96 protein-coding genes (2 of these 96 only partly in view) are annotated in these 115,343 nt (G+C 69.8%); 50 read left to right on the top strand and 46 right to left on the bottom strand.

Annotated elements, in window-relative coordinates; all coding sequences use genetic code 11:
- Positions 1-328, top strand: the end of a protein-coding gene (locus BLU09_RS26280; protein ID WP_090492246.1) for a serine/threonine protein kinase. 920 nt of this gene lie to the left of the window's left edge; 328 of the gene's 1,248 nt are visible here — the last part of the coding sequence; the start codon falls outside the window, past its left edge; its stop codon occupies positions 326-328.
- A gap of 8 nt (positions 329-336) precedes the next feature.
- Here the strand turns inward: BLU09_RS26280 and BLU09_RS26275 are convergent, their stop codons facing one another.
- From BLU09_RS26275 to ttcA, 4 genes are all read right to left on the bottom strand, one after another.
- Positions 337-699: a GFA family protein gene (locus BLU09_RS26275; RefSeq protein WP_167371158.1), complete on the bottom strand. Its 363-nt coding sequence runs from the start codon at positions 697-699 to the stop codon at positions 337-339.
- A gap of 65 nt (positions 700-764) precedes the next feature.
- A complete protein-coding gene (locus BLU09_RS26270) occupies positions 765-1,589 on the bottom strand; it encodes a phosphate/phosphite/phosphonate ABC transporter substrate-binding protein (RefSeq protein WP_090492242.1) in 825 nt (274 codons plus the stop codon).
- 12 nt (positions 1,590-1,601) lie between these two features.
- Positions 1,602-2,426 (bottom strand): tellurite resistance TerB family protein, encoded by an 825-nt coding sequence (locus BLU09_RS26265; RefSeq protein WP_090492240.1) that lies wholly within the window; start codon positions 2,424-2,426, stop codon positions 1,602-1,604.
- Positions 2,405-3,259, bottom strand: coding sequence for a tRNA 2-thiocytidine(32) synthetase TtcA (gene ttcA, locus BLU09_RS26260; protein ID WP_090492238.1), 855 nt, complete (start codon positions 3,257-3,259; stop codon positions 2,405-2,407). The genes BLU09_RS26265 and ttcA overlap by 22 nt, the downstream gene beginning before the upstream one ends.
- A 65-nt stretch (positions 3,260-3,324) precedes the next feature.
- Here ttcA and BLU09_RS26255 point away from each other — a divergent pair, with 65 nt between their 5' ends.
- Together BLU09_RS26255 and BLU09_RS26250 are read left to right on the top strand one after the other, a co-directional pair.
- A complete protein-coding gene (locus tag BLU09_RS26255; protein WP_090492236.1) occupies positions 3,325-4,494 on the top strand; it encodes a ribonuclease D in 1,170 nt (389 codons plus the stop codon).
- 90 nt (positions 4,495-4,584) lie between these two features.
- Positions 4,585-7,317 (top strand): M1 family metallopeptidase, encoded by a 2,733-nt coding sequence (locus BLU09_RS26250; RefSeq protein ID WP_244172037.1) that lies wholly within the window; start codon positions 4,585-4,587, stop codon positions 7,315-7,317.
- A gap of 2 nt (positions 7,318-7,319) precedes the next feature.
- On the opposite strand, the gene BLU09_RS26245 is transcribed toward BLU09_RS26250, so the two are convergent.
- Positions 7,320-7,961, bottom strand: a complete 642-nt coding sequence (locus BLU09_RS26245; protein WP_090492232.1) for a class I SAM-dependent methyltransferase — start codon at positions 7,959-7,961, stop codon at positions 7,320-7,322.
- Positions 7,962-8,060: 99 nt separating this feature from the next.
- Between BLU09_RS26245 and BLU09_RS26240 the strand changes: the two genes are divergently transcribed.
- Positions 8,061-8,414 (top strand): four-helix bundle copper-binding protein, encoded by a 354-nt coding sequence (locus BLU09_RS26240; protein ID WP_225888113.1) that lies wholly within the window; start codon positions 8,061-8,063, stop codon positions 8,412-8,414.
- A 54-nt stretch (positions 8,415-8,468) separates the two neighbouring features.
- Here the strand turns inward: BLU09_RS26240 and BLU09_RS39505 are convergent, their stop codons facing one another.
- The 4 genes from BLU09_RS39505 to BLU09_RS26220 all read right to left on the bottom strand — a co-directional run bounded on the left by BLU09_RS39505 (position 8,469) and on the right by BLU09_RS26220 (position 13,003).
- Positions 8,469-8,738 (bottom strand): hypothetical protein, encoded by a 270-nt coding sequence (locus BLU09_RS39505; protein ID WP_244172036.1) that lies wholly within the window; start codon positions 8,736-8,738, stop codon positions 8,469-8,471.
- 274 nt (positions 8,739-9,012) lie between these two features.
- Positions 9,013-10,383, bottom strand: coding sequence for an NHL repeat-containing protein (locus BLU09_RS26230; protein ID WP_244172035.1), 1,371 nt, complete (start codon positions 10,381-10,383; stop codon positions 9,013-9,015).
- Positions 10,384-10,811: 428 nt separating this feature from the next.
- On the bottom strand, positions 10,812-11,384 hold the full coding sequence (locus tag BLU09_RS26225; protein WP_090492226.1) for a hypothetical protein: 573 nt from the start codon (positions 11,382-11,384) through the stop codon (positions 10,812-10,814).
- A gap of 125 nt (positions 11,385-11,509) precedes the next feature.
- Complete coding sequence (locus BLU09_RS26220) at positions 11,510-13,003, bottom strand: carboxypeptidase M32 (RefSeq protein WP_244172034.1); 1,494 nt, start codon at positions 13,001-13,003, stop codon at positions 11,510-11,512.
- Positions 13,004-13,073: 70 nt separating this feature from the next.
- On the opposite strand from BLU09_RS26220, the gene BLU09_RS26215 reads away from it, so the two are divergent.
- The gene (locus BLU09_RS26215) at positions 13,074-13,616 is read left to right on the top strand and encodes a hypothetical protein (RefSeq protein ID WP_026114254.1); all 543 of its coding nucleotides are present in this window, start codon (positions 13,074-13,076) and stop codon (positions 13,614-13,616) included.
- A gap of 10 nt (positions 13,617-13,626) precedes the next feature.
- Here the strand turns inward: BLU09_RS26215 and BLU09_RS26210 are convergent, their stop codons facing one another.
- From BLU09_RS26210 to BLU09_RS26200, 3 genes are all read right to left on the bottom strand, one after another.
- Positions 13,627-14,823: a sensor histidine kinase gene (locus tag BLU09_RS26210; protein WP_244172033.1), complete on the bottom strand. Its 1,197-nt coding sequence runs from the start codon at positions 14,821-14,823 to the stop codon at positions 13,627-13,629.
- Positions 14,824-14,957: 134 nt separating this feature from the next.
- Positions 14,958-15,341: a hypothetical protein gene (locus BLU09_RS26205; RefSeq protein ID WP_244172032.1), complete on the bottom strand. Its 384-nt coding sequence runs from the start codon at positions 15,339-15,341 to the stop codon at positions 14,958-14,960.
- A 137-nt stretch (positions 15,342-15,478) separates the two neighbouring features.
- Complete coding sequence (locus BLU09_RS26200; protein WP_090492222.1) at positions 15,479-17,104, bottom strand: peptide chain release factor 3; 1,626 nt, start codon at positions 17,102-17,104, stop codon at positions 15,479-15,481.
- A gap of 113 nt (positions 17,105-17,217) precedes the next feature.
- Here BLU09_RS26200 and BLU09_RS26195 point away from each other — a divergent pair, with 113 nt between their 5' ends.
- The 5 genes from BLU09_RS26195 to BLU09_RS26175 all read left to right on the top strand — a co-directional run bounded on the left by BLU09_RS26195 (position 17,218) and on the right by BLU09_RS26175 (position 21,801).
- Positions 17,218-17,613: a RidA family protein gene (locus tag BLU09_RS26195; RefSeq protein ID WP_090492221.1), complete on the top strand. Its 396-nt coding sequence runs from the start codon at positions 17,218-17,220 to the stop codon at positions 17,611-17,613.
- A gap of 72 nt (positions 17,614-17,685) precedes the next feature.
- A complete protein-coding gene (locus BLU09_RS26190; protein ID WP_090492220.1) occupies positions 17,686-18,648 on the top strand; it encodes a hypothetical protein in 963 nt (320 codons plus the stop codon).
- A 43-nt stretch (positions 18,649-18,691) separates the two neighbouring features.
- Positions 18,692-19,381, top strand: coding sequence for a response regulator transcription factor (locus tag BLU09_RS26185; protein ID WP_244172031.1), 690 nt, complete (start codon positions 18,692-18,694; stop codon positions 19,379-19,381).
- A complete protein-coding gene (locus tag BLU09_RS26180; RefSeq protein ID WP_090492218.1) occupies positions 19,378-20,769 on the top strand; it encodes a sensor histidine kinase in 1,392 nt (463 codons plus the stop codon). The genes BLU09_RS26185 and BLU09_RS26180 overlap by 4 nt, the downstream gene beginning before the upstream one ends.
- Positions 20,770-20,898: 129 nt before the next feature.
- Positions 20,899-21,801 carry a helix-hairpin-helix domain-containing protein gene (locus BLU09_RS26175; RefSeq protein WP_186818015.1) on the top strand — a complete coding sequence of 301 codons (903 nt, stop codon included), beginning with the start codon at positions 20,899-20,901 and terminating at the stop codon, positions 21,799-21,801.
- Between the two features lie 12 nt (positions 21,802-21,813).
- Here BLU09_RS26175 and BLU09_RS26170 read toward each other — a convergent pair whose 3' ends face one another.
- Both BLU09_RS26170 and BLU09_RS26165 read right to left on the bottom strand, forming a co-directional pair.
- Positions 21,814-22,929, bottom strand: a complete 1,116-nt coding sequence (locus tag BLU09_RS26170; protein ID WP_090492216.1) for an esterase/lipase family protein — start codon at positions 22,927-22,929, stop codon at positions 21,814-21,816.
- A 169-nt stretch (positions 22,930-23,098) separates the two neighbouring features.
- Complete coding sequence (locus BLU09_RS26165; protein ID WP_244172030.1) at positions 23,099-25,126, bottom strand: Kelch repeat-containing protein; 2,028 nt, start codon at positions 25,124-25,126, stop codon at positions 23,099-23,101.
- A 580-nt stretch (positions 25,127-25,706) separates the two neighbouring features.
- Between BLU09_RS26165 and BLU09_RS26160 the strand changes: the two genes are divergently transcribed.
- A complete protein-coding gene (locus tag BLU09_RS26160; RefSeq protein ID WP_090492214.1) occupies positions 25,707-26,663 on the top strand; it encodes a siderophore ABC transporter substrate-binding protein in 957 nt (318 codons plus the stop codon).
- A gap of 71 nt (positions 26,664-26,734) precedes the next feature.
- Here BLU09_RS26160 and BLU09_RS26155 read toward each other — a convergent pair whose 3' ends face one another.
- Genes BLU09_RS26155 through BLU09_RS26145 form a run of 3 tightly spaced genes read right to left on the bottom strand, consistent with a single transcriptional unit; the run spans position 26,735 to position 29,350 of the window.
- A complete protein-coding gene (locus tag BLU09_RS26155; protein WP_090492213.1) occupies positions 26,735-27,541 on the bottom strand; it encodes an ABC transporter permease in 807 nt (268 codons plus the stop codon).
- A 1-nt stretch (position 27,542) separates the two neighbouring features.
- Entirely contained in the window at positions 27,543-28,346 is an 804-nt protein-coding gene (locus BLU09_RS26150) for an ABC transporter permease (protein WP_090492212.1), read from the bottom strand.
- Positions 28,343-29,350, bottom strand: a complete 1,008-nt coding sequence (locus BLU09_RS26145) for an ABC transporter ATP-binding protein (RefSeq protein ID WP_090492211.1) — start codon at positions 29,348-29,350, stop codon at positions 28,343-28,345. The genes BLU09_RS26150 and BLU09_RS26145 overlap by 4 nt, the downstream gene beginning before the upstream one ends.
- Before the next feature lie 125 nt (positions 29,351-29,475).
- Here BLU09_RS26145 and BLU09_RS26140 point away from each other — a divergent pair, with 125 nt between their 5' ends.
- Positions 29,476-30,696, top strand: coding sequence for a small ribosomal subunit Rsm22 family protein (locus BLU09_RS26140; protein ID WP_090492210.1), 1,221 nt, complete (start codon positions 29,476-29,478; stop codon positions 30,694-30,696).
- Positions 30,697-30,747: 51 nt separating this feature from the next.
- On the opposite strand, the gene BLU09_RS26135 is transcribed toward BLU09_RS26140, so the two are convergent.
- Positions 30,748-30,936, bottom strand: a complete 189-nt coding sequence (locus BLU09_RS26135) for a hypothetical protein (protein ID WP_090492209.1) — start codon at positions 30,934-30,936, stop codon at positions 30,748-30,750.
- A 230-nt stretch (positions 30,937-31,166) separates the two neighbouring features.
- Here BLU09_RS26135 and pip point away from each other — a divergent pair, with 230 nt between their 5' ends.
- Positions 31,167-32,135 carry a prolyl aminopeptidase gene (pip, locus tag BLU09_RS26130; RefSeq protein WP_090492208.1) on the top strand — a complete coding sequence of 323 codons (969 nt, stop codon included), beginning with the start codon at positions 31,167-31,169 and terminating at the stop codon, positions 32,133-32,135.
- Between the two features lie 7 nt (positions 32,136-32,142).
- Here pip and BLU09_RS26125 read toward each other — a convergent pair whose 3' ends face one another.
- The 4 genes from BLU09_RS26125 to BLU09_RS26110 form a co-directional block, all read right to left on the bottom strand.
- Positions 32,143-32,979: a YhfC family intramembrane metalloprotease gene (locus tag BLU09_RS26125; RefSeq protein WP_090492207.1), complete on the bottom strand. Its 837-nt coding sequence runs from the start codon at positions 32,977-32,979 to the stop codon at positions 32,143-32,145.
- Positions 32,980-33,149: 170 nt separating this feature from the next.
- Entirely contained in the window at positions 33,150-36,215 is a 3,066-nt protein-coding gene (locus BLU09_RS26120) for a serine/threonine-protein kinase (RefSeq protein ID WP_090492206.1), read from the bottom strand.
- Positions 36,212-37,108 (bottom strand): transcriptional regulator, encoded by an 897-nt coding sequence (locus tag BLU09_RS26115; protein WP_090492205.1) that lies wholly within the window; start codon positions 37,106-37,108, stop codon positions 36,212-36,214. The genes BLU09_RS26120 and BLU09_RS26115 overlap by 4 nt, the downstream gene beginning before the upstream one ends.
- An 80-nt stretch (positions 37,109-37,188) precedes the next feature.
- Positions 37,189-38,589, bottom strand: a complete 1,401-nt coding sequence (locus BLU09_RS26110; RefSeq protein ID WP_186818016.1) for a M20/M25/M40 family metallo-hydrolase — start codon at positions 38,587-38,589, stop codon at positions 37,189-37,191.
- An 82-nt stretch (positions 38,590-38,671) separates the two neighbouring features.
- On the opposite strand from BLU09_RS26110, the gene BLU09_RS26105 reads away from it, so the two are divergent.
- The 3 genes from BLU09_RS26105 to BLU09_RS26095 all read left to right on the top strand — a co-directional run bounded on the left by BLU09_RS26105 (position 38,672) and on the right by BLU09_RS26095 (position 41,944).
- A complete protein-coding gene (locus BLU09_RS26105; RefSeq protein WP_002635842.1) occupies positions 38,672-39,046 on the top strand; it encodes a response regulator in 375 nt (124 codons plus the stop codon).
- A 64-nt stretch (positions 39,047-39,110) separates the two neighbouring features.
- Positions 39,111-40,076 carry a TIGR02266 family protein gene (locus BLU09_RS26100; RefSeq protein WP_090492203.1) on the top strand — a complete coding sequence of 322 codons (966 nt, stop codon included), beginning with the start codon at positions 39,111-39,113 and terminating at the stop codon, positions 40,074-40,076.
- Between the two features lie 239 nt (positions 40,077-40,315).
- Positions 40,316-41,944 carry a sensor histidine kinase gene (locus BLU09_RS26095; protein ID WP_186818017.1) on the top strand — a complete coding sequence of 543 codons (1,629 nt, stop codon included), beginning with the start codon at positions 40,316-40,318 and terminating at the stop codon, positions 41,942-41,944.
- Here the strand turns inward: BLU09_RS26095 and BLU09_RS26090 are convergent.
- Positions 41,922-42,812, bottom strand: coding sequence for a ferredoxin reductase domain-containing protein (locus tag BLU09_RS26090; RefSeq protein ID WP_174257129.1), 891 nt, complete (start codon positions 42,810-42,812; stop codon positions 41,922-41,924). The genes BLU09_RS26095 and BLU09_RS26090 overlap by 23 nt on opposite strands.
- A 223-nt stretch (positions 42,813-43,035) precedes the next feature.
- Here BLU09_RS26090 and BLU09_RS26085 point away from each other — a divergent pair, with 223 nt between their 5' ends.
- The 3 genes from BLU09_RS26085 (at position 43,036) to BLU09_RS26075 (ending at position 46,872) form a co-directional block, all read left to right on the top strand.
- Positions 43,036-43,788, top strand: a complete 753-nt coding sequence (locus BLU09_RS26085) for a lysophospholipid acyltransferase family protein (RefSeq protein ID WP_090492200.1) — start codon at positions 43,036-43,038, stop codon at positions 43,786-43,788.
- Between the two features lie 34 nt (positions 43,789-43,822).
- Positions 43,823-44,974, top strand: coding sequence for a THUMP domain-containing class I SAM-dependent RNA methyltransferase (locus BLU09_RS26080; protein ID WP_090492199.1), 1,152 nt, complete (start codon positions 43,823-43,825; stop codon positions 44,972-44,974).
- Between the two features lie 218 nt (positions 44,975-45,192).
- Positions 45,193-46,872 carry an RluA family pseudouridine synthase gene (locus BLU09_RS26075; RefSeq protein WP_090492198.1) on the top strand — a complete coding sequence of 560 codons (1,680 nt, stop codon included), beginning with the start codon at positions 45,193-45,195 and terminating at the stop codon, positions 46,870-46,872.
- A 370-nt stretch (positions 46,873-47,242) separates the two neighbouring features.
- Here BLU09_RS26075 and BLU09_RS26070 read toward each other — a convergent pair whose 3' ends face one another.
- Positions 47,243-48,250 (bottom strand): class I SAM-dependent methyltransferase, encoded by a 1,008-nt coding sequence (locus BLU09_RS26070; protein WP_090492197.1) that lies wholly within the window; start codon positions 48,248-48,250, stop codon positions 47,243-47,245.
- Positions 48,160-48,726 (bottom strand): NifU family protein, encoded by a 567-nt coding sequence (locus BLU09_RS26065; protein WP_090492196.1) that lies wholly within the window; start codon positions 48,724-48,726, stop codon positions 48,160-48,162. Before BLU09_RS26065 ends, BLU09_RS26070 begins: the two co-directional genes overlap by 91 nt.
- 158 nt (positions 48,727-48,884) lie before the next feature.
- Between BLU09_RS26065 and BLU09_RS26060 the strand changes: the two genes are divergently transcribed.
- The 5 genes from BLU09_RS26060 (at position 48,885) to clpA (ending at position 53,782) form a co-directional block, all read left to right on the top strand.
- Positions 48,885-49,421, top strand: a complete 537-nt coding sequence (locus BLU09_RS26060) for a DUF2378 family protein (protein WP_090492195.1) — start codon at positions 48,885-48,887, stop codon at positions 49,419-49,421.
- A 27-nt stretch (positions 49,422-49,448) separates the two neighbouring features.
- Positions 49,449-49,889 carry a hypothetical protein gene (locus BLU09_RS26055; protein ID WP_186818018.1) on the top strand — a complete coding sequence of 147 codons (441 nt, stop codon included), beginning with the start codon at positions 49,449-49,451 and terminating at the stop codon, positions 49,887-49,889.
- Between the two features lie 67 nt (positions 49,890-49,956).
- Positions 49,957-51,117, top strand: a complete 1,161-nt coding sequence (locus tag BLU09_RS26050) for a GNAT family N-acetyltransferase (protein WP_186818019.1) — start codon at positions 49,957-49,959, stop codon at positions 51,115-51,117.
- A 40-nt stretch (positions 51,118-51,157) separates the two neighbouring features.
- Complete coding sequence (locus BLU09_RS26045) at positions 51,158-51,481, top strand: ATP-dependent Clp protease adaptor ClpS (RefSeq protein ID WP_011555974.1); 324 nt, start codon at positions 51,158-51,160, stop codon at positions 51,479-51,481.
- Between the two features lie 3 nt (positions 51,482-51,484).
- Complete coding sequence (clpA, locus tag BLU09_RS26040; protein WP_090492192.1) at positions 51,485-53,782, top strand: ATP-dependent Clp protease ATP-binding subunit ClpA; 2,298 nt, start codon at positions 51,485-51,487, stop codon at positions 53,780-53,782.
- Positions 53,783-53,879: 97 nt separating this feature from the next.
- Here the strand turns inward: clpA and BLU09_RS26035 are convergent, their stop codons facing one another.
- From BLU09_RS26035 to fabI, 8 genes are all read right to left on the bottom strand, one after another.
- A complete protein-coding gene (locus BLU09_RS26035; protein ID WP_090492191.1) occupies positions 53,880-55,475 on the bottom strand; it encodes a methyl-accepting chemotaxis protein in 1,596 nt (531 codons plus the stop codon).
- Positions 55,476-55,551: 76 nt separating this feature from the next.
- On the bottom strand, positions 55,552-56,619 hold the full coding sequence (locus tag BLU09_RS26030) for a chemotaxis protein CheB (RefSeq protein ID WP_090492190.1): 1,068 nt from the start codon (positions 56,617-56,619) through the stop codon (positions 55,552-55,554).
- A complete protein-coding gene (locus BLU09_RS26025) occupies positions 56,616-58,760 on the bottom strand; it encodes a hybrid sensor histidine kinase/response regulator (RefSeq protein WP_090492189.1) in 2,145 nt (714 codons plus the stop codon). Before BLU09_RS26025 ends, BLU09_RS26030 begins: the two co-directional genes overlap by 4 nt.
- On the bottom strand, positions 58,750-59,298 hold the full coding sequence (locus tag BLU09_RS26020) for a chemotaxis protein CheW (RefSeq protein WP_011555979.1): 549 nt from the start codon (positions 59,296-59,298) through the stop codon (positions 58,750-58,752). The genes BLU09_RS26025 and BLU09_RS26020 overlap by 11 nt, the downstream gene beginning before the upstream one ends.
- Entirely contained in the window at positions 59,295-60,536 is a 1,242-nt protein-coding gene (locus tag BLU09_RS26015; RefSeq protein ID WP_090492188.1) for a CheR family methyltransferase, read from the bottom strand. Before BLU09_RS26015 ends, BLU09_RS26020 begins: the two co-directional genes overlap by 4 nt.
- Entirely contained in the window at positions 60,533-61,399 is an 867-nt protein-coding gene (locus BLU09_RS26010; RefSeq protein ID WP_090492187.1) for a response regulator, read from the bottom strand. The genes BLU09_RS26015 and BLU09_RS26010 overlap by 4 nt, the downstream gene beginning before the upstream one ends.
- 5 nt (positions 61,400-61,404) lie before the next feature.
- Positions 61,405-61,791, bottom strand: a complete 387-nt coding sequence (locus tag BLU09_RS26005) for a response regulator (protein WP_011555982.1) — start codon at positions 61,789-61,791, stop codon at positions 61,405-61,407.
- Positions 61,792-61,978: 187 nt separating this feature from the next.
- Positions 61,979-62,797 carry an enoyl-ACP reductase FabI gene (gene fabI / locus BLU09_RS26000; protein ID WP_011555983.1) on the bottom strand — a complete coding sequence of 273 codons (819 nt, stop codon included), beginning with the start codon at positions 62,795-62,797 and terminating at the stop codon, positions 61,979-61,981.
- A 209-nt stretch (positions 62,798-63,006) separates the two neighbouring features.
- Here fabI and BLU09_RS25995 point away from each other — a divergent pair, with 209 nt between their 5' ends.
- The 3 genes from BLU09_RS25995 to BLU09_RS25985 all read left to right on the top strand — a co-directional run bounded on the left by BLU09_RS25995 (position 63,007) and on the right by BLU09_RS25985 (position 67,445).
- Positions 63,007-65,898: a 2-oxoglutarate dehydrogenase E1 component gene (locus BLU09_RS25995; protein WP_090492186.1), complete on the top strand. Its 2,892-nt coding sequence runs from the start codon at positions 63,007-63,009 to the stop codon at positions 65,896-65,898.
- Positions 65,888-67,081 (top strand): 2-oxoglutarate dehydrogenase complex dihydrolipoyllysine-residue succinyltransferase, encoded by a 1,194-nt coding sequence (gene odhB, locus BLU09_RS25990; RefSeq protein WP_090492185.1) that lies wholly within the window; start codon positions 65,888-65,890, stop codon positions 67,079-67,081. The genes BLU09_RS25995 and odhB overlap by 11 nt, the downstream gene beginning before the upstream one ends.
- A gap of 157 nt (positions 67,082-67,238) precedes the next feature.
- Positions 67,239-67,445 (top strand): cold-shock protein, encoded by a 207-nt coding sequence (locus BLU09_RS25985; protein WP_011555986.1) that lies wholly within the window; start codon positions 67,239-67,241, stop codon positions 67,443-67,445.
- 103 nt (positions 67,446-67,548) lie between these two features.
- Here BLU09_RS25985 and BLU09_RS25980 read toward each other — a convergent pair whose 3' ends face one another.
- Positions 67,549-69,753, bottom strand: a complete 2,205-nt coding sequence (locus BLU09_RS25980; protein ID WP_090492184.1) for a S9 family peptidase — start codon at positions 69,751-69,753, stop codon at positions 67,549-67,551.
- A gap of 120 nt (positions 69,754-69,873) precedes the next feature.
- On the opposite strand from BLU09_RS25980, the gene BLU09_RS25975 reads away from it, so the two are divergent.
- Positions 69,874-70,650, top strand: coding sequence for a UPF0489 family protein (locus BLU09_RS25975; protein WP_090492183.1), 777 nt, complete (start codon positions 69,874-69,876; stop codon positions 70,648-70,650).
- A 13-nt stretch (positions 70,651-70,663) separates the two neighbouring features.
- Here BLU09_RS25975 and BLU09_RS25970 read toward each other — a convergent pair whose 3' ends face one another.
- A complete protein-coding gene (locus BLU09_RS25970) occupies positions 70,664-72,448 on the bottom strand; it encodes a BamA/TamA family outer membrane protein (RefSeq protein WP_244172028.1) in 1,785 nt (594 codons plus the stop codon).
- A gap of 135 nt (positions 72,449-72,583) precedes the next feature.
- Between BLU09_RS25970 and BLU09_RS25965 the strand changes: the two genes are divergently transcribed.
- A complete protein-coding gene (locus BLU09_RS25965) occupies positions 72,584-73,846 on the top strand; it encodes an endonuclease (RefSeq protein WP_090492181.1) in 1,263 nt (420 codons plus the stop codon).
- On the opposite strand, the gene BLU09_RS25960 is transcribed toward BLU09_RS25965, so the two are convergent.
- Positions 73,843-74,712, bottom strand: coding sequence for a cobalamin-binding protein (locus BLU09_RS25960; RefSeq protein WP_090492180.1), 870 nt, complete (start codon positions 74,710-74,712; stop codon positions 73,843-73,845). The two genes, BLU09_RS25965 and BLU09_RS25960, sit on opposite strands and share 4 nt — an antisense overlap.
- A 269-nt stretch (positions 74,713-74,981) precedes the next feature.
- Here BLU09_RS25960 and BLU09_RS25955 point away from each other — a divergent pair, with 269 nt between their 5' ends.
- The 4 genes from BLU09_RS25955 to BLU09_RS25940 all read left to right on the top strand — a co-directional run bounded on the left by BLU09_RS25955 (position 74,982) and on the right by BLU09_RS25940 (position 80,897).
- On the top strand, positions 74,982-76,604 hold the full coding sequence (locus BLU09_RS25955) for a serine/threonine protein kinase (protein WP_090492179.1): 1,623 nt from the start codon (positions 74,982-74,984) through the stop codon (positions 76,602-76,604).
- Positions 76,601-79,123, top strand: coding sequence for a TonB-dependent receptor plug domain-containing protein (locus BLU09_RS25950; protein WP_482805279.1), 2,523 nt, complete (start codon positions 76,601-76,603; stop codon positions 79,121-79,123). The genes BLU09_RS25955 and BLU09_RS25950 overlap by 4 nt, the downstream gene beginning before the upstream one ends.
- Positions 79,120-80,334 (top strand): hypothetical protein, encoded by a 1,215-nt coding sequence (locus tag BLU09_RS25945; protein ID WP_090492177.1) that lies wholly within the window; start codon positions 79,120-79,122, stop codon positions 80,332-80,334. Before BLU09_RS25950 ends, BLU09_RS25945 begins: the two co-directional genes overlap by 4 nt.
- A gap of 86 nt (positions 80,335-80,420) precedes the next feature.
- Positions 80,421-80,897 carry a response regulator gene (locus tag BLU09_RS25940; RefSeq protein ID WP_090492176.1) on the top strand — a complete coding sequence of 159 codons (477 nt, stop codon included), beginning with the start codon at positions 80,421-80,423 and terminating at the stop codon, positions 80,895-80,897.
- Positions 80,898-80,927: 30 nt separating this feature from the next.
- On the opposite strand, the gene BLU09_RS25935 is transcribed toward BLU09_RS25940, so the two are convergent.
- From BLU09_RS25935 to BLU09_RS25920, 4 genes are all read right to left on the bottom strand, one after another.
- Positions 80,928-81,554 carry a protein-methionine-sulfoxide reductase heme-binding subunit MsrQ gene (locus BLU09_RS25935; RefSeq protein WP_090492175.1) on the bottom strand — a complete coding sequence of 209 codons (627 nt, stop codon included), beginning with the start codon at positions 81,552-81,554 and terminating at the stop codon, positions 80,928-80,930.
- Between the two features lie 11 nt (positions 81,555-81,565).
- The gene (msrP, locus tag BLU09_RS25930) at positions 81,566-82,555 is read right to left on the bottom strand and encodes a protein-methionine-sulfoxide reductase catalytic subunit MsrP (RefSeq protein WP_090492174.1); all 990 of its coding nucleotides are present in this window, start codon (positions 82,553-82,555) and stop codon (positions 81,566-81,568) included.
- 33 nt (positions 82,556-82,588) lie between these two features.
- Positions 82,589-83,377: a fatty acid desaturase gene (locus tag BLU09_RS25925; protein ID WP_090492173.1), complete on the bottom strand. Its 789-nt coding sequence runs from the start codon at positions 83,375-83,377 to the stop codon at positions 82,589-82,591.
- 79 nt (positions 83,378-83,456) lie between these two features.
- A complete protein-coding gene (locus BLU09_RS25920) occupies positions 83,457-85,151 on the bottom strand; it encodes a dipeptidyl-peptidase 3 family protein (RefSeq protein ID WP_090492172.1) in 1,695 nt (564 codons plus the stop codon).
- A gap of 224 nt (positions 85,152-85,375) precedes the next feature.
- Between BLU09_RS25920 and htpG the strand changes: the two genes are divergently transcribed.
- Both htpG and BLU09_RS25910 read left to right on the top strand, forming a co-directional pair.
- Positions 85,376-87,340, top strand: coding sequence for a molecular chaperone HtpG (gene htpG, locus BLU09_RS25915; RefSeq protein ID WP_090492171.1), 1,965 nt, complete (start codon positions 85,376-85,378; stop codon positions 87,338-87,340).
- Between the two features lie 186 nt (positions 87,341-87,526).
- Positions 87,527-89,005 carry a hypothetical protein gene (locus tag BLU09_RS25910; RefSeq protein ID WP_090492170.1) on the top strand — a complete coding sequence of 493 codons (1,479 nt, stop codon included), beginning with the start codon at positions 87,527-87,529 and terminating at the stop codon, positions 89,003-89,005.
- Positions 89,006-89,183: 178 nt separating this feature from the next.
- Here the strand turns inward: BLU09_RS25910 and BLU09_RS25905 are convergent, their stop codons facing one another.
- Positions 89,184-90,479: a sensor histidine kinase gene (locus BLU09_RS25905; RefSeq protein ID WP_244172027.1), complete on the bottom strand. Its 1,296-nt coding sequence runs from the start codon at positions 90,477-90,479 to the stop codon at positions 89,184-89,186.
- Between the two features lie 920 nt (positions 90,480-91,399).
- Here BLU09_RS25905 and nhaA point away from each other — a divergent pair.
- Both nhaA and BLU09_RS25890 read left to right on the top strand, forming a co-directional pair.
- Positions 91,400-92,812 (top strand): Na+/H+ antiporter NhaA, encoded by a 1,413-nt coding sequence (nhaA, locus tag BLU09_RS25895; RefSeq protein ID WP_090492168.1) that lies wholly within the window; start codon positions 91,400-91,402, stop codon positions 92,810-92,812.
- Positions 92,813-92,903: 91 nt separating this feature from the next.
- Positions 92,904-93,782, top strand: coding sequence for an alpha/beta hydrolase (locus BLU09_RS25890; RefSeq protein WP_090492167.1), 879 nt, complete (start codon positions 92,904-92,906; stop codon positions 93,780-93,782).
- 61 nt (positions 93,783-93,843) lie between these two features.
- Here BLU09_RS25890 and BLU09_RS25885 read toward each other — a convergent pair whose 3' ends face one another.
- The 3 genes from BLU09_RS25885 to BLU09_RS25875 all read right to left on the bottom strand — a co-directional run bounded on the left by BLU09_RS25885 (position 93,844) and on the right by BLU09_RS25875 (position 96,755).
- Positions 93,844-94,263, bottom strand: a complete 420-nt coding sequence (locus BLU09_RS25885) for a VOC family protein (protein ID WP_090492166.1) — start codon at positions 94,261-94,263, stop codon at positions 93,844-93,846.
- Between the two features lie 94 nt (positions 94,264-94,357).
- On the bottom strand, positions 94,358-95,335 hold the full coding sequence (locus BLU09_RS25880) for a sigma-70 family RNA polymerase sigma factor (protein ID WP_186817964.1): 978 nt from the start codon (positions 95,333-95,335) through the stop codon (positions 94,358-94,360).
- Positions 95,336-95,504: 169 nt separating this feature from the next.
- Entirely contained in the window at positions 95,505-96,755 is a 1,251-nt protein-coding gene (locus BLU09_RS25875) for an NAD(P)/FAD-dependent oxidoreductase (protein ID WP_186817963.1), read from the bottom strand.
- A gap of 206 nt (positions 96,756-96,961) precedes the next feature.
- Here BLU09_RS25875 and aroF point away from each other — a divergent pair, with 206 nt between their 5' ends.
- The 10 genes from aroF (at position 96,962) to BLU09_RS25825 (ending at position 110,333) form a co-directional block, all read left to right on the top strand.
- Entirely contained in the window at positions 96,962-97,987 is a 1,026-nt protein-coding gene (aroF, locus tag BLU09_RS25870) for a 3-deoxy-7-phosphoheptulonate synthase (RefSeq protein ID WP_090492163.1), read from the top strand.
- Positions 97,988-97,990: 3 nt separating this feature from the next.
- Entirely contained in the window at positions 97,991-99,007 is a 1,017-nt protein-coding gene (gene trpD / locus BLU09_RS25865) for an anthranilate phosphoribosyltransferase (RefSeq protein ID WP_090492162.1), read from the top strand.
- Positions 99,004-99,792 carry an indole-3-glycerol phosphate synthase TrpC gene (locus BLU09_RS25860; RefSeq protein ID WP_090492161.1) on the top strand — a complete coding sequence of 263 codons (789 nt, stop codon included), beginning with the start codon at positions 99,004-99,006 and terminating at the stop codon, positions 99,790-99,792. The genes trpD and BLU09_RS25860 overlap by 4 nt, the downstream gene beginning before the upstream one ends.
- Positions 99,789-100,427: a phosphoribosylanthranilate isomerase gene (locus tag BLU09_RS25855; protein WP_090492160.1), complete on the top strand. Its 639-nt coding sequence runs from the start codon at positions 99,789-99,791 to the stop codon at positions 100,425-100,427. Before BLU09_RS25860 ends, BLU09_RS25855 begins: the two co-directional genes overlap by 4 nt.
- Positions 100,428-100,432: 5 nt before the next feature.
- Complete coding sequence (gene trpB / locus BLU09_RS25850) at positions 100,433-101,638, top strand: tryptophan synthase subunit beta (RefSeq protein WP_090492159.1); 1,206 nt, start codon at positions 100,433-100,435, stop codon at positions 101,636-101,638.
- Complete coding sequence (trpA, locus tag BLU09_RS25845) at positions 101,635-102,426, top strand: tryptophan synthase subunit alpha (protein ID WP_090492158.1); 792 nt, start codon at positions 101,635-101,637, stop codon at positions 102,424-102,426. The genes trpB and trpA overlap by 4 nt, the downstream gene beginning before the upstream one ends.
- A gap of 131 nt (positions 102,427-102,557) precedes the next feature.
- The gene (locus tag BLU09_RS25840; RefSeq protein WP_244172026.1) at positions 102,558-107,093 is read left to right on the top strand and encodes a CARDB domain-containing protein; all 4,536 of its coding nucleotides are present in this window, start codon (positions 102,558-102,560) and stop codon (positions 107,091-107,093) included.
- A gap of 377 nt (positions 107,094-107,470) precedes the next feature.
- The gene (locus BLU09_RS25835; protein WP_244172025.1) at positions 107,471-109,120 is read left to right on the top strand and encodes a DUF6923 family protein; all 1,650 of its coding nucleotides are present in this window, start codon (positions 107,471-107,473) and stop codon (positions 109,118-109,120) included.
- Between the two features lie 14 nt (positions 109,121-109,134).
- On the top strand, positions 109,135-109,665 hold the full coding sequence (locus BLU09_RS25830; protein WP_244172024.1) for a hypothetical protein: 531 nt from the start codon (positions 109,135-109,137) through the stop codon (positions 109,663-109,665).
- Between the two features lie 62 nt (positions 109,666-109,727).
- Positions 109,728-110,333 carry a histidine phosphatase family protein gene (locus BLU09_RS25825; RefSeq protein ID WP_090492154.1) on the top strand — a complete coding sequence of 202 codons (606 nt, stop codon included), beginning with the start codon at positions 109,728-109,730 and terminating at the stop codon, positions 110,331-110,333.
- On the opposite strand, the gene BLU09_RS25820 is transcribed toward BLU09_RS25825, so the two are convergent.
- Both BLU09_RS25820 and BLU09_RS25815 read right to left on the bottom strand, forming a co-directional pair.
- On the bottom strand, positions 110,334-110,897 hold the full coding sequence (locus BLU09_RS25820) for an anthranilate synthase component II (RefSeq protein WP_090492153.1): 564 nt from the start codon (positions 110,895-110,897) through the stop codon (positions 110,334-110,336).
- On the bottom strand, positions 110,894-112,387 hold the full coding sequence (locus BLU09_RS25815) for an anthranilate synthase component I family protein (RefSeq protein WP_090492152.1): 1,494 nt from the start codon (positions 112,385-112,387) through the stop codon (positions 110,894-110,896). Before BLU09_RS25815 ends, BLU09_RS25820 begins: the two co-directional genes overlap by 4 nt.
- 262 nt (positions 112,388-112,649) lie before the next feature.
- Here BLU09_RS25815 and BLU09_RS25810 point away from each other — a divergent pair, with 262 nt between their 5' ends.
- The 3 genes in view from BLU09_RS25810 to BLU09_RS25800 are tightly spaced (at most 3 nt apart) and all read left to right on the top strand, a layout consistent with a single transcriptional unit that may run on beyond the window.
- Complete coding sequence (locus tag BLU09_RS25810; RefSeq protein WP_090492151.1) at positions 112,650-113,702, top strand: ligase-associated DNA damage response exonuclease; 1,053 nt, start codon at positions 112,650-112,652, stop codon at positions 113,700-113,702.
- A 3-nt stretch (positions 113,703-113,705) separates the two neighbouring features.
- Complete coding sequence (locus tag BLU09_RS25805) at positions 113,706-115,301, top strand: ATP-dependent DNA ligase (RefSeq protein ID WP_090492150.1); 1,596 nt, start codon at positions 113,706-113,708, stop codon at positions 115,299-115,301.
- On the top strand, positions 115,288-115,343 hold the beginning of the coding sequence (locus BLU09_RS25800; RefSeq protein ID WP_090492149.1) for a ligase-associated DNA damage response DEXH box helicase. The gene runs 2,527 nt beyond the window's last position; 56 of the gene's 2,583 nt are visible here — the first part of the coding sequence; the start codon lies at positions 115,288-115,290; its stop codon lies off the right edge, out of view. Before BLU09_RS25805 ends, BLU09_RS25800 begins: the two co-directional genes overlap by 14 nt.

The raw sequence follows: 115,343 nt of genomic DNA, 5'->3' as shown, positions 1-115,343 counted from the left end.
GGCCTTCATGCGGGACATGTACGCGGAGGAGCTGGAAGAGGACCGCTTCGCCACCGAGCCCACCGTCATCAACTTCGACCTGCGTCAGGCGGCGAGGGCCCAGTCCCCCCGGCCTCCGGCGCGTGCGAGTGGGGGCTCGTCCTCCGCCGCGTCGCCCGTGAACGCCGGTCAGCCGCGGCCCGCCGCCCCGGCCCGGCCGCCAGCCGCCGCCGCGCCCGGAGCGAAGCCCGCCCCGGCGAAGCCCGCCCGGACGCAGACGACGGAGGCCGCCCCCGTGAAGCGGCCTCCGCCGAAGGGCCCTGGCGGACAGGGCGACGGCGGCAAGTAGCCCGCGGACTAGAAGTTCTTTCCGTCCACCTTCATCACCGGCAGGCCGTCCAGCTCGATGCCGTCCAGGCAGCGGACGTTGATGGCGCGCATGTCCTTGCCGTCCGGCATCGTGCCCTTCCCGAAGGAGCGGACCCCGCAGGTGTCACAGAACAGGTGGTGAATGGACTTCTTGCCGAACTGGTAGTCGGTGATGTGCTCGGCCCCCTTCTGGAGGTTGAACTGCTCCGCGGGGGCGAAGCCCAGCAACATGCCCGTCTTGAGGCAGATGGAACAGTTACAGGACACCAGCGGCTGGCTCAGGTCCAGGCTCACGTCGTAACGGACCAGACCACAGTGGCAACCACCCTCGTAGCGCTTGGATTCGGACATGCGCGCATCCTGCCCCAACGCGCACGGAAAGCGCGGCACGAAACGATGACGCCTGGCGGCCGAGACTACAGGCTGGCCAGCGCCACGCGGTACAGCGCGCGGTAGCCCATGCGCGGCGCGGATTCGAAGCGCTCCGCGTTGAAGATGTCCTTCAGCAGCGCCTGCCCGTCCGGCGACGTCTGGAGGCTCAGCAGCGTGGACTCCAGCGAGCTCACCAGCTGCGGCTGCAGCCCCATGGCCACCGGGACACCGTCGTTGGGGGCCTCGTCGGTGTACGCAATCAGCTCGAAGCGCCGGCCGGCGCCCGCGCCCAGCACGTCCTCCACGCCGGTGGCGAACGTCAGCCCCGTGGACGCCGGCGGGCAGAAGACGCTGGTGACGTCCGCCTTGCCGTCCAGCACCGACTCCAGCGCGCCCTGGTACGAGCCCGCGAAGTGCTGCGCGAAGAAGGCCCGCGTCGGCTCCAGGCCCTGCGTCTTGAGATAGGCGGTGGGCAGCAGGTAGCCCGCCACCGAATCCCGGTCCACCCAGGTGGCGGTGGTGCCCTTCAGCCGCTCCACCGTCAGGCCCGCGCCCGCCCGGCACACCAGGGCGGACCGGTAGGACGACATGCCCCGGCGCACGCCGCGCACCACCACCCGCACGCCCATGGCTTCCATGCGCGCGCAGACGAAGGGCGGGGCCCAGGCCGCGTCCGCGCGGCCGGAGAGCAAATCCTTGGCGAGCGTCTCGTAGCTGGACGCGACGCTCACCTCCACCAGCTTGCCCAGCGCGCGCTGGAGGAACGACGCCAAGCGGTCCGCGCGCTCTCGCGCCGTCTCACTGCCCAGGGAGGGGGGCAGCCCGAACCGGAAGGAATGCCGGGGCGTCGAGGGGGCTTGCAGGGTCATACGAACCCCTAACTACCCCTCCCTGCCCAGTCGCGCCACTTCATCGTCAGCCAGGCCGAAGGTGGCCTGGAGCATATCCAGGATTCGCTGCTCGGGATGGCTCGGGGTGCCCCCCGCGTGGGCAATCTTGGTGGCCAGCCGGAAGGCCTTCACCCGCTGGGCGTGCGTCGTCAGACCGTGGGCCAGCACATGGAGCCGCTGGGGCAGGCCCTCGGCGGCCAGGGCCGTCACGGACTCGCTGACGAAGCTCTGGGCGCGCTCGGGGCTGACGTTCTCGAAGAGGGGGTCCGCCGCGAAGCTCTCCACCAGCGCCCGGGCCTCGGCCTCCTGGAGCTTCCCGTCCGCGGCGCTCACCAGCACCATGACCTCCGCGAACAGCCGCTCCAGCGGCTCGCCCAGCGCCTCCGCCAGGCTGCCGCCGTTCTCGATGACGTCGATGATTTGCGCCACCTCGTCCTCGGAGATGCCCAGCGCGGCCTGGAACGTCTTGAGCAGGCCCAGCTCGTCCCGCGTGGCACGCTGGTCCGCCAGGGCCACCGCCGCCGCCAGCCCGAAGGCCAGCATCCGGTTCTTGTGGTCCGGCAGCCGGCGCCGCAGCGACGCGAGCACGTCATCCAGGTTCTTCGCCTCCGACAACCGCGCGGCGCTGGTCTCCACCAGGGCGTTCAGCTCGTCCGGGCGGGTGCCCTCGAACTCCGGGCGCTCCAGCACGCGGCTGAGGAGCGTCTGCATCTCCCGCTGCGAGACGCGTCCGTCGGCCATCGCGGCCAGCAGCATCGCCTCCACCAGTGCGCCGTTGCGGTCGTTCCGCGCCTTCACTGCCTGCTCTCGAGCCATGGGCTGGCGCTCCCTTGCGTGTCCTTCGATTCGGTCGTCGTGGCCCCTTCCTCGCTGGCGTGCAGCGGGTCGGGGTTGAGCGTCTTGTCCAGCAGGTGACTCGGCCGCACGTTCGCCATGGCGTTGAGGACGCTCTGGCGGACGTTGGGAATTTCCTTGCCCAGCTCCTCCATCAGCCGCTGCATCCGCTTGCGCTGGAGGTTCTCCTGCGTGCCGCACAAGTCGCACGGGATGATGGGGAAGGCCATCAGCTCCGCGAACTTCGCGATGTCCTTCTCCGGCGCGTAGCACAGCGGGCGGATGACCACGTTGCGCCCGTCGTCGCTGCGCAAGAGGGGCGGCATCGCCTTGATGGAGCCGGCGAAGAAGAGGTTGAGCAGCAGCGTGTGGATGAGGTCGTCGCGGTGGTGGCCCAGGGCAATCTTGGTGCACCCCAGCTCCACCGCCGCCGTGTAGAGGATGCCGCGCCGCATGCGCGAGCACACCGAGCACTGCGTCTTCCCCGGAGGCGTCTTCTCCAGGACGATGCTGTAGGTGTCCTCCTTCAACAGCTTGTACGGGTAGCCCTCACGCTGAAAGTACGCCTCCAGCTTGTCCGCTGGGAAGCCGGGGTGGCCCTGGTCCAGGTTCACCGCCAGCAATTCGAACTTCACGGGTGCGCGACGCTGGAGCTCCCGCAGGAGGTGCAGCATCGTGTAGGAGTCCTTGCCTCCGGACACGCCCACCATGATGCGGTCCCCGTCCTCAATGAGGCGGTGGTCCGCGATGGCTCGGCCCATGTGGCCAAGCAGACTCTTTTCCAGGCGCTGGACGTCGTTCATCGGCGCGGCCATCCTAGCGGCGGCCCGGGAAAAAACACCTCAATCCCAAGGCCCGGTCCGCTAGCCTGCCTCCCGCAATGCCGACCTACCCGCAAGGTGCCGTTGACGTAGTAGATGCCTCAGGAGAAGAGCGCGCGACCCGCACGCTGGAAGCCGCGCGCGAAATCGCCGTGGACCTGGAGGCGGACTCGATGCACGCCTTCCGCGCCCGGCTGTGCTTCCTCCAGCTCGCCACCGACGACCAGGTCTTCCTGTTGGACACGCTCCAACCGGGCGTGGTGCCGGGCATGCTCGCCCCGCTGATGGCCGACCCGGCGCGCACCAAGTTCTTCCACGCCGCCCAGGGCGACCTCCAGTTCCTCGCCGAGGTGGGAGTCCGAGTGCAGGGCCTCTTCGACACCCACCGGGCGGCCACCCTGCTGGGGTGGCCCAAGGTGGGCCTGGCCGACCTCGCCCGGGAACGGCTGGGCGTGGAGCTGCCGAAGGAGCACCAACAGTCGGACTTCTCCATCCGCCCCCTGCCCCCGGGCATGCGGGAGTACATCGCCAATGACGTGCGCTACCTGTGCGAGCTGGGCCGCCAGGTCCGCGACGCCTGCCGCGAGGCCGACATCCTGGAGGAGGTCCTCCTGGACTGCGTCCGCCTGTGTGACGAGGCCGCGGCGCGCCCCGACGTGGGCGCGGACTTCAAGCCCAAGCTACCCCGCGCCGGGCTGAATCCCACGCAGATGACGCTGGCCCACGCCATTGCCCACGCCCTGCACCGCAAGCGGCTGGAGTGGGCGGAGAAGGACAACGTCCCCATGGGGCGGATGCTCTCCAACATGGCGCTGGGTGACATCGCGGTGAAGCTGCCCACCAACCCCAAGGAGCTGGCGCGCATGGCCGGCGTGCGGGGCTCCTTCATCCGCTCGCACGGGGAGGAGCTCCTGGCCGTGGTGCGCGAACTGTTGGAGAAGTCGCGCCGGGGTGAACTGGCGCCGGAGCGCGAAGCCAAGGGCCCCAAGGACGCCAACAAGCGCAAGCGCGAGGAGGCCCTCAAGACCTTCCGCGTGGAGAAGGCCACCGAGCGCAAGGTGACGCCCAGCGTGGTGCTGACCAATCCGCTGATGGACGCGCTGGCCTCGCAGCCCCCGAAGGACGTGGAGGCGCTGACGCAGGTGCCCTACTTCGGGGAGAAGCGGGTGCGGCTGTACGGCCCCGCGCTCGTGGAGCTGCTGGCCGCCTACCCCGTCCTCAACGCCTGACGTGTGAAGGTGGGGCCGCGACCTGCTCGCGGCCCTGGCGCCAGTCATGGAGAATGTCCGCCCGCGCGCCCCTTCCCGCCGCGGATGGAGATGCTCCCGGTGCGGTGCCGACACTTCATCTATCCGCTGCTCGTCCTCTGCCTCGGCGCCTGTGCGGGCTCGCGGCCCCAGCCCGCCCCCGCTCGGTCTGCCCCCGCTCGCCCCGTCACGCAGGCCGTGACGCCCGAGAAGGAGGCTCCCGTCCTCACCCCGCCGGGCCTGCGGCTGTCTCCGGCCGTGCGGCCCGTGCGGCAGACGGTGACGCTGGAGCTGGACCCGCGGCGGGAGATGTTCAGCGGGACGACGGACATCGAAATCGAGCTGCCCCAGGCCACGCACGAGGTGTGGCTGCACGGGGAGGAGCTCTCCGTGAGGGACGCGGCCTTCATCGTGGCGGGCGCGCGGGTCAAGACGTCCACGCTGCCCATCGGCGACATGCTCGTCTTCCTCCCGCGTGAGGCGGTGGGCCCCGGCACCGTCATCCTGCGCGTGGCGTACACGGGCCGGGCGCGTGCCCGGGAGAGCTCGGGCGTCTACCGCGAACAGGACGCGGGGCGCTGGTACACGATGACCCAGTTCCAGCCGCTGGCCGCGCGGCGCGCCTTCCCCTGCTTCGACGAGCCCGCCTTCAAGATTCCCTGGCGGCTCACCCTGCGCGTGCGCGAGGAGGACGGCGCCTTCGCCAATTCACCGGTGGAGGCCGAGACGCACGGCCCGGATGGATGGAAGACGGTGCGCTTCCAGACAACGCCCCCGCTGCCCTCGTACCTGGTCGCCTTCGCGGTGGGCCCCTTTCAAGCCGTGGACGCGGGCGTCGCGGGCCAACACCGCGTGCCGGTGCGGATGCTGGTGCCGCAAGGCCGCGCCGCGGAGACGGCCTGGGCCGCGCAGGCCACGCCCCCGCTGCTGGAGCAGTTGGAGACGTGGTTCGGCACGCCCTACCCCTACGCGAAGCTGGACGTGCTGGCCCTGCCCGGCACGCAAGGGGGCGCCATGGAGCACCCTGGCCTCATCACCTTCAGCGCCCCACTCATGCTGGGCCCCGTGGAGGGGGACTCCCTGTGGCGCCAGCGCTACTTCGCGCTGACGCAGGCGCACGAGCTTGCGCATCAGTGGTTCGGCAACCTCGTGACGCCCGCGTGGTGGGACGACCTCTGGCTCAACGAGTCCTTCGCGGACTGGCTCGCCTACAAAGTCGTGACGCAGTGGAAGCCCGAATGGCGCGGGGACGTGCGCCGCGTGGAGGCGCGGGGTGATGCCCTGGTAGAGGACCGGCTCGTCAGCGCGCGCAGTGTCCGGCAGCCCATCGAAGCGCCGGGAGACGTCCACTCCGCCTTCGATGGCATCACCTACAACAAGGGCGCCGCGGTGCTGGCCATGTTCGAGTCCTGGGTGGGCCCCGACGCCTTCCAGCAAGGCGTGCGGCACTACCTGGACACCCACGCGAGGGGCACCGCCACCACCGCGGACTTCTTCAAAGCCCTCACCCAAGCCACCGGCAAGGACGTGGCGCCCGCCTTCTCCTCCTTCCTGGACCAGCCGGGCGCGCCGCGCGTCGCCATGGCGCTGGAGTGCCCCAAGGAGGGAGCGCCCCGGCTGGCCCTGGAGCAGCGGCGCTACCTCCCTCTGGGCTCGCCGGGCGGACGCGGAGAAGAACAGGCGTGGCAGGTGCCAGTGTGCGTGCGCTACGCCGCCGGGGGCACGGAGGGCCGCGCCTGCACGGTGCTCTCGGAGCCCACGGGCACGCTGCCCCTGGATGGCGCGAAGGCCTGCCCGGACTGGGTCCACCCCAACGCGGAAGGCCGCGGCTACTACCACGCGCTGCTGCGCGGTGACGCGCTGGAGCGGCTGACGCGGCAGGGGGGCCGGGGGCTCAGCATCGCCGAGCGCCGCGTCCTGCTGGATGACGCCGAGGCCCTGGTGGCCAGTGGCGAGCTGGACGTGGCCCAGGCCCTGACCCTGGCCACGCGCCTGCTGCGAGCGGACGACCCGGACCTCGTCATGGGCGCGGCGGCCCTGGTCGCCAGCGTGCGGGATGACTTCGTCCCGCGAACCGCGTGGACGAGCCGCGCGCGCTTCGTCCGTGGCCTCTTTGGTGGTCAGGCTCGCCAGCTGGGCTTCGTGCCGCGCCCGGGCGAAAGCGACGACGTGCGCATGCTGCGGCCCCGGCTGGTGTGGATGGTGGCCCAGTCCGGCGAGGACGCCCTCCTGCGAACGGAGGCCCGGAAGCTCGCGCTGCGCTGGCTGGACGACCGGCGCTCCCTGTCCATGGACGCGGCGCAGGGCGTGATGGGCGCCGCTGCCGTCTCGGGGGATGCCGTCCTCCACCAGCGCATGCTCGAAGCCCTGCGCACCACCACAGAGAGCCGCGAGCGCGACCTGCTCTTCGCCGCCTTGGGAGGCTTCCAGGATGCCGCGCTCGCCAGCGCCAGCCGGGCCCTGCTGCTGGCGCCGGACGTGGACACGCGCGAGGCCCTGCCCATCCTCTTCCGGCAGTTGGAGGCACAGCCCACCCGCGCGGGTGCGTTCGACTTCCTGCGCGAGCACTTCGAGACGCTCCGGGAGCGGCTGCCGCGGGACATCGCGCCCTGGCTGCTGGGCACCGGCGGGTTCTTCTGCGACGCCGAACACCGCGCGCGGTTCGCGGCCTTCTTCGCGCCCTACGCGCCCACCTTCGAAGGGGGTGAGCGCGCCCTGGCGCAGGCGCTGGAGCGCGTGGACCTGTGCATCGCCCAGCGCGAAGCCCTGCGCCCCGGACTGGAGCGCTTCCTGCGCCGATACTGACGTCAGCGCTTGCGCGCGAGCATCATCCCGTCACGCACCGTGAGCAGCACGTGCTCCACGCGAGGGTCCGCCGCCACCTTCGCGTTGAAGTCGACAATCGCATGGTCACTGGGGCCCTCCGGCTGGAGCACCCGGCCCGACCACAACACGTTGTCCGCGATGATGAGCCCGCCCGGCCGCAGCAGCGGCAACACCGCGTCCCAGTAGGCGGCGTAGCTCGGCTTGTCCGCGTCGATGAACGCCAGGTCGAATGGCCCCTGGAGCGTCTTCAGGGTGTCCAGCGCCGGCCCCATGCGCAGGTCGATTTTCCGTCCATGCGGACTGCGCAGGAAGAAGGCGCGCGCCACATCGGTGGCCTCGGGGTTGATGTCGCAGGTGATGAGCGCCCCATCATCCGGGAGCGCTTCCGCCATCATCAGCGCCGAGTACCCGGTGAAGGTCCCGATTTCCAACACCCGCCGCGCACCGGTCAGCGCGACCAGCATGCGCAGGAAGGTGCCTTCAACGGGCCCGACCTGCATGTTGGGGGAGGACATTCGCGAGTACGTGACGTCACGTAGCTCTTCGAGGAGGGGCGCGGGTGCCGTGGTGTGAGCGTCCGCGTACGCCTCGATTTCGGGAGGAACGAGGGTGAGCTTGGGCATGTCCCATCGATTAGCACGTACCGCGGGGCCCCCCACTTCAGGTTGCCGTCAGACGCCTCGTGCATAACTTTGTCGTCGCTCTGGATGGAGGAGGTCTCGATGCTGGCAGCCAGAATCGGTGGTGCGCACGCGGATGTGTCCCGGTGCATCGCCGCGAGCCTCCAGTGTCAGGTTTCCTGCGAAGAGGGCATGGCCCGCCGGGTCGCCCGAGGCGAGCCGCTGTCCGGCGAAGTGGTACGCCTGCTTCGACAGTGTGCTGAACTGTGCGAACTGAATGCACGCGCGCTCCAGAAGGAGAGCCGGCTCGCCCGGCGCACCGCGAGCCTGTGCTTCGACCTGGCCAACCTGGTGGCCCGGACCGCGTGGCTGGACGCGGAGGACCGCGATTCGTACACGCTCGCGCGGGACGCGCTGCAACTGGCCCGCGCGTGCAGGCCCCTGCTGTTCGCCTGAGTCAGAAGCGCAGGTGCGGACTGAGCACCAGCGTGGGGCCCGCGGTAGGGGCGCTCACGCTGCCTGCTGGACGGGAATCTCAGACAGCATCTCGTTGAGCGCGTCGACCTGTTGCTGCTCGTGGCCCGGCTGAGCCTGGACGATGTCGATGGCGCGCTGGAGTACGCGCCGCGCCGCTTCGGGAGCGTCATGTTGGACGTGGAGGCGGGCCAGCTCCACGAGCTGCGGCACCAGGTATGGGTCCTGCGCTCCCGCCGCCTGCTCCAACCGCACCAGGGACTCCTGGAGCAGTGAATACGCATCCGTGTGGTTGCGCTCCTTCAAATCGAACGCGGAGCTTTGCAGGACGATCGCGCTCGCGAGCCGGTCCTGCTCCTCGTCCGTCGCGGCCAGGGGCGCCGGCGCCTCGTACCCTCGCGATTGGAGTGTGCTGTCGAGCTCCCCGACGGTGTCTCGCGCTCTAGCGTGACGGGCGACGACGCCACCGATGCCGCCCGGAATCGGGGCGCGGCCAGCGTCATGAACGACGGGGCGCGGGAGGAGCGTCGCTCCTCCCGCGCCCCGGTATCACGAACCAGCGCTCAAGATGACACCGAAACTACAGGTCCAGCAGACGCGCCTGGAACCCATTGCTCCCCGTCGAGGTGAGCAGCACCAGTTGGCCGTTGTGCACGAAGACCCGCTGGGCCGCGCCCGGGTAGTACGCCGCCGAGAGGATGTCGAACCGGTGGTTGAGCACCCGCAGCTGCGTCCTGTCTCCCACGGTGTCGATGAGGTAGAGCCGCTCACCGTGGAAGGCGATGTCCACGAACGACAGGCCGATGCTGGTGCGGTACGTCAGGTCCGCCGCGTTGAAGAGGAGGCCACTCCCCGTCACGACCGCGGAGCCATCCGGCCACAGCCGCAGCGGCGCCCTCAGGTTGTAGGCACCATGGTAGGGCGAGTCGATTTCAGCCCCCAGCGTGCCCGCCTCCATGTCCACCTGCACCCGGTTCAGGTCCTGCGGCGAGACGCCGCTGTCGGCGAAGTAGATGGTGTTGTTCGCCTCCGAGAACAGCAGGCTCACCGCGCTGCTCCTCCAGTCCGCCGCCGCGACCCGAGCGCCCGTGGCCCGCTGATAGAGCGCATGCGTCCCCCAGGCCCCGGAGCCATCGATGGTAAACAGGTAGCGGTCCGCCACCACCATGCGCGACACCGACGCAGGCGCCGCGGCGAAGAAGCGAGCCGTGCCATCCTCCGTCGAAGTGAAGGCGTCGATACGTCCTCCCGTGTAAGCCAGGTATGCGGTCTGACCGTCCGAAGCGACCGCCATCGAGGTCGCATCGCCCGTCCCGACATAGGCGGACAGGAAGCTCCGGGTCGTCAGGTCGAGTCGACGGATGCGATCCGCGTTGCCGTCCAGGAAGTGGATGACGCCATCGCTCGTCAGCGTCGCGTCCTGGTAGGAGAAGGCGAACTCGGCCCCGCCCAGCACGACGCCCGCATCCGGGTCCACGCCGCCATCACTGCCACCATCCGGCGTGGGCTCCCCCGTCTCCAGGCGACCCGAGATGTCGATACCACCCGTGGTAGTGCCCGGGCAGTTGACCGGGTTGCGATGCAGCACGAGGCTCGCCGAAACCACCTCGCCAGCCACGACGTCGACCACTGCGCTGCCCGCGTACACCTCCAGCATGGACGCGTTATACGCAATCACACGCACTGCCCGACCGGTTCCCGCAGGCACCTCGGACACCTGCCCCCGGATGGCCGTGCCGTCCACTTGAAGCGGAACAGGCCCGATGACAGACATGCCCAGGCCCGAAACAACGGCATCCGCGGACACGACGCCGCAGACATCCCCCGCCAGGGAGATTTCCATGCGGACGGACTCGGTTTCACCTGCGTTCTCGGACAGCCCCTCGCTGTTGCACGCCGCCACCAGCGCGCAGGCCGCCCACATCAGCCCAACTCGACTCAGAAATCTCATGAATGTTCCCCCTCCGCGCGGGCCCCATACGCCAAGTGCGGTTCCCGTGCAATGCATTGCAAATGTGGACTCGGTACTCTCGAGCCCACGGTCACGCAATGACGGCAGCCACTGCAAAGCCTGACACGTCCACTGAATTCGCGGCGCCCACCGATGCGCTGGGACGCAAGAAAGCGCGCGACGCATTAGCGATGGAGCACGACGACCTCATGCACTCCTTGATGCAAGGCCCCTGCGGACGTTGCCCGTGCATGTCTATGAATTCGATTCGCGTCACGCCCCCTGGCACACGTCTGTCTGCGGCAGGAGCCCCCTGAGCCATCGCTCCTCCCGCCGCGACAGTCGCTTCGAACGGCGGCGGGCACTGAAACGGCGACGCCACGGCCCGCTCCGGCAAGAGCGGGCTCGCATGGCGTGCCCATGCCGGACTACTCCCACTGCTTCGCGATGTCCGCCTGAGTCGGCTGCGCAGGTGGCGGAACGTAATAGCGCGCCGGGTGGTAATCCCTGTCCGACCAGGTCACCCTCTTCCCGAACTCGCCCACCGCGCCGCGAACCTGGCCTACCGGATACTGTCGCTCACTCCCGTCCGTGAAGGCCTCGGCGACACGCCCATCCTTGAAGACGGCTCGGAAGATGAGCGTCTCCTCGTGGCACCGAAGGCCCGTGTAGATGGGCTCGTAACGGACACCGTCGGCACGGAGCAGGTGATACTCCAGCTTGTTGTACTTCTGGCCCGGCTCGAAGCGCCCCTTGCTGCACCGGGCCACTACCTCGGAGACTTCCTTCAAGAACGCCCGCGAATTGGCCGCCGCTTCCGGAATCAGCCCAGGGGAATGCGTGGGATGCATCCTCGCGATGGCCGCGTCAATGCTCTCATTGAGCAGCTTCGCCAGCGTCGGACTCGAGATGTTCCCTGGCTCCGCGGGTGGCGACAGGTACGGGGTCAAGAAGAAGTAGGCGCCCACGCCGATGGCACCCGCGCCCCAGCCCAGCAGCATGGTTTTTCCAGGTTTGATTTGCGTCCCCCTTTGCAGTGTTGCGCCTCAGCTATCACAGAACGGACAACCCAGTCATGAGGCGGCATGAATGCCACCTCCTGACTGACACACGCGCTCTCAACCTCTCAAAGCGAGACACCGTAGAGCGCGCCGTACTTCTCCTTCAGGTACGCCAGGAAGTCCGTGTCGGTGAGCCCCTGCCCCGTCACCTGCTTCACGCGCTCCTCCGCGGAGTGGCGGAAGCCATGCTGATGCACATGCGTGCGCAGCCAGTCACGCAGGGGCAGCAGCTCCCCCCGGCCCAGGTGCTCCTCCAGCTCCGGCAGGTCGCGCTTCGCGGCGCGGTAGAGCGACGCCGCGTACAGGTTGCCCAACGAATACGTGGGGAAGTAGCCCAGCTCGCCCCAGGCCCAGTGGATGTCCTGGAGCACGCCCTGCGTGTCGTCCGGCGGCGTGACGCCCAGGTACTTCTCCATGCGTGCATTCCACGCGGCGGGCAGGTCCTCCACTGGCAGCTCGTCGCGCACCAGCAGCAGCTCCAGCTCGTAGCGCAGCGCGATGTGCAGGTTGTACGTCACCTCGTCCGACTCGATGCGGATGAGCGACGGCCCCACCGCATTCACCGCGGCGTGGAAGGTCTCCACGTCGGTGCCGGACAGCGCCTCCGGGAAGGCGGCGCGCAGCACGGGGAAGTAATGCCGCCAGAACGGCAGGCCGCGGCCCACCATGTTCTCCCACAGGCGTGACTGCGACTCGTGCAGCCCCATGGAAGGCGCGGCGGCCAGTGGCGTGCGGTAGAGCTCGGGAGCGAAGCCCTGCTCATACAGGCCGTGGCCGGCTTCGTGGATGGTGCTGAAGATGGACGGGAACGGCGTGGCCGTGTCCACGTGCGTGGTGAGCCGCACGTCCAACGGGTGCGTGCCTCCGGTGAAGGGATGGATGCTCAGGTCCTGCCGGCCCGCCTCCAAGTCGAAACCGATGTCCTTCAACAGCCGCAGGGTGAAGGCCCACTGCGCGTCCTTGTCGTAGTGACGGCCCATCAGGAAGGGCGCCACCGGCCGGCTCACCGCAGTGAGCTTGCCCACCATGGGGATGAGGTGCTCGCGCAGCGCTGACAGCACCGGCGTCAGCCGCGCCACGCGCATGCCCGGCTCATGACCTTCCAGCAGCGCGTCATAACGCTCCCCGTCATGCCCATACGCGTCCGCCTGCTCCCGGCGCAGCGACAGCAGGCGCTGGAGCGCGGGCTGGAAGACGGTGAAGCGCCTTGCCTGCCGGGCTTCCCGCCAGGCTTGGATGGCTTCGCTGATGGCTCCCGCGAGCGCCCGCACCAGGGGCGCGGGGACGCGGACCTCCCGCTCCCGCTCACGCGTCAGCACCGTCACCATGGCCCGGGCGTCGTCGGACAGGTCCGCCTGCGAGGCGGCCTGGGCCAGGGCCTCGCCCAGCCGGGGGTCCACCAGGCGCTCGTGGTGCAGCCCCTGCAGGGTGGAGAGCTGATGGGAGCGCGCGGGGCCCGCCTTGGAGGGCAGATACGTCTCCATGTCCCACGTGGCCAGGCCAATGAGGCCCTGAAGGTCGCGAAGCTCCTGCATCCGGGTCAGCAGCCAGGTATCCATGCCCGGATTCATAGCCCGCTTCGCGCCGCACTATCGCGAAAGACGCACTCGGGAGTATGAGGGCTGCGCGATGGCCAACGTCATTCAGTTCTTCATGTCCCCCGACGACGAACTCGCCTTCTTCCGCTTCCTGGAGCGCTTCGTCCTGGAGGTGTACCCCCGGCGCGTCCCACAGGATTGGGAGACCTTCCGCGCGAACACGGAGAACCTGGAGCGGCTGCCCCCGGAGGACCTCTACATGGTGGCCTCCGAGTTGGGCGCGGCCATCGTCGACAAGGTGAAGCGGGGCCCGGACAAGGGCTACTGGCGCATCGACGAGGTGCGCTCGCCCGTCATCTTCATGGAGCGCTGCCGCACCAACGAAGAGGGCGAGCTGCTCAGCGGCAAGATGTGGGCGGAGCTGGACATCACCGCGCAGACGGGCCGGAAGAACGCGGCGCCCGACAAGTTCCGGAGCCTGTTCCTCGAGGTCGAGGAGTACATCAAGAAGACGTACCGCAAGGGCGATCCCAAGGGCTTCTTCGTGGGCCCCAAGACGGCGCGGCTCTGCAAGGAAGGGCTCGTGCTGCGTGACTCCGCCTTCCGCGGCGGTACGGTGTTGCCCTACAAGTAGCCGCGGCGCCTCAGGGCAGGGCCACGGGCAGGGTGAAGGAGAAGGTGCTCCCCTGCCCTTCGTGGCTCTCCACGTGGAGCGTCCCTCCGTGCGCGGCCACCAGACTCCAGGCGATGCTCAGCCCCAGCCCCGTGCCGCGGCCCGGTGAATGGCTGGCCCGCCAGAAGCGCTCGAAGAGGTGCGGTGCGTCCTCGGCGGGGATGCCGGGCCCGGAGTCCTTCACGAAGACGCACACCTTCGCCCCCTCCACCAGGCGGGCCCGCACCTCAATGGCGCCGCCGGGGGGCGTGAACTTGATGGCGTTGCTCACCAGGTTGGCCAGCACCTGGAGGATGCGCTCGCGGTCGGCGAGCACCGGCGGCAGCTCTGGCGCCAGCGCCACCGTCAGGACCTGACTCTTCTCCAGCGCGAGCGGCCGGAGCACCTCCAGCGCCTGCGCCAGCAAGGCGTCCACAGGAAGGGGCTGGAGCGTCAGGGGAATGGGCATGCCGCGCAGGCGCGCCCGGTCCAGCAGGTTGCCGATGAGGCTGCTCATCTGCTGCTCGGCGAGGACGATGTTCTCCAGGTAGCGGCGCCGACGGTGTTCCTTCTCCGGCGCCGTGCCCGCATTCAGAATCATCTCCGCGTTCATCCGCACCGCGAGCAGCGGCGTCTTGATGTCATGGGAGACGACGGTGAGCAGCTCGTCGCGCCAGCGCACGGCCTCCTGGGCCTGAAAGAACAGCGCCTCCGCGCGCTCACGCAGGCGAACTTCGCGGCGCAAGGCATGCTCCTTCGGCAGGGCCACGGCCAGAAGGTTCGCCACCGCGTCCAGCAGCGCCAGCCCGTCCTCCCCCAGCCCCACCGCCTCCACGTGGAGCACGCCCAGGACGCCTTCCTTCGCCACCAGCGGCAGGGTGACCTTCCCGGGAACCCGGGCCGGTTCCGCCTTGAACACGCCCTCGATGGCGTCACGCCCTTGCAGGCTCACGCGCTCCAGGCCCACGAGGTACGCGTACGCGGAGGCGGCATGCGCCACGGCCTGGAACGGAGGGGACTTCATGCGCACGGACGAATGCCACGCCATCAGACAGGGCCGCTCCGGAACGGGCACTCCGGACGCATCCACCCCCTCCAGCAGGAGCGCGACGCGGACCGGAAGCCATCGGGAAAGGCGGTCCACCAGCGCGGGAAAGCTGGCGGCGACACCGTCGGACGCGCAGAGCACCTGGCCTACCTCATGGAGCTGCGCCAGATGGCGGTGGGCCTGCCCCCGCTTTCGCCAGGCGCGACGAGGCCGCCGGCGGGAGGCTGGGACGTCCGGGGGGGCGGTGTCATCCCCCGCTGGGCTCCGTGGCGCCTTCATCGGGGGGACCTCGTCCCTTCCACGGCCAGCAGCTCCTCCCGGAGCGCGGCGGAGAGGACCTCGCCCGTCAGCGCCCCGAGGACACGCAGCCACTCCTCGACCAGGACCACCAGCGACTCCTCCAGCCGTTCCGGGTCGAATTCAGCCACGACCGGATGCAGCCCCTCGAAGCGAAGACCTTCCGATGTGACGGCGAGCGCCGACAAGTGAGGATGGGCCTGGACGACCCGCCGGAGCACCCGCTCCAGGATGACCACCAGGGTGACCTCCCCCAGGGCCGAACGGCCACGGCGCCACAGCGCCTGGAAGCCACGCTCGAACAGGTCCAGGAGCGCGGGAGAGGACGGGCGCGGCAGCTGGCGTTGGCGCCAGGCACGCACGACCTCGTGAGGTGGGGGGTGCCGCTCTGACATGCAGTGGGCCGGCTGCGGTGCGACGCGGAAAGCCCCCTTCGCTTAATGAAGCCCCTGGCGAAAGTCCATTCGCCCAGGGGCTGGTACGACCCGGCCGGCGGGCCTCAGCCGCCCGAAGCCAGGGGGGTGGCCTGCCGCAACTGCGGGGCCTCCGAGACGAACTTCAGCTCCGGGTGCTTGTCCTCGGCGTGCTGGAGCGCCCAGTCATCCCGGAAGAGCACCAGGGGCAGTCCGTCCCGGTCCTGCACCGTCTGACGGTTGCCTTCCCAGTCGAACGCCTTCGGGTCGAAGTTGGCGCCCACCACCCAGCGCGCATGGCTGAAGGGCAGCCGGTCGAGCGCGATCTTCGCGCCGTACTCGTGCTCCAGGCGGTACTGGAGGACCTCGAACTGGAGCGCGCCCACCACGCCGACGATGGGGTCCTTCATGCCCATCTGCAGCTGCTGGAAGATCTGCACCGTGCCCTCCTCGGAGAGCTGCTCCAGGCCCTTCTCCATCTGCTTGCGGCGGAGCGGATCCCGGCTGCGGACGACGGCGAAGAACTCCGGGCTGAAGCGCGGCACGCCCTCGAACTCCACGCCGGTGCCCTCCGCCAGCGTGTCGCCGATGCGGTACAGCCCCGGGTCGAACAGGCCGATGACGTCCCCAGGCCACGCGTCCTCGATGGAGGTGCGCTCGGCGGCCATGAACTGGCTCGGCTTGGCCAGACGGACGTCCTTGCCCAGGCGCGAGTGGAAGGCGCTCATGCCCTTCACGTACCGGCCGCTCACCACGCGCATGAACGCGATGCGGTCGCGGTGCGCGGGGTCCATGTTCGCCTGAATCTTGAAGACGAAGCCGGCGAACTTCGGGTGGGTGGGCTCGCGCGGCCCCTGCGTCGTCAGGCGCGACGTGGGCGCGGGGGCCAGGTCCAGGAAGGCATCCAGGAACGGGCGCACGCCGAAGTTGGTCATCGCGCTGCCGAAGAACATGGGCGTCAGCTGCCCCGCATCGCTCTTCTCTCGGGTGAACTCGTCGCCGCCGATGTCCAGCAGCTCGATCTCCTCGTGCAGCTTCGCCAGCTCCGTCTCGGTGAGGACCGTCTTGATTTCGTCCGAGTCGATGGAGACCGAGCGCTCGCCCACCTCCGACTCGCCGTGGGACCCCTCGGTGGAGAAGACGTGGACGACGCGGGCCTGCCGGTCATAGACGCCGCGGAAGTCCGGGCCCATCCCGATGGGCCAGTTCATCGGATAGGAGCGGATGCCGAGCACCTGCTCCAGCTCGTTCATCAACTCCAACGGCTCGCGGCCGTAGCGGTCCAGCTTGTTGACGAAGGTGAAGATGGGGATGCCCCGCATGCGGCAGACCTTGAAGAGCTTCTTGGTCTGCGGCTCCACGCCCTTGGCGGCGTCGATGAGCATCACCGCCGCGTCCGCCGCGGCCAGGGTGCGGTAGGTGTCCTCGGAGAAGTCCTGGTGACCCGGCGTGTCCAGCAGGTTCACCGAGTGGTCGCGGTAGCTGAACTGGAGGACGGACGAGGTGACGGAGATGCCGCGCTCCTTCTCCAGCTCCATCCAGTCGGACGTGGCATGCCGCCGCGCCCGCTTGGCCTTCACGCTTCCGGCCAGATGGATGGCGCCGCCGTAGAGCAGCAGCTTCTCGGTGAGGGTCGTCTTACCCGCGTCGGGGTGGGAGATGATCGCGAAGGTGCGCCGCCGGGCGACCTCCCTATGGAGCTCGTTCGTCATGACCCGGGGCCAACTATCACGGGCGGTGTTTCCTTGCAGCTTGCAAGCGGCGCTTGCCGACCGGCCAGGGCCCCATGCAAGGCTGCCGACCCACACCTACCCTCGGAGCCCCCATGAAGCGCACCCAGCATTCCACTGGAACCCCGTGGGAGCCCCAGGTGGGCTACTCGCGCGCCGTGCGTGTGGGCCCCTTCGTCTCCGTGTCCGGGACGACGGCCACCGATGCCCAGGGAAACATCGTGGGCGTGGGGGACGCCTACCTGCAGGCCCGGCAGACGCTCCAGAACATCCAATCCGCCCTGGAGGCCCTGGGCGCCCGGCTGGAGGACGTGGTGCGCACACGCATGTACGTCGTGGACATCCAGCAGTGGGAAGCGGTCGGCCGGGCGCATGGAGAGTTCTTCGCCCACATCCGCCCCGCTACGTCGATGGTGGAGGTCAGCCGCCTCATCTCCCCCGAAATCCTGGTGGAGATTGAAGCGGACGCCGTCGTCGCGGACGGCGTCTGAAGGCGCGCTCCACAGTCCCTCAACACTTCTCCCGCAAGGTGGGTCCCTCAACGCAGCCGAGGGGGTCCCCACGTGTCGAGCATCAGCAAGTCGTTCAAGAAAGCGGTGAAGAAGGTCAAGAAGACGGCGAAGAAGGCGGGCAACACGGTGGTGGATACCGCCAACAAGGCGGCCGATACCGTCACCGATACGGCGGGCACCGTGACGAACCAGGTGAGCCGCGAGGCCGAGCAGCTCGCCCGGGAGGTGGACACCCTCACCCGCGACACCGCGAAGCTGGCGGAGCAGGCGTATGCGGAGTCCCTGGCCGCCGGGGAAGCCGCATGGAACGAGATGGTGGAGTTGTCCACCCGCTTCCTCACGGACGCGCTGAGCGACATCGCCGAGGCGCTGGCCGAGGACGTCTACCGCAAGCACCTGGCCCTCCTCGAGAGCATGGCCGAGACGGGCTACGCGCTGCTGACGAATCCCACCCGCCGCAAGGAGGTGGACTTCCTCGTGCGCCAGTCCTCCCAGAAGAAGAAGGACGAGGACACGAACAAGACCGTCAGCTCGCTGTCTCAGGACGAGTCGGTCCAGCGCACCGGCAACGAGGCCCGGAGCAAGGGGCTCGGGACTCTCTCCATTGGCAGCGGAGGCAGCGCGACCTTCGGCGCGGGCCCCGAGGGAAGCGTCGGCATTGCCTTCGACCACCCGGGGCAGACGCAAGTCCGGGGCTTCTTCGGCTTCGGGGGCGTCGCGGGCGCCACCAAGGGTATTTCGATGAACTTCCAGTTTGGCGCGTGGGCCGACATGCCCTCGAAGCTCGCCGGCCCCGTGCTCACGGTCAGCCTCGGCGCCGGCGTCGGCAAGTTTTGCGGTAGCGCCCAGGTCGTCTTCAAGATGCCCATCACCGAGAAGGAATGGACGGCCTTCGCCACGAGTGGCAGGCTCGACCTCGCGGGCCTCGTCATGTGCCTCGGCGCGGAAGTCAGCACCTTCGCCAAAGACGGCGTGAGCGCCACGGTCGGCGGCGGCTACACCTGGGTGTACTGAGCGACAGCGCTGACACGACGAGACCCACCTGGGGACCGTGTCCATGAACCCATCGGCGCGCATCCTGGTCGTTGAGGACGATGCCCCCATCGCTGCGGGCATCGTTCGTGGATTGAAGCTCGCGGGCTTCCAGGTGGTGCTCGCCACGGATGGCGTGCTCGCGCTCGAGATGGCCGAGCGCGAGCACCCCGACCTGGTGGTGCTGGACCTCAACCTGCCCGGGCATGACGGCTTCGAGTTGCTGGAAGCCTGGCGCTTCCGGCTCCGTGTCCCCGTCATCGTCCTCACCGCGAGACAGGAACTGGAGGCCCGGCTGCGCTCCTTCGGCCTGGGGGCGGTGGACTACCTCCCCAAGCCCTTCTGGATGGAGGAGCTGGTCGCCCGAATCCGCGCACGGCTGCTTCTCCAGGAGGAGCGTCCACGACGCGTGCTGCACTGGGACGACGTGAGCCTGGACCTCGACGCCCGCGAGGCGAGCCGCGAAGGCACCGGCGCCCTGCCCTTCACACGCCACGAGTTCGACGTGCTCGCCTATCTCGCGGAGCGTCCGGGACGCGCCCTGACACGCGCCCAGATTGCCCAGCACGCGCTGCCGCCCAGCGAGGAGCGCGATGACCGGACCGTGGACTCTCACATCGCGCGCATCCGCAAGAAGCTGGGGCCAGCGGGCGCGCGCATCCAGACGTCCTGGGGGATTGGCTACCGGTTCGTCCCCGACGAGGAGCCGCGGTGAGGCTGCGCAACCGCCTGGCCCAACGCATCCTCGTGGCCTCGGCGCTCCTGGGCCTGCTGGGCACGCTGGGCGCGTCCTTCCTCGCGATTGTCCTGGGCGTGGATGCCGCGCTGTCGCATGGCGTACGGATGTCCGCCGCCCTGGCGCTCGCGCCCCAGACTTCGGAGTGCCGGACGACACCGGGATGGCACTTCCGGAGCCCGGACGGAGTGGAGGTGCAGGCGTATGACCTTGCCCAGGTGGGGGCCGGCTCGCCCGGCGCACGTCCGGACCCCAGGCTTCTCGCACGTCTCGCCCAAGGTGAGCGTGAGCCCACCCTCTTCTACCTCCCGCTCTTCCGTCCGGACTCAACGTGGGCGGGGGCCTCACTGATGAAGCTCGCGGAGTCCGGCCCCTGCAGCCTCCTGGAGTTCCGCTGGCCGCTCATGGACGAGCGCGCCACGGTGGGCGGGTGGGTCCTCGTGGCCGCCGTCCTCTTCACGATGCTCGCGGCGACGCTGTCCACCTTCGTCGTCGTCCACCCCCTCCTCCAACGCCTGCGCCGTCTGCATCGGGCGGCGGGGATGCTCGGGGCCAGTCGGTATCACTCCGCGGCGGATGGCCAGGACGATGAGCTGGGCGAGCTGTCACGGGTGCTCGACACCACCCATGCCCGTGTCCAGGAGGACGCCACCCGCATCGAGGCCCAGAAACACGCGCTGGAGCGACACCTGGCGGACGTCGCGCACGACCTGAAGACGCCCATTGCCTCGCTTCAATTGTCGCTGGAGCTGGCCTCGACGACGCCCACCGAGCCCACCGCGGCGCTCCTCCGCCAGGGCATCGAGGACACCGTCTACCTCACCTCCCTGGTGGACAACCTCCATCTCGCCTGCCAGCTCGGAGAGGGCATCGACCCGACGGCGGGCGACCCGCGCGTGGAGCTGGGGCAGACAGTGGAGCGCGTGGTGCGCAGGCTCCAGCAGCTCGCGCGGTTGCTGGGGCTGACCGTGGAGTGCTCCCGGCCCGACGAGGCGCTCTGGGTGCGCTGCAATCCCACGATGCTGGAGCAGGCCCTGGGCAACCTGCTCCACAACGCCGTCACGCACGGCGAGGCGGGGGGCCACGTCGTGGCGGTCCTGGAGGATGCGGAACCCGGGCGCTTCCGGCTCACCGTGCTCGACGACGGGCCCGGCCTCTCTGCCGAGGAGCTCGAGCGCCTGGGCGAGCGCGGGTTTCGCGCGCAGGCCACGCGGCGCCGGGCGACCCGGGGCAGCGGGCTTGGCCTGTCCATCGTCCGCGAGCTGTGCCACCGCGTCGGCTTCTCACTCACCTTCGCGCCCAATCCGCCGCGCGGCCTGAAGGTCGTCATTGAGGGACCTCGCGCCTCCTCGAGCGAGCCGGCCTGAGCGCCGCTGTCGTGAGCGCGGGCTGCAAGCCGGCCGCCTTGCCGGCCGCCCGCCGGGCCCGGTGCCACGGCGCGACCTGCGCGACAGGGGTGGCCACCGTCTTCGACGCGCCCCACCTTGAAGGCAGCCATGGGCGTTGCCTGGAAGGACAACATCGACGTCGCGGATGCGCTGGAGCGCGTCGCGGACCTGCTGGAGGAGCAGGACGCGATGCCCTTCCGGGTCGGCGCCTACCGGAAGGCCGCGGACACCATCGCGAAGTGGCCTCAACCCGTGGCGGAGCTGCTGGCCGAGGACGGTGAAGCAGGGCTGCGCAAGCTCCCCGGCGTGGGAAAGAGCATCGCCGCGGCGATGGCGGAGCTGATTCGCACCGGACAGCTCTCCCTGCTCCAGCGGCTGGAGTCAGAGCACTCTCCGGAGCAACTCCTGGCCAGCGTGCCGGGCATCGGCGCCGAGCTGGCCCGCCGCATCCATGACGAGCTGGGCGTGCGGACGCTGGAGGAGCTGGAGCAGGCCGCACACGACGGACGGCTGGAGCGCGTGGAGGGCTTCGGCCCCCGGCGCAGCGAACAGGTGCGCGAGCTGCTGGGCGCACGGCTGGGCAGGGAGCGGCGCAGCGCCGCACGCCGGAGCGAAGGGCGGGATGAAGGCCCCCGGCCGGACGTGGGCGTGCTGCTCCAGGTGGACGAGGAGTACCGGCGGCGCGCGGGCGCAGGCGAGCTGCGCCGGATTGCACCGCGCCGGTTCAATCCCTCTGGCGAAGCATGGCTGCCCGTACTCCGCAAGAAGCTGGAGGGATGGAACTTCCGCGCGCTCTTCTCCAACACCGCGCTGGCCCACCAGCAGAATGCCACCCATGACTGGGTGGTCCTCTACTTCGACCAGGAAGGCGACGAGGGCCAATGCACCATCGTCACCGCGCATGGCGGTCCGCTCGACGGCCGACGTGTGGTGCGCGGACGCGAGGTGGAGTGCCTCGCGTACTACGGCGTGGAGTCCGAGGAAGTCGAAGCCCCGCAGCCCGGGGCCTGACGCGCCGGCACGTCAGTCATGCAGTGAGATGTAATGGATGAGGGCGGCGTAGAACTCCGGCTCATCGAAGGCGTCCGGCCCGACCCCCACCACATCCACATGGTCCTGAGGCACCACGCTGGACATGGACGTGCTCTGCGGACGCGATGGCGCGTTCAAATCATTGAGCGCGGGAATGGACGCGTCGTCCGTCACCGAGTCGAAGCCGAAGAAGGCGTCGTGGTAGCGCAGCCGACGCCCCATCTGCTGGGAGTTGATGCCCACCATGCCATCGTCATCCGCTTCGTTGCGTACGCCGTCGCCGCAGCCGGCCGCGCCGTCGTTGTCCCCATCCCCCGCGCAGTAGCCATTGCCGTCGATGTCGAAGAGGAACTCCTTCAACAGGTACAGCGCCGGATTCACATTCCCCCCGAACTGCGCGGTGATGAGTGACACGTAGCGCTCCGCGTAGTTGCTGCTCACCGGATACTTCTCGTTGAAGGCCTTCATGCCCGTGACGACACCGTCCGAGGATGAATAGTCATTGAAGACGAGCTGCTTCGCCGCCGCATAGGCATCATTGCCCGGCGCATAGACGGAGTCGCCGTAGTAGCGCGCCAGCGCCGCGACGACGCTGGTGACACCCGTTTTCTGGTCGAGGATGTACTTCGCCACCGGCGAGCCCCGGTGCGGCGAAGACACACTGGCCAGCACCGCCACCGACGTGGTGCCCCTGCGCTCCCGCAGCACGCGCGCCGCCTTCCGCGCGTCGATGCCCCCTTGAGAGTGCCCGATGATGCTCACCTTCGAGGCACCCGTCGTCGCCATGAAGCCCTCGATGTCGTCCGCCAGGTCCAACCCGCGGACCTCCGAGGACTGAAACGCCGCCACCTGTGCAACGAAGGCGCGCTGTCCCGGGTCGAGGTCGCTGTTGCAGCTCGTGTCGAAGCGCGACTCACAGGCCTCACCCACGAAGGTGCCGAAGTCGTTCCCCCAGTAGTCGTAGCCGAGCAGGTCATCGAACCCGCCCATGCCGTGCGCGAACACCACGGGGTATTGCGTCTTCGCCGCGCCGGCCCAGGACGCGGGAGCGCCTCCCAGCACTCCGGCGAACAACCCCGTCATGACCACCCTTTGAATCCGATTCATGCGTCCCCCTCGAATGCACCGCGGGGAGATTGGAGCAGTGGAGACGCGGCTCGAGTCACCCGAAAGCGAGCCGCCATCACCCAGGCGACACCCCAAGCCCCGAGCTGTCTTGCGGGCCGCATCCGAAAGCCCGCCCCGGCGACACAAGCCCCCGGGGCGGGACGTGGAATCAGGGCGCGGGCGAATACAACCCGGCGGAGGACAGCGAGCCGCTGGGGCCCAGGCCTCCCGACACCAGCACGCGGCCAGAGCCCACCAGCGTCACCACGCCCGCGCTGGTGAGCGCCGAGGGCAGCGTTCCGGCGCTGTGCCATTGGCCGCTGGCCGGGTCATACACCTCGGCCGAGGCCAACAAGCCCACGGTGCCCCCTCCGTCACCCCCCAACACCAGCACGCGGCCGGAGGGCAGCAGCGCGGACATCGGTCCGTAGCGGGAGTGCTGCATGGACGTGAGCGAGGTCCAGGTGCCCGTCGCCGGGTCGTAGAGCTCAGCCGTGGCGAGCGCCCCCCGCGCGCCCCAGCCTCCGGCCACCAGCACCTTGCCCGACGGCAGCGCCACCGCCGTGTGGCCATAACGCGGCCCGGACAGAGAGCCGGTGAGCGTCCACTGCCCCGTGGACACGTCATAGAGCTCCGCCGAGGACGTGTCTCCATCCTGCGTGTTGCCTCCCACCACCAGGACCTTGCCGGACGGCAGCGACGTCGCGGTGTGGTACTGCCGACGGCGGCTCATCACCCCGGTGGCGGTCCACGTCCCGGTCGCCACGTCATACAGCTCCGCGGTGGCCAGCATGCCAGAGAAGCTGGAGCTCATCCGGCCTCCCGCCACCAGGACCTTGCCGTTGGGCAGCAGCGTCGCGGTGTGGCGCGCACGCGGCGCAGCCAGCGCCCCCGTGGAACTCCACGTGCCCGTGGTCGCGTCATAGAGCTCCGCCGAGGGAAGATAGCTGGACGACGTGCTCTGGCCTCCCGCTGCCAGCACCTTGCCATTGGGCAGCAGCGTCGCGGTGTGGAGATAGCGCGCGGTGAGCAGCGTGCCCGTCTGCAGCCAGTGGCCCGTGGCCTCGGAGTAGCGCTCCGCACCCGTCAATGCCGTGCTGCCATTCGCGGTGCCACCCGCCGCGAGGACCTCGCCCGAAGACAACACCGTCAAGGAATGGTGGTACCGCGCGGACAGCATGGCATTGGCCGCGCGCCAGGGCAGCGTGGGTGGGACGTAGCGCTCGGCGGAAGCGGTGCGCAGGACGCCGTCCGGACTTCCGCCCGCGACCAGCACCTCCCCCGTCCCCAGCAGCGCGGCGGTGTGGCCCAGCCGGCTGGTGCCCATCGAAACCGTGGAGGTCCAGAGCGCGTTGACAGGGTCATACAATGCAGCGCTCTGGAGGTAGGGCTCGCTGCCGTCCGTGCCACCGGTGATGAACACCTCGCCGGAGTGCAGCACCGTCGCGGTGTGGTGCGCGCGCTCGACGGGCATCAGGCCCCCCGCGGAACCCCAGACACCGGTCTCCGCGGTGTACAGCTCCGCGCTGCGCGTCGCGGTGATGTCATCCACCAGCCCGCCGGACACCAGCACCTTGCCATTCAGCAGCGCCGTCGAAGCATGCCCCGTGCGCGGCGAGCTCATGGAGGCGGTGGAGGACCAGGTCCCCGTGGCGGGGTCATAGAGCTCCGCAGTCCGGAGGACGGTGCCCCACGAACTGGAGCGCCCGCCCGACACCAGCACCTTTCCATTGGGCAGCAGCGTCGCCGCGTGTCCCATGCGCGGGGCGGTCATGCTGTGGGTGGCGCTCCAGGTCCCTGTGTCGGCGTCATACAGACGCGCCGTCCTCAACGCGGTTCCCGTGCCGTCTTCTCCGCCCATCACCATCACTTTGCCGTCGAGCAGCAACGTGGCGGTGTGTCCCGAGCGAAGGGAGTCCAGGCTGCCGGTGGAAGACCAGGTCCCGGTGGCCACGTCGTACAGCTCCGCGGTGCCGGTGGTCGCGGCGGCGACGTCACCGCCCACCACCAGCACCTTTCCATTGGGCAGCAACGTCGCGGTGTGACGCCGGCGGATGACATTCATGCTCCCCGCGCTGAGCCACCGCGCGGTCGCCACGTCGTATTGCTCGGCGCTCGTGGAGGACTGGCCACCGGCGACCAGCACGCGGCCATTGGGCAGCACCGTGGCCGTATGGTCCAGCCGCTGAGTGGACATGCTGGGGGTGCCTACCCAACTGACGGAAGCGAGCTCGGCGTCCTGGGTCCATGGCGCATGCAGCGCGTCTGCAAAATCCTCGTGTGAGCATCCTGCGAACACGAGCGTCATCAAGAGCGCGGCCTTCCGGCCGAACCCAACAGGTTCAAACATAGGTGGGGGTCCTTTGTGTGACGGGGGGATGCGCGGCGGGACCGCGCTCGGCGCCTTTACCCCAGCCCTGCACGGGCGGACCATCGCACCACCCAAAACTGAACACATCAATACGTGGGGCCTTGGGCACCCACCCGTGCGGGGTAAAGCCAGAGGCCGCCGCGCCAGGCCATGCAATTCAAGCAACCACAGAATTGCTCGTCAGGCGAACGACGACCGCCTCCTTCACGTCCTCCCGGCCTGTTGCGGAGGGCGCAGCGGCGACAAACGCGCGGCACAGGTGATAATGCAAACTAATCTCAAAATGAAAAGATGAATCATCCAGCGCTCCGTGACGCGCCCGGCGCCGCTGTCGAACCGAGGAGCGCCGTGGCATATCCGCCGGAACGTCCCTCGGTTTTCGCGGTCACGTTTCGGAGAACCTCCCATGCGCCGTTTCCATCGCCCGCTCGTCGCGGCACTGTTCGCCTCCGGTCTGGCTACCGCTGCTCCCTCCGCTGCTTTCGAGCTGAAGCATGAGACTGGCACGCTGAGCGTGCCCGCCACGCCGTCTCGCCTCGCCGTCTATGACCTCGGCGTGCTCGACACGCTGAACGCGCTCGGCATCCGTGCCGTGGCCGTGCCGAAGGCCACCTTCCCGGCCACGCTGTCCGCCTACAACAGCAATGGCGTGCCCCAGGCCGGCAGCCTGTTCGAGCCCGATACCAAGGCCCTCGCGGAGCTGAAGCCGGACCTCATCGTGGTGGGTGGGCGCTCGCGGAAGCAGGCCGAGGCCCTGAGCGCGCTCGCGCCCACCGTGAACCTGTCCGTTCGCGCCGACCACTTCGTGGAGGACGTGACGGGCCAGACGCTGGCGCTGGGCAAGGCCTTCGGCAAGCAGAAGGAAGCCGACACGCTGGTGAAGAACTTCGAGAAGGAGCGGGCGGCGCTGAAGAAGCTGACGGGCGGCAAGTCCGCCGTGATGCTCTTCACCCTGAATGGCAACGTCATGGTGCACGCGCCCGGCGACCGCTTCGGTTATCTCCACGAGCTGACGGGATTCAACGCCGTGGTCCCGAAGGCGGAGGGCAGCAACGACGGCCCGCGCCCGCCGGCAGGGTCGCCTGAAGCGAAGGCCCGTCAGGAAGCCGCGGCTGCCCTGCTGAAGAAGGCCGTGGCCGCCAACCCGGAGTGGCTGGTGGTGCTGGACCGCGGCGCCGCGACCGGCGGGGGTGAGAACAAGGCCCTGGAGACGCTGGCCAGGCACCCGGAGCTCAGCCAGACCCGCGCCTTCAAGCAGGGCCGGGTCATCGTGGTGGACGCCCCGAGTTGGTACATCGTCGGTGGCGGTATCGCGAACGTCACCCGAATCATCCAGGACACGACCCGCGGCCTGAAGAAGTAGGCCCCCAGCGGTCATCCTCTCCCCGGAGCGGCGCGCGTCACCGCGCTGGGGAGAGGCGTTTCATGCCCGCGTCAGCTGCTCGCCGACGTGTACCGTCGGATGGAGCGCAGCCACACCTGACGTGAGCCCCAGGCGAAGAGCCCCGCGCCCACCACCGCGCCCACGAGCGACTGGGGCGGCAGCCGTCCCAGCATGGCCTGCGCCGGGAAGGTCGTCATCAGCGCCAGCGGGATGACGTACGTGAACACCATCGTCAGCACGCCGCGCCCCACGCCCTGGAACACGGAGGACGGCCAGCGCGCGAAGTCGAAGATGGAGGTGAACAGGTACGTCAGGTTGTCCACCCGCACGACGAAGAACGCCGCGCTCACCGTCAGAATCCACAGCGAGTAGAGCAAGAGCGTGCTCGTCCCCAGCAGCAGCACGGAGGCCAGCAGCCCCGTCACCGACGGCCACCGCCCCAGGTGCAGGAAGGCGTAGACGAACAGCCCGATTCCCGTCAGCACGTTGAAGGCCCGCCACGGCTGGAAGCGCTGCGTGGACACCAGGAACTGCGCGTCCGCCGGCTTGAGCAGCACGAAGTCCAACGTGCCCTTGCGGATGTGCTCCACCACCCCCGTGAGGCTGGGGTTGATGGCGCCCTCCAGGATGCCCTGGAGCAGCGTGAACCAGCCCACCACGAGCAGCGCCTCGCCGAAACTCCAGCCCTCGATGTTGGGCCGCTCACCGTAGACGACGAACAGCGGCGCCAGCGCCGTGAAGGTCCAGAAGAGGGACGTCAGCCCCTCCGTGAAGAAGTCCGCGCGGTACTGCAAGGAGAGCAGCCCCGACGCCTTGAGTTGAATGCCCAGCAGCCGCAGATAGCGCTTCACCTTCACTTCAGCCCCCGAACGCCGCGAAGCGCCGCACGCCCTGCTTCCACGTCACCGCCGCCAACGCCCCCAGCACCGCCACCCAGGCCCACTGGGCCGCCAGGAGCCGCAGGGACTCCTCCCAGCCATAGACCCCCGTCAGCATCTCCACCGGGACGCCAATCTGATAGCGGAAGGGCAACCAGTCGATGATGGTGCGCAGCGTGGGCGGCAGCAGCTCCACCGGGTACATGTAGCCGGAGCACACGAAGAAGAGCACCAGCCACACCTCCAGCACCTTCTGGCTGCTCTCCAGGAAGAAGCACAGCGCGCCAATGGCCACGTTGGCCAGGAAGGCCACGGCCCAGCCGCCAATCACCGACAGCACGACGAAGCCCCACTGCCACGCGTGCTGGGGCACCGCCTTCTGCCCCACCAGCGCCACGCTCAGCAGCATCACCGGCACCGCGACCATCAATCGCATGGGGAAGGCGGCGATGCTCTCCACCGCGTAGGCCCACAGGGGGGAGATGGGGCGCAGCAGGCGCATGGCCAGCGTCCCCTGCTTCACCTCCCAGTTGATGAGCCACGCCGCCCACGACGTGGCCAGCTGCCGCACCGCGAAGGTGGCCAGGAAGTAGCTGATGAAGTCCGCCTCGCCGAAGCGGCCCACGGGCGCCTCGCGCGACACCGCCATCCACAGCACCATGTTGACCAGCGGCATGGTGGTGGACAGCACCCAGATGAGCATCTCCGCGCGGTAGGCCACCGCCTCCGCGAACCCCACCCGCAGCAGCGTGGGAAAGGCGCGCAGTGTGGTCCGGGCGCTCATGCGGGCACCGGTTCCGACACCGCCGTCCGGCGCGCCTTCGACTCCGCGAACAGCTCGCTCATCACCTCTTCCAGCGGCGCGTTCTCCACCGTGAGGTCCATCACCGGCAACGTGGACAGCGCGCGGGTGATGGTGGCGTTGACCGCCTCCTGCTGGACCTGGAGCACCGCGGTGCCGGGCTCGTGCGTCACCACCCGGCCCAGCGGCGACAGGCGCTCGGCGTCCACTTCCTCCGACAGGCGCAGCACCACGCGCTTCTCCGGCCGCACCCGCTGCACCAGCGCGTCCAGGCCGCCGTCGTATGACAGGAGGCCCTTGTCGATGACGATGACACGGGGGCACAGCGCCGCCACGTCGTCCATGTAGTGGCTGGTGAGGATGAGCGTGGCGCCGTACTTCTCGTTGTACTCCTTGATGAACGTCCGCATGGTGGCCTGCATGGCCACGTCCAGGCCGATGGTCGGCTCGTCCAGGAAGAGCACCCGGGGCTGGTGGATGAGCGCCGCGGCCAGCTCGCACTTCATCCGCTCCCCCAGCGACAGCTGACGGGTGGGCTTGCCGATGAGGTCCCCGATTTCCAGGAGCTCAATCAGGTCCGACATCGTCTTCTTGTACTGGGCCTGGGGCACGTCGTAGATGGCGCGGTTGAGTTCGAACGTCTCCGCCGGAGGCAGGTCCCACAGGAGCTGCTGTTTCTGCCCCATGACGAGCATGATTTTCTTGAGGAAGGCCTCCTCCCGCTTCTGCGGGACATGGCCGTCCACCGTCACCTCGCCGTCGGAGGGATAGAGCAGGCCGGAGAGGACCTTGAGCGTCGTCGTCTTCCCGGCGCCATTGGGGCCCAGGAAGCCCACCCGCTCCCCGGGGCGGATGTCGAAGGAAATCCCGTCCACGGCCTTCACCGTGGTGTAGCTACGGTGGACGAGTGAGCGGAGGGCAGCCTTCAAGCCCGGCGGGCGCTTATGGACTTTGTAGTGCTTGCGAAGGCCGCGAACGGAAATCATGTGCGACCAGGGTTTAACGCGCTCTCCCCCTCCATGGCGATCTCGCCGTTGAAGGCTTGGCGGGACGACAATGGGTTGGCAACGGCCGCGGCGGGACGCGGCCTCACAGGTGAAGGCTGGGTTCGATGAGCAACGCATACAGCAAGGACCTGGAGCGATGGATGCCGCGGCTCATCGCCGTCTGGCGCGCGTCACGCGGCCGGGGCGGTGGCGCCGGGCCGGAGACGCGCCTGACGCCCCAGGAGGTGAAGGAGGTGGCCGCGGGTGTCCGCCAGCTCTCCCTGGGCCTCACGCGGGAGCGGCAGCTCGCCGGCGCGCGGTACATGGACGACCCGAAGCTCCTGGGCGCCTATCTCCTCTTCTACTGGCCGGTGTCCTATGCGCAGGCCCGGCAGGTGCTCGGCGAGCTGCCGAACCGCCCCCGGCAGGTGCTGGACCTGGGCAGCGGTCCGGGCCCGGTGGCCTTCGCCGCCCTGGACGCGGGCGGGGGCCAGGTCACCGCCGCCGACCGCAGCAAGGCCGCCCTCACCCTGGCGCGAAACCTGGCCGCCGAGGCCGGTGAGGCCCTGTCCACCCGCGACTGGGACCCGACGAAGAAGGGCGCCACGCTGCCCGACGGCCAGTTCGACCTGATTACGATGGGCCACGTCGTCAACGAGCTGTACGGCACGGGGGACGCGGCCACGGCCCCCCGCGCCGCGCTGCTGGAGACGATTCTGGCGAAGGTGAAGCGCGGCGGCAGCCTGCTGGTGATGGAGCCCGCGCTGCGCGAGACGAGCCGCGGCCTGCTGCACGTGCGCGACGCCATGGTGGCCAAGGGCTACGCCGTCCGCGCGCCCTGCATGTACCGCGGCCCCTGCCCCGCCCTGGTGAAGGAGACGGACTGGTGCCACGCCGAGCGCGCCTGGCCCATGCCTCGCGTGGTGGAGGAGCTGGCGCGCGCGGCGAGCCTGCACAAGGAATCGCTGAAGATGAGCTACCTGGTGCTGGCCCCCAAGGACGAGGCGTGGCCGGAGCTGACGCCCGGGCGGCTGTTCCGCATCGTCTCCGAGCCCCTGGAGGGCAAGGGCCGGCACCGCTACATCGGCTGTGGCCCCGAGGGCCGCGTGGGCCTGGCGATGCAGGAGCGCCACCGCAACGAGCGCAACGAGCGCTTCCTCAAGCTGAACCGGGGCGACGTCATCTCCGTGACGGAGACGGAGCCCAAGGGTGACGGGCTCGCGCTCGACGAGCGCACCGAGGTGCGGGTGGTGGCTCCCGCGGGCAAGGGCGTGCCGCCCCCGCCTCCGAAGGAGGACGCGCCTTCGAGCCCGGGAACCGGCCCGCGCCCGGGCGCGCCCTCCTGAGTGAAGCACCCGGCCCCTGACTCCCCGGGGCCGGAGGACGCATGGCCTGGCTCAGTGCCGGGCCTGGGCATCGCCTCCCGTGAGGATGTCGCACATGTGGCGGAAGGCCTTCACGCCGTCCTTCATGGCGCCCACCGCGCCCTGCGCGAGGACGGTGGCCTGCACGCGGACGAGCCGCAGCCGGCGCGGCGCGGGCGTGTGAGGCGAAGTCGCAGGATGGATGAGCGAAGCGAGGTTCATGGCGTGCTCCGGGGGGTGTGGGAGACAACCGGCAGTCTCCACCCCGTCCGCGAAGCCCACGTTGCGGCGCGGTGAACTCGCCGCCACATCGTCCGTGGCCTGCCTGACAGAGCGCCCTCCGGGCAGGAGGTCCGCCGCACACTCCAGACGCCCTGCCACCCGCGGACGGAAGGCCCCCGGCGGGGCCCCTGGTAGGGTCAGCCGCTCCCACCGCTACGGAAGGCCTGCCCGTGTCCGTGTCCCACCGTCCGCTGCGTTCGCTGTACCCGCCCCTGGAGCCCTACCGCACCGGACGCCTGCGCGTCTCCGGTGGGCATGAGGTGTACTTCGAGGAGAGCGGCAATCCAGAGGGCAAGCCGGTGCTCTTCGTCCACGGGGGGCCCGGCGGAGGAACGGACCCGCGACAGCGCCGCTTCTTCGACCCGGCCGCGTACCGCATCATCCTGTTCGACCAGCGCGGCTGCGGACGCAGCACCCCGCACGCGAGCCTGGAGGAGAACACCACCTGGAACCTGGTGGCCGACATGGAGCGGCTGCGCGAGTTCCTGGACATCTCCCGGTGGCAGCTCTTCGGCGGCTCATGGGGCAGCACCCTGTCCCTGGCCTATGCCCAGACACATCCCGAGCGCGTCTCGGAGCTGGTGCTGCGCGGCATCTTCCTGCTCCGCAAGCAGGAGATTGACTGGTTCTATCAGCGAGGCGCCAGCGCCCTCTTCCCGGACGCGTGGGAGTACTACCTGGAGCCCATTCCGCTCGAGGAGCGTGGGGACCTGCTGGCGGCCTACCACCGCCGGCTGATGGGCTCCGACGTGAAGGCGCAGCAGGAGGCCGCGCGCGCGTGGAGCGTGTGGGAAGGACGCACCAGTTGCCTGTACCCCAACGCGGAGCTGGTGGCGCGCAACAGCGGGGACGCCTTCGCGCTCGCCTTCGCCCGCATCGAATGCCACTACTTCGTCAACCGGGGCTTCCTGCGCAGCGACACCCAGTTGCTCGACGACGTGCACCGCATCCGCAACATCCCCGCCGTCATCGTCCAGGGGCGCTATGACGTGGTGTGCCCCCCAGAGAGCGCCTGGGCCCTGCACAAGGCGTGGCCGGAGGCGGAGTTCGTCATGGTGTCCGACGCGGGGCACTCCGCGAACGAGCCGGGCAACACCTCCGCGCTGGTGGATGCCACGGACCGCTTCCGCGGGCGCTAGCGCCTGCTCACGTCAGCGCCTGAATCGCCGCCGTGTCGCGCTCCGCGTCCACGCGGCGGAAATAGAGGATGACCCACAGGCCCACCAGCGCGGCCACCGTCACCATGGCTTCGCCCGCGAACGCCCCTGCCTGCTGTCCCCACGCCGCGTTGGCCAGCTTCCCCACCACCACCGTCAGCGCGTTGAAGACGGCGTGGGCGCCCACCGCGAGCCAGTACCACTTCACCTCGCCACGGATGAAGCGCTGGAGCACCACCACCGACAGCGCGATGTGCACCACCATGGAGCCCAGCCGCTCGTAGGCCCCCAGCAGCGGCATCCACCAGTCCAGCGCGGCGATGGTCGCCTTGGCTTCCACCACCTGCGCCACCTGCTCCGGCTTCAGCGGCAAGGTGGAGGGGTCCAACCTGGACAGGGCGATGACGTTGACGAGCCCCAGCGCCGCCAGCCCGCCCACCAGCAGCGCCGACTCCAGGCCGCCGTGGCCCACGCCGAAGCCCACCGCGTCGCGCCAGCGGCGGAAGTCCTTCAGCGGCTTGCGGAAGGCCCACAGCCGCGCCGTCTCCTCGAAGAGGCCCGCGGTGAGGGACAGCACGACAATCCAGACGCCCAGCAGCACCGAGGACGTCTTCAGCGCGTCGCGCATGAAGTACTGCGCCACCTGCACCATGGGCAGCCGGGTGAGCAACTGCGACAGCGCGAACGCCGCCGCGCCCCAGCCCACCACCTTCCAGGCCACGCCCAGCCGCCGGCGCGCCCACAGCACCATGCCCACCGGCATCAGCACGTCGAAGGCGATGGCCACCGCGTAGCTGGCGACCAGCCTCGTATCCACAGCATCCACGCGGTCTCCCTCCGCCAGGAGGCACAGGCCCCGGCTCCCGGCCTCGAAGACACCAGCGAAGCGCCGCCCGAATCCAGGGGAAAGTGCCAGTCTTCAAGACCTGGCGGCCTTGACCCGAAAACAGGCGGAGCCGCTCTCTGCGGGCGACGCCCGTTACATGCAATCGATGGTCATCCGCGACAGTGCCCCAGCTCGGTCCGCGCGTCCGCCGTCTCCTGGACATAGGCCTTGCGCCACACGGACAGCTCCTCCCAGGCGCGGCGGGCCTCTCCGCAGGCCTCTTCCACCGCGCCCGTCAACCGAAGCGCCCGCGCGAGCCGGCGGCGCAGCCTGGGAACGCGGGCGGAGACCACCTGCCGGGCCGTGAGGTCCGCCAGCGCGGTCCGCAGCGGCGCCAGGGCCTCGGCGGGCTGACCTCGCGCGAGATGGACGTCCCCTAGGAGCAGCAGCGCCTCCATGCGCTCGGACGACGACGGCCCCAAATCTCTCTCCATGACCACGAGCGCCTGCTCGATGTGAAGGCGTGCCTCGTCCACCTGCCCCAGGAAGAGCAGCGCATCCGACAGGTAGCGCAGCGACGTGCCATCCAGCTCCCCCTTGTCGGCCAGGGGCCGCTGGAGCGAGACACCGCGAGCGTGGAAGCCACGGGCCTCGCCCGGACGCCCCAGCAGACGCAGCAGCCGGCCCACCTCGTGCGCATCCAGCGCCACCTCCGGATGGGTGGCGCCATAGGCACGCTCCCGATGCGCCAGGAGGCCTCGGGCATACTCCAGCTCCGGCAAGCGCTCGCCCTGCTCGCCCAGCACCCCCAGCCGATTCGACTTCACCCCTATCAACACCGGGCTGTCGGCGGCCACGCTCTTGAGCGCCACGGCCCAGCTCTCCTCCGCGGCCTCCCGCGCCTGGGCCGCATGCCCCCACTCGACGTAGACGAGGGTCAGGTTGGACAAGGTCCGGGCCACCGACAGGTTCTCCGAACCCAGCGTCTGGCGAAGGATGCCCAGCGCCCGCTTGAGGACGGCCTCGGCGCTCGACAGCTCCCCCAGGAGGGCCAACGTGCCCCCCAGGTTCGACAGGGCCCGTCCCGTGTCCCGGTGCGCCGGCCCGAAGTGCTTCTCACGGACGCGCAGCGCCTCCTCCTGCCAACGCTTCGCCTCCAGCAACCGTCCCTGTTGCTGGGCCAGCAATCCCAACCGGCCGTTCAGCTCCGCGTGCGTGTACGACTGGCCCCGGGCGCTGGCGGTTTCCAACAAGGCACGGAGCAGCGACTCGGCCTCCGAGAAGCGGCCCTCCTGCTCCAGGAGCTCCGCCTGCACCTGGTCCAGCAGGGTGTCCAGCTCGGCGTCTCGCAGCGTCTCCGCCAGGGCCCGGGCGCGATGGAGGAAGGGCCACGCCTCCTGGGGCCGTCCCATTCCGTACCCATGCAGCCAGGCCTGGAAGTGCAGCACCCGCGCGAGCACGCCCAGATGCCGCCCTGCCTCGGCCGCCAGAGCGCCCTGGACCAGGGACTCGCGCGCGTCCTCGATGGCCCCCGCGTCCTCCTGCAATCGCGAGCAGAGATGATGTGCCTCGGCTTCCAGCGGCCGATGATGGGTGGCGAGCGCGCGCTCCCGGGCGGCAAGCGCGATTCGCAGGCCCTCGGGGGTATGCCCCGCGAGCCGCTTCGCGTTCGCCCGCGCGAGCTCCGCGCGCACCGCCTCCACCTCCGCGCGCGCCGTCGGGTCCTCCGGCGGAGACACGGCCTCCTGCAACGTGCGCACGTCCGCGCACCCGCCCACGCCTCCGAGCGAGGCCCCCAGCCCGAAGCCCCGCTCCACCGTCCGCGCGTCCGCCCCCTGGAGCGCCGCCGTCAGCCGCGACAGCTCTCCCAACCGCTGGTCCAGGCACGTCATCCGCAGCCCCAGCGCCGCTTCCGACTGCTCGCCGAAGACACGCGTCGCCTCGCACGCGGACTGATGCGCGCGCGTCCAGTCCTGCGTCCACTGCTCCAGCGTGGAGGCCACGGCCTGGAACGAGGCCTCGGCCGCGGGGTCTCCCGTCCTCAGGAAGGCCTGACGCGTGGACTCACGCACGGGCGCGTCCCAGATGCCCTCGAGGTGCCGTTCACTGCCCTGGCAGACTTCGCTCGGCGCCGCCGCGGAAGGCCCCAGCACGAGGAACCCCAGGCCCACCAGTCCTCCCGCGAGCACCGCCGTGGCCGCGCTGCGCTTCCAGGCCCCCACCTGCCGCGCGAGGCGGGCTCGCAGCACCTGCATGGACTCGAAGCGCCGCGACGGGTCCACGGAGAGGCCCCGCCGCACCACGGCCTTGAGCCACGAGGGCACGCCCCGCTGCTCCGGACGCACCTCCTGGCGCTGCATGGACGCCAGGAGCTCCTCGCGCGTGGCACCCGCGAAGGGCCGCTGCCCGTTGAGCGCCTCGTAGAGCGCGACGCAGAAGGCGAACTGGTCCGAACGGGCATCCCCCCGCTCTCCGCGAAGCTGCTCCGGCGCGCCATAGGCGGGCGTCCCCAGGAACGTGCCGGTGACGGTGAGTGGCGCGTCGCCGGAGTCGATGGCCAAATCCTCCCGAGGCGGCCCCAGTCCCACCGCGGCGTTGGCCAGGCCAAAGTCGGTGATGCGCACCTGGCCGTCGCGCGTCAGCAGGACGTTGTCGGGCTTGAAGTCGCGGTGGATGATGCCCAGCGCGTGCGTGGCCGCGAGCCCATCCGCCGCCTGGGTGAAGCGCGCCAGGATTTCCCGGCGCGTGCGCGGCGTCTCCGCCAGCCACCGCCGGAGCGTGCCGCCCTCGACGAGTTCCATCACCAGGAAGAGCTGTCCCTGGAACTCGCCCACGTCATGCAACTGGGCGACATGGGGATGCGACAGGCGGGCCATCGTGCGGGCCTCGCGCTCCAATCGCTGACGCGCCTGGGCCAGCGAGTCCTCCCCGAGCCTCGCGAGGTTCAGCAGCTTCAGCGCCACCTTCCGGTCCAGCTCCGGGTCATAGGCGGCGTGGACGCGCCCCATGCCACCTTCGCCGAGCAGCCCGAGCACCACGTACCGTCCCACCCGCGCACCGGAGACGAGCAGCCCCGTGTCGACCAACGGGGGAGGATTCTCCAGCCCCCCCAGCGCGGCGAGCACGCTCCGGCACTCCGAGCAGCCGGAGACATGCTGGCGCACCGTCGTCATGCCCTCGGGGTCCAACGCGCCGTTCGCGAACCCCGACAGTGCGTTCTCATCCGGGCAGCTCACTCGCGCCCCTCCAGCAGGCCGGAGAGGCTCAAGTCCAACCGTCCATGGATGGCGCGCATCACGCTGTCCACTTCCGGCTCGGGCAACGACAGGCGTTCAGCGAGTGCGCGCCGCGTCCGTTTCTCCAGCAGTGACTGCACCGCGCTGAGCCGGCGTGAGAGGGTGGACTTGTGCAGGTCGAACAGGGCGCCCATGCGCTCCAGGGAGAGGCGCTCCACGAAGTGGAGCCGCAGCAACTCCCGGTCCTCATCATCCAGCGAGGCCACCGCCCGGACGAAGGCCGCGCGCACATGCCCCCGCGCCTCCTCCCGCACGAAGCCCAGCTCCAGGCCGCCCGGCGCGGGGTGTGCAGCGAGCACCTCGGCCTCCACGTGGGACTCTTCTCCCAGCGCCTTGCGCATCCGCAGCGCGAGCCGCGTCGCGGAGATGCTCACCCAGTGCAGCAGCGGGCCCGCGCCCGCGTACCCGAGCAACCGGGACGGAGCCTCCGCGCGAGGCATCAGGAGGTTGGCCCGGAGCGCTTGCAACACCTCGTCCGTGAACGCCGGCGAGGGGTGGATGCGCGCCAGGGAGACGCGCAGCTTGAGGAGGACCTCCTGCTCCAGGAGCGCACGGGCCGCTGGCAGTCCCTGCGCGCAGGAGAGCGCGAGCGCGACGTCCCTGGCATGCAGCCGCTCCAGCGCGAGCACCGGGTCCACCGCTCGCGAAAGCAGCGCCCCCAGGTGTTGAGCGAAGGCCCTGGACTCAGGCGCGGCGGCTTGGAGGGCCGCGGCCAGGGAGACGGCGCGGTCCACGGCCTCCCTGGCACTCGGCGCCGCACGGAGGCGAGCGGAGGACGGCTCGCCAGCAGCCTGCAACACCCACTCGAAGAACTCCGCGTTCGCCCCATGCATCCCAAGCGCTCCTGACATCACGCTGACGATACATCAAGCCCATGATTCAACGAGACCAGGGCCCTGGAGCCACCGGGTGCTCAAGCCTTTCGCGCGCTCAGGGCCTCGGCCAGCTCCGCGTAGAGGTGGATGGCGCTGCGGATGGACTTCTCCCAGTCGCCCAGGTGCAGGCTTTCGTTCTCCGAATGGGCATAGGTGTACGGGTCCTCCACGCCGATGAGCAGCGCGGGCACGCCGCCCAGCTCCTTCGCGAAGGGCTCCACGAAGGGAATGGAGGCGCCGCAGCCAATGGCGACCGCCTTCGTGCCGTAGCCCTTCTCCAGCGCTCGGAAGGCCGCCTGGAACGCGGGGTGGGACGGGTCCGTGTACCACCAACCGGACGCACCCTCCGTGTCGAAGTGGACGTCCAACCCCCACGGGCACACCTTGCGCAGGTGCTCCTTCAGGCGCTGCTCCACGTCGCGCGCCTCCAGGTCCGGGACGATGCGGATGCCCACCCGCGCCCAGGCCGAATCACAGATGATGTTGCGCGCGTCCTTGCGGCTGCTGGCCTGGATGGCATTGATGGCGATGCTCGGCTGACGCCAGTTCATCTCCCACGGATGCGCCCCGCCTCCCAGCACCTGCGCGCCCGGCAGCAGGCCCGACTGCGCGCGGAAGTGCGCCTCGTCTCCGGGCAGGGATTGGATGCTCTGGCGCTCTCCGTCCGTCAGCGGCTTCACGCGCTCGCGGATGCCTTCAATGGCGATGGAGCCATCCGCGTGCGTCAGCGTGGCCAGCATCCGGCACAGCGCCATCACGGGGTCCGGCACCGGCCCGCCCCACATGCCCGAGTGCACCGCCTGCCGCAGCGCGCGCACCTCCACGTCCACCGTGACGAGCCCGCGCAGCGCGGTGGTGATGGACGGCAGGCCGGTGTCGAAGTTGGACGTGTCGGTGAGGACGATGGCGTCCGCCTTCAGGAGCGCCGCGTGCTTCTGGAGGAAGGCGCCCAGGAAGTTGCTGCCAATCTCCTCCTCGCCCTCGATGATGACCTTCACGTTGAGCGGCAACGCTCCCGCGCCCTTCAGCCACGACTCCACCGCGGACGTGTGCACGACGATGCCCGCCTTGTCGTCCGCCGAGCCGCGGCCGTACAGCCGGCCGTCGCGCTCCACCGGCTCGAACGGAGGGCTCTTCCACGCGGCCTCGTCACCCGCGGGCTGCACGTCATGGTGCGCGTAGAGCAGCAGCGTGGGCTTGCCCGGCGCCTTGAGCACCTCGCCATAGACGTAGGGGTGCGTGCCCTCGATTTCGAGTAGCTGAACGTTTTCAAAACCACGGTCTTTCAACAGCCGTGCAGTCGCTTCCGCGCTGCGTCGTACCTGCGTCGCATCGAAGCCAGGAAATGAGACACTGGGAATCCGGACGAGGGACTTGAGGTCCTCCAGGTACGTCTGCTTTTTCGACTCGAAGTGTGAGAGAGCGTTGTCGGTGGACATGCCCACCCCTTAACCCAAAAAGGCGGGCAGGCGTGCCATGTCCCCGCGCGGATGTTGCGCGGTCCAAGTATCATCCGGAGCCATGTCCGACACCCCGACCCTGCTGCTCGTCGATGACGACAGTTTCGTGCGCCGTATCCTGAAGGACGTCATCGCCGACACGGGCATCGAGCTGCGGCTGCTCGAGGCCGCGGACGGTGAGGAAGGCCTGGCCGTGGCCGCGCGGGAGAAGCCCGCGGTGATGTTCCTGGACCTGTTCATGCCGAAGAAGAGTGGACTGGAGGTCCTGGGCGCCATCAAGACGGTGTCGCCCACCACGCGTGTGTTGGTCATCAGCAGCATGGACGCGGAGCCCGTCGTGGAGCAGGCCATGGCGGCGGGCGCCGTGGGCTTCGTGGGCAAGCCCTTCCATCCGCTCGAGATCGCCTCGGCCGTGCGCCAGGCGTTGGCTCACTGACCCCCGGGGTGTTTTCGTGTCGTCTTCTGCTGTCGGTTACTGGGTCGCGGACCATCTCGGACGTGTGCTGGGGCCCCTGGCGCTCCAGGCCCTCCGGGAACTGATTTCCTCCGGACGCTTGAAGGCCGCGGTGCGCGCCTCGCGGGATGGGACGAACTGGGTCGCCCTGCCGGAGCTGGCCGAGCTGAGCGACTTGTTCGCCAGCGCGCGTCCCACGCCCTCCCTGGAGCTGCAGCAAGCCGAGCGCCTGCGCGCGCAGATGCGCGCCATGCAAAGCCTGCCGGCCCACGAAGTCTTTGGCCTCAAGCCCACCGCCAACCTGGACGAGCTGCGTCTGGCCTACTTCCGAATGGCCAGGCGCTTCACGCCGGACCACGTGTCCCCGGACACGCATCCGGAGCTGAAGAAGGTCTCGGCGGAGATCTTCGACTTCCTGTCGCGCCGCATGCGCGACGCGGAGGCCACCTGGACGCAGGCGGCGCAGGCGCCCCGCCCTCCACCGCCCGTCGTGCCCGCCGCGCCGCCCCGGCCCCCGCCGGTGGTGCACGCGGCCCCCGCGGCGGTGCGCGCGCCCGTCGTGCCCGCCGCGCCCCCGCCGCGCCCCGTGCAGGCCGCGCCTCCACCGCCCGCCCCGGCCATGCGCCGGGCCGCGGCGGCGCCCACCTATTCCAGCGCGGAGTTCGTCGGCCTGGAGCGGCGTTCGGATGACCGCATCCACGCGGACGTGAAGGTGACGCTGCAGAACGCGGGCATCTTCACCGACCACCGCATCATCAACCTGTCATCGGGCGGACTGTTCATCGCCACGGACAAGCCGCTGCGGCTGGGGACCTTGGTGGAGCTCACCTTGCGCTTCGATGAGCCGCCCCGGGTGCTGACGCTCCGCAGCTCCGTCATCTGGGAGAATTCGCTGGAGGACGGAAAGAACCCGCGCGGCTACGGGTTGCGTCTGAGCCACCTTCGCCCGGAGGAGAAGGAGTTCGTTCAGAAGTATCTGGCTCGCGCCAAGGAACTGAAGAAGAAGCCCTGAGGCCAGGCGCTACAGCATCTGTCCCAGGAAGACGGCGCCCATCATCACGAAGGCCGCCGTCACGGCCATGACAGCCTTCAGCTCCAGGTCATCGCGGTCCATCAGGTTCTTGAAGATCATCGTCGTGCCCTCCGAGTGTTGCCCCTCGCCCTTCCATACGGGGTGCGGAAAAACCCATTGCGTCCGCCGTCGCCGGCTCCGCTGAAGTTCCCTTGCGGACGGGGCGGTGGACTCAGAGGATGACCGCCGTGTCCACCGCCTCCGCCGAATACCGGCTGCTCGAAGCGATGCCCCTCCCCACCGCCCTCATCCGCGGCGAACAGGTGCTACGGGTCAACGCGGCGCTCGCCACCCTGCTGGGCGTTCCGGCGGCGGAGCTGGAAGCCCTGTCGCTCTCCGAATGCATCCGCCGCTTCGTCCCCGCGGAGCGCGGCTGGGTGGAGCCGCTGTATGAATCCCTCGTCCACGGCGGGCCGCTGCCCGAAGGCCCCGTGTGGGTGCGCGTGCAGCCGGCGAACGGCCCCCAACGCACGCTGGCCCTGAGGCATGCGCCCGGAACGCACCCGGACGAGCTGGTGGTGGTGCTGCTGGAGGCGGAAGCGGAGGACTCCGTGCGGCGCCTCACGGAGGCGTTGGTGGCGGCCGCCGCGACGATGCTCCGCTGCCGCGACGAGCGGTCGGTGCTGGAGACGGCCGTGGACGCCATCTACCGCCAGGGCTTCTCCGTGTCCGTCGTCTACGTGGACGGCGACGCTTTCCGGTACGGCCCCCTGCGGCAGAACCCCTTCATCGTGGCCGAGGCCGAACAGCTCTACGGCATGCCCCTGGCGGACGTGCGCATTCCGAACGCCGCGCTGCCGCACTTCCTGGAGGTGCTCGAGCGGCGCAAGGCGGCCTTCCACCACGACATGCTCGGCGTGGCGCGCTTCCCGCCTTCCGCCAACGGGGAGAGCCCCGTGTGCCAGCTGCATCCACCGGACATGCGCGGGCTGGACGCGCCCATCCTCGTGGACGGGCATCCGTTCGGCGTGCTCTCCGTGCAGGGCCCCGCCCTCACCCCCGCGGGCGCCAGCACCCTGGAGCTGTTCGCGCAGCTGGTGGGCGGCGCGCTGGAGAACGTGCGCCACCACCAGATGTCCGCGGTGCGGCTGGAGGAGGTGTCCCGGCTCCAGGACGAGCTGGTGGCGCGCGAGCGGCTGGAGGTGCTGGGCGAGGCCGCGGGCGTCGTGGCCCACGAGGTGCGCAATCCCCTGGGCGCCATCCTCAACGCGGTGGCCGTGCTGCGCCGCGAGGCCCACCTGGGGCCCACGGGACAGGCCGCGGTGGGCATGCTGGAGGAGGAGGCCATCCGGCTGGAGGACATCGTCCGGGACCTGCTGGACGTGGTGCGCCCGTTGGAGCCGCGCCCCCGCCCCGTGCAGTTGGGCGAGCTGGTGCGCCGGGCGCTGGGGCAGATGCATGGCCCGCCAGACGCCCCCACGCTGCGCTTCAGCGTGGACGAGGCCGAGGAGACGCCTCCACTCGAAGGGGACGAGACGCTGCTCCAACTGGCGGTGACGCACCTGGTGCGCAACGCCGTGCAGGCCTCACCCGCGGGCGGCAAGGTGCGGATGACGGTGGAGCCCGCGGACGGCGGCGTGCGCCTGGTGGTGGAGGACGAAGGGCCCGGCATTCCCGACGTGGACCCGCAGCGCGTCTTCCAGCCTTTCTTCCTCACCCGCGCCAACGGGCGGGGGCTGGGGCTGGCCATTGTCCGGCGCGTGGTGCTGGCGCATGAGGGCAGCGTGCGCGCCAGCAGCCGGCCTCGCGGCGGTGCTCGCTTCGAGCTGTGGCTGCCGCGAGCGCCTAGCCGTATGTCTCCCGTTTGATGCGCTTGTCCTCGATGCCCAGCGCGTGGAGGTGGCCCAGCACCGTCTCCATGAAGCGCGGCGTGGAGGGCGTGCGCGTCTCCAGTGCCTTGCGCCGGTCCCACGGCGTAATCGCCGGGCCGCAGGCGTACACCAGGCACGTATCCCGGTCCTGAATCAGCTCCTCCAGCAGGGACTGGTGGACGCGGCCCTTCCGCACGGCGGCGCCGAAGCGCGACTCATCCGTCTCACGGGTGAGCGTGTGCACCACGCGCACGCGGTCCGGGTGCTGGCGCTCCAGGGCGGCCAGCTCTTCGCCGTACAGCACGTCCCCCCACGTCTTGTTGGAGAAGAGGAAGGTGTGGCGCAGCTTCAGCCCCCGGTGGAGCGCGTCCTTGAGGATGGCGAAGTTGGGCACCGCGCCGGAGCCGGCCACCAGGTGGACCACGTGCTCCGTGCGCTCCTCCACGTCCTCCGGCAGCACGTAGGGCCCCATGAAGGCCATCACCTTCATCCGCGCGCCGGTGAGCCGGCCATGCACGAGGTAGGGCGACAAGAGCGGCGGATAGCGGGTGAGGCCGGGGATGAATTCCTCGTCCTTCACGGTGATGGCCACCAGCGGCTCATGAGGGGCGGAGGCGAGCGAGTAGGAACGCTGCGGCTCCTTCCGCCCCTTCTGCTCCTGGAGGTAGGCCGACAGGCGGCCCAAGGCGGGGAACTGGTGCGGGTCGATGTTGAGGAACTGCCCGGCCTTGTAATCCAGCGGGACTCCGCCGAAATCCAGGAACAGCGTCGCCGTGTCGTGCGTGTCCATCCGCACATGGTCGACGGTGACCTCGTATTCCACGGGCTTCCTGGCGCGCGACGCGCGGGCTTCGACCAGACTCATGCGCCCTCCCATAGCCAACCCGCATGGAGGGTGGGAAGAGGGGAAGGAAAAACCGTCCCGCCCCCCAGTCCCACATGAGCGTTGGCTGTACGACGGCTCGCCCACCAGGCGAGGCGCCGGGACAGGAGGGGTGCTGACGCGCGACACTTGTCGGAACTACATCTGCGGGTGGAGCGTTGAGGGCCTGGGACGACTGCCCCCCTGAGCTAGAGGCGACCAATACGTGCTGCGCATTCTCTTCTTCCTGATGTCGAAGCTGCCAGAAGGCGCCCGCCAGCAGGTGGTCCGCGCCCTGATGAACGGCGTCTGGGACACCCTGGCGAACGAGCAGGTCCTGGGGCGGGAGAACATCCCGGACCAACCCTGTCTCTTTCTCTGCAACCACCTGTCCAACGCGGACGGCTTCACGCTGGACCGGGCCTTCCGGCCGCGCAAGGTCGTCTTCCTGGCCGGGGTGAAGCTGAAGAGCACGGTGATGACGCGCCTGGCCTCGGAGACGATGGAGACCATCGCCATCAAGCCCAACTCACCCGATATCGAGGCGATGCGGCGGGCGCTGGACACCCTCAAGGCCGGTAAGTCGGTGCTCATCTTCCCGGAAGGCGCGCGCAGCCGCACGGGCACCCTCACCCAGGCGAAGAAGGGCCTGTCGCTGATTGCCAAGCGCGCGGGCGTGCCCGTGGTGCCGGTGGCGTTGCAGGGCACGGAGAAGCTGATGCCCATCAACGACTCGGACATGGGCGGCGAGCGGCTCTTCAAAGCCGACGTCTTCGTGCGCTTCGGCCCGCCCTTCCGCGTGGAGGCGCTGGAGGCCGAGGTGGCGGGCGCCGAGGACCCGCGGCAGGCCCTGGTGGATGCGATGATGCGCCGGGTGGCGGAGCTGCTGCCGCCCGAGTACCGCGGCTTCTACGCGGAGACCTCCGCTGCGGCGGCTCCGGCCCCGGACTGGGAGCGGCCTTCCGCGCCCGCGTCCTGAATGAAGCATTGCGGCGCGCGCCGGGACGCGGACAATGGACGCTCCCGTGACACGCGCCCGCACCGACGAACAGCTCTTTGTCTCCACCCTCCCCGGCCTGGAGCCCGCCCTGGAGGCAGAAGCCTCCGCGCTGGGCTGGAAGCCTCGCCGCGTGGACGGCGGCGTGGAGCTGGAGGGCCCGGCCGGCCTGCACCAGGACGCCAACCTGCGCCTTCGCTGCGCCAGCCGGGTGCTGCTGCGCCTGGGCCACTTCCGCGCGGGAGACTCCGACACCCTCTCCGACCGGCTGGCTGAACTGGACCTGTCTCACGTCTGGGATGGGCGCTCGCCACCGAAACTGTCGGTGAGCCTGAACCGCTCCCCCGTGCCAGGGCCCAACGTGGTGTTCTCCTCGGCGGCGTATGCGTGGAACGTGCCCTCGGTGGAGCGCGCGGGACCGCTCGATGAAGAGGGCGGAGGCCCGGGCCTGACGTTGCTGGTGCGGGTGGAGGGCGACGCGTTCACCGTGAGCGCCGACACCAGCGGGGATGCGCTGCACCGCCGGGGCTACCGCCAGGAAGTGAGCCGCGCGCCCCTGCGTGAGACGCTGGCGGCGGGCATCCTCCGGCTGGCGGGCTACGACGGCACGCAGCCCCTGGTGGACCCGATGTGCGGCTCGGGCACCTTCCTGGTGGAGGCCGCGTGGATGGCCATGCGCCGGGCGCCAGGACTGCTGCGCGCCTTCGCCTTCGAGTCCTTCCCCTCCTTCGACGCCCAGGCCTGGGCCGGGCGCAAGGCGCGCGCGGAAGCGGACGCGCTGCCCGCGCCAGGAGCGGCGATTCACGGCTACGACATCAACGCGGGCTCGCTGGGAACAGCGCGGCGCAATGCCCGGCGCGCGGGGGTGACACTCGCGTTGGAGCGGCAGGACGCGCGGACGTTGAAGGCGCCCGTGGAAGGCCCGGGGTTGGTGGTGGTGAATCCGCCCTACGGCAAGCGCGTGGGCGAAGCCGAAGACCTGCCCGCGCTGTACCGGGCCTTGGGGAACACGCTGCGCCAGGGCTTCGTGGGGTGGCGCGCGGCGGTCATCCTTCCGGATGACGCGGTGCTGGTGAAGGCGCTGGGACTGACGGGTGCGCGAAGCCTTCCGGTGAAGAACGGCGGGCTCAAGTGCCGGCTGCTGCTGTCGGGGCTGGATGTGACGTGAGGCCCAGGCGGCGCGTTCGAGGTCCTCCGCTACAGCAAGGCCCCTGGATACGCCGATGCGCGCCGCCTTCGCGTCCGAGACAGCAGGGCAAGCCGGCCCCGACTGAGGAACGATGGCCGCCCTGCCGCTCGGGGGGCAGGCGCGGAGTCCTCGGTGGAGCGGCCACGAAGGCCGCCATCCGGATGCGCCGCGCCGCCGTGCCGTGGTAACGCGGGCCTGTGGAAACGTGGTTCACGCCCTTCGAGCCGAAGCCCCTCGTGGACGAACTCCCCGGGCGCTTCCCAAACCCCTTCGACGAGGGCGCGCCCCACGCGCTGGCGCGCCGGGCGGCGGAATGGCTCCAGCGGGAGCTCCGGGCAGGCCATCTCGCGCCTGGACTCGAGGCCTCGTGCCTCGACACGTCCGAGGGTGGAAAGATGTTCGGCATCCTCGTGGTCCAGGCGCCTGACGGACGCGTCGGATTCCTCCGCGCCTTCTCGGGCATGCTTGGCGGGCGATGGGACCTCCCCGGTTTCGCGCCGCCCCTCTTCGCCCGTGACGAGCGCGAGCGGCTGGAACCCGCGGGTGACGCCCTGGTGAAGCGCCTGATGGCCCGTGAGGCGGCCTTCCGCCAGTCCCCCGAGCGCGCCTCCGTCCTGACCGCGCACGACGCGTTGCAAGCGCGCCACACCGAGGCCCGCGCGGCACTGCGCGCCACACACGACGCCCGGAAGAAGCAGCGCCATGCGAGGCGCACGGACGTCATGGCCTCGGACTCGCTGAGTGAGGAGGCGAAGCGAGCGGCGCTGCATGCGCTCGACCAGGAAAGCCGGGGGGACAAGGCGGAACTGCGGAGACTGGAGGCGGAACACGACGAGGCGCAGCGGGCGCTCGCGCCCCGGCGGGCTCGCATGGAGCGGCGGCTTCGCGCCATGGAGCGACTGCGGCGCATCGTCTGCCGTGCGCTGATGAAGCGCCTGCACGACACCTACGTGGTGCCCAATGCACGCGGAGAACACCGGCACCTTCGTGGCCTCTACGCCAGAGGCGAGCCCCCATCGGGCGCGGCGGACTGCGCCGGGCCCAAGCTCCTGGCACATGCCCTCACCCAGGGCTTCCGTCCGCTCGCGCTCGCCGAGTTCTGGTGGGGTGCCCCTCCTCCCGCGGGAGGCCGGGCCGCCGGCGCGTACTACCCCGCCTGCAAGGACAAATGCGGGCCGCTGCTGCCGTACATGCTGGACGGTCTCCCTGTCGCCGCACCCCGGCCCTTCGCGGTGCCCGTGCTGCCGTCACGAGGGCTGGACATCGTCTTCGAGGACGAATGGCTCGTGGTGGTGGAGAAGCCAGAGGGCCTGCTCTCCGTGCCCGCGAAGGACGTCTCGGTGGAGGACTCCGTGCTGGCCCGGCTGCGCGCGAGAACTCCGGAAGCAGCGGGGACGATGCTCGCGCACCGGCTCGACCTGGACACGTCGGGGCTGCTCGTCGCGGCGAAGGACGCGCGCACCTACGCGGCCTTGCAACGCCAGTTCGCCGGGCGCGAGGTGCACAAGCGCTACGCCGCATGGGTCGAAGGCAACGTCCAGGGCGAGCGCGGCACCATCGACTTTCCCATGCGCGTGGACCTGGACGACCGGCCCCGACAGATTCACGACCCCGTGCACGGCAAGCCCGCGGTGACGGAGTGGCACGTGCTTGAACGCAGCCACGGTCGCACGAAGGTGGCCCTCTTCCCGCTCACCGGGCGGACACATCAGTTGCGCGTTCACGCGGCCCATCCGCTGGGCCTTGGCGCGCCCATCGTTGGCGACCGCCTCTATGGCCACCCGGGGCCTCGATTGCATCTGCATGCGGAGGCCCTGTCGTTCCAGCACCCTGTCACGGGGCAGCGCCTCACGCTGGAGCGGCCGGCTCCCTTCTGACCTCGCGTATCTCGGCCGCAAGCCCGCGCTGCACGAGGGCGCCGCGACGCCCGGAGCACCATCGACACGGGCCCCGGGTGAGGACTCCCGACCTCGCTGTTCGGAAATGTCGGGAGTTTTGCGCCACGAAATCTCCCGACATTTCCGAACAGCAAGCGCTCCGAACGCGCCGCCCCCGCGCATCCACCGTTCCCGGACACGGAGCGCAGAGCCGCCCCAGGGACGCCCCTCGAGGACGGGGCGACATTGTTGAGGCGAGCGGCCCTGTCACCGCCGCAGTACGGGGCACCGCGCCAAGAAGGCACAGCTGGCGATCATCGGGCCTGCCCCGCGCCGAGACAGGCTGCGTCGACATGGCAGACGCCCGCGTTCAGCGCGTGACGACGTGCTCGGAGGCATCTTCGGGGGCGTCCGGCTCCGGCGCGGAGACAGGCTCCACCGCGGCCGACACCGCCGGCTTCACGCCCAGCTCACGCGTCAGCTTGGGATTCACCCCGGTCTCCGCCAACAGCCGCTCCAGTTGCATGCGCGCGCGCCGGTTCTCCCGGTGTACGCGGCGCCCCAGAATCAGCTCGTTCTTCAGCGAGTGCTCCCAGCCCGTCAGCTCCGTCACCGTCACCTGGTAGCCGAAAGCCTCCAGCGTCAGCGCGCGGATGACGTTCGTCAGGTGCGAGCCGAACTCGCGCCGGTGCCAGGCATGCGCGTACAGCAGCGACATGCTGCCGCTGCTGGCCACGACCGGGCGCTTCTCCTTGAGCTGCGCGGCCACCTCCGCCTGGCAGCACGGCACCACCGCGACGTGGTCCGCGCCATGGCGGATGGCCGCGACGAGCGCATCATCCGTGGCCGTGTCACACGCGTGCAGCGCCATCAGCAGGTGGATGCGCTCTGGGTACTGCGCCGTGTCGATGTGCGCCGTCTGGAACTGCATCCGCGTGAAGCCCAGCCGCTGGGCGCGGCCCTGGGCCCGCTCCGTCAGGTCCGGCCGGCCTTCAATGGACAGCAGCGTGCCGCTGGCGGCGCCCTTGAGGAACAGCTCGTAGAGGACGAAGCCCAGGTAGGCGTTGCCGCTGCCCGCGTCCACCATCACCGCGTTCGGGTGGCGCGCCTGGACATCCTCCACGGCGGGACGCAGCAGGCCCATCAGGTGGTTCACCTGCTTGAGCTTGCGCAGCGCGTCCGCGTTGAGGTTCCCCTCGCGCGTGAGCAGATGCAGCTCGCGCAGCAGCGCGGGGGACTGGTCCGGCAGCAGCTCCCGCCGGACCTGCGAGGCTTTGACGTTGCGCCTCAGACGGACACCACCTCGAGGACCTCGGGAATCATTTCCCGCAGGCGCCCCTCGATGCCCATCTTCAGCGTCGCCGTGGACGACGGACATCCCGCGCACGCGCCCTTCATGTGCAGGTAGACGATGCCGTCCTCGAAGCGGTCCAGGGTGATGTCACCACCGTCCATGGCCACCGCAGGGCGGATTTCGTTGTCCAGGATGTCCTGGATGCGCCCTTCCACCGTGCCACCACCGGACGAGCCCGCCGCCTCGCGAGCCGCCGCCAGCGCCGCCTCGTCCACCACCGGCTCGTTGGCCGTCAGGTGGGTGTCCAGCGTGGACATGACCTCGTCATTGAGCTCGTCCCACTCGCCCTCTTCCCCCTTCGTCACCGTCACGAAGTTGGTGCCAATCATCACCGCCGTGACGCCGCGCACGTCCATCAGCTTGCGCGCCAACGGGGACTTCGCCTGGGCGTCCTCGGGGTTCGTGAAGTTCACCGCCCCGCCCGCCAACAACCGCCGGTCCACCACGTACTTCAGCGTGCTGGGGTTCGGGGTCCACTCGAGCTGGATGTTCACCGACATTCAAATCTCCTTGGCGACTCCTCTAAGGCGCTCGCGGCCCCATAGCAACCCGGGTCGCGGGCTGGCAATCGCCCTCGCCCCCGCTCCCTCCACTCCGGCACCAATCCGCAATCCCAGAAATACATGAACTCATAGTGGATTTGGCGTAGACTGGGGGCATGCCCCCGTCCCCGCCCCGCGTGCCCGCCAGCGTGTTCGAGGGGTTCTTCGTGCGGGGTCTCCAGGCGGAGGGCCGGCTGGCCCAGGAACTGGAGGCGCTGGGGTACGACAGCCGAAAGCCGGAGTTGGACTACCCCATTTCTCTCTGGCAGCAGGCGGTGGCCCTGGCACGGCGGGAGCGATACGCGGAGCTCGGTGACGAGGACGCCTACCGGCAGCTGGGCCGCCAGGGCATCTTCGGCTTCGCGCAGACGCTGGTAGGCCGCGTGGCCGCGGTGGCCCTGCCCATGATTGGGCCTGCGCAGGCGCTGGAGCGGGTGCCTCGCTACCTGGCGATGATGGGCCGCTCGGACGTGGACGTCTCGATGTCCTCCGAAGGCGAGCGCGGCCGCCGCCTCTCCCTGTCGGACCGCTACAACCGGCCCGAGCTGATGGCGGGGTGCCTGGAAGGAATGTTGGAGCTGGCCAACGCCCGGCCTCGAATCTCCGTGGAGGAGCGCAGCAGCGGGGGGTACCGTCTGTTCGTGCGCTGGTAGCTCGCCAGCCCCGCCCTGGAGCCCCGCGTGTCCTACCCGCCCAGACTCGCCCATCTCGCCACCCGCGCCGTGGTGGTGGCGAAGCTCGTCCCCACCTACGCGCAGGCCCACCACATCGACGAGGAAGAAGCAGCGCAGCGGCTGTCCAGTGCGCTCTCCGGACGGATGCTGCCCACGCTGCTGGAGGTCACGTGGACCGCCATGCGCGGCAAGGCGAAGCGGCTCACCGACGACGGGCTGGTGGAGAAGGTGGCCGCCACCTTGAGTGAGCGGCCCCTGCGGCCGGGACGCATCGCCCCCGTGGGTCCGGCGCTCAGCGCCTTCTTCATCCTGGTGGACCTGGAGGTGGGCACCGCGGGTGACGCCGCGCGGCGGGTCATGGAATCGGACGAGGGACGCCGCCGGGGGGAGGAAGGACTGGCGGAAGCCGGACGCTTCCTCGCCGCGGAGCTGACTCGCGGGAAGTAGCGCCCGGACAGCCGTGGCAGCAGTGGGTACGCATCGTTATAGGCTCGCCCTGGCCCAGGCCCCGACGATGTCGACACCGCTCCCCACCACGCTGCGAATCCTGCGCTCCCTCGCCGACGTCCCCCGCGCCACGTGGGATGCGCTGGTGGACGCCCAGGCCACGCCGTTCCTGGAGTGGACCTTCCTCACGGCGATGGAGGAGAGCGGCTGCGCGGTGCCAGCGCGGGGCTGGCACCCCCGGCACCTGACGCTCTGGCGCGGCTCGCGCCTGGTGGCCGCCGCCCCCGCCTATCTCAAGGACGACAGCGACGGGGAGTTCGTCTTCGACAGCCCCTGGGCCACCGCCGCCGAGCGCGCGGGCCTGCGCTACTACCCGAAGCTCGTGCTCGCCGTCCCCTTCACCCCCGCCACCGGGCGCCGCGTGCTGGTGGCCCCGGGCGAGGACCGCGCCGCGCGCGAGGCGGAGCTGTACGCCGCCGCCCAGGAGTTCGCCCGGGCCGAGCGCCTGTCCGGCATCCACGTCCTCTTCACCACCGAGGAGGAGCTGCCCGTCCTGGTGGCCCAGGGCTTCGCCGTGCGGCTGGGCGTGCAGTACCACTGGCGCAATCAGGGCTACCGGACGCTGGAGGACTTCCTCGGCCGCTTCCACGCCAAGCGCCGCAACCAGCTGCGCCGGGAGCTGCGAGCCCTGACCGAGCGCGGCATCGAGGTCCGCACCCTGCGCGGGGACGCGCTGGCGGACGCGGACGCGGACACCGTCTACCGACTGTACGCCACCACGGTGGACAAGTATCCGTGGGGCCAGCGCTTCCTCACCCCGGACTTCTTCGCTCGCATGCTCGCCCGCTTCCGGCACCGCTGCGAGTGGGTGGAGGCCCGCCGGGAAGGCCGGCTGGTGGCCGGTGCGTTCAACTTCACCGGTGCCAACGTTCTCTATGGCCGTTACTGGGGCTGCTTCGAGGAGCACCCCTTCCTTCACTTCAACGTCTGCCTGTACCACCCCATCTCGGAGGGCATCACCTCCGGGCTGGAGCGCTTCGAGCCCGGCGCGGGGGGAGAGCACAAGCTCACCCGGGGATTCGAGCCGCGCCTCACGTACAGTGCGCACCTGCTCCTCCACCCGGGCATGGACAGGGCCGTGCGCGGCTTCCTGGCCCACGAGCGGGCAGCCGTCGAGGGAAGCCTGCCCCAGTGGCGGGCGGAGACTGGTTTCAAGGAGGGGGACTGAAAATCCCCCGCCCGTTCAGCAAAGGGAGTCCGAACGACTTATGGCGCAGAAGCATGAGCACGACACCTCCGTCATCACGGAGTCCGCCCCCAAGCAGAAGCTCAAGAAACCGCCGCTCTACAAGGTGCTCCTGCACAACGACAACTACACGACCCGGGAGTTCGTCGTGGCCGTGCTCAAGGAGGTCTTCCACAAGTCGGAGACGGATGCCGTGCAGATCATGCTGCACGTTCATTACAACGGTGTCGGGGTGGCCGGCGTTTATACGTACGACGTCGCCGAAACGAAGATTCAGACGGTGGAGGCCGCGGCGCAGGAGAACGACATGCCGCTGCGACTCTCCATGGAACCCGAGGAAGGTTGAAACGTGGCAGGACCGCTGATTGCCAAAGAGTTGCAGGCCAGCTTCCGCACCGCCCTGGACGAGGCGCGGAAGATGCGCCACGAGTACCTGACGCTGGAACACCTGCTCCTGGCGCTCACCAGGGACGCGCGCACGCGTGAAGTCCTCAAGGGGTGCGGCGCCAACGTGAAGCAACTCCAGGAGCGCCTGGTCTCCTTCCTGGAGGAGACGGTTGAGCGCCTGCCGGAGGGCGTGGACGCCGAGCCGCAGCAGACCATCGGCGTGGAGCGGGTGCTCCACCGCGCCGCCATGCACGCGCTGTCCGCCGAGCAGAAGCTCATCGACGGTGGGGACGTGCTGGTGGCCCTCTTCCGCGAGGATGAGAGCCACGCGCTCTACCTGCTCCAGCAGGAGGGCGTCACCCGGTTGGATTTGCTCAACTACATCTCCCACGGCGTCACCAAGGACGGCGAGGGTGAAGGTGAGGGCGAGGAGAGCGCCGGCCACGCCACCCCGGCGGGCGACGACGACGAGGGCGAGTCCCCGAAGAAGAGCCCGCTCGAGGCCTACACGGTGCAGCTCAACATCGAGGCCAAGGAGGGGCGCATCGACCCGCTCATCGGCCGCGAGAAGGAGCTGGAGCGCACCATCCAGGTGCTCTGCCGCCGCCGGAAGAACAACCCGCTCTACGTGGGTGAGGCGGGCGTGGGCAAGACGGCCATCGCCGAAGGGCTGGCGCTGCACATCCACGAAGGCCGCGTGCCGGAGGTGCTGAAGGACGCCATCGTCTACTCCCTGGACATGGGCGCGCTGCTCGCGGGCACCAAGTTCCGCGGCCAGTTCGAGGAGCGACTCAAGGGTGTGCTCAAGGCCCTGAAGGAGCAGCCGAACGCCATCCTCTTCATCGACGAAATCCACACCATCGTCGGCGCGGGCGCCACCAGTGGCGGCTCCATGGACGCGTCCAACCTGCTCAAGCCCGCGCTGGCCAGCGGGCGGCTGCGCTGCATCGGTTCGACGACGTACCAGGAGTACAAGTCCGCCTTCGAGCGGGACCGGGCCCTGTCACGCCGCTTCCAGAAGATTGAGGTGGGCGAACCCTCCGTCGAGGACACCATCCTCATCCTGGAGGGGCTGAAGAGCCGCTACGAGGAGCACCACGGGGTGAAGTACCAGCCCGAGGCCATCCGCGCGGCGGCGGAGCTGTCCGCCAAGCACATCAACGACCGGTTCCTGCCGGACAAGGCCATCGACGTCATCGACGAGACGGGCTCGGCCGAGCGGCTCAAGCCGGAGGGCCAGCGCTCCAACACCGTCACCGGCGCGGACGTGGAGGCCGTCGTCGCGAAGATGGCGCGCATCCCCGCCAAGAGCGTGTCCGCCAGCGAGGGCGTGCAGCTCCAGAATCTGGAGAAGGAGCTCCAGGGCGTCATCTACGGACAGGATTCGGCCATCAAGGACCTGGTCAGCGCCATCATGCTGGCCCGCTCCGGACTGCGCGCGCCGGAGAAGCCCATTGGCTCGTTCCTCTTCTCCGGCCCCACGGGCGTGGGCAAGACGGAGCTGGCCAAGCAGTTGGCGCAGTCGCTGGGCGTGGAGTTCCTGCGCTACGACATGAGCGAGTACTCGGAGAAGCACACGGTGAGCCGGCTCATCGGCGCGCCGCCGGGCTACGTCGGCTTCGACCAGGGCGGCCTGCTCACGGACGCCGTGCGCAAGCACCCCTACGCGGTGGTGGTGCTGGATGAAATCGAGAAGGCCCACCCGGACCTCTTCAACATCCTGCTCCAGGTGATGGACCACGCGACGCTGACGGACAACAACGGCCGCAAGGCCGACTTCCGCAACATCGTCCTCATCCTCACCACCAACGCGGGCGCCCAGGAAATGAGCACCAAGGCCATTGGCTTCGGGGACCTCGCGAAGCCGGTGGACGCCACCCGCGCGAAGAAGGCGATTGAGCGCACCTTCACGCCGGAGTTCCGCAACCGCCTGGACGGGTGGATTCTCTTCTCCGGCCTCCCGCCCGAGGTCATCCTCAAGGTCGTGGACAAGGAAGTGCGCCTGCTCCAGAAGATGCTGGACGAGAAGAAGGTGAAGCTGGTGCTGACGCCCGCCGCCCGCGCGTGGCTGGCCGAGCACGGCTATGACCCGGCCTTCGGCGCGCGGCCCATGGCCCGGCTGGTGGACAACTCGCTGAAGAAGCCGCTCGCCCAGGCGCTCCTCTTCGGGGACCTGAAGCATGGCGGCACCGCCCACTACGACGTGGAGGATGACAGCCTCAAGCTGCGCACGGAGCCCGCCACCGCCGAGGTGGCATAGTCCCCTGCCCGCGCTGGCCGCGGACAGGACAAGGCCCCGGTCCCCTTCCCAGGGAGCCGGGGCCTTCGTCTGTCCGCCCGTGACAACGGGCGAGCGACTACTCGACGCGGTAGCTCTTCACCGCGCTGGAGAGCTGCTCGGAGATGATTTGCAGCGTGGTGGCGGCCTCGCCCGTGGAGCCGATGCGGGCCACCGTCTCATCCATCATCTTGGACAGGTCATTCACCGCCAGGGTGATTTGGTTGATGCCCACGTTCTGCTGGCTGACGGCGGCGGCAATCTGCCGGACGGCGGCGGCGTTGTCCTGGACGATGGAGGACAGCTCGCGCAGGTTCTGCCCGCTGGTGCGCACCTGGGCCAGGCCCGACTCCATGCGCTCGGCGCCGCGCTCCGTGATTCGCACCGCCAACGTCACCTGGTTGGCGATGTCGTCCAGCAGCTCGCGCACGCGAGTGGTGGCTTCGATGGACTGGTCCGCCAGGGCGCGGATTTCGCGCGCCACCACGCCGAAGCCCTTGCCGTGCTCGCCGGAGCGGACGGACTCGATGGCGGCGTTGAGCGCCAGCATGTTGGACTGGTCCGCCAGGTCCTTCACCGTCTGGGTGATGCCGCCAATCTGCTGCGTGCGCTCGCCCAGCTCGACGATTTTCTGGGCAATCTCCCCCACCTGGACGCGGATGTCGTTGAGCCCCGCCATGGTGAGCTCGATGGAGGCCTCGCCGGACTTGGCCAGCGTGTCGGCGCGCTCGGCCACCGACAGCACGCTCTCCGCCTTCTGCGCGGCGAGCATGGAGGTCTGCTTGATTTCCTGCGCCGTCACCTGCGTCTCCTGCAGCGCCGCGGCCTGCCGGGAGATGGTCTGCGCCTGCTCCGTGGACGAAGAATTCAGGTGCTCGGTGGACTGGGTGAGCGCCACGGCCGCCTGCTGGAGGTTGAGCGTCACCTCGCGCAGCCGCTCCACCATCTGCGAGAAGGAGCTGGCCAGCCGGCCCACCTCGTCGCCGCTCTTCACCTGGATGGGGCGCGTCAAATCGCCGGACTCCACGATGTGGCCGGCCACCTCCGTCAGGCTCTTCAACGGGCCGACGATGCTGCGGCCGAACAGCGCGGACACCGCCACGCCCAGGGCCACCAGCAGCGCCGCGAAGCCCACCATCCGCACGCGCAGCGCGGACACCAGTTCGTCGATGTGGTCCCGGGACACGCCCACGTGCACCGAGCCCAGGCGGCCACCGGCCACCGGCGCCACCACGTCCATGGCGCGCAGGCGGACGCCCCCGGCGTCCGCCTCCAGCACCGAGCCCGCGCCCGCGGTGGCGACCGCCTCCTTCAGCGCGTCCGGGAAGCCGTCCGGGAAGGTGTGGGCCACCACGTTGCCGGCCGAGTCTTGAATGAAGGCATACGCCAGGTCCGAATGGCCCACGCTGGCGTCCAGCATGGGCTGGAGCGCGCTGGCCCCCGCCGCCACCCCCTGCTCCGCCGCCACCGCCAGCCCGCGGGCCACGTGCCGCCCCGCGCTCAGGTAGCTGTCCGCCAGGTCGCTCTCCAGCCGCCGCGTGGCGACACCGGTGAGCAGGGTGGCCGCCGTCGCGCTGATGAGCGCGGTGACGAGCACGAACTTCGGCGCCAGCCCCAGCGACTGGCGGAACTGCTGCGACAACTGGGAGGCGAAGGATTGTTGCGGGAGGCTCACGGAATCACCGCCGGGGAAACGACGTCAGCACGGCACCCGCGCGGAGGCGGGCAGGTGAAACAGGCACAGGAGGAGCTCACCGGGTGGGTCCTCCCTCGGGGCGTCCGCCCCGGAAGGGGGCGAAGGTACAGCTCTGGAGGATGAGCTCCGGCACCGAGGCCAGGGGCACGCCCTGGTCGGTGGCCTTCACATCCAGCGCGGCGCGAGGCATGCCGAAGACGACCGACGACGCCTCGTCCTGGGAGAAGGTGACGCCGCCCGCCCTGCGGATGGCCAGCAGGCCGCGCGCGCCGTCCTCGCCCATGCCGGTGAGCACCACCCCGCCGCTGCGCCGGCCAAAGGCGGCGGCCAGCGACGTCAGCATCACGTCCCCGCTGGGGCACGGTCCGCCCCGGCTGGGCTGCAGGCGCGCCAGCCCGGCCGCGTCCACCAACAGGTCGTGCCCGTCCAGCGGGAAGTACACGCGGCCCGGCTCCAGCCGCTCGCCGTCCTTGGCGATGGCCACCGGCAGCGGCGTCACCTGGGACAGCCAGCGCACCATGCCCTGGGTGAAGCCCACGGTGATGTGCTGGGCGATGAGCAGCGGCACCGGCAGCGAGCGAGGCAGCTTGGACAGCACGTCCGCCAGCGCGGGCGGCCCGCCCGTGGAAGCCACCACGCCGAAGATGTCCACCCGCGCGCCCGTGGGCGGCGGCGGCGCGGTGGCCGCACGCGGCCGGCGGGAGATGACGGGCACCTCCGCCATGAGGCACACCGAGTGCGCCAGCTCCTTGCCCCAGCGGCGCAGCTCCTCCGCGTTCGTCACGTTGGGCTTGCCGATGAGCTCCAGTGCGCCGGCGCTCATCGCCTGGAAGCCCAGGTCCACGCCGCGCTGCTCCGCGACCGCGCTCACCACGAGGATGCGCGCGGGGGACTGGGACATGATGGCGGCGATGGCCCCCGGCCCATCCAGGCCGGGCAGCAGCAGGTCCATGGTGATGACATCGGGGCGCAGCAGGCGCGCCAGCTGCACGGCGCGGTTGCCGTCTCCCGCACGGCCCACGACTTCGATGCGCGGCTCCTCCGTGAGGAGGGCCGTCAGCATGTTCGCCATGGTGGGCGAATCGTCCACCACGAGGACCCGGATGGGTCGCTGGACGCTCACGCGCGACTCCCCCGGCGGCTCATCACGTCCAGCACCTCCGCCAGCAGACGGCCCGCGGCGCACTCGCGCTTGCTGAGGTAGCCGTCCGCGCCCGCCTTCAGGCCCCGCTCGCGCGCCACCGAACTGTCATGCGCGGAGACCAGGATGACGGGCAGCGACGCCGTCTCCGGGCGCTCCCGCAGCTTCGCGATGAGCTGGATGCCGTCCATCTCCTCCATGTCCAGGTCGCAGATGACGACGTCGTAGGTGTCCGACTGGAGCCGGTCCAGGGCCCGGGCCCCGCTGGCCGCCAGGTGCACCGTGAAGCCGCCCGCCTCCAGCATGGCCCGGTGCAGCGCCCGCGCGGTGAGCGAGTCGTCCACCACCAGCGCCCGCCGCTGCGCCGACACCTGCACCTGCACCGTCTCCGTCACCAGCCAGTCCGGGCGGCAGATGAGCAGCAGCTCGCCACGGCTGAGCGTGGCTGCGCCCTGCCAGGCCGGCACGTCGCGGACTTCCGACGGCAGCGGGCGGATGACCAGGTCCCGGTCCCCCACCACCGCGTCCACCACCAGCGCCACGCGCTTGCCACCGCTCTGGACAATCAGCAGCGGCTGCCCTTCGGCCGGCGGCGCCAGGGCGCGCAGGCCCAGCCGCGCCCCCAGGTCCACCACCGACAACAGCTGCCCCTGGTACTCCAGATGCGCCCGGCGCTTGCCCAGGCGCAGCGACTCCGCGCGCGCCAGCTGCGTGGCCTCCACCGCCAGCATGGGCAGGCCCACCAGCTGCTCCAGCACGCGCACCACCAGCACCGGCGAGCTGCCCAGGTCCGTGGGCAGCGTCAGCATGAAGCGCGTGCCCTGCCCCGGCGTGCTCGCGACCTCGATGCGGCCCTGCAGGGCCTCCACCGACGCGCGCACCGCGTCCAGCCCCACGCCGCGACCGGACGTGTCCGTCACGTCCGTGCGGGTGCTGAAGCCGGACCGGAAGATGAGGTCCCGCAGCTGGTTTTCGTTGAGGCGCGCCGTCTCCTCCGCGGTGACGACGCCGCGCTGCTCGGCCAGGCGCCGCACCACCTCCACGTCGATGCCGGCGCCGTCGTCGGACGCCTCCAGGTAGAGCAGGTTGCCCTGCTGCTCCACGCGCAGGGTGAGCGCGCCCTCGTGGTGCTTGCCCGCCCGCTCGCGGTCCGCCGGCAGCTCCAGCCCGTGGTCCACGGCGTTGCGCAGCAGGTGCACCAGCGAGCCCTGCAGCTTCTCCAGCAGGCGCCGGTCCAGCGACACCTCCGCGCCCACCACCGACAGCCGCGCTTCCTTGCCCAGCTGACGGGACAAGTCACGCACCATGCGCTGGAGCGGATCCAGGATGGTGCGCACCGGGCGCGTGGTGATGGCCTTGAGGCCATCCTCCAGCGCGTCGACGATGTCACTCGTCTCCTCACCGTCGGTGCGCAGCGAGCGCGCGGTGCCGGACAGCGCCGTGCGCGCCTCCGCCGTCTCCGCCAGCAGCCCCTGCTTCGCCAGCAGCACGGCCACCCGCTCCAGCTCGCGGCCTCGCTCCTCCACGCGCAGGCGCACCTCGCGCAGGCGCTCCACCTCACGCATCAGCGCCGTCACCTGCCACGACGACACGCGCCAGCCCGCGTCCGCGGACTCCGGCAGCGCGTCCGCCACGGACACGGGCTCTGCGGACGGAGCCGGCGCGGCGACGGCGGCCAGGCCCCCGGAGGCGGCGACCATGGCCGCGGCCTCTTCGGGCGGCGGCGCGTCCGCCACCAGCTGCGCCAGGGCGGCCGCCGGGTCCGGAAGCGCCTCCCCGCGCCCGTCCGCGTGGGCCTGCGCGCGCAGCAGGAAGAGGTCCAGGCCGTGGAGCAGGATGTCCACCACCGGCCGCGGCATCTTCTGAGGGTTCGCCTTCAGCGGGGCGAGCGCGTCCTCCAGCTTGTGGGCGATGTCACTCAGGTCCTGCATGCCCAGCGAGGCGGCGCTGCCCTTCAGGGTGTGCAGGTGGCGGCCCAGCCGGACGTAGAGCTTGGTGAGGGCGTCCGTCTCCAGGCCCTCGCGCTCCAGCTCCAGCAGGTCCATGGTGACCTTCTGGACCACTTCCTGGGCCTCGACGGCGAAGCCCGCGACGAGCCCCTGCAGCATCGGATCAACGGGCATGACGGGCTCCCGTGCCGCGCGTGGCGGAGAACAGCCGCTTCAGGTCGATGAGGTGGATGAGCTGCCGGTCCTGCGTGAAGACCTCCATCACCGCCCCCTCCGCGCGCACCCGCGCGGCCTCCACCGCGCTCATGGGCAGCGTGGTGGGGCGGGGAATGGCCTCGCAGTCCAGCGCGCACAGCTCGCCGTCACCGCGGTCCACCACCAGCAGCACCGCCGGGTCCTGCCGCCAGCCGTGGCCGCCCAGCAGCGACGCCAGGCTGAGCGCGGCCAGCACCTGGCCCTGGAAGCGCAGCACCCCGACGACGTGCGGCGCCGACAGCGGCACCGGCGACACCATCTTCAGGGGCAGCGCGGCGCGCAGCGACTCCAGGGAGAGCGCGTAGCGCTCCTCACCGAGCGGGAACTCGGCAATCCAGTGGACCGCCTCCTCGACGGTGTTCTCCCCCTGCTCTCGCAGGCGGGACGCGCGCCGCTCCAACAGCTCGAGCGCCTCGGCCTCCTGGGCCGCTTCCAACGTCCGCGGGGTGACCTTCATTCGAGCGCCCCCTGGTTGAGGTAGGCGTCAGCGGACGCCTGGTAGAAACGCGCGGGCAGGGCCTCCGGCCCCTCCACGAGTTGGTCCGGAGGAAGCCGCTCCGCGCGCGAGCGCAAGGCGCGCATCAGCGGCACCGCGCCTTCCCGCGCCCCGGAGCGCTCCCGCAACAGGGCCAGCTCCAGCAGCCCCGGCAAGTAGTCCGGCGCCTGGCGGACCAGGGCCTCCAGCACGGAGGACGCGCCCACCTCGTCGCCTTCCTCGATGCGCTCCAGCGCATTCAGATGCAGCCGCGTGGGCGGCGGCGGAGGCGCCGCGGGCACCTCGCGCGCCACCACGGGCATCAGCGGCGCCACCGGACGGCGGGACGGCGGCGCCACCGGACGGGCGAGGGCGGCGGCGCGGGACGCGGCGGCGGCGCGGGCGTTCAGCTCTTCCTGCGTGAGGAGGCGGAAGGCCTGCAGCTCCGGCGGCCCCTCGCGGACCATGCCCGCGGGGACGCGGTCCACCTCCACGGCGCCCAGGAACAGCCAGCCGCCGGGGTTGAGCGTGCGCGACAGGAGGGAGATGGCCGCGTCACGCGCGGCGGGAGTGAAATAGGTGAGCACGTTGCGGCAGAGGATGAAGTCGAAGCGGCCGAAGCGCTCGGGCAGCGGCGCCAGCAGGTTCGCCTGGGCGAAGGTGGTGATGCGGCGGACGGGGGGAAGGATGGTGACCTCGCGCTCGCCCGTCTCCGAGTAGAGCGGGAAGAGGCGTGGCGCGGACTCGCGGCGGGACCACGTCCCGTAGGTGGCGCGGCGCGCCGCCTCCAGGCTGGCCTCGTGGATGTCCGTGCCCAGCACCTCCACGGGGAAGCCGTGCGGCAGCGACGCCTGGAGGCACGCGGCCAGCGAATACGCCTCCTCGCCAGACGCGCAGCCCGCGCTCCAGCCCCGCAGGGCCAGGGCCCCCCGCTGGAGCGCCGCGGGCACGGCCTCGTGGGAGATGAAGCGGAAGTGCTCCGGGTGGCGGAAGAAGTACGTCTCCCCCACCAGGATGGCCTTCACCAGCGCGGTGGCCAGATGGGAGACGGGATGGAGCAGTTCGCCCAGCAAGTCGGACGCGGTGCGCCCGCGGGCCAGCTCCGCGCGAACGACGCGGTCCACCGCCTCGGAGGCAATGGCGTCATTGCGAAAGCCAGTGATGCTGGCCACCACTTCCCGCGCGCGGGCCAGCAGCCGCGGGTCGAGCGCTCCGCTCATGCGTTCCGCCCGGCCTCCGCGGCCTCGAGCATCGCGGGCAGCTCCCGCAGGAGCCCCCGCGCGATGAATACCCGCGGGTCCAGGATGGGCAGCGAACGCCCTCCCGACCGCAGCATGCCGATGAGCCCATCGCGCAGCGGGCCATGGTCGGCGCCGCCCACGCGCTCGCGCCGGTCGATGTCCGCCGCCGCGTACTCCTCGGGGTCCTTCACCGTGTCCACGGCGAGCGCCAGCGACACGCCCTCCGCCTCGATGACGACGAGCATGCGCTCCACGCGCGTCAGCTTGTGCTCCACGCCCAGCCGGCGCGCCACGTCCAGCACGCACAGCGCCGCGCCCCGCACCTCCACGTATTCGCGCAGGTACGCCGGCCCGGTGGGCAGCGGCCGGGTCGCCGGATGCAGCAGGACCTCCCGCACCGCGTCCAGCGGAATGGCGAACTCCAGCTCGCCCACCGTCACGCGAAGCACCAACAGCGAGCCCGTGCGCGCCCGCTGCCGCGCGCTCGTCATGGCCTCGCCCACCGTCTCCAGCAGCTCGTCCGCGCGGAACGGCTTGGCCAGGAAGGTCTCCGCGCCCAGGCCCAGGCACGCCTCCGCGCGCGACTTCTCCGAGGAGATGATGATGACGGGGATGTCGGCCGTGGCCGGGTCCGCCTTCATCCGCTGGAGGACCTCGTCACCGTCCATCTCCGGCATGGACAAATCGAGCAACACCGCCGCCGGACGCAGGCGCCCCACCTTCTCCAGGGCCTCGCGGCCGTTGCTGGCGGTGTGGATGGTGTAGTGGCCGGAGAGGATGGCCCGCTCCAGCGCGAGAATCGCGTCGCTGTCGTCGACGAGCAGCAGGGACGGCAGGCTCACGGCGGTCAGGCCTTGGTGAGGAACTGACGGACCGTTTCCGTCAGCTCGTGGTGGGACACCGGCTTCTGGATGAAGGCGTTGGCGCCGGCCTCGGTGCCGCGCTGACGCAGGTCCACGTTCTTCTCCGCCGTCAGCAGCAGGATGGGCACCGAGCGGACCTGCGGCATCGCGCTGGCGCGCACCTCCTTGACGAAGGTGATGCCATCCATCCCCGGCATGTTGATGTCCGCGATGACCAGACTCACCGGCACCAGCCGCAGAATCTGCAGCCCCCGGGTCGCATCGTCAGCCTCGACGGTCGAGACCTTGAGGTTCATCAGGTAGATCTTGACGATGTTCCGAACCGTCGGGCTGTCGTCCACCAGCAAGACGTTGGTGCTGTGGGTGCTCACTGTGCGGCGGCTCCTGAGCAGGCCCCGCGACGCGCGGAGAGTCCTGCGAAACGTTCAAGACTCTACCGTGAGGGCTCTCACGTGAGAACAGGGGGGCGGTCCGGCCCGGTTTCCACCCGGGCAGGCAGGTGTCGGATGACCTCAGAGAGGACGCCCCCGGGTCCAGATGGTCCCGGGGGGATGGGCCCTACTCGCCGGCGGGCTTGGGCGGGAGCTCGTCCGCGTCCGGCGTCACCGGAGGCGCGCCAATGGCGTGGTAGCCACCGTCCACGTGGATCATTTCGCCGGTGGTGGAGGGCAGCCAATCCGACAGCAGGGCACACGCGGTGCGGGCCACCATGTCGTGGCTGTCCTTCGCGCTCCAGCCCAGGGGGGCCTGCTGACCCCAGCCACGCTCCAGGGCCTTGAAGCCTGGAATGCCCTTCGCGGCGATGGTGGACAGGGGACCGGCGGCCAGGGCGTTGACGCGGATGCCCTTGGGGCCCAGGTCGCGCGCCAGGTAGCGCACCGTGGACTCCAGGGCCGCCTTGCACACCCCCATCCAGTCGTAGATGGGCCAGGCGACGCGGTTGTCGAAGTCCAGCGTGACGATGGAGCCCCCCTGCGTCATCAGCGGCAGGCACGCCACCGACAGCTCCTTCAGCGAGAACGTGGAGATGCGGAACGCCGTCTGCACGCTCTCCCACGGGGTGTTGAGAAAGTTGCCACCCAAAGCATCTTCGGGCGCAAAGGCAATGGAATGCAACACGCCGTCCACCCGGTCCCACCGCTGGCGCAGGGCGTCCGTGAGTGCGGGGAAGTGGGCGGAGTTGGTGACGTCCAATTCCAGCACCTCCATTCCCGGCTTGAGGCGCTTGGCGCTCCGCTCGGTGAGGGACTTGGCCCGACCGAAGCCGGTGAGGAGGACCTCGGCCCCCTGAGCCAGCGCGTGCTCGGCGATGCCGTAGGCCAGGGACTGAGGCGTGAGCACCCCGGTGATGAGCAGCTTCTTGCCTTGGAGCAGCATGGAGACAGCCTCGTTGCGGAAGGGGAAAGACAGGAAACGCGTTCTCTACCATTCCTTCTGGGCGGAATGGTTGAAGTTGCACTCACTTGGGGCATGAATCCACCTGCTCCGCGGCAATGGGTGCGGCTTATCAGCCCGCGGGCGGGCGCTACAAAAGGCGCCGCTAAAACCCCCCAACGGGGCGCCCATCCAGTAAAAGACGACACGCCATGGCGAATTTCCAGGACACGTTTCTTTCCGGCGCCAACATCGACTTCATCGAGGGCCTCTACGCCCGTTATCTGGAGGACCCCGCCAGCGTGGATGCAAGCTGGCGGGAGGTCTTCGACCGCAGCAACGGCGCCGGACGACCCATCTTCAGCACCCGGCTGCTGGAGCCCGTAGCGGCTCCAGCGGCGGCCAAGGGGGGCGGCAAGGGCGCCGCGTCCAAGGCCCAGGTCGCGCCGGCGGCGCAGCCCGCCCCGGTGGCCGCGCCCGGCCAGTCCGTCCAGGACATCTCGCTGCAGGCGCGCGTGGACCACGTCATCTTCGCCTTCCGCCTGCGCGGCCACCTGCGCGCGAAGCTGGATCCGCTCGGCCGTCCGCGCCCGGCGCTGGCGCACGTGGCGGATGTGGCCCTGGTGGATGACAGCCACTTCACCGACGCCGAGGTCCAGCAGCTCGTGGAGACCAATGGCGTGTTCGGTGAGCAGCGCGTGCGCCTGACGGAGCTGCTGGCGCGCCTGCGCCGCACGTACACGGACACCATCGGCGTCGAGTACATGCACATGCTCGACAGCGAGCGCCGCCGCTGGCTGATGCACCGGATGGAGTCCAACGAGAACCGCACCGACTTCTCCCCGGACGAGTGCCGGCACATCCTCACCAAGCTGTCGTACGCGGAGGGCTTCGAGCACTTCCTCCACACCAAGTACGTGGGCGCCAAGCGCTTCAGCCTGGACGGCGGCGAGGCGCTCATCCCCATGCTGGACGCGCTGGGCGAAGTGGCCACCGGCATGGGCCTGAGGGAGATCGTCATCGGCATGGCCCACCGCGGCCGCCTCAACGTGCTGACGAACATCCTGGGCAAGCAGCCGGATCAGATCTTCAGCGAGTTCGACGGTCCCCGGAACCCGCAGGACTACCTGGGCCGCGGCGACGTGAAGTACCACATGGGCTTCTCGTCGGACCACACCACGCGCCAGGGCCGCAAGCTGCACCTGTCGCTGGCCTTCAACCCCAGCCACCTGGAAGCGGTGGACCCGGTGGTGGAGGGCCGCGTGCGCGCCAAGCAGGACCGCGGCGGCGACACCGAGCGCACCAGCGTGATGCCGCTGCTCATCCACGGCGACGCGGCCTTCATCGGCCAGGGCGTGGTGGCGGAGACGCTCAACCTGTCCGGCCTCAAGGGCTACACCACGGGCGGCACGGTCCACATCGTCATCAACAACCAGGTCGGCTTCACCACCGACCCGCACGACTCGCGCTCGTCGCTCTACTCCACCGCCATCGCGCAGATGCTGGACATCCCCGTCTTCCATGTGAACGGGGATGATCCGGAGGCCTGCGTCCACATCGCGAAGCTGGTGGCCGAGTACCGCCAGACGTTCAAGTCGGACGTCGTCATCGACCTGGTCTGCTACCGCCGCTACGGCCACAACGAAGGTGACGAGCCCTCGTTCACGCAGCCGGCGATGTACGACATCATCCGCAAGCACCCGACGGTGCGCACGCTCTACGCGGCGAAGCTGGCGGAGCAGAACAAGATTCCGGCCGAGGAGTCGGAGGCCATCAAGCAGCGCTGCCAGCAGGAGTTCGACGCGGCGCTCACCCGCGCGCGCCAGGAGAGCCAGTTCAAGGAGCCCAGCGCGCTGGAAGGCCTGTGGAAGCCCTACCAGGGCGGCTCGCTGAAGAGCGCGCCGGACGTGTCCACCGCGGTGGACAAGCAGGTGCTGTGCGACGCGCTGCGCAAGCTGTCCACGCTGCCGGAGGGCTTCAACGTCCACCGCGACGTGGAGCGCACCGTCATCAAGAAGCGCCTGGGCATGCTGGACAGCGGCGAGCTGCAGTGGAGCGAGGGCGAGTCGCTGGCCTACGCCACGCTGCTCTCCGAGGGCTACAACATCCGCATCACCGGCCAGGACAGCGAGCGCGGCACGTTCAGCCACCGCCACGCGGTGGTGCACGACGTGAAGACGGGCGAGAAGTTCGTCCCGCTGCGCCAGTTCGTCAGCGGCAAGGGCAAGAACGGCTTCCACGTCTACAACAGCCCGCTGTCGGAGATGGGCGTGCTCGGCTTCGAGTACGGCTACAGCCTGGACGTGCCGGACGGTCTGACGGCCTGGGAAGCGCAGTTCGGCGACTTCGGCAACGGCGCGCAGATCATCATCGACCAGTTCATCGCCGCCGGTGAGAGCAAGTGGCGCCGCCTCAGCGGCCTCACCCTGCTGTTGCCGCACGGCTACGAAGGCCAGGGCCCGGAGCACTCCAGCGCGCGTCTGGAGCGCTTCCTGGACCTGTGCGCCGAGGACAACATCCAGGTCTGCTACCCCACCACGCCCGCGCAGATCTTCCACCTGCTGCGCCGTCAGGTGCTGCGCCCGGTGCGCAAGCCGCTGGTCATCATGTCGCCCAAGAGCCTGCTGCGCCGGCCGGAGGCCACCAGCAAGGTGGAGGAGCTGGCCACGGGCACCTTCCAGGAAGTCATCCTGGACCGGGTGGACCCGGCGGGCGTGACGCGGCTGCTGCTGTGCAGCGGCAAGGTGTACTACGACCTGGTGAAGGCGCGGGACGAGCGCAAGGACGAGAGCATCGCCATCGTCCGGCTGGAGCAGCTCTACCCGTTCGCCTCCGACGTGCTGGCGGGGCTCATCGCGAAGATGCCGAAGCTCGCCGAGCTCCTGTGGGTGCAGGAAGAGCCGCGCAACGCTGGCGCGTGGCACTTCATGTTCCCCCGCCTGCACGACCTGGCCTCCACGCAGTCGAAGCAGCAGGTGAAGATCGGCTACATCGGTCGCGCCGAAGCCGCCAGCCCCGCCACGGGCTTCCCCAAGACGCACGAATACGAGCAGCAGCTCATCATCGAGGAAGCCATCCTCCGAGGGACCAAGAATGGCCGTTGAAATCAAAGTGCCCCCCCTGGGCGAGTCCATCACCGAAGCCGTCGTCGGCAAGTGGAACAAGAAGCCGGGTGACGCAGTCACCGCCGACGAGCCGCTCGTCGTCCTGGAGACCGACAAGGTCACCATCGACGTGCCGGCCCCGTCCGCGGGCTCGCTGTCCAGCATCGCCTTCAAGGAGGGCGACAAGGTCCGCGTGGGCGAGGTGCTCGGCCTCCTCGAGGCAGGCGCCGGCGCTCCCGCCGCCAAGCCCGCCGCCGCGGCTCCTGCCGCCGCGCCCGCTCCCGCCGCCGAGCCGCCCGCCGCGTCCGACGCGCGCTCCACGCCCACCGCGCGCAAGGTGGCCGAGGAGAACCGGGTGGACATCTCCCAGGTGAAGGGCAGCGGCGCCGGTGGCCGCGTGCACAAGGACGACGTGCTGGGTCAGCTCAACCGCCCGGCCACGCCCGCCGCCCCGGCGCAGCCGGCCGGCCCCCGCCCGAACGCCGCCCGCGAGGAGCGCGTGCGGATGACGCCGCTGCGCAAGCGCGTGGCCGAGCGCCTCATCCAGGCCCAGTCCACCGCCGCCATGCTCACCACCTTCAACGAGGTGGACATGGGCGAGGTGATGGCCCTGCGCAAGAAGTACAACGACAAGTTCCAGCAGAAGCACGGCGTGAAGCTCGGCTTCATGAGCTTCTTCATCCGTGCCTCCGTCGAGGCCCTCAAGGCCTTCCCGCAAATCAACGCGGAGATTGACGGCGAGGACGTCATCTTCAAGCACTACTACGACATCGGCGTGGCCGTCAGCGGCAGCCGCGGTCTGGTGGTGCCGGTGGTGCGCAACGCGGACAAGCAGGGCCTGGCGGAGCTGGAGAAGTCCGTGGGCGAGCTGGGCACCAAGGCGCGCAATGACAAGCTGGCCCTGGCCGACCTCCAGGGTGGCACCTTCACCATCACCAACGGCGGCATCTTCGGCTCCATGCTGTCCACGCCCATCCTCAACCCGCCGCAGACGGGCATCCTGGGCATGCACAACATCGTCGAACGCCCCGTGGCCCGCGACGGCCAGGTCGTGATTCGGCCCATCATGTACATCGCGCTCACCTACGACCACCGGCTGGTCGACGGCCGCGAGGCCGTTCAGTTCCTGGTGCGCGTGAAGGAGTGCATCGAGGACCCGGAGCGGCTGCTCCTGGACGTCTGACTTCAGGCCCGGCATCCGGGCAAGACTTGCATTCCGGGCGGCCGGCTGGACTTCCAGCCGGCCGTTTCACTACAACTGGGAGTGTCTCCCGGTTGTCGGGGGGCGGGAAGAACGGGCGGCTCTCCTCGCGCCGCCCCGCAAGACTGAAGGACGTGCAATGGCAACCGGTACCGTGAAGTGGTTCAACGACGCGAAGGGCTTTGGCTTCATCACCCAGGACGGCGGCGGTGAAGACGTGTTCTGCCACCACACCGCCATCAACATGGACGGCTTCCGCACCCTGGCCGAAGGCCAGAAGGTGGAGTTCGAAGTCACCCGTGGCCCCAAGGGCCTCCAGGCGCAGAACGTCCGCGCCGCCGGCTAACGCGTCCGTCAGCCACTCCCTCCGGACTGGCCGATGACAAGAGGCCCGGCCCCACCACCTGGGGACCGGGCCTCTGGTTTTTCAAGCCCTGGGGCCGCGCGGCCTACAGGTTGCGCTTGAAGTGGTCCATGACGCGCTCCCACTGGCGCTCGGTGACGAGCGGGTCGGGCACCATGTGCGTCAGGCCGCTCAGCGGCAGCAGGTCATGCGGCTTGCCGGCGCGGAAGAGCGCGTCACTCAGCTTCAGCGTGTGGAAGAAGTAGACGTTGTCGTCCGCGGTGCCGTGGATGAGCAGCAGCTTGCCCATGGGCTTGTCCTGCTTGGCGTACGTGAGCAGCGAGCTCTTCTCGTAGGCCTCCGGGTTCTGCTGCGGCACGCCCAGGTAGCGCTCGGTGTAGTGGGTGTCGTAGTCCAGCCAGTCCACCACCGGGGCGCCGGCCACGCCGGCCTTGAAGACGTCCGGGCGCTTGAGCACGGCCAGCGCGGACATGTACCCGCCGAAGCTCCAGCCGGAGATGCCCACGCGGGACAAGTCCAGCTCCGGGACTTCCTTGGCCAGCGCCTGGAGCGCGGCGACCTGGTCCTCCAGCGTGACGCCGGAGAAGTCGCCCTTCACCTCGCGCTCCCACTTCGCGCCGCGCAGCGGGGTGCCGCGGCCGTCCATCTTCACCACGAGGAAGCCCTGGTCCGCCACCCACTGCGACATCAGGTGCGCGGCCATGCTCTTGTGGACCACGGTGGTGGTGGGGCCGCCGTACACCTCGACGATGACGGGCAGCTTCTTGCCGGGCTTGAAGTCGCGCGGGCGCACCAGGGACGTCCAGAAGCGCTCGGGGCCCACCTGCCGCTGCTCCACGTTGGGCGTGTAGGGCGGCTCCTTCGCCACCGAGGGCAGCTCGCCCACGGTGGTTCCGTCCGCGCGCACCACCTGCACCTTGGGCATGGACTTGAGGCCCTGGCCATTCATCACCATCAGCCCGCCGCTCTTGGACACCGAGCCCGACTCGATGTCGAGCCCCGTCGTCACCTTCTCCGGCGCGCCACCGGCCTTCACGCGCCACAGGTGGCTCTGCGTGGGGTTGGGGCCGCCGTTGAAGTAGAGCGTGTCATCCTTCTGGATGTAGCGCGCCAGCGAGCGGAAGCCCGCGTCCGGCTTCACCAGGGTGCGCACCCGCGCGCCGTCCGCCTTGCGCAGCTCCACCTCCGGGCCGCCGTTGCGCTCCGTGTACCAGAGGAAGCCGCTGCCATCCTCCAGCCACAGCGGGAAGACCTGCTCCAGGTTGAGCCAGGCGGCGTCCTGCTCCGTCAGCAGCTCCCGCGACTTGCCCGTGCGCGGGTCCACCGCGAGCAGCTTCTGCTCGGTCTGCTCCCGGTTCTGCACCAGCGCGGTGAGCGGACCACCCTTGGGCCACGTCACGGTGGCCAGGTACGGGTACTTCGCCGCGTCCCACTGCGCCCACACGGTCTTCCCACCGGTGACGGGGGTGATGCCCAGGCGCACCTTGGCGTTGGCCTTGCCGGGGCGCGGGTACGCGAAGTCCTCGCCGCCGCGCTCGGGGTGCATCACGTCGACGATGGTGAGCTTCTCCACCTCCGTCGTGTCCGCCTCCGTGTACGCGATGGACTTCGCGTCCGGGCTCCACCAGTAGCCGGTGAAGCGCCCCATCTCCTCCTGGGCGACGAACTCGGCCACGCCGTGCGACTTCGCCTCGGTGCCGCCCTTGGTGACGCGCTGCTCGCGGTTGGCGGCCACGTCGATGCGGTACACGTCGTGGTCCCGCACGTAGGACACCTGCTTGCCGTCCGGGGAGAAGCGCGGATCCAACGTGCCCGGGCCCGTCTTCAGCTCCGTCACCTTGCCGCTGGCGCGGTCCACCACGAAGAGGCGGCCGGACAGGGGCACCAGCAGCCGGTTGCCGTCCTCGGACACCTGGTAGCTGGTGAAGCCCCGGGCGCTGACGCGCATGCGCTCACGGCGGGCCTTCTCCTCGGGGGTGAGCGTCTCCTCGGCGCCCTTGAGGATGGCCTCGGGGGTGAGCAGCTCCTGCGTCTGCCCGCTCTCCACGTCGAACGCGTAGAGCGTCTGCACGTTGGACGTGGGCTGGGTGCGCAGGAAGAGGATGCTCTTCTCGTCAGGGGAGATGCGCACGCCGCCGGGCCGGCCGCTCATGAAGCGGCGCGTCTCCGAGAACTGGCGCAGGAAGGGGTCTTGCGACCGCTGCGTCTTGGACATGGTCAGGGGCTTCTGCTCCTGGGCGGAGGACGAAGCGCTCGCAAGCAGGAGCGCGGCGGTGAGGACGTGGCGCATGCGTCGTCGAATCCCCGCGGGAAGGGCGGGGCTCCTTTCGTGGAAAGGTGCGGGGCAGCCTACACTCGGCGGCCTCGCGGCCGGAGCAAACGCCTGGCGTGCTGGAGGATTCCCGACGCAATGGAAACGGAAGACGACGCCCCGCGGCACCTGCGCCTTGCCGGCATCATCCGACTGGGACTGGGCGGAGGACGGGGCCCCCGAGATGCCTACGTGTTCGACCCGCACCGGCTCGCCCTCCCCGCGTGGGCCTGCGCCCTGGGCGACACGGAGGGCCCCGCCCTGCTGGTGACGCTGGACCGGCACCTGGACACCGTGATGCCCCGGGCCCCCGCGGCCGTGCCGGACCGGACGGCCGGGCTGCGCGCGCTGGATGAACATGCCCGCTGGGCGCTGGACGTGCGCAACTACGACCACATCCTCGCGGCCATGGAGGCGGGGCTGGTGGGAGACGCGCTGCTGATTGCCCGCACCCGCCCCCGCGGCGCCTTCGCGGGCGACACCTACGTGGACACGCGGGGCCGCGCGCACCGGCTGGTGGCGGTGCCCACCGTGGACCGGGCGGCGGAGGCCTACAGCCGCCCTGCCCCCGGCGACGCCGTGCGCGACGTGCTGGACGCGGCAGGCCGGGTGCTGCTGGACGTGGACCTGGACTGCTTCACGTCCCTGAGCGACGCGGACCCGACGACGGTGCTCCCCTGGCCCCAACAGGTGATTCGCGAGTTCCTGCTTCCAGAGGACTCGGAGCCCTTCTGGGACGCGGTGCTGCGAAAGACGGTGGCGCTGACGCTGGCGCGCGAGCCCCACCACTGCGGCGGGCTGCTCGCGTCCGGGGACTTGTTCCGGGACGCGGCCCAGCTGCTGTTCCGGGAGCTCTTGCGCACCGAGCCCCCGTGAGCCACGCCGCGCGCTACAGCGGCGTCTCCATGAAGGTGGGCCGCACGTCCGTCATCTGCCCGCCCGCGAAGGAGAAGCGGCTACCCACCGGCGGCCGCGCGTCGTTGAGCACGTAGCCGAAGTCCACGCGGAAGGGCAGGACGTTGAACTGCGGGAAGAGCAGCCGCAGGCCCATGCCCACCGTGTGCACCATGGAGGGCCGGTCATTGAAGGCGCTGCCCGAGTCCCAGAAGAGCACGCCGCCCAGGTGCACCGTCTTCACGACGATGGGGCGGCTTCGGTACTCCAGGTTGAAGAGCAGGAGCCGCCGGCCGGAGTACGCATCCGCGCCCGCGCCGCGCAGGCCGTTGGCGCCGCCCAGCAGGTGGATGCGGTCGAACAGGTCGTCGATATTCACATCCAGCAGCCCGCGCGCCACGAAGCGCCCGCCCAGCACCTTGGGCGACACTTCAATCAACTCCGCCGCCCAGCGCCGGTTGGTCCACGCGCCCCCAGGCCCCAGCGGACGGCGGACGGCGCCCGACAGGGAGGCGGTGGTGAGCGTGTCCCCCAGCCGCAGGCGGTAGCGCAGCGCCAGCCCACCTTCGACGAAGTGGCTCTGCTCGCCAAACACCGGCGGCGCGTAGCGCAGGGTGGCCGCCACCCAGTGGCCCATCTGGAAGTCCTCGGCCAGGACGTACGAGTCCACGTCCCGCAGCACCTCGTAGCGCGCGTCGAAGGCGCGCAGGCTCAGGCCGACGTAGCCGGCGTCCTCGGCGCGCGGCAGGTAGTTGCGGTTGAACCACTCCGACTGCTCCGGGGACAGGCCGGACGCCAGCGGCGCGCCGTAGGCGTAATGGTAGGCCCCCACCGTGCCGCCCACGTTCCACTTGTAGCGGGTGCCCATCGAGCGCGTGTACGAGAGGCCGCCCACCACCTCTTCGGTCCGGTAGATGTAGGGCACCGCGGGCCCGCCTGGGAATGGCAGCTGCCAGATGGACGCGCCCCGGTAGACACGGCTGGTCTCCACGTTCCAGGACACGGAGGCGCTGGCGCTCCACGGCGTGGACAGCGAGTACAACGGCCGGCTCACCGCGAAGTTGCCGCGCGAGCCCTCCGTCTTGCCCGTCTCCCGCCCGTGGATGACGGCGATGGACTCGCTCAGCGACCAGCGGCTGCCCAGCACGCGCGGGTCGGTGTAGCTCTGCCCCAGACTGAGGGTGTCCTGCCGCAGCACGAAGTCCACGGCGATGCGCTTGCCGCGCCCCAGGAAGTTCTGCTCCGTGCCCTGCAACTTCAAATACTGGAGCAGCGAGCCCACCGCCGCGAAGTCACTGTTGAGCCGCAGCGACCAGATGTCCTTGGTGACGGCCATCAGCGCCACCGAGTCCGGCGTGCGCCCCTTCACCGCCACCAGGCGGACCATGGAGAACAGGCGCAGCCCGCGCAGGTTGCGCGCCGTCTCCTGGGCGAGCACCTCCGAGTACGGCGCCCCCACCTGGAGCAGCACCTCGCGCCGGACGACGTCGTCCCGCGTCCGGGCATGGAAGATGTTGAGGAAGTCCGGGAAGGGGTCGATTTCGGCCACCACGTTCTCGGTGGCCACCAACACCTCTTCCAGAATCTTGCCCTCCGGCGCCGGCTCCAGCACCCGTCCATGCCGGGCCAGGGCCTCGTCAATCAGCGCGTCCTCGTAGTTGTCGATGGCCGACGCGAGCCCCTGCGCCGGCGCGTCAGACGACGCTTCCGACGAGGAAGGCGCGGCCGCGAGAGACGTGGCGACGAGCAACGCAGGCAGCGAAAGCGGCACGCAAGGCATCCTGTCATGAGCCGCGGCATTGCCCCTGGACAATGCCGCGCTCTGTTACATCGCTGGATTTCCAGCTTTCACGGTCGCGTCGAAAATATACATGGGGGAAGCAACCGCGAAGCCCACTGGGTGGATAATGACGGCATGACCAGCGTCGTCGGCCCCCGCCGCTCGCCCCTCTCCGCTCGCCCGACCACCGAAACCGCCCGTGAGACGACGTCCTCCCCCCGGACGACCTCCTCCGCGGCCACCAGCTCGTTCCAGCCCGCGCGGCCGGGACTCGAGGGCACCACGCCTTCGATGCTGACGAAGCTCGGCGCCGTTTTCGTTCCCCAGACGCCCACCGCGACGCAGGCGGCGGCCTCCCACCCGAAGGCCGCGGCCGGTACACGGGCGGCGTCGCTGGTCCACAGCACGAGTCCCAACGCGGACATCAAGGACCACACCACCATCGAGAGCACCATCGACGTCCCCGAGGACGCCACGGTGGAGTCGCTCAAGCTCAACCTGGACATCGAGCACACCTACCGGGGCGACCTGAAGGTGACGCTGACCTCGCCGTCCGGCAAGAGCGCGGTGGTGTCGAACCGCAAGGGAGGCTCGTCGGATGACCTGACGGGCGCCTTCGACCTGTCCGCGTTCAAGGGCGAGCCCACGAAGGGCACCTGGACGCTGGAAGTGCAGGACGCGGCGCGCGGCGACACCGGCACGCTGAAGTCGTGGGGCCTGGACATCGCCCCGCAGACGCCGGTGACGGAGCCCGAAGCGCCGGAAGAGCCCGAAGGTGGCCTCTTCGAGGGCCTGCGCGACGGCGCGCTGCTGGACGCGCTCCAGGACTACGCGTCCGGCAAGAAGGTGGTCAGCTACAACGAGGCCCGCCGGCTGATGTTCTCCAGCCTGGACGTGAACGAGGACGGCAACGTCGTCTGCGTCTACACGGGCGCCGAAGTCAAAGGCGGCAAGATTCCCAACAACTCGGTGATGAACACCGAGCACACCTGGCCCCAGTCGAAGGGCGCCACGGGCGCGGCGAAGAGCGACCTGCACCACCTCTACCCCACCGACAGCAAGGCCAACTCCCGGCGCAGCAGCTTCCCGTTCGGCGAAGTGGTCAACGTGCGGTGGAGCCAGAACGGCGCCAAGCTGGGCACCGACGCGCGCGGCAACATGGTCTTCGAGCCGCCCGACGCCCACAAGGGCAACGTGGCGCGCGCGATGTTCTACTTCTCCGCCACCTACAACAAGGCCATCCCCAACGACGAGGAGGCGGCGCTCAAGGCGTGGAACAAGCTCGACACGGTGGACGCCGCCGAAATCGAGCGCAACCGCCGCATCGCCACCATCCAGGGCAACTCCAACGCCTTCGTCGAGGACTCGGCGCTCGCGGACCGCGTGAAGGACTTCTAGGCCCCCGCGGAGCGCAGTTCCCCAGCGCGCAGGGGCGGCAGCTTCTCGCCCCGCGCCACCGCCGCGACGATTTTCGCCAGCCGGTCCACGCCGTCCGACAGGGCGGCTGGCCCCGGCTGGAGGATGAGCGAGCTCTTCACCTCGTAGAGCTGGTCATCCACCACCGCCCGGACCCCGGTCCACCCGGGGCGGGCGACGATTTTCTCCCGCTTCGCCTTGCGCCCGCACCAGCTGGCGATGACGCCCTCCGGGTCGCGCCGCGCCACCTCTTCCGGCGCGAAGATGCGGCCCTGCGCCCCCTGCGACGCGCGTGACTCCCGGCACACGTCCACGCCGCCCACCAGCTCCACCAGCTCCGAACACCAGCGGATGCCGGAGATGAGCGGCTCATGCCACTCCTCGAAGAAGATGCGCGGCCGACGTGGAAGCGACTCCGCCGCGTCCGCGTGCCGCTCCAGGTTCGCGGTCAGCTCGGTGGCCAGCGCCTCCGCGGCCTCCGGCCGCCCCACCAGCGCGCCCGTCAGCCGCACTGACTGCAGGATTTCCGCGAGCGAGCGCTGGTTGAACAGGTAGACAGGCACGCCCCGCTTCGCCAGCTCGCGGCCGATGTCCGCCTGCAAGTCGGAGAAGCCCAGCACCAGGTCCGGCTTCAGCTCCAGGATGCGCTCGAAGTTCGCGTCCAGGAACGAGCTGACCCGCGGCTTCTTGCGCGCCTGGGGCGGACGCACGGTGAAGCCGGACACGCCCACCACCAGTTCCTCCGCGCCCAGGCGGTAGAGCACCTCCGTCGTCTCCTCGGTGAGGCACACGACGCGGCGGGGATAGGGCGGCGCACCGGAGAGCAGCTCGGACAGGCGGGCATTCATACGGGGCCGCACCCTAACGCGGCCACCGCCGCGCTACGTGTCCGTAGCACGCGTCCGCGCGCGTGGACCGGGCTTTCTCCGCACTCCCAGTCACGACACGGCGCACGTGTGTCACCTGTGAAACGTTGTCGCGCCCGAGCCGGATTCTCGGCCGGTGGCGCACTGCGCCAACCCGGCAGGTCGCTTGGGAGGTGGACGATTGCAGTGTTAGCATCTGCCCTCATGTTCGACCGGCGTGTCACGTGCCTCACCGGTCGGTGGGGGCAGTCATGATGGAGAGCAACGCCCCGACGAATGGCGCCCCCCCCGACGTCGCGGACCCGATGCTGGGCCGGGTCCTGAACGAGCGCTTCCGCATCCTGGAGACGCTTGGCGCCGGAGGCATGGGCCGCGTCTACAAGGCCGTGCAGTCACCGCTGGACCGGCTGGTGGCGCTCAAGGTGCTCAACCCGCAGTACGGAGAGGGCAAGGACCCGGGCTTCCAGAAGCGCTTCTTCCTGGAGGCCAGCGTCACCGCGAAGCTGCGCCACCCGAACACCGTCACCGTCATCGACTACGGCAAGACGGAAGACGGCATCTACTACATCGCCATGGAGTACCTGGAGGGGCTGACGCTGGGCCAGCTCCTCACGCAGATGGGTCCGCTGCCGTGGCCGCGCGCGCTCAACATCACCCAGCAGATCGCCCGCTCGCTGCGCGAGGCGCACAAGGTCGGCCTCATCCACCGCGACCTCAAGCCCGCCAACGTCATGGTCCTCAATCAGGAGACGGACCACGACGTGGTGAAGGTGCTCGACTTCGGCCTGGTGAAGTCCTTCATCGGCGACGCGGCGCCCGTGTCCCAGGACACGTCCATCACGCAGGCGGGCATCATCCTGGGCTCGCCGCAGTACATGGCGCCGGAGCAGGCGCGCAACGTCGCCGACCCGCGCAGTGACGTGTACAGCCTGGGCGTGGTGCTCTATCAGATGCTGATGGGGCGGCCGCCCTTCCTGGCCGCGCAGAGCATCGACGTCATCGTCAAGCACATCAACGAACTGCCGCCCGCCTTCGGCTCGCTCTACCCCAACCATGGCATCCCCGGAGAGGTGGAGGCCCTGGTGATGAAGTGCCTGGCCAAGACGCCACCGGAGCGCTACCAGTCCATGGACGAGGTGATGGAGGCCATGCGCCGCACCATGTCCACGGTGGGCGTCAGTGGCGCCTTCAGTGGCGCACGCTTCGCGGGCGCGGGCATCAGCGGCGTCGGTGGCAGCGGCCCCATCAGCGGGCCCCACGGCAGCGGCCCCCACGGCGCGGCCGGCTCCGGTCCCGCCACCGTGGCGCTGGACATCTCCGTGGAGGAGGCGCCGGTCAAGGGCCGCAAGCCGCTGGGGATGATCCTCGGCGGCGGCGCGCTGCTGGTGGGCCTGGGCGTGGCCCTGGTGATGGCGACGCGCCCCACCCCGCCCGCCGAGCCCATCGTCCCACCGCCACCGCCCGCCACCGCCCAGGCCGTGCCCGAAGCCAACGCGCCCGCGGCCGCCCTCCCGCCCGCGGAGTCCGTGGAGGGTGCGTCCGACGAGGAGCTGGCCCTGGCTCCGCTGACGCGCCCCACAGTGAAGCCGGTGCGCTTCCTCATCGTCAGCGACCCCATGGGCGCGCGCGTGACGTACCAGGGGAAGGACCTGGGCGAGACGCCCCTGAACCTCGAGGTGGCTCCGAATGCCAGCGGCGTCGCGGAAGCGGCGCTGACCTTCACCCTGGACGGCTACCAGCGCGCCCGCGCCGTCGCCAGGGGCGCGGGCCCCGAAGAGCGCTTCACGCAGAAGCTCCAGCCCAAGAAGAAGGCGAGCACGCGGCCTGGAAAGGCCCCAGACTCGTCGCCCTACAAGGACGACCCGTACAATTGAAAACCCTGACAGCCCTCAAACGAGCGGGCCTCCTCGCGATGTGTCTGTGCGCGGGGGAAGCCCTGGCGGACGCCCGCCTTGAGGCCCGCCGCCACTTCCGCAGCGGCATGAGCCTCATCGCCCAGAAGCAGTACGACGCGGGCATCGCCGAGCTCGAAGCCGCCTACGCCATCAAGCCGCACCCCAACGTCCTCTTCAACATCGCCCGCGCCTACCAGGACTCGGGCCGGTCGAAGGCGGCGCTGGAGGTGTACCAGCGCTACCTCGCCAGCAATCCGCCGGACGCGGCCTCCGTGCTGCCCACGGTGGCCGCGTTGGAGGAGAAGCTGAAGGCCGAGGAAGCGCAGGCCGCCGCCGCGCAGGACCCGTCGTCGTTGCCCATGCCGCCGCCCCCCGCGGGCATGCAGTCGCAGCAGCAGCTGAGCGCGCTGCTGGAGCGGCTGGAGAAGGCCATTGAACGGGCCGAGGCCATGCCCGTGGGGAGCGCCACCATTCCCGGCCTGACGCCCACCGGGGTCGCCTCCGCCAATACGGACGACACGGCCGGCGGCGTGGACCTGGGCGCGGTGCCCTACGAAGAGCGCGTGGTGACGGCGAGCCGCCGCGCGCAGTCCTCGTTGGACGCGCCCAACGCCACCACCGTCATCACCGCCGAGGACATCCGCCTGTCGGGCGCCACGTCGCTGCCGGAGCTGCTGCGGCGCGTGCCCGGCGCGGACGTCATGGCCCTGGGCGTGGGCAGCGCCAACGTGTCGCTGCGCGGCTTCAACCAACGCATCGCCAACAAGGTGCTGGTGCTGGTGGACGGCCGCACGGAGTACCAGGACTTCCTGGGCCTCACCATCTGGTCCTCCATCCCCATCGGCCTGGAGGAGATTGAGCGCATCGAGGTCATCCGCGGCCCGGGCAGTGCGCTGTACGGCGCCAACGCCATGCTCGGCGTGGTCAACATCATCACCCGTGCGCCCGGCACCGGACCGCGCGCGCAGTTCCACGTCACCGGCGGCACCGGCAACACCGCCGCGGGCTCCTTCGTCAGCCACGGCGGCTCGGGCGCGATGCGCTACCGGGCGGCGGCGGGCTATTCGCAGACGGACAAGTGGAGCCGGGACTACGCCAGCGGCCTGCCGGACGTGACGCTGCGCGGCCCCGACCCGGACCTGGGCGCTCGCGGCGCGCGCGCGTCGCTGTCCGCCGTGTACACCTTCGCCGAAGGGCGCCAGGTGGGCCTGTCCGGCGGCGTGAATCGCTTCACCACGGAAATCTACCCGCCGGGCCTGCTGCGCAACTACTTCATCGACGGCGTCAACGCCTTCGCCAAGGGCGACGTGGAGCTGGGGCCGCTGAAGCTGAAGACGTTCTGGAACCACATCTCCAGCGACGCGGGTCCCCAGTATGAAGCCACGGGCCAGCGCTCGCTGGTGACGTCGCTCAACTCCAACCTCTTCAACGCCGAGTTGCTCTTCGCGCGCGACTTCGAGCTCGCGGGCACGCACCAGCTCAACATCGGCGTGGAGGGCCGCCTCAAGCGCGTGGACTGGGGAGACTACCTGGGCCCGCTGCGCGAGCAGGTGCACGCGGCCTTCTTCGTCCAGGACGAGTGGCGCATCGTGGAGCCCCTGGCGCTGGTGGCCAGCTACCGCGTGGACCGGCACCCGCTGCTCAACCTGGGCAGCCCGGGCCTGGCGCACTCGCCGCGCATCTCCGCGCTGTTCAAGCCTTTTGAAAACCACGCCTTCCGCGCGAGCGCGGCCTCCGCCTTCCGCGAGCCCACGTTCCTGGAGAGCTACACGCAGCTGACGGTGCCCGTGCCGGGCATCAACGGCGTCAGCACGCTCACCACCGGCAATCAGCAACTGCGCCCCGAGCGCCTCACCGCCTTCGAGCTGGGCTGGCGCGGCGAGTCCCCGGAGCTGGGCATCGACCTGGACGTGGCCGTGTACCAGAACACGGTGAGAGACCTCATCGGTCTGTCCGGGGTGTCGCGGCTGCCGCCGGGCCAGTCGTATGACCCGGGCACCGGTTCGTACCTGCTGGGCAGCTCGTCCTTCCAGAACGAGGACGCCATCTACACCGCGCGCGGCGCCGAAGCGGGCGTCACCCTGGCGCCGGTGGACGGCCTGGGCCTGAAGTTGAGCGCGTCGCTGCAGGACGTGACGTCGGACCGCGAGTCGGCGGCCGAGTGCGGCCCGTGCAACCAGGCGCCGCAGTTCCGGCTGTACGGCGGCCTCACCTACCGCTCGCGCGCGGACCTGGAGTTCGGCGTGGACGCGGCCTACACCTCCGCCTCCACGTGGATTGAGCGCGAGCCCGCCGCCGCGGACCCGACGCGCATCGAACTGGTGTCCAACCCGCTGCGCGCCTACACCGTGGTGAACGCGCGCGTGGGCTACATGGCCGTCAAGGACACCGTCACCGTCGCGCTGGTGGGCAGCCACCTGGGCGGCGCACATTCCCAGCACCCCTTTGGCAATCGCATCGAGCGGCGCGTCTACGCGACCCTGACGGTGACTCCATGAGCCGCCCCACCCTGTCCTCCTGGAAGCGGGCCGCTGGTGGCCTCGCCCTCGCAACCGTCATCGGGCTCGGCTGCGATGCACCGCCCGTGGTGCCCACCGCCGACGTGCGGCAGAACACGCGCAACGCGCGCATCGACGGCAACCTGGTGGTGCAGTCACGCGCGCGCGGCAACGCGGTGGTGTTCCTCTACGACGCGGACCGGCCTCCGCCGCCGCAGGGCACCGGCCGCCCCCTCACCTTCACCGTCGTCTCCGCCGAGCAGCTCTTCGGCCCGGCGCTGGCAAATGACACACCCGGCCCCTTCGTCGCGCCCTTCAGCTTCAGCCTGGTGCCCGAGGGCCGCTACATGCTCCGCGGCTTCATCGACGCGAACGGCTGCGGCTCGGACGCGGGCGCGGACTGCCGCCGGTCCGACTTCAACCCCTGGTACGGCGTCACCAGCGAGCCCAACGCGGGCGACGTGGGTGGCGCGGCGGTGGACGCGACCGGCAGACCGCTCACGGTGGAAGTCGTGGCGGACGCGGACGGCCAGCCGCAGCCCCTCACCGGCGTGGCGGTGAGCTTCTCCGACACCGCGAGCGTGCTGAGGGACCGGCCCGCGTTCCAGGTGGTGCAGGGTGACGGGCAGTTGGGCAGCTCGGTGAAGCAGCTGCGCCTCCAGCCGCTGTCCATCCACGACGGCGCGGTGGACCAGCGCCCGGAAGGCTTCGCCGTCAGCTACCAGGACGCAGACAACGACGGCACCCCCGATGGCTTCTGGCCGCGCGTGGTGGTGCGCAAGCTGGCGGACGACGCCAGCAACCTGGTGGACGAGAACGACCTGGACCGTGATGGCATCCCGGATGACACCGGCGTGGACTACGCCCTCGCCGATGGTTCCCAGGACGGCGTACCGGATGTCGTCGTGCTCAACGCGCGCCTGGTGCCAGACAGCATCACCGCCGCGCTCACCGACGAGAACGGCAACCCTCGCATGGAGGGCGCCGTCGTTCCGGAGCTGGTGGTGGAAGTGCGCCCCCAGGCGCTGGATGCCCGGGTACCTACCAACCCCGTTCCGCTGCGTGAGCTGCCCCGAGGTCGCTACGCGGTGGTGTTGATCCAACCCAGTGGACAGACATGGCGTGTGCCCAATGAACTGGCACCCGCCCTCGCGTCTGGACTGGGGCTTCCTGCTGTGGAAAGTCAGGCTTTCTTCCTGGAGGTTCCCTGAGTGGCGGTGCTTTGACTTCGGACGCTCCATCCGCCAACATGATCGCCGTTCCCCGGGGAACTGCCCCAATTGAGGTTGATGATCCGATGAAGGCCGGAACCCTCCCCGAGCCCCTCCCCCTCCGCAGCACGACGGAGACGACCCGCCCCCTGGGCGCGCGCCCCGCCGCGGGCACGGCTCCGCAGCGCGTGCTGTTGGTGGATGACAGCCGCTCCATCCGCACGCTGCTGAAGATCTACCTCATGGCTCGCAACTTCGAGTTCCTCGAAGCGGAGTCCGCCGAGGAAGGCCTCAAGGTGTCGGAAGCGGAGCCGGTGGACCTGGTCCTCACGGACTTCCACATGGATGGGATGAACGGCGCGGACTTCGCCGCGCAGATTCGCGCCAGCGCCAACCCACGTCTGGCCAAGGTGCCCATCCTGATGATGACGGGCGACCCGAACGTGGCGGAGGTGCGCGCGCTGGGCCAGAAGGCCGGCATCAGCGCCTTCGTCCGCAAGCCGGTGAGCTGCGCGCAGCTCATGACGCTGGTGGACACCATCCTCCCGCTGCCGCGCAAGTAGCGCGCCGCGCCCCTCTGGGCGCCGCTTCACTCACGCCGGGTTCCGGGCCGCCGCAGCGGCGCGGGCCCGGCGTTTTCGCATGGCTTCACCCACGCGGATGGCCAGCAGGAGCGCCAGCACCGCGCCGTAGATGAGCGGCTCGGTGACGTCCTTCTTCACGCGCCACACGAAGTGCACCACGCCCAGCGCCGCGGCCACGTAGGCCAGCCGGTGCAGGCGCTGCCAGCGCGGAAAGCCCAGCCGCCGCACCCACCGGTTCGTTGACGTCACGGCCAGGGGCACCAGCAGCACCAGCGCGGCGAAGCCCACGGTGATGAAGGGGCGCTCGGTGACGTCCGCCCACAGCGCGCCCCACGCCAGCCCCTGGTCCAGCACCGCGTACACGAGGAAGTGCGCCACCGCGTAGGTGAAGGCCAAGAGGCCCAACGTGCGGCGCACGCGCGCGGGCCACGTCCACCCCGCCACCAGCCGCAACGGCGTGCACGTCAGCGAGGCCACCAGCAGCACCAGCGCCAGCAGCCCCGTCTGGTGGAGCGCGGCTTCAATCGCGTTGGGCCCCAGCTCGCCCCGAGGGCCCTGAATGGCGAGCATCAGCAGCGGAGACAGGCCCCCCACGACGAGCGCGGGGTTGAGCCAGGGAGACGGAGACGAGGCCATGGCGCGGGGACTCAGTAGAACCGGCGCAGGTCCATGCCGGTGTAGAGATGGGCCACCTGCTCCGCGTAGCCGTTGAAGGGCAGCGTGGGGCGGCGCTCGAAGTCACCGATGCGGCGCTCGCTGGCCTGGCTCCAGCGCGGATGGGGCACGGAAGGATTCACGTTGGCGTAGAAGCCATACTCGCGCGGCGCGGACAGGCGCCACGTCGTCATGGGTTCCTCCCGCGTGAGGCGGATGCGGACAATGGACTTGATGCCCTTGAAGCCATACTTCCAAGGAACCACGAGCCGCAGCGGCGCGCCGTTCTGGTTGGGCAGCTGCCGGCCGTAGAGCCCCGTGGCCAGCAGCGTGAGCGGGTTCATCGCCTCGTCCAGGCGCAGTCCTTCCGTGTACGGCCAATCCAACAGGGCGCGGCGCTGGCCCGGCATCTGCTCCGGGTCCAGCAGCGTGGTGAAGGCGACGTACTTCGCGTGGCTGGTGGGCTCCACGCGCTGGAGCAGCGCCGCCAGCGGGAAGCCCAGCCACGGAATCACCATGGACCAGGCCTCCACGCAGCGCATGCGGTAGACGCGCTCCTCCAGGGAGAACCAGGACGTGAGCTGTTCGACGTCCACCGTCTGAGGCTGGTGCACCTCGCCGTCGATGACGACGCTCCACGGCCTCGGCTTCAGCGTGTGCGCGAAGCGGGCCGGGTCGCTCTTGTCGAAGCCGAACTCGTAGAAGTTGTTGTAGGTGGTGACGTCCTCGTAGGGCGTGCGCGGCTCGTCCGTGTCGAAGGGGCCCATCGCCTGCGCCACCGGTTGCTCCACCAGCCCCGCGTCCGGGACGAAGCGGTCCATGGGGCGCGTCTGCTTGCGGCCCAGCAGGTGCAGCCCTCCGGCGACGGCGACGGCCGTGCCCGCGAAGAGGCCCGCGTTCTTCAGCAGCTCGCGCCGGCGCAGGTACGTCTTCTCGGGGGTGACTTCGGAGCTGGGCGGCTCAGCGGGCGGCTTGTCGCGCATGGCCCCTGTATAACGGCCCAAGCCGCCCGCGCGTTACCGGGCAGTGCCTTCCTGTCCCGGGAGCGTCCCGGCGCTCTGCGTCAGCGCGGCCTCACGGGCACGGGCGTCCTTCAGGCGCCACAGCCGCCACCAGGGCGTGCCCGGGGACTCGTGGTGCTCCCAGTGGTAGCCGAAGAAGAAGCACGACAGCAGGGCCCACAGGTGATTGCGCGGCAGCGTGCGCGCGTGGTGCGGGGCCATGTCCGGCGTCTCCGGGCGCCGGTGCGGCAGGTAGGTGCCGAAGTAGAAGAGCTGCAGCGTGCCCAGCACCGAGGGCAGCACCCAATAGCCGAGGATGTGTGGCTGGGAGACGCCCAGGAAGAGCAGCACGTTGAACTTGGCCGCCATCACCCCCAGCTGGGGCAGCGTGGTGTAGCGGGCCATGAAGGTGCCCAGCCACGGCCAGAAGGACTGGCTGTGGATGGAAAAGTCCGGGTCCGCCTCGCTCGTGGGTCGGGCATGGTGGGCACGGTGGTTCACCACCAGCCGCCGGTAGGACAGCCCCGCGAAGAGGAAGCAGGCGACCGTGCCCACGGCCTCGTTCACCCAGCGCCGGCCGGACACCGTGCCGTGCATGGCGTCGTGGCCGGTGATGAAGAGGCCCGTGCACAGCCAGGCCTGGAGAGCGACGTGCAGCCAGGTGAGCGGCTCCACCCACGGCAGCTCCGCGCGTGTCAGCGCCCAGGCAAGGTGCCCACCCCACGCGCCCATGATGACGAGCGCGATGACGACGCCCCAGGGACCGGGCGGCGCTGGACGGAGTTGGCGGGCGGAAGTCTCCATCTCTCCTGCTTTCTGGCCATCGCCGGCCCGCCGCGCATGGGAAATGCCCAGGCGGCGGGGCGGGGCAATGGGCCGGTGGCTACTTCTTCACGTCGCGTACCAGCTCCTCCGCGGTGACGTAGCGCGGCTCGATGTCCACCGGCACGCCCTTGAGGCGCTCCAGCACGCGCTGCACGGGCGGGCGCACCACGCCGTGCTTCGCCAGCAGCGCCTCGGCGGCCTTCCGGTCGCCTCGGCCCTGAATCTCCATGAGCTGCTTCGTCAGCGAGGTGACGGCCTGCTTCATCTTCGCCGGCACCACGGAGAAGGTGCCGTCCGCGTTCACCTTCACCGCGCCGGTGTCCAGGAAGTGGTTGAGCTGCACGGCGATGCCCTTGCCGTGCGCCTCGTCCACGCCGAAGCGGATGGAGCGGAAGGCGGAGGCCAGGAACGTCGTGTACATGGTGCGCTCCAGCGACTTGTCGATGACGCCGGTGTCCACCAGGCGCTGGAGCGCCCACAGGCCGGAGATGTCCGCCTTCGCCTCTTCGATGGCGCTGGAGGCCGCCTGGAGCTCCTTGCGCACGGTGGTGGCCTTGCCACCCACGGTGATGTTGCTGGGCCCCAGGCCGTGCATCAGCTCGTGCATCAGGATGTGCGTGAAGAAGGCATCGAAGGAGACGTCCTTCTGGTCCGCCGGGGTGAGGGCCACCTTGGCGATGGGCAGCAGCACGCGCTCGAACTTGGCCTCCTGCACGTTCTTCAGCATCACGCGCTTGGAGCCCATCTTCTCCGACACCCGCTCGTCGTTGGGCAGGTTGAAGGCGGCCGTCTGCACGCCCCGGTTGCCGTCACCGGAGGAGAACAGGCTGTTGATGACGCGGATGGGCGCCAGCGCGCCCAGCTTCGGGTTGCGCAGCTTCGGGTCGATGGGGAGGTTGTTCTCCAGGCCCTGGAGCTGCCCGCTGAACTTCGCCAGCTTCTGCGTCTCCGCGTCGTCGCGCACGCCCACGAAGGCCTCGAAGGCGGCCTTGTAGTTGAACCACTCGTCCTCGTAGACCTCGTAGGGCCCGATGGTGGGCTCGATGCTGGCGTCCAGCTCCATCCACGCCACCTCGCTGGCGTAGTAGTCGTTGGACAGGAACGCGTCCGCGCGCGAGGTGAGGAACGCCTTCAGCGTGGGCTGCTGGGTGAGCGCGGCGGCCTCACGCAGCAACGCGGCGGCCTGGGCCAGCTCGCCCTGGTACTCCACGCTGTAGGGCACCGTGATGAAGCGGCCATCCGTGCCGCGGCGGATGGTGGTGTAGAAGCCGGTGGCCTCCTTCTGCTGCGCCTCGGGCAGCGACTTCACCCACGCCTCCACCTCCGCCTGGGTGGCGCCAGCCGGATAGAAGTTCGCGGACGCGGGCTTGGCCGGCACGCCCGGGATGAAGGGCCGCGCCTCGTCGAGGCTGTTCCAGGGCCCCTTGTCCAACAGGAACGCCTGCAGCCGCGCGCGGCCCAGCGGCGTCGTGTCCTGGACCAGGTCCAGCAGCAGCGACTCGTTGCCCGCCCACCGCTGACGCAGGAAGAGCGCGTCCATCAGCTTCGAGGCCTGGACGATGCGGGCCAGGGCGCGGCGCTCGGACTCCGGCAGCGCCTTCAGGTCCACCCGGAGCTCCACCGGGGCGAAGCGCGCCGTCAGGCGCTGGAGCTCCGCGGCATCCGGGAAACGGGCAGGGGGCGTCTTCTCCGCGGCGGTGGCGGCGCCCGACAGCATCGCCGCGCCGAGCAGGGACAGGAGGGTACGGTTCATGTCCCCTTCCCTACTCCAACCCGGGCCCGCCCTCCCAGCGGTCCTCACATCTGAAAACCCACCGTCCCACATTTCCCCCCTCATTCGCGCGCACCCGGAATGGACCACCCGCACACCCGTCCCTGAGCGGGCGGGCGGACGGTCCGGGCTCGACAAGCGGATTTCCATGGTTAAGGGAAAGCGACGCTGGCGCCCCACCGGGCGCCCCGGAGGCCCCTGTCACCATGACCGTCGAAAACGCCCCCCAGCGGGAGACCCACGCCTTCCAGGCGGAGATCAATCAGCTCCTCAGCCTGGTCATCAATTCGCTCTACAGCCACAAGGAGATTTTTCTCCGCGAGCTGGTGTCCAACGCGTCGGACGCGCTCGACAAGCTCCGGTTCCGCGCGATTACGGAGCCAGAGCTGCTGGCGGACGAGCCGGCCCTGGAGCTGCGCCTCATCCCCGACGAGGCGAAGGGCACCCTCACCATCGAGGACACCGGCATCGGCATGTCGCATGACGAGCTGGTGAAGAACCTGGGCACCATCGCCCACTCCGGCTCGCGCGAGTTCATCGAGGCGCTGGCGCAGAAGGGCCAGCAGAAGGACATGCAGCTCATCGGCCAGTTCGGCGTGGGCTTCTACAGCGCCTATCTGGTCGCGGACCGCGTGGAGGTGGTCAGCCGCGCCGCCGGCCAGGGACAGTCCGCCTGGCGGTGGACGTCGGAGGCCAAGGGCTCCTTCACGGTGGAGCCCGCCGAGCGCGCCGCGCGCGGCACCTCCATCATCCTGCACCTGAAGGAGGACCAGAAGGAGTTCCTGGGCGAGTGGCGGCTGCGGTCGCTCATCACGCAGTACTCCGACTACGTGGGCCACCCCATCAAGCTCCAGGTGAGCAAGACGACGGGGACCGGCGACGAGGCGAAGACGGAGACGTCACTGGAGGTGGTCAACAAGGCCAGCGCCCTCTGGCAGCGCTCCAAGTCCGAAATCACGGACGAGCAGTACCAGGAGTTCTACAAGCACCTGACGCACGACTGGGAAGCGCCGCTGGCGTGGACGCACTTCAAGGCGGACGGCAACACCCAGTTCACCGGCCTGCTCTTCGTGCCCAAGCAGCCCCCGTTCGATTTGGACGCGCAGCAGCAGCGCGGGGTGCGGCTGTTCGTCAAGCGCGTGTTCATCATGGACCGCTGCGAAGAGCTGGTGCCGCAGTGGCTGCGCTTCGTGCGCGGCGTCATCGATTCGGATGACCTGCCGCTGAACGTGTCGCGCGAGCTGCTCCAGGACTCGCAGGTGGTGCGCGCCATCCGCAAGCACGTGGTGAAGAAGTCCGTGGACCTGCTGGAGAAGCTGGCCAAGGACAAGCCGGACGACTACCTCACCTTCTGGAAGGCCTTCGGCACGGTGCTGAAGGAAGGCCTGGCCACGGAGGCAGAGCAGAAGGACAAGCTGGGCGGCCTGCTGCGCTACGAGAGCTCGCGCGAGGAGGGCCTGACGTCCCTGGCGGACTACGTGGGCCGCATGAAGGAAGGTCAGGAGGCCATCTATTACGTCTACGGCGAGTCCCGGAAGGCGGTGGCGGACAGCCCCCACCTGGAGGCGCTGAAGCAGCGCGGCTTCGAGGTCCTCTACATGACGGACCCGGTGGACGAGTGGGCCGCGCAGGGCCTGCGCGAGTTCCAGGGCAAGTCGCTGGTGTCCGCGCTCCAGGCGGACCTGAAGCTCCAGTCCACGGACGAGCAGAAGAAGGAGCAGGAGCAGCACGCCGAAGGCCTGAAGACGCTCACCACGAAGATGAAGGACGTGCTCCAGGAGTCGGTGCGCGAGGTGCGCGTGTCGGACCGCCTGACGGACTCGCCCGTGTGCCTCGTCGTGCCAGAGGGCGGCTCGCCGGCCTACCTGGAGCGCCTGCTCCAGCAGCGCGGCCGGGGCGCGGGCATGCCGCGCGTGAAGCGCATCCTGGAAGTCAATCCGAAGCACCCCGTCATCGAGCACCTGAAGGCCGTGCATGACCGCGACCCGGCCGCGGCCCAGGTGGCGGAGTGGATTGAGCTGCTCCACGACCAGGCGCTGCTCACCGAGGGCAGCACCATTGCCGACCCCAACCGCTTCGCCCGCCGCATGACGGGGCTGTTGACGCAGGTGGCGGCCCTGGCGGCGGCGCCCGCTCCAGCGCAGGCCCCCGCCTCGGCGACGGCGAGCTGAGACGCCGTCACCCGCGCCCCCTCTCGCTCCGAGAGGGGGCGCCCGCAGCCCGAGCGAGCGCCTGATGCGCCCGGCTGCTTCAGGGAGCCCCCGGCCAAGGGGCATTCCCGACCCGGGATGGGGGTATCGGCGTCCCCGGGGCGCGTCGGCTATCGTCCCTCGGAATATCGAGGGGAGTCCGACGACATGAAGCGAGTGGTTCTGGGGTTGTTCGCAGCCGTGGTCCTCCATGCGTGCGCAGCGCACGAAAAGACGGGAGACCGCGCCGCGGCCGTAGGGGATTGGAAGGCCGCGTATGCGTCCTACCGGCAAGCGCTGGCCAGCGAGCCGGACAGCCCCGAAATCAAACTCAAGTTCGACGCGGCCCGCACCAAGGCGCTCCAGGATGCGCGGCAGCGGGCGCAGACGTGCGCGCAGGTGAATGACTGGAACTGTGCGCTCGCCGAGTCCGACTTCGCCCTGTCCGTGGAGCCGGGCAACGCGGAGATTGCCTCGTTCCGCGCGCACGCGGCGCAGCGGGTGGCGATGGCGCAACTGGACACGGCCGTCGAGCAGGCGCAGCAGGGGCAGTACGCGGAGGCCGCCTCGCTGATGGACCGGGCGCTGGAGCTGTCCCCGGTGCCCGAGGTCAAGGCGCACGCGGAGGACGTGCGGCGCATCATCACCACCCAGGGGCGTGCCCAGGCAGACCGGTACCTGCACGAGGGCAACTTCATCGCGGCCCACGAGCTGGCGCAGCTGGTGCTGCGGCTGGATGCCTCCGCCTCGGCGTGGGCGCAGAACATCGCCGCGGAGTATGAGCACTTCATCACCGAGGAGGTCGAGCGGCTGTCGCGAGAGGGTGACGCCGCGCGGGCGCAGCGTGACTGGGGGCGCGCGCAGCAGAGCTACGGCGCCGCGCTGAGCCTGCGGCAGGGTGGCCGGGCCGCGCCGCTGGAGGCGTACGTGCGCCACATGGCCCTCGCCGACCAGCGAATCGCGGGCCGTGACTGGAACGGGGCGGCGGAGGCCTACCATGTGGCGCTGCGCACGGGTCAGGACGACGGCTTCGCCAACCACCAGTTGGAGCGGGTGCAGCTGCGGCCCTACCGCTTCGTCCTGCACTCCGTGCTGGTGACGCCGGGCCGGCCGGATGGACGGGCGTGGGTGGGCGCATCGAACGACATCTTCACGCGACTGGCGAACCGGGTGACCCAGATGGCCCGGCAGCGGGGCATGACGGACCTGGTGAAGGACCTGGCCATGAGCATCCCGCATGAGAATCGCCCGCAGCTGCGCATCGAGGTCCACCATCCGGATGGCATGCACCTGACGACGCAGGGCCGTCACGGCATCTACACGGACTACGGCGCCGAGTTCGTCGCCATCGCCAATGCCTTCGACAACCGGCCGGTCGGCTTCCGGGTGTACATCGACGGGCCGCACGGCAGCGAGCTGCTGGGCTCGGTGGACGTGCCCGTGCACGAGCTGGTGGAACGCCGCGACGTGTCGCTGGAGGGCGCCTCCATCCTCTCGCTGCGGCTGAGCACCGTGAGTGACAGCCGTCAGCCGGGCCCCTACGGCGGCATGGCGCACGTGGTGCCCGCGCCGCCTCCTGGTGCGCGGCCTCCCGGCGCGCGGCCTCCGCCACCGGGCCGCGGCCACGTCGCCTCACCGACTCACTGACGTCTCGCGGGGCCGGAAGCATGGCTTCCGGCCCACTGCGGGACACTGGCCGGGACACAGAAGGCTGCGAATGGGCCGGGCCTCGTTCGCCGCGCTGTCTGACAACACGGCTCGAACGGGGGGCCCGGAGCGCCAGCCAGGCATTCACGGGGCTGACGATGGCCTCCGCGCGCACCCATTAGCGCGGCAGGCGGAGCCGGAACGTAGAGCCCGTGCCGACGACGCTCTCCACCTCGATGTCCCCCCCGTGCGCCCGGGCAATCCGGCGGGACACGGAGAGCCCCAGCCCCACGCCGGGGATGTCCTTCGCCGCGGTCCGGCTGCGCTTGAACGGCTCGAAGAGGGTGCCCAGGTCGTCGGGCGGAATCCCCACGCCTTCATCCGTCACGGACACCGACACGTCGCGATCCGAGGACTCCAGCCGCAGCGACACCACCCCGCCCTCGGGCGAGTACTTGATGGCGTTGCTCACCAGGTTGGTGAGCACCTGCGACAGCCGCGTCGAATCACACCGCCAGGGCACGGGCGAGTCCGGCACGGAGCACTCCAGCCGATGATGCTCGCTCGACGGCCGGTGGAGCTCCACCACCTCCTCCACCAACCCGCGCAAGTCGCACTCCTCCAGCCGCAGCTCCAGGTTCCCCGCCTCGATGCGCGTCCGGTCCAGCAGGTCGCCCACCATCCGCTCCAACCGGTCCACCTGGTTGGAGATGCGCACCAGCGAATCCCGCACCTTCTCCGGCGGAGGCGCCGTCTTGGCCCGCAGCAGCATCTGCGCAGACAGCTTCAGCGCGTTGAGCGGCGTGCGCAGGTCGTGCGCCACGCCCGCGAGGAACTGGAGCTGCCGCGCGTCCTGACTGGCGACGGTCTCCGCCATGTCGTTGAACTCCGCGCCAATCTCCTGGAGCTCCGGCGGCCCCGCGCGCGCCACCCGCGATTCACGCCGGCCTGACTTGAACGCACTCAACGCGCGGCGGATGGCCACCAGCGGCCGGTAGATGCTCGTCTGCGCGATGGCGAGGAACAGCACCACGCCCGTCAGCACCGACACCGCGAGCAACGTTCCAATGAGCCGCCCCATTCTCCGCACGGCGGTCGCCTCGTCGCGAGCCATGCGCGCCCGCGCGATGCTGGAGTCCATCACCGCCCGCGTCGCATCCACCGCCTGCGCCAGCCGCCGCCGCCGGTCCGGCTCCGGCGCGTTGAGGTAGGCCTCGACGCTCGCGCGGGAAGCCGCCACCAGCCCGCGCTCCGCCTCCGTCTCCGTGTACATCTCGACATGGGCCAGCCGCTCTGGCACCTCGCGCACCAGCGCGTCCACCCCGACGGGCGGCCCGACGTCCGTGGGCCCGATACCTTCCACTTCGTGAGCGTACTGGAGCAGCAGCAAGGTGAATTCCAGCTCGGCCGCCGCGCGCACCCGCTCCGCCGCGTCGATGAGGCTGGTGGTCTGCCGCTGCAGCAGGGTGGTCATCCAGAAGAGTCCACCCGCGGACCCCAGCCCCAGAACCGCAAGGAGTACCGCTCCGAGGGTGAGGAAGGTCCGCAACCGCATCACGCCCTCCAGGGGAAAGCATCACCCTACCTGATGCGTGGAGCGAACGGGCATCCCAACCCGCCCACCCGCGAACGGCATCCACCAGCATCCATTACCCGTACTGCACCCGCCCTCACCGGGATGTGCACTGCTTCACGGCATGGCAACCCGGTGGCGGGATATCACCGCGCCAGGCCACATCTCCTCCGGGCCAGGGGATGCGTGCGGTACGCTGTGGGGTCCACCGTCTTCCGGGAGGAGCAGGCACCATGCGCTTCACCGTGAACGTCGACGGCCAGGAGCACGCCGTCGACGCGCCCTCCTCTACATCCCGCGCGACGAACGGGGGCTTCACGGGGCCCGGCACGGCTGCGGCGTGGAGCAGTGCGGCACATGTACGGTGCTGAGCAATGGCGTCCCCTGCGCGCCTGTGTCGTGCCTGCGCGCGCCGGATGGGACACCGCACCCGCGCCACAACGCCTTCGTGGCCGAGCAGGCCGGCCCGTGCGCCTACTGCATCCCCGGCATGCAGGGTGGTGACAGCGGCGGCCCTGCTGAAGGAGAAGCCTCCCAGGGTCCCACTTCGGCTGCGCTGGCCAATGCCCTATTCCACGCCACGGGGCCGGGCCGCGGGAGCTGCCGCTGACACCGGCGCGGCTGGCGGCGGCGCTCCAGACACGCTGAGGCGGCACCGAGGGGGCAAGCCCATGGCCCGCGCCCACGTCGACAACACTCGACGGAGGCCACGTGCCATGTGAATCTGCGTTCGAAGTGGAAGGGTGCGGCGATGAACGCCGCAGGAACTCGGATGGTCGGGCCGCCATCCCAGCCGGCAACGCAGCCGGCGGGACCCGCGTATGTCGACGACCACGCCACCGGGGCACTCTGCCCTTCCGCCCGAGGCCTGGGCCCCACTGCTTCGACTCTCCAGGCTCGCAGGCCGGCCGCTGGAGCGCTTCCTCCATATCGAGGCGGCCAGTGGCATCCTGCTCCTCGTGGCGGCGGCCATCGCGCTCCTGTGGGCGAACTCGCCCTGGGCGGAGAGCTACGCGCACTTCTGGCACACGCCACTCGGCCTCCGCGTCGGTGACTTCACCTTCGAGCGCAGCCTCGAATGGGTCGTCAACGACGGCTTGATGGCCATCTTCTTCTTCGTCGTGGGCATGGAGATTCGCCGCGAGGTCCATCAGGGCGAGCTGTCAGAGTTGCGGCGCGCCGCGCTCCCCGCCGCGGCGGCGCTGGGGGGCATGCTCGCTCCGGCGGGCCTGTACCTCCTCCTGGCGAATACCCCGGACACCCGCTCGGGGTGGGGCGTGCCCATGGCCACGGACATCGCGTTCGCGGTGGGCATCCTCACGCTCCTCGGAAGCCGGGTGCCCCCCGCCCTGCGCGTGCTCCTGCTCGCGCTCGCGGTCATCGACGACCTGGGCGCCATCATCGTCATCGCGGTGTTCTACTCATCAGGCGTGGCCATCACCGGGCTGCTCGTCGCCGCGCTGGGAGTCGTGGGTGTCTTCGCGATGCAGCGGTTTGGCGTGCGCTCGAAGTGGGCCTACATCGTTCCAGCGTTCGTCGCCTGGGCGGGCGTCTACTCCGCGGGGATTCACCCGACGATCGCGGGCGTCATCATCGGGCTCATCACGCCGGTGCGCACCTGGCTCGGTCCGGAAGGATTCGTCACCGGCGCTCGGACCGAACTCGAACACATCGCCCAGGCGCAGCCGGGCGCGCTGTCCTCCCATCACCTCTCGGAGACCTTGCGCCGGGTCGATGCCGCGCGCCGTGAGGCCATGTCGCCTTCGGAGAGCCTGATTGCCACGCTGCATCCGTGGGTGGCGTTCGGCATCATGCCGGTGTTCGCGCTCGCGAACGCGGGGGTGCCGATTTCCAGTGAACCGCTCGATGCGGCGTCGTGGACCGTGGCCCTCGCGACGGCCACCGGGCTCCTGGTGGGCAAGCCCCTGGGCGTGATTGGCGCCTGCTGGCTCGCGCTGCGCCTGCGGCTCGCGACGTTGCCGAAGGGCCTGGGCATGCGGGAGCTGCTGGTGCTGGGAAGCACCGCGGGCATCGGCTTCACCATGGCCCTGTTCATCTCGCAGCTGGCCTTCACGGAGACGAAGCTGCTCGCCGCAGCGAAGCTGGGGGTGCTGGCCGCGAGCGGGGCCGCCGCCGTCGTCGCACTCGCCCTGGGCCGGTGGTTGCTCACCACTTCGGCGCGGCCCGGCGCCGCGAGGTCCGTGGACGAGGCGGAGCGCTCGACGGCGCTGTAGCGCATCGAGGTACGCCGACCCGAGCTCGCGCACTTGGACGCCTCCTGGCGACGCCTCCAGGGCTCGGGCACTATCCCGGTCACGAGCCCCGATGGCTCGTCGAACTCTGCGGGGGCACGTGATGCGGACATCGATGAAATGCATGGGACTGTTGTTGCTCGTCCTGGGGGGCGCGTGCGCGAGCACCCGGTCCGCCGTGACCGAGCCCGTGCCTCCCCACCAGACATTCACCCTCGAGTCCGCGAAGCTGAAGGAGCCCCGCCACATCACCGTCTACCTGCCGCCGGGCTACACGACGGCGGCGGAGAGCCGCTTCCCGGTGCTCTACATGCCCGATGGCGGCCTGAAGGAGGACTTCCCGCACCTGGCCACCACCGTCGACACGGCCATCCGCGCGGGCGAGCTGCGCCCCCTCATCATCGTGGGAATCGAAAACACCGTGCGGCGACGGGACATGACGGGCCCGACCACGGTGGCGTCGGACCTGGAGGTCGCCCCCGTCACGGGAGGCTCGGCGACGTTCCGCGCCTTCATCCACGAAGAGTTGATGCCGGAGGTGGAGCGCCGCTACCGGGTGACGCAGGAGCGGGCCATCATCGGCGAGTCGCTCGCGGGCTACTTCATCGTGGAGACGTTCTTCCTCCAGCCGGACCTGTTCGACACCTACCTCGCGCTGAGCCCCAGCCTGTGGTGGAACGCGGAGTCGTTGGTGAAGGGGGCGGGTGAATGGTTCGCGGCACGGCCGGACCTGCGCGCGGGACTGTACGTGTCCTCCGCCAACGAAACGGACGACATCGTCCCCGCCGTGGCGAGGCTCCAGGGGGTCCTCCGCACCAGCGCGCCCTCGGGCCTGAAGTGGGAAGTCGAACCCCGGCCCGACTTGCGCCACGACAACATCTACCGGGAGAGCTCGCCCAGCGTGCTGCGCAAGTGGCTGCCTCCCGTGGTGGCCGCCGAACGCGCGCCCTGACGCAGCGCCCACGCGCCGCGCGGAAGCCCTGGGCATCCACGCGGCGCGCCACGCCCGCTGATTACTGCGGAGGCATCTGGTTCGGGTCCATCCAGGCCACCTCCCAGTGGTGACCGTCCGGGTCGTAGAAGCTCCCGCCGTACATGAAGCCCATGTCCATGGTGTCCGCAGCGGGCGAACCACCGTTCGCCAGCGCGGTCTTCACCAGCGCATCGACATCCTCGCGGCTGGTCGCGGACAGCGCATAGGTGCCCGCGGTGGTCTGGTGCGCGTCGTGCAGGGGCTTCTTGATGAAGTCCTTGAAGCGGGTATGCGTGAGGAGCATCACGAACGCGTCCTCGCCCACCACCATGCAGGTGGCGTGCTCGTCGGTGAAGTCCTTGTTGAACTCGAAGCCCAGCTTCGTGAAGAAGTCCACCGACCGCTTCAGGTCGGCTACGGGCAGGTTGAGGAAGAGCTTGCGGGGACGGCTGACCTTCATGTTCGCCTCCAGGGCGGGTGGGTTACGAGGCCTTTGACTCCCAAGGCGGACCGAATTCATCGGTCCTTTTTCAGAAAGATTTTCCGCGCCCCGCCTACCGAGGGAGCTCCTGGGGAAGGCCGAACCGCGGGAACAACGCCTCCGTGTCGAGGAAGTGGGTCATCGCCGCGATGCGTCCACCGGACAGCTCCAGGACGATGAGCGACCACGGCTTGAAGGGGCCGCCGTCGCTGCTCGCGTGGTACTGGCCATAGGCCGGTGAGCCACAGGCCTCGGTCCGCACCAGCCGGGAGTCCCTGCAGACCGCCCCTCGCCCGAGGAACCAGCCGAGAATGGACGCGTGCCCCTGGAGCCACAGCGTGTAGGGAGGCATGGAGAGGGTGACTTCCTCGTGGAGAATCGCGGTGAAGGCGTCCATGTCGTAGCGCTCGAACGCATCCACGTAACGATTCAGCAACGCCACCTGCGCGTCGGACTGAGGCACCCGGAACTCGGAGTCTTCCAGCCGCAGGTCCGACACCGTCGCCCGGGCACGCTGGAGCGCGCTGTTGACCGAGGCGACCGACGTCTCCAGCGTCTCGGCGATCTCCGTGGCTGGCCAGCCCAGGACCTCGGCCAGCAGCAGCACCGCGCGCTGCTTGGGGGGCAGGTGTTGGAGCGCCGCCAGAAACGCGAGCCGGATGCTCTGACGCAGCGACGCCTGCTCGGAGGGGTCCACGTCCGACGGCACGGCCAGCGCGTCCGGAATGGGCTCAATCCAGCTGTTCGCCGGCAGCGGCGTCAGCGGCCCGTCGATGGAGTACGCGGGCCCCAGCTCCATTGGCCGCGCGCGGCGCCCGCTCGCCGACAAGGCGTCCAGGCACACGCGGGTGGCGATGGAGTACAGCCAGGTCCGCGGAGACGCACGGCCCTCGAACCGGTCCATCGCGCGCCAGGCGCGCACCATCGTCTCCTGGACGGCGTCATCCGCCTCCGAGACAGAACCCAGCATGCGATAGCAATGGCCCATGAGCGCCGAGCGGTGCGCCTCGAAGCCGAATGCCTGCTTCCCAGAATCCGGAAGGTCCTTCATCAACGGGCGGTCTATCAGGCCCATCAGGTCATGTCAGGGGCTCGGCCAGACGGCCCATGTCAATCCGCGCGCGGAGGAGCTCACCCCATGCACGCTGAGTGCCTGGCACGGGCTCCAGGGCCTGGGTCCCAACCCCACCCCACCAGGACGTCCCCGGCCCTGTGGTGTCTCATTCGCGCTCCAACTCTCTCAGGACGGCCTCCGCGGCGCGGCGGCCCGACACCAGCGCGCCGTCGATGGAGGCATTGTCACGGTGGTCTCCACACACGAACAGTCCCGGTGACAGCCGCACGGGCCGGCGAGGCGGCTCCAACACCTCCGGAGGCTGCGCGGGCAGCGCGAGCGGAATCGCATAGGTGCGCAGGTGCCGCCATGCGGACACGGCCGGACCGAACCAGCCCGTCAGCTCCGCGAGCACCTCGGCTTGCAGCGTGGCCAGGTCCGGCGTGGCGCCGACCACGGACACGGACACGAGCGCCTGTCCCCGCGGCGCATATGCCGGTGACACCTCGCTCATCACCGCCACGTTGTTCACCCGGCCCCGGCCCTCGCCATTGAGCAGCAGCCAGGGCCCTTCCACGGGCGGCTCCGGCGCGGCGAAGTAGAGGCACGTCACCCGGTTCATCACCGGTGGCACCATGCCCGGCAGCAGCCCCACCGCGCTCGCCGGGTCCGTGGCCACCACCACCGCCTTGGCGCCAATCAACTCTCCGTCCGCCAGACGCACGCGGTGTCCCCACACCTCCGCCACCGGCGCGCGCATCCGCAGCAGGCCCGACGGAAGGCGCGCCGACAATTGCGCTGGAATGGCGCCCATCCCCGACTCCGGAACCGCCGCGTATCCGGATGAGAACATGCGGAAGACGAACTCCAGGAAGCGGCTGGATGTGGTCAGCTCCCGCTCCAGGAAGATGCCGGCGAAGAAGGGGCGCAGGAACGACTCACGCAAAGCCTCCGTGAAGCCCAGCTCGTCCAGGTAGCGCCGCGACGTGCGGGACGGCCGCTGCCACACGTCCTCCACTTCACCGGAGAGCGCCAGCTGCCTCAGCTCCAGGATGCGCAGCTTGTCCCCGAACGTCCCCACGGGAGCAAACAGGTGCCCGAGCGCCTCCAAGGGGCGGCGCAGCGGGTCCGCGACCGTGTGCAACTTGCCACCCCGCCACACCTTCGCGCCGGGGACGAACCTGCGCAACGTCAGCGCCTCCAGGTCCAACGTGCGCCGGCCCTCCGGATACGCGGACAGGTACACCTGGAAGCCTCTGTCTAGCAGGAAGCCCTCATGGACATCCGTGCGAACCCTGCCCCCCGGTGCGTCGCTTCCCTCTAGCAACAACACCTTCACCCGTGACGCGACGAGCGCCCGCGCGCACGCCAACCCCGCGAGCCCTGCCCCGACGACGATGACCTCCGGATTCGACACGCACGCGCCTCCACGCTTCCTGCTCAAGAAAAGCGCCCACGCTCGCTTGATAAGCGTGGGAGGCGCAAGGGAGACTCGGAAGCGGTTGCGGGCAACAGACACTTGATGCAGAAACACCGGCTGTTGCCCGTCCCACCCATGCAACCAAGCGCCGGAATGCTCCCGGCCCACAACACCCCTCGGAGCGAGAGAAAGCAGGCAGCCCCATGTTGATCGTGATGCGACCCGACGCGACGGCCCAGGACATCGAGCGTGTGAACGACGAGATCCGCCGCCGTGGTTGGCAACCGCACGCGATTCCAGGGGGCACTCGCACGGCCGTTGGCATCACCGGAAACCCGGGCGCGGTGGAGCCGGAGCCCTTCCGCGTGCTCCCTGGCGTCGCTGACGCCGTGGCCATCTCCCAGCCGTTCAAGCTCGTCAGCCGCGAGGTGAAGCCGGACGACACGCAGCTTCGCATCGGCGACCTGACGATTGGCGGCTCCGCCTTCCACGTCATCGCCGGCCCGTGCTCGGTGGAGTCGCGCGAGCAGATTCTCTCCACCGCCCACGCGGTGAAGAAGGCGGGCGCCACCATGCTGCGCGGCGGTGCGTTCAAGCCGCGCACCAGCCCCTATGAGTTCCAGGGCCTCAAGGGTGACGGCCTGGCGCTGCTGGCCGAGGCGCGCCAGGAGACGGGCCTGCTCGTCACCACCGAGGTGAAGGACACCGCGACGCTCCAGGCCGTCGCCGACGCCACGGACATCCTCCAGATTGGCGCGCGCAACATGCAGAACTTCAGCCTGCTGGAGGCCGTGGGGGACCTGCGCAAGCCGGTGATGCTCAAGCGCGGCATGAGCGCCACCATCAAGGAACTGCTGATGGCGGCCGAATACATCGTCGCCCGCGGCAACACGCAGGTCATCCTCTGCGAGCGCGGCATCCGCACCTTCGAGACGATGACGCGCAACACGCTGGACCTCAACGCGGTGCCCATGCTGAAGGCGCTCTCGCACCTGCCCGTCTTCGTGGACCCGTCGCACGGCATCGGCGTGCGCAAGGCGGTGCCGGCGATGATGCGCGCGGCGACGGCGGTGGGGGCGGACGGCATCATCGTCGAGGTGCACCCCGACCCGCCGCGCGCGAAGTCGGACGGTGCCCAGTCGCTGGACTTCTCCGAGTTCGAGAAGTCCATGAACGAGGTCCGCGCCATCGCCCAGGCGATGGGCCGCGAAGTGGTCAGGCTGGGATAGGCCATGACACTCAAGGAAGCGCTGGGCAAGGTGGTGGGCCGGCGCGACCTCACCCGCGAGGAGATGACCCGCGTCATGGGTCTGATGCTCGCCGGGGAGGCTTCGCCTGCCCAGGTTGGCGCGCTGGCGACAGCGCTGAAGATGAAGGGTGAGACGGAGGATGAAATCCTCGGCGCGGCGGAGGCCATGCGGGCCTGCGCGGCGAAGCTGTCCCCGCGTGCCGACGTGGTGCTCGACACCTGCGGCACCGGTGGCGACGGCGCGCACACCTTCAACATCTCCACCGCGGTGGCCTTCGTGGCCGCCGGGGCCGGAGTGACGGTGGCCAAGCACGGCAACCGCGCGGTCTCCAGCCGATGTGGCAGCGCGGACGTGCTGGCGGCGCTGGGCGTCTCCATGGAGCGCCCGCACGAGCGCGTGGCGCGGGACATCGACGAGCACGGGGTGGGCTTCCTCTTCGCGCCCTCGCACCACGGGGCCCTGCGGCACGTGGCGCAGGCGCGGCGGGACATGGGGTTCCACAGCGTGTTCAACCTGCTGGGGCCGCTGACGAACCCGGCGGGCGCGCGCTACCAGCTCCTGGGGACGTTCGACGGCAAGCGCGTGGAGCAGACGGCGCGCGTGCTGGGCCGGCTCGGAAGCCGCCGCGCGTGGGTGGTGCACGGCCATGACGGGCTGGATGAAATCTCCCCGTGCAGCGCCACGCAGGTCGCGGAGCTGCGCGAGGACGGCACGGTCCACACCTTCACGGTGTCGCCCCAGGACGCGGGGCTGGACGTGGTGCCTCGCGAGGCCATCGCGGGTGGCGACGCGGAGGAGAACGCCCAGCGGCTGCGCGCGCTGCTGGACGGCGAGCGCTCGGGGCTGCGCACGGCGGTGCTGCTCAACGCGGCGGCGGCGCTCGTCGTCGTGGGACTGGCGGCGGACCTGCGTGACGGCGTGCGGAAGGCGGAGCAGGCCATCGACTCGGGCGCGGCCCGCAACAAGCTGGCGGCCCTCATCGAGGGGGGCTTGTCATGAGCACGACAGGAACGTTGGACCGCATCATGGCGCGCAAGCGCCAGGAACTCGCAGCGCGTCCGCCCATGGCACCTCGCACCCGGCCCATGCCCCGCGACTTCGCCCAGGGGCTGGTGACCCACCGCTCCGGGCGGCGAGTGAGCGTCATCGCGGAAGTGAAGCGCAAGAGCCCTTCGGGCGGGGACTTCCCCCACGCGGACGTGGTGGCGGTGGCCCGGGCCTATGAAGCCGCGGGCGCCAGCGCCATCAGCGTGCTGACGGATGGGCCGGACTTCGGCGGCGGCCTGGAGGACCTCGTGGCCGTGCGGGCGGCGGTGTCGCTGCCCGTGCTGCGCAAGGACTTCCTCGTGGCGGCGCGCGAGGTGGAGGAGAGCGCGCAGTGGGGCGCGGACGCGGTGCTGCTCATCGCCGACGCGCTGGAGGATGGCGAGCTGCGGGAGATGGTCGCCACCGCGAAAGCGGTGGGCGTGGCCGCGCTGGTGGAAGCCCACACGGAGGCGCACGCCGAGCGCGCGCTGGCCGCGGGCGCGAAGCTGGTGGGCATCAACAACCGCAACCTCGCCACGCTGAAGACGGACACGGGCACGGCCCTGCGGGTGATGCCGAAGCTGCGCTCCCGGGCCCGGGTGCTGGTGGCGGAGAGCGGCCTCAAGTCCCTGGCGGACCTGGTGGCGGCGCAGGAAGCGGGAGCGGACGCCGTCCTGGTGGGCGAATCCCTGCTTCGGGAGCCCGACCCCGGACATGCGCTGCGGAGGCTGCTCGGGGTGAAGGACGCGGCGCCGTGAGTGTCCGCGTGAAGGTGTGCGGCGTCACGCGCCTGTCCGACGCGGTGGCAGCGTGGGAGGCGGGCGTGGACGCGCTGGGCCTCAACTTCTACCCGAAGTCGCCCCGCTACCTGGACCTCCCCACGGCGGCGGCCCTGGCCCGTACACGGCCGCCCCTGGGCACGGTGCTGGGCGTGTTCGTCAACGCGGCGCCGGACACCATCCGGGAGACGGTGCGCGCCTGTGGCCTCACGGCCGTGCAGCTCCATGGGGACGAGCCCCCGGAGGCCTGTTCGGGGTACGGGGTGCCTGTCGTCAAGGCGCTGCGAGTCGCGGGGCCGGAAGACGTGGCCCGGGCTCGAACGTATGTGGGCGTAGGAGACGTCGCGGGGCTGCTGCTGGACGGCGCGGCGCCGGGGTATGGCGGCGGCGGCGTGGGCTTCGACTGGTCGCTCGTCGCGGGGCTGGCGGGAAGCGGCGTGCCCGTGCTGGTGGCGGGAGGCCTGCGGCCCTCCAACGTGGCCGAGGCGGTGCGCGCGACGCGGCCGTACGGCGTGGATGTGGCCAGTGGCGTGGAATCCGCCCCTGGCATCAAGGACGTGGAAGCGGTTCGCGCCTTCGTGCGCGCCGCGAAGTCCATCAACCTCTGGGAGTGACAGACATGACCACGGAGACTGCCGCCGGCCGCTTCGGGCGCTACGGCGGACGCTACGTTCCGGAGACACTGGTTCCCGCGCTGCAGGAGCTGGAAGAGGCCTATGCCACGGCGAGCGCGGACCCGGCCTTCGGCGAGGAGGTCACCCGCGTGCTGCGCGAGTACGTGGGCCGCCCCACCACGCTGACGCCCGCCCGGCGCCTCACGGAGGCCTGGGGCGGCGCGAATGTGTGGCTCAAGCGCGAGGACCTGGCGCACACCGGCGCGCACAAAATCAACAACACCGTGGGTCAGGTGCTGCTCGCCAAGCGGATGGGCAAGAAGCGCATCATCGCGGAGACGGGCGCGGGCCAGCACGGCGTCGCCACCGCCACCGCGTGCGCACTCTTCGGCCTGCCCTGCGAGGTGTACATGGGCGCGCTGGACGTGGAGCGGCAGGCGCTCAACGTCTTCCGCATGCGCGCGCTGGGCGCGGTGGTACGGCCGGTGGAGTCCGGCTCGCGCACGCTGAAGGACGCGATGAACGAGGCCATGCGCACCTGGGTGTCGCAGGTGTCGGACACGCACTACGTCATCGGCAGCGCCGCCGGGCCGCATCCGTATCCGACGGTGGTGCGCGACTTCCAGGCCGTCATCGGCCGCGAGCTGCGGACGCAGGCCCAGGCGGCCTTTGGCGGCCTGCCGGACGCCATCATCGCGTGCGTGGGGGGCGGCTCGAATGCCATTGGCGTGCTGCACCCGTTCATTGGCGACGCCAGCGTGCGGCTGGTGGGCGTGGAGGCGGGAGGCCACGGCCTGGATACGAAGCAGCACGGCGCTTCGCTGACGCTGGGGACGGAGGGCGTGCTGCACGGCTCGCGCTCGCTGGTGCTCCAGGACGAGGACGGCCAGATTCAGGAGGCGCACAGCATCTCCGCGGGCCTGGACTATCCCGGCGTGGGCCCGGAGCTGGCGCACCTGGCGAAGACGGGCCGCATGGAGGTCCGCATCGCCACGGACGACGAGGCGCTGGCGGCCTTCTACGAGGTGGCGCGCCTGGAGGGCATCCTCCCCGCGCTGGAGACGTCTCACGCCTTCGCGCGCGGCCGGGAGCTGGCGCGTGAGCTGGGGGCGGGCAAGCACCTGGTCATCAACTGCTCGGGCCGCGGAGACAAGGATGTGGCCACGATTTCCGCGCGGGGCGTGCCTCCGCCGGTGGGGGTGAAGGCATGAGCGGCGAGATTGCACAGACGTTCGCCCAGGCGAAGGCACGGGGCGAAGGCGTACTGGTGACCTATGCCATGGCGGGCGACCCGGACCTGCCCCGCTCGGTGGACGTGTTCGCCGCGCTGGTCGAGGGCGGCGCGGACGTGCTGGAGATTGGCGTGGCGTTCAGCGACCCCATCGCCGACGGCCCCGTCATCCAGGGCGCGGCGGAGCGGGCGCTCAAGGCCGGCTCCACGCTCAAGCGCGTGCTGGACGAGGTGGTGCCGGCGGTACGCAAGCGATGTCCCCAGACGCCGCTGGTCATCATGACGTACGTCAACCTCATCATGGCCATGGGCGAGGCGCGTTACGCGAAGCTCGCACGCGAGCGCGGCGTGTCTGGCACCATCCTCCCCGACCTGCCGCCCGAGGAGAGCGCGAGCCTGCGCGCCACGTTCGACGCGGAGGGCATGGACCTGATTCCCCTGTGCGCCCCCACCACGCCCCCGGCGCGGGCGGAGGCCATCGCGAAGGATGGCCGTGGCTTTGTCTATTGCGTGTCCGTGTCGGGCGTGACGGGCATGCGCGCGGAGCTGCCGCCGGACCTTTCACAGCGTTTGGATTTGGTGCGCAAGGCCGCGTCTGTCCCCGTGGTCGCAGGCTTTGGCATCTCCACGGCGGAACAGGCACGCACACTGTCTGCCCATGCGGATGGCGTCGTGGTGGGCAGCGCGCTGGTGCGTGCCGCGCACACAGAGGGCCTCGATGCGGCGAAGGCGCTCTGCGCCGACATCAAGCGCGGCCTGCGGCGCTGAGGCACGGCTGCAAACGCTCTCTTCACTCTGAAAATTCAGGGATAATCCCACACCCCGTATAAGCACTCCGGCTCTCCGCATGTGCCCGCATCAGGCGGGCATTTGCGCGAGGACATTCCTCCGGAGGCAATATGCAGCAACGGCGAAGGCCGTCTTGGAGCAGGACGTGCCTGCTGACAGCAGGTCTGTTGGCAGGGGCGGGCTGTGGGGGCAACGCGGCGCCCACCGAGCCCGAGCAGCACAGGAGTCAGTCGCAAGGCCGGGGCTTTGGCCCCGACCTCGTGGTTCGAGAGCTGCGAGGCCCCAGCAGTATTCGATTCGGTGAGCCCTTCACGACCCTCGTGAAGGTCTGCAACGAAGGCACAGCGCCCGCGCAGAGCCCCATAGGTCCCACCCAGATGGACTTGTACCTGTCCACGGATGGCACGCTCTCCTGGCCCGACCCGAACGTGCCACCCCCGACGGACCAGGTCTTCCTCGCCACGCTGGACGTCAGCGAGCTGGAGGCCGGCCACTGCGAGACGCGAGCCATCACCAGTTCCGCCACGCCGCCTGGCCCCCAAACGGACGGGACCTACTACCTGGGAGCCATCACCGACGTGCACCAGACCCTCGTCGAACTGGACGAGGCCAACAACACCGCGGTGACCGCGCTGGGCATCGGAAACCGGCCGGACCTCGTCGTCACGGAGCTTCGTGGCCCCACGAGCGTCACGAACAGCGGGACGGTCACGTCGACGCTCAAGGTGTGCAACCAAGGCACCCACGTGTCGGACGACACCATCGTGGAGCTGTACCTCTCCACGAACGGCACGCTGTCACCGCCAACGACGGGCGGACCTCCCCCCACACATCAGGCCTCACAGGGAACGGTGGAGGTGCCCGAACTGCTCCCGGCCCACTGTGCCATCCGCCGCGCCTCTTTCCCGGTGATATTGCCGCCCGACGCGACACCCGGTCAGCTGCTCTACCTGGGCGCCATCGCCGATACGCCCGAGTTCTCCACGGAGCTGAACGAGGACAACAACGTCTTCGTGGGGGACCTCGTCGCCATGGGAGCGGGACCGGACCTCGTCGTCACCTCGGTACACGGCCCCAGCAGCATCCAGAGCGGTGACCTGCTTGGCGCCTCTGTGAGGGTTTGCAACCACGGCACGCTGCCCGCGAATCCCAGCTCGCTCGAGCTGTACCTCTCCGTGGATGGCAACGTCACCATGCCAGACAGCGGCAGCCCACCGCCGCCTGGACAGGAACGGGTGGGCCAGACGGATGTGCCCATCCTGAACCCTGGCATTTGCATCACTCGCAATGTCCAGGGCGCCGCGACGTTCCCAGCCGGCGCGCCCCAGGATGGCGCCCTCTTCCTGGCCGCCCTCATCGATTCCACGCAAGACATCCCTGAACTGCGCGAGGACAACAACGCCTTCACCCAGGGGCTCATCGGCGCGGGGGCGCGCCCGGACCTCGTCGTGACCGCGATTCGCGCTCCAGCCAGCGTGCCCCCTTCGGCATCTTGGACCCCTGTCAGCGTCACCGTTTGCAACGTGGGGACCGTCTTTGCCCCGGCGGCCGAGGTGGATATCTACCTGTCCATGGTGCCGACGCTGGACTCGCCCTCCATGGAGGGACCGCTGTACGGGACCCAGTTCAGGGTCGGCGGATTCGGCCTCTCCGGCGTCGAAGCAGGGCGTTGCGTCACACGCGAGGAGCCCATCACCCTGGCCCGTCCACTGGGTGCGCCACCCCAACTCCAAGCATTCTACGTGAGCGCCATTGTCGACCCCGGGTCGAACATCGTGGAGCTGCGCGAGGACAACAATGTCTTTGTCGGTGAGCAAATGGGTCTCGGAAACAGGCCGGACCTGGCCATCACCTCCGTGAAGGGCCCCGCCAGCAGCATGCCTGGCGACGTGCCTGTCACCGCCCGCATCTGCAACCAAGGCACCGTGGCCTCACAGAACACCCAGGTGGAGTTCTACCTGGCTGCGCATGCCTTCCTGAATGCCCCGATTCAGGGGGGCTCGCCTTACAACGCCGACCCGCATACGGCGTTCTCCATTGGGATGCACCAGGTGCCATCGTTGGATGCGGGCGAGTGCAGGACGATCTCCACCCTTGCTACCGCGATGAGCTTCCCCGCGGAGTACATCGACAAGGCGCTCAAGCTTGGAGCCATCATCGACCCACAGGCGCAGGACGAGGAACTCCGCGAAGACAACAACACCTTCGTCGGAGACTTCATGGGCCTGGGAAACCGTCCTGACCTGGTGGTCACTGCCATCGACGGTCCCGCCAGCGTGAGCAACAGCACCACCTTCGCGACCACCCTGACCGTCTGCAACCAGGGCACCGATTCCTCCGGGCCCACGATGGCGCAGGTGTATCTGTCCACCGAACCCCGCCTGGTGCTTCCAGATTGGAGCGGGCAAGGAACTCCGTTCACATGGAGTCAAACGCCCGTGGGCGACGTGAGCATCCCTCCCCTGAACGTCGGGCACTGCTTCACAGGGCAAGTGACTGGCGCGGCCTACATCCCGCCCGGCTCGCACGGCGAGGCCATCTACCTGGGCGCCATCATCGATGCGAACGACTCCATCGAGGAGCTTCGCGAGGAGAACAACGCCTTTGTGCGCGGCCGCATCGGCGTAGGAAACAAAGCGGACCTCGTCGTCACCGCCATCAACGCTCCACCGAGCGCGCGAATCCATGGTGCCTTCACAGCCACCGTGACGGTCTGCAACCAGGGCACCGAGTACGCGAGTTCCTCGGAGCTGGAACTCCACTTCTCGACCCTGCCCACGTTGGAACTGCCACGGTGGTTCGGTTCGGGCTCCCCCCTGCCCGACACCCAGGCCTCCATCGGCAACATCTCAGTGCCACACCTGGACGCGGGCCATTGCATTTCCCAATCCATCCAGGCCGCTACACAGTTGCCACCCGATGCACTGTTTGCCCAGCCCTTGTACCTGGGCGCCATCATCGACGGATGGGGCAACGTCGAGGAACTGCGCGAGGACAACAACACCTTCGTGAGCGGAATCATGGGCGTCGGTGATGGCCCTGACCTTGTCATCACGGCGGTGCAGGCGCCCCCGAACGTCGGGCCGTTCGCGACGTTCCACCCGACCGTCACGGTTTGCAATCAGGGGACAGAGCCCTCGAACAGCACCCTCGTGGAGTTCCACCTCTCCACGGAAGAGGCGCTCGTCATGCCGCGCTGGAGTGGACCCGGCAATCCACTGCCACCGACGCAACAGTCCATTGGCGAGCTGAATGTCCCCTTCCTGAATCCAGGGAGGTGCTTCACGGGAAGCGCTGTCGCAACACTGACGCCGCCGCCCGCGACAGCCCCTGACCAGAAGCTCTACCTGGGTGCCCTGGTCGATGGGATGCAATCCCAGGCGGAGCTGCGCGAAGACAACAACATTTTCATGAGCGGTCGCATGGGCGTGGGCCATGCATCCGACCTGGTCATCACGTCACTCACAGGCCCCGCGAGCGTCGAAGCCAACGCCGCGTTCACCGCCACGGTCACCGTCTGCAATCAAGGCACGTCTGAATCCTATCCCACGGAACTGGAGGTCCACCTCTCCACCGAAGCAAGCATGGCCATGCCCGAACGGTACGGCCCGGGAATTCCGATACCCGCCAGCCAGGTGTACGCCGGCGAGTTCGGAGTCCCCGCCTTGGGTGTCGACGATTGCGTCACGCTGCAGGTGCCCTCCTGGTCGAACCTTCCTGTCCTGGCTCAGCCCGAACAGCCCTTGTATCTCGGCGCGGCCATCAATCCGGACCCGCTCGCTGGTGAGCTGCGCGAGGACAACAACACCTTCGTCGGTGACATCATGGGTGTTGGCGCCGGTCCCGACCTGGTTGTCACCGCGGTGCAAGCGCCCGTCAGCGTGGAACGCAACGGCAACTTCACTGCCTCGGTGACGGTCTGCAATCAGGGCACCCGGGTATCGGGCAGCGAGCAGTTGGACCTGTACTTCTCCACCCGGGCCCAGGTCGTGATGCCTCAGTGGAATGCACCAGGTTTCCCCTACCCGCGCACGCAAGCGCTCATCGGCGCCTGGAACGTGCAGCCCCTGAATCCGGGACAATGCACCACAGAGCCCGTCCTCGCGTGGGTGGAACTGCCCGAGGAGGCCGAGCCCCATCACCCGCTGTATCTGGGCGCGGTCATTGACCCGAACCAGGCGCAGGCCGAGCTGCGCGAAGACAACAACATCTTCGTCAGCGGACTCATGGGTGTGGGCAGCCAGCCAGACCTGGTCGTCACCTCCGTCTCCGGCCCCAACTCCGTGAGAACGGGCAGTGCCTTCACCGCCACCGTGCAGGTCTGCAACCAGGGCACCACACCCACCCACGGCTCCATGGATGTGGCGCTGTACCTGTCGAGCAACAACACGCTCGAATTCCCCTATCAAAGCTGGCCGGGCGCTCCCCCCGACAGTCAGAGCCAGATTGGAGTGATGACCGTTCAATCTCTGGGCGCCGGGCAGTGCATCACACGCAACACGCAGGTGACGGTCAACACGCCTCCGGATTCTGGCCCCACTGGGTTCTTCTACCTGGGCGCCCTCGTCGACCCATGGCAGAACCTCGAGGAACTGCGCGAGGACAACAACGTCCTCGCGGACCGGTTCATCGCGGTGATGCCGTAGTCGTCGCAGTCTGAGAACGGGCCCGGCTGAGCGCACCGACGTTCGGCCGGGCCTTGTTTCGAGGTCGCATGCATTCCAGAAAGAATGCCAGCCACCTGCCTGCAATTCTTACACGCCCGCGTTGCCGCGTTCCGTCCTCGGCGTCAGGTACCTCCTGACATTGTGTGCCCATCTGGCTGGGAGTTCCGGACAAGAACAAGTCCCCCGGGCCATCCTCCCGCCACTTCCAAGACATCCCCAGACAACGCCATTCGACATCCGGGCGCCCTTGGGGGCACACGTATCAACCTCCAAGAATAACAATAAACAAGAGAACAACTGGCACATCGACTGCAGCCGTCCCTTGTCCCCCAGCAATGACGGACGAGGAAACCCCCATGATGGATAGGAAGTGGCTCGGGCTCCTGTTCATCGGCGCCGTCTGGGCCTCGAACGCCTGGGCCAACGACTTCCGAGCCGAGAAGCTCGTGAACGGGCTCAAGCAATACACGGTCGACACCTACCCGGAGACGCTGCGCTTCACGTTCACCGTCACCAACATCGACCCGACGCTCCCCTCCGAGCTGCTCTCCGCGACCGCGCCCCTGCTGAATTCCTGCACGCTCTTACCCACGTCCCCCCTCGTGGTTCCAGCGGGAGGCCACTTCACGTATCAGTGCGAAATCGAGCTGGAGAGCTACGACGCGTGTCTCACATTGGGGATACACGATGCGAACCCCGTGACGCCCAACCACGAGGTCTCCTTCACCAGCACCTTCAGCATTGGCTGGGACGCAGGCGCCAGCCAGGCGGGGGCCAACGTGCTCTGCCTTCCTCAGCCCAACCTGTTCTGTGACGACACCGTCTACCTCTCCACGGCCTCGCGCTCTCCGGAAGGACGGCCCGCAGCCCCCTCACGGCTCTACATCTTCGACCCCGCCACCGGCACGCTGACGCTACAGGGTGAAGCCGGGCTTCCCTACAACGCGCTGGCGTTCAACCACTACGACAACATCCTGTACGCCATCGCCTCGGACGGCGTCAGCGCTCCCAGCTTCATCCGCGTCGACGCCACCGGCTCATCGAGCATCATCGCCCCGCTGGACACCACGGCACCTCGCTCGGCCATCTGGACCGCGGGAGCCGTTCTCAAGGATGGCTCCTACGTCGGCTTCGAGCACAGCACCCATCGCCTCATCCGCATCAACCCCAGCACCGGAGGCACTCTCTCCGAGCAAGTGGTGACCGTCTCGGGGGACTTCCAGTTGGCGGACTTCGCGATGAATCCCCGGGACGGACAGCTCTACGCCTTCAACAACGCCACCCAGCGGATGACCCGCATCGACCCGCTCACAGGCGTGGCCACGGACCATCCCGAACTCGCGCGGATTGACGGCAGGCCCGCGGAGAACCCCGTCATGAGCGCTGCCGTCTTCACACGCGACGGCGAGCTCTTCCTCTACGGAACCAGCGGCCCCGACACCCACAGGGTCAGCGACTTCCATGCCGTGGACGTGACGACGGGCAACCTGACCCGCCTCCTCACGCGGCCGGTGCCCCAGCTCGCGAACGGCGCGATGTGTGGCGTCTACTCCTGGGGCTCACCTCGTCCGCAGCCGATGACCCGGGACCGCGGATTCTTCGGCGCCAGCGAGAGCGCGCTCTTGGAGTGCCTGGCATACGGCCCCATCTCCCTCGGCGCTCTCGGCGAAGTCTCCACCCTCCCAGGCGCCCTGGGCATCCTCTGGGCCAACCCCGCCATCGCCTCGAACAACGCGCGCCGCACGGCCCTGGAGTCCTTGAAGGTCCGGACGGCGCGCGAAGCGCTGACGGCGGTCTGCAACGAGCGCGTCTTCAACACGCGCGCGCCTCCCCTGTCCGCGCTGGAGAATCCGGCCTCACTCGACCCCGGCCGGATGGAAGAGCTGCGTCAACGGCTGGAGCGGCACAACCACTCCGGCAAGCGGACCGCCATCCCGCTGCGAAAACGAATCTTCGCGGTGGACCCGCTGCAAGCCATGGAGCGCGCCGAGGAACCTCGGTTCTGAGAGGGAACGTGGCCATGAAGATTCCATCCCAATCCAGGTGGGTCGCGGGCCTGCTCGTGGCGCTGGGAACAAGTGCCTGCGATACCAGTGAAGACGATTTGATGCGGGCGCTGGGAGACCCCGTGCTGGACGCCTTCGAAATCCGCCTGCGAGGCCAGGACGCGGCACAGTACGAGAAGGTCCTGCTGGGAATGGGACAGGTCGAGGTCACGTCCTTCGGTGAACCCGTCCGCTTCGAGCCCTCGCCCAACGCACGCGCCATGGATTTGACGGACACGGACCACGCCCACCTCCTGGGGCGCTTCTTCCTGCCCAGGTACGTGAAGCAGGTGGACATCACCGTGCGCCTGGACGACGTGGGCGCGTTCAAGGAAGACAGCCTGGCGGGCCTCATCAATGCCCAAGCCGGAACCATCCAGTTCTCGACCACGCGCAGCGCCCTGGAGCAGCGCTCACGCGTCGTCATCCACCTGCACCTGAAGGACAGCCTCTTCGACGGCAGGGGCGGAAAGACGCTCCTGCCGGCGACTTACATCGCCCACTGAAAGTCCCGACGCCCCGAAGGCCCTCTGGCTTCCTCCTGCGCGCGAGCCCGGGCCCTGCCAGAATGCGCGCCATGAAGACCCCCGGGAAACAGGTGGTACTCGTCCGGCACGGAGAGACGGAGTGGAGCCGCGCCGGTCGGCACACAGGGCGGACGGACATTCCGCTCCTGAGCTCCGGAAGGGAGATGGGCCGCCTGCTCGGCGCGCCGCTGAAGGCCTGGCGCTTCGACGCCGTCTACACCAGCCCACTGAGCCGCGCGGCGGACACCTGCGCCCTGGCCGGCTACGGGGACTATGCCCAGCCGCGCGAAGACCTCATGGAGTGGGACTACGGCGACTATGAGGGGCGCACCGGCGCGGAGATTCGCGCCGAGCGGCCCGACTGGACCATCTGGACGAACGGCGTCCCCAACGGAGAGACCGCGGCGCAGGTGGCCACTCGCGTGGACGGCGTCATCTCCGACGCACTCCGGACGGACGGGGACGTGCTCATCTTCGCCCACGGGCACCTGCTTCGCGTGCTCGCGGCGAGGTGGCTGGGCCTGCCTCCGTGGGAAGGCCGCCTCTTCCTGCTGAGCACCGCGTCCATCAGCGTGCTCGGCCATGACGGCGACAGGCGCCGCCCGGCCATCGTGTCGTGGAACGACACCACGCACCTGCGCGCGTAGCTACAGCCGTCCCTCCAGGAAGTTGCGCACCAGCGCGGGGCCCTCGGGCGTGAGCACGCTCTCCGGATGGAACTGCACGCCCACCACGGGCCGCTCGCGATGGCGCAGCGCCATGATGAGGCCATCCTGGCTCCAGGCGGTGGCTTCCAGCTCGGCGGGCAGTGACGGCGCCTCCACGATGAGCGAGTGGTAGCGCGCCGCCGCGAAGCCCTCGCTGAGCCCGGCGAAGAGCCCCGTGCCGCCATGCCGGATGTGCGCCGCCTTGCCGTGCACCGGCTCTGGCGCGCGCACCACCTTGCCGCCGAAGGCCGCGCCAATGGACTGGTGCCCCAGGCACACGCCCAGCACCGGCACGCGTGACTGGGCAATGGCCGCCACGCTGACGCCCGCCTCGTGCGGAGTGCAGGGCCCCGGCGAAATCACCAGGTGGGACGCGCCCGAGGCCGCCACACCTTCGGCATCCAGGCCGTCGTTGCGCACCACCTTCACCTCTGCCCCCAGCGTGTACAGGAGCTGCACGAGGTTGAAGGTGAAGGAGTCGTAGTTGTCGATGACCAGAATCACCGGCCACCTCCCTCGCGCGCCAACCGCAGCGCGGCGGCCATGGCACCCGCCTTGGCTTCCGTCTCGTCCGCTTCCTTCGACGGCACCGAGTCCGCGACCACTCCCGCGCCCGAGGTCCACATCGTCCGGTCTCCGTCCACGAAGAAGGTGCGCAGCGCAATCGCCACGTCCAGCGTGCCGCAGAACGACAGGTAGCCCACCGCGCCCGAGTAGGGCCCGCGCCGCTGGACCTCCAACTCGTCGATGATTTGCATCGCGCGAATCTTGGGCGCGCCCGACACCGTGCCCGCGGGGAAGGTGCTGGCCAGCGCATCCAGCGCGTCGTACTTCGCGTCGAGCTTGCCGCGCACCTGCGACACGATGTGCATCACGTGGCTGTAGCGCTCGATGAGCATCATGTCCTCGACGCGCACCGAGCCAGGCGCCGCCACGCGGCCCACGTCGTTGCGCCCCAGGTCCACCAGCATGATGTGCTCGGCGCGCTCCTTCTCGTCCGCGAGCAGCTCCTTCTCCAGGGCCAGGTCCTCGGCCTCGGACGCGCCACGGCGCCGGGTGCCGGCGATGGGCCGCACCACCACGTCCCCGTCGCGCACCTGCACCAGCAACTCCGGCGACGCGCCCACCAGCGCGCGGGCCTCGCCCAGCTCCACGAGGAAGAGGTACGGCGATGGATTCACCCGCCGCAGCGCGCGGTAGAGCGACAGCGGCGGCGGCGCGCCCCGGGATTCGAAGCGGCGCGCGAGCACGACCTGGAAGATGTCTCCGGCGCGGATGTACTCCTGCGCCTGTGCCACCGCCGACTCATACCCCGCGCGGTCCCAGCACGCGGTGGGCGCCACGTCCCCACGCATGCGCGGCGCGGGCGCATAGGCCTCCGGAGACAGCGGCTTCAGCAGCCGGTCCGCCATGGCCTGCGCGCGCGCCTCCGCGTCCTTCAGCGCGGCGGCCACGCTGCCGTGCAGCGACGGCCGGGCAATGGCGGTGGCCTTGAGCGTCCCGGTGCGGGTGTCGTGCGTGACGAAGTCCTCGCACACCAGCCATTCCGAGTCCGGGAAGGAGATGTCGCTGGGGTGCCGGTCCGGCACCGTGGGCTCCAGCCACGAGAAGCAGTTGTAGCCCATGTACCCCACGAGCCCGCCCAGGAAGGGCGCCTCACCGGGAAGCCGGGCCACGGCCAGCTCGCGCCAGAGCTGGCGCAGCACGTCCAGGGGCTTGCCGTCCCGGCGCTCCTCGCGCGAGCCGCGCCACAAGGTGGCACCGTTCCGGTCCAACCGCACGCGGCCCGCGGGCTCCGCGCCGATGTGGCTGTAGCGGCCGAACTGCTCGCCGCCGTAGCACGACTCGAGGATGAAGCCGCGCGAACCACCGCCCAGCTTCAGATAGGCCGACAGCGGCGTATCGAGGTCCGCCGGCAGCTCCACCGACACCGGCACCGCCTCACCCTGCTCCGCGCGCTGCCGATAGGCTGACTTCCGCTCCTGTGCATCCATCGTCTTTGACTCACGTCCCACCGCGCATCACGGCAGGGGGAATGGGGTGGCCCGTCTCGGCTCCGATGAAGCGCTTCACTGGCGACGTTGTGGATTCGCGGACAGCAGCAGGACGGGCGCCATCCCTGGGTTATCCCCCGTCCGAGGGAGTCCTCCAAGCGGTCCGACATTCCCCGCCCCCCATCGCGCAAGCCCCCGGGCCAGCGGGTGCCCGGGGAGCAGCCCGGGGAGCTCCCGCCGATGAGGCGGCGTCCACCCCCGGGTGGTCCGGCTCCAACCCCCTCGCTATCTGAATGGGACTTTGAGTGCCGCTCCTCCCGCTCCATTGATGACGGTGACGCCTCAGGGGCTCTACTGCGTTCCCGGCGGCTTCCACGTCGACCCCTGGCGTCCAGTGGACCGGGCGCTCATCACCCACGCGCATGGAGACCACGCACGCAGCGGCAGCCACCGCTACCTGGGCGCCCGGGCGGGCAAGGGACTGCTCCACCGGAGATTGGGCGCGGACGCCACCATCGACACGCTCGACTACGGCGAACGGCTGCGCATCAACGGAGTCACCGTCAGCTTCCATCCCGCGGGCCACGTGCTGGGCAGCGCGCAGGTGCGCGTGGAGCACGGCGGTGAGACCTGGGTCGTGTCCGGCGACTACAAGCGCGCGCCGGACCCCACGTGCGCGCCCTTCGAGGTCGTCCCCTGCCACACCTTCATCACCGAGGCGACGTTCGGCCTGCCCATCTTCCGCTGGGACGCGACGGAGCAGGTGGCCGAGGACATCCTGCGCTGGTGGGACGCCAACCGCGCGCTGGGCCGCGCGGCGGTGCTGTTCTGCTACGCGCTGGGCAAGGCGCAGCGGCTGCTCGCGGAGCTGGCGAAGCTGACCGACCGCGCCGTGTTCATCCACGGCGCCTTGCACTCCCTGGTGGACGTATACCGGGACGCGGGCGTCCGCATGCTGCCCACGCACTTGGTGTCCGAGATGGAGAAGGGCACCTCGTTCGCGGGAGCGCTGGTGCTGGCGCCGCCGAGCGCGAGCGGCACCCCGTGGATGCGCCGCTTCGGTGAGCACGAAACCGGCTTCGCGTCCGGCTGGATGCGCGTTCGAGGCAACCGCCGCCGCCGGGGCTTCGACCGCGGCTTCGTGCTGTCGGACCACGCGGACTGGCCGGACCTGCTGCGCACGGTGAAGGACACCCGGGCGGAGCGCGTGCTGGTGACGCACGGCTATGCCGAGCCGCTGGCCCACTACCTGCGCGAGCAGGGCGTGGACGCCGAGCCCCTGGCCACGCCCTTCGAAGGCGAAGCGGAGGACTGACGCGTGCGGCGACTGGCGGACCTCTACGAAACGCTGGACCAGACCACGTCCACCAACGCCAAGGTGGAAGCGCTCGCGCGCTACTTCAAGGAAGCGCCCCCGGAGGACGCGGCGTGGGCGCTCTACTTCCTCACGGGGCAGAAGCTGAAGCGGCTGATTCCCACGAAGCTGCTGGTGGGGTGGACGCAGGAGCTGACCGGCATCCCCAGCTGGCTCTTCGAGGAGGTCTACGCCTCCGTGGGTGACCTGGCGGAGGTGATTGCCCTGCTGTTGGATGCCCGTGAGCGCCCGGCGCGGACCGAGGAGCTGCCCCTGTCCGTCTGGCTGGAGCAACGCCTGTTGCCGCTGCGTCAACGGGACGCCGCCGGGCAACGCGAGCAGGTGGTGTCCTGGTGGCACGCCATGCCCCGGCGTGAGCTGTTCCTGCTCAACAAGATGCTCACCGGTGAACTGCGGGTGGGCGTGTCCTCCACGCTGGTGGTCCGCGCGGTGGCGCAGGTGGCGGGACTGCCCGCGCCCAGCGTTGCGCACCGGCTGATGGGGACGTGGACGCCCTCGCCCGCCTTCTTCCGGCAGCTCGTGTCCCAGGACGTGTCGGACAGCGACAGCTCCCGGCCCTACCCCTTCTATCTCGCGTCACCGCTGGAGCAGCCACCAGGGGACCTGGGCGACCGGGCGGAATGGCAGGTGGAGTGGAAGTGGGATGGCATCCGGGGCCAGCTCATCCGCCGCAAGGGCAGCGTGCACCTGTGGAGCCGCGGCGAGGAGCTCATCACCGAGCGCTTCCCCGAAATCGCGGACGCCGCCGCCGCGCTCCCCGAGGGCACGGTGCTGGACGGCGAGGTGTTGGCCTACGCGGACGGAAGGCCCCTTCCCTTCGCCCTGCTCCAGCGGCGCATCGGCCGGCAGAAACTGACGCCCAAGGTGCTGGCCGAAGCGCCCGCGGCCTACATCGCCTACGACATGCTGGAGCTGGGAGGCATTGACCTCCGGAGCAAGCCGCTGCGCGAGCGGCGCGCGAAGCTGGAGGCGCTGTTGGAAGGCTTGCCTCGGCTTCCCGTCTCCCCCGTCGTGCAAGCGGCGACCTGGGAGGACCTGGCCACCGCGCGAGGCGAAGCGCGAGAGCGCAACGTCGAGGGCTTCATGCTCAAGCGCCTGGAGTCGCCGTACCTCACCGGGCGCAAGCGGGGCGACTGGTGGAAGTGGAAGATTGACCCGTTCACGGTGGACGCGGTGTTGCTGTACGCGCATCCGGGCCACGGCCGGCGCTCGTCGCTGTACACCGACTACACCTTCGCGGTGTGGAACGGCACGGAGCTCCAGCCCGTGACGAAGGCGTACTCCGGCCTGACGGACGCGGAGATTGGCCGGCTGGACCGGTGGATTCGGGCGCACACGCGGGAGAAGTACGGCCCCGTGCGCTCGGTGGAGCCTGAACAGGTCTTCGAACTGCACTTCGAGGGCATCCAGTCCTCGCCGCGTCACAAGTCGGGCGTCGCGCTGCGCTTCCCCCGAATCGCCCGCTGGCGGACGGACAAGAAGCCGCAGGACGCGGACACGCTGGACTCACTCAAGGAGCTGCTCCATGCCAGCGGGTAGACCCCGCTCGCTGCGGGCGCAGATTGCCGCCAGTCGCAAGGC

This window comes from Myxococcus virescens, assembly GCF_900101905.1.
Taxonomy (GTDB): Bacteria; Myxococcota; Myxococcia; order Myxococcales; family Myxococcaceae; genus Myxococcus; species Myxococcus virescens.
Note: the sequence above shows the minus strand (reverse complement) of the source record. Positions and strands in the feature narration are given on the sequence as shown.

Coding starts and splice junctions, on each gene's coding strand:
- BLU09_RS26275 (WP_167371158.1), bottom strand. CDS start 699: ATGTCCGAATCCAAGCGCTACGAGGGTGGTTGCCACTGTGGTCTGGTC.
- BLU09_RS26270 (WP_090492242.1), bottom strand. CDS start 1,589: ATGACCCTGCAAGCCCCCTCGACGCCCCGGCATTCCTTCCGGTTCGGG.
- BLU09_RS26265 (WP_090492240.1), bottom strand. CDS start 2,426: ATGGCTCGAGAGCAGGCAGTGAAGGCGCGGAACGACCGCAACGGCGCA.
- ttcA (WP_090492238.1), bottom strand. CDS start 3,259: ATGGCCGCGCCGATGAACGACGTCCAGCGCCTGGAAAAGAGTCTGCTT.
- BLU09_RS26255 (WP_090492236.1), top strand. CDS start 3,325: ATGCCGACCTACCCGCAAGGTGCCGTTGACGTAGTAGATGCCTCAGGA.
- BLU09_RS26250 (WP_244172037.1), top strand. CDS start 4,585: ATGCTCCCGGTGCGGTGCCGACACTTCATCTATCCGCTGCTCGTCCTC.
- BLU09_RS26245 (WP_090492232.1), bottom strand. CDS start 7,961: ATGCCCAAGCTCACCCTCGTTCCTCCCGAAATCGAGGCGTACGCGGAC.
- BLU09_RS26240 (WP_225888113.1), top strand. CDS start 8,061: ATGCTGGCAGCCAGAATCGGTGGTGCGCACGCGGATGTGTCCCGGTGC.
- BLU09_RS26230 (WP_244172035.1), bottom strand. CDS start 10,383: ATGAGATTTCTGAGTCGAGTTGGGCTGATGTGGGCGGCCTGCGCGCTG.
- BLU09_RS26225 (WP_090492226.1), bottom strand. CDS start 11,384: ATGCTGCTGGGCTGGGGCGCGGGTGCCATCGGCGTGGGCGCCTACTTC.
- BLU09_RS26220 (WP_244172034.1), bottom strand. CDS start 13,003: ATGGATACCTGGCTGCTGACCCGGATGCAGGAGCTTCGCGACCTTCAG.
- BLU09_RS26215 (WP_026114254.1), top strand. CDS start 13,074: ATGGCCAACGTCATTCAGTTCTTCATGTCCCCCGACGACGAACTCGCC.
- BLU09_RS26200 (WP_090492222.1), bottom strand. CDS start 17,104: ATGACGAACGAGCTCCATAGGGAGGTCGCCCGGCGGCGCACCTTCGCG.
- BLU09_RS26195 (WP_090492221.1), top strand. CDS start 17,218: ATGAAGCGCACCCAGCATTCCACTGGAACCCCGTGGGAGCCCCAGGTG.
- BLU09_RS26185 (WP_244172031.1), top strand. CDS start 18,692: ATGAACCCATCGGCGCGCATCCTGGTCGTTGAGGACGATGCCCCCATC.
- BLU09_RS26175 (WP_186818015.1), top strand. CDS start 20,899: ATGGGCGTTGCCTGGAAGGACAACATCGACGTCGCGGATGCGCTGGAG.
- BLU09_RS26170 (WP_090492216.1), bottom strand. CDS start 22,929: ATGAATCGGATTCAAAGGGTGGTCATGACGGGGTTGTTCGCCGGAGTG.
- BLU09_RS26165 (WP_244172030.1), bottom strand. CDS start 25,126: ATGTCCACTCAGCGGCTGGACCATACGGCCACGGTGCTGCCCAATGGC.
- BLU09_RS26160 (WP_090492214.1), top strand. CDS start 25,707: ATGCGCCGTTTCCATCGCCCGCTCGTCGCGGCACTGTTCGCCTCCGGT.
- BLU09_RS26150 (WP_090492212.1), bottom strand. CDS start 28,346: ATGAGCGCCCGGACCACACTGCGCGCCTTTCCCACGCTGCTGCGGGTG.
- BLU09_RS26145 (WP_090492211.1), bottom strand. CDS start 29,350: ATGATTTCCGTTCGCGGCCTTCGCAAGCACTACAAAGTCCATAAGCGC.
- BLU09_RS26140 (WP_090492210.1), top strand. CDS start 29,476: ATGAGCAACGCATACAGCAAGGACCTGGAGCGATGGATGCCGCGGCTC.
- BLU09_RS26135 (WP_090492209.1), bottom strand. CDS start 30,936: ATGAACCTCGCTTCGCTCATCCATCCTGCGACTTCGCCTCACACGCCC.
- BLU09_RS26115 (WP_090492205.1), bottom strand. CDS start 37,108: ATGCATGGGGCGAACGCGGAGTTCTTCGAGTGGGTGTTGCAGGCTGCT.
- BLU09_RS26110 (WP_186818016.1), bottom strand. CDS start 38,589: ATGTCCACCGACAACGCTCTCTCACACTTCGAGTCGAAAAAGCAGACG.
- BLU09_RS26105 (WP_002635842.1), top strand. CDS start 38,672: ATGTCCGACACCCCGACCCTGCTGCTCGTCGATGACGACAGTTTCGTG.
- BLU09_RS26095 (WP_186818017.1), top strand. CDS start 40,316: ATGACCGCCGTGTCCACCGCCTCCGCCGAATACCGGCTGCTCGAAGCG.
- BLU09_RS26090 (WP_174257129.1), bottom strand. CDS start 42,812: ATGAGTCTGGTCGAAGCCCGCGCGTCGCGCGCCAGGAAGCCCGTGGAA.
- BLU09_RS26080 (WP_090492199.1), top strand. CDS start 43,823: ATGGACGCTCCCGTGACACGCGCCCGCACCGACGAACAGCTCTTTGTC.
- BLU09_RS26070 (WP_090492197.1), bottom strand. CDS start 48,250: ATGTCCGTCGTCCACGGCGACGCTGAAGATGGGCATCGAGGGGCGCCT.
- BLU09_RS26065 (WP_090492196.1), bottom strand. CDS start 48,726: ATGTCGGTGAACATCCAGCTCGAGTGGACCCCGAACCCCAGCACGCTG.
- BLU09_RS26060 (WP_090492195.1), top strand. CDS start 48,885: ATGCCCCCGTCCCCGCCCCGCGTGCCCGCCAGCGTGTTCGAGGGGTTC.
- BLU09_RS26050 (WP_186818019.1), top strand. CDS start 49,957: ATGTCGACACCGCTCCCCACCACGCTGCGAATCCTGCGCTCCCTCGCC.
- BLU09_RS26045 (WP_011555974.1), top strand. CDS start 51,158: ATGGCGCAGAAGCATGAGCACGACACCTCCGTCATCACGGAGTCCGCC.
- BLU09_RS26025 (WP_090492189.1), bottom strand. CDS start 58,760: ATGCCCGTTGATCCGATGCTGCAGGGGCTCGTCGCGGGCTTCGCCGTC.
- BLU09_RS26020 (WP_011555979.1), bottom strand. CDS start 59,298: ATGAAGGTCACCCCGCGGACGTTGGAAGCGGCCCAGGAGGCCGAGGCG.
- BLU09_RS26015 (WP_090492188.1), bottom strand. CDS start 60,536: ATGAGCGGAGCGCTCGACCCGCGGCTGCTGGCCCGCGCGCGGGAAGTG.
- fabI (WP_011555983.1), bottom strand. CDS start 62,797: ATGCTGCTCCAAGGCAAGAAGCTGCTCATCACCGGGGTGCTCACGCCT.
- BLU09_RS25995 (WP_090492186.1), top strand. CDS start 63,007: ATGGCGAATTTCCAGGACACGTTTCTTTCCGGCGCCAACATCGACTTC.
- odhB (WP_090492185.1), top strand. CDS start 65,888: ATGGCCGTTGAAATCAAAGTGCCCCCCCTGGGCGAGTCCATCACCGAA.
- BLU09_RS25985 (WP_011555986.1), top strand. CDS start 67,239: ATGGCAACCGGTACCGTGAAGTGGTTCAACGACGCGAAGGGCTTTGGC.
- BLU09_RS25980 (WP_090492184.1), bottom strand. CDS start 69,753: ATGCGCCACGTCCTCACCGCCGCGCTCCTGCTTGCGAGCGCTTCGTCC.
- BLU09_RS25975 (WP_090492183.1), top strand. CDS start 69,874: ATGGAAACGGAAGACGACGCCCCGCGGCACCTGCGCCTTGCCGGCATC.
- BLU09_RS25970 (WP_244172028.1), bottom strand. CDS start 72,448: ATGCCTTGCGTGCCGCTTTCGCTGCCTGCGTTGCTCGTCGCCACGTCT.
- BLU09_RS25965 (WP_090492181.1), top strand. CDS start 72,584: ATGACCAGCGTCGTCGGCCCCCGCCGCTCGCCCCTCTCCGCTCGCCCG.
- BLU09_RS25960 (WP_090492180.1), bottom strand. CDS start 74,712: ATGAATGCCCGCCTGTCCGAGCTGCTCTCCGGTGCGCCGCCCTATCCC.
- BLU09_RS25955 (WP_090492179.1), top strand. CDS start 74,982: ATGATGGAGAGCAACGCCCCGACGAATGGCGCCCCCCCCGACGTCGCG.
- BLU09_RS25945 (WP_090492177.1), top strand. CDS start 79,120: ATGAGCCGCCCCACCCTGTCCTCCTGGAAGCGGGCCGCTGGTGGCCTC.
- BLU09_RS25940 (WP_090492176.1), top strand. CDS start 80,421: ATGAAGGCCGGAACCCTCCCCGAGCCCCTCCCCCTCCGCAGCACGACG.
- BLU09_RS25935 (WP_090492175.1), bottom strand. CDS start 81,554: ATGGCCTCGTCTCCGTCTCCCTGGCTCAACCCCGCGCTCGTCGTGGGG.
- msrP (WP_090492174.1), bottom strand. CDS start 82,555: ATGCGCGACAAGCCGCCCGCTGAGCCGCCCAGCTCCGAAGTCACCCCC.
- BLU09_RS25925 (WP_090492173.1), bottom strand. CDS start 83,377: ATGGAGACTTCCGCCCGCCAACTCCGTCCAGCGCCGCCCGGTCCCTGG.
- BLU09_RS25920 (WP_090492172.1), bottom strand. CDS start 85,151: ATGAACCGTACCCTCCTGTCCCTGCTCGGCGCGGCGATGCTGTCGGGC.
- htpG (WP_090492171.1), top strand. CDS start 85,376: ATGACCGTCGAAAACGCCCCCCAGCGGGAGACCCACGCCTTCCAGGCG.
- BLU09_RS25910 (WP_090492170.1), top strand. CDS start 87,527: ATGAAGCGAGTGGTTCTGGGGTTGTTCGCAGCCGTGGTCCTCCATGCG.
- BLU09_RS25905 (WP_244172027.1), bottom strand. CDS start 90,479: ATGACCACCCTGCTGCAGCGGCAGACCACCAGCCTCATCGACGCGGCG.
- nhaA (WP_090492168.1), top strand. CDS start 91,400: ATGTCGACGACCACGCCACCGGGGCACTCTGCCCTTCCGCCCGAGGCC.
- BLU09_RS25890 (WP_090492167.1), top strand. CDS start 92,904: ATGGCTCGTCGAACTCTGCGGGGGCACGTGATGCGGACATCGATGAAA.
- BLU09_RS25885 (WP_090492166.1), bottom strand. CDS start 94,263: ATGAAGGTCAGCCGTCCCCGCAAGCTCTTCCTCAACCTGCCCGTAGCC.
- BLU09_RS25880 (WP_186817964.1), bottom strand. CDS start 95,335: ATGAAGGACCTTCCGGATTCTGGGAAGCAGGCATTCGGCTTCGAGGCG.
- aroF (WP_090492163.1), top strand. CDS start 96,962: ATGTTGATCGTGATGCGACCCGACGCGACGGCCCAGGACATCGAGCGT.
- trpD (WP_090492162.1), top strand. CDS start 97,991: ATGACACTCAAGGAAGCGCTGGGCAAGGTGGTGGGCCGGCGCGACCTC.
- BLU09_RS25860 (WP_090492161.1), top strand. CDS start 99,004: ATGAGCACGACAGGAACGTTGGACCGCATCATGGCGCGCAAGCGCCAG.
- trpB (WP_090492159.1), top strand. CDS start 100,433: ATGACCACGGAGACTGCCGCCGGCCGCTTCGGGCGCTACGGCGGACGC.
- trpA (WP_090492158.1), top strand. CDS start 101,635: ATGAGCGGCGAGATTGCACAGACGTTCGCCCAGGCGAAGGCACGGGGC.
- BLU09_RS25840 (WP_244172026.1), top strand. CDS start 102,558: ATGCAGCAACGGCGAAGGCCGTCTTGGAGCAGGACGTGCCTGCTGACA.
- BLU09_RS25835 (WP_244172025.1), top strand. CDS start 107,471: ATGATGGATAGGAAGTGGCTCGGGCTCCTGTTCATCGGCGCCGTCTGG.
- BLU09_RS25830 (WP_244172024.1), top strand. CDS start 109,135: ATGAAGATTCCATCCCAATCCAGGTGGGTCGCGGGCCTGCTCGTGGCG.
- BLU09_RS25825 (WP_090492154.1), top strand. CDS start 109,728: ATGCGCGCCATGAAGACCCCCGGGAAACAGGTGGTACTCGTCCGGCAC.
- BLU09_RS25815 (WP_090492152.1), bottom strand. CDS start 112,387: ATGGATGCACAGGAGCGGAAGTCAGCCTATCGGCAGCGCGCGGAGCAG.